Source organism: Variovorax sp. PCZ-1 (genome assembly GCF_018413605.1).
Lineage (GTDB): Bacteria > Pseudomonadota > Gammaproteobacteria > Burkholderiales > Burkholderiaceae_C > JANMDU01.
The window spans coordinates 115343-227513 of record NZ_JAHCDN010000004.1; the positions used below are offsets into that span (position 1 = coordinate 115343).

The 112171-nt window shown below is 55.7% G+C and carries 114 protein-coding genes and 2 riboswitches (2 of these 116 cut by a window edge); of the genes, 45 read left to right on the top strand and 69 right to left on the bottom strand.

Features of this window, described 5'->3' with window-relative positions; genetic code table 11:
* From KIH26_RS15535 to araD, 11 genes are all read right to left on the bottom strand, one after another.
* Positions 1 to 696, bottom strand: the 5' portion of a protein-coding gene (locus KIH26_RS15535; RefSeq protein ID WP_213446604.1) for an SDR family NAD(P)-dependent oxidoreductase. 87 nt of this gene lie to the left of the window's left edge; only the first 696 of its 783 coding nucleotides appear in the window; it begins with the start codon at positions 694 to 696; the stop codon falls past the left edge of the window.
* A gap of 17 nt (positions 697 to 713) precedes the next feature.
* Positions 714 to 1625 (bottom strand): SMP-30/gluconolactonase/LRE family protein, encoded by a 912-nt coding sequence (locus KIH26_RS15540; RefSeq protein WP_213446605.1) that lies wholly within the window; start codon positions 1623 to 1625, stop codon positions 714 to 716.
* Positions 1626 to 1635: 10 nt separating this feature from the next.
* Complete coding sequence (locus KIH26_RS15545; protein WP_213446606.1) at positions 1636 to 2490, bottom strand: aldose 1-epimerase; 855 nt, start codon at positions 2488 to 2490, stop codon at positions 1636 to 1638.
* A 43-nt stretch (positions 2491 to 2533) separates the two neighbouring features.
* Positions 2534 to 3658: a Gfo/Idh/MocA family protein gene (locus KIH26_RS15550; RefSeq protein WP_213446607.1), complete on the bottom strand. Its 1125-nt coding sequence runs from the start codon at positions 3656 to 3658 to the stop codon at positions 2534 to 2536.
* Between the two features lie 146 nt (positions 3659 to 3804).
* Complete coding sequence (locus KIH26_RS15555) at positions 3805 to 4623, bottom strand: carbohydrate ABC transporter permease (RefSeq protein ID WP_213446608.1); 819 nt, start codon at positions 4621 to 4623, stop codon at positions 3805 to 3807.
* 8 nt (positions 4624 to 4631) lie between these two features.
* Positions 4632 to 5522, bottom strand: coding sequence for a carbohydrate ABC transporter permease (locus KIH26_RS15560; RefSeq protein WP_213446609.1), 891 nt, complete (start codon positions 5520 to 5522; stop codon positions 4632 to 4634).
* A gap of 16 nt (positions 5523 to 5538) precedes the next feature.
* Positions 5539 to 6804, bottom strand: a complete 1266-nt coding sequence (locus KIH26_RS15565) for an ABC transporter substrate-binding protein (RefSeq protein WP_213446610.1) — start codon at positions 6802 to 6804, stop codon at positions 5539 to 5541.
* A gap of 50 nt (positions 6805 to 6854) precedes the next feature.
* On the bottom strand, positions 6855 to 7832 hold the full coding sequence (locus KIH26_RS15570; RefSeq protein WP_213446611.1) for a tripartite tricarboxylate transporter substrate binding protein: 978 nt from the start codon (positions 7830 to 7832) through the stop codon (positions 6855 to 6857).
* Complete coding sequence (locus KIH26_RS15575) at positions 7829 to 8896, bottom strand: ABC transporter ATP-binding protein (RefSeq protein WP_213446612.1); 1068 nt, start codon at positions 8894 to 8896, stop codon at positions 7829 to 7831. Before KIH26_RS15575 ends, KIH26_RS15570 begins: the two co-directional genes overlap by 4 nt.
* An 18-nt stretch (positions 8897 to 8914) precedes the next feature.
* The gene (locus tag KIH26_RS15580) at positions 8915 to 9712 is read right to left on the bottom strand and encodes an HpcH/HpaI aldolase family protein (RefSeq protein WP_213446613.1); all 798 of its coding nucleotides are present in this window, start codon (positions 9710 to 9712) and stop codon (positions 8915 to 8917) included.
* 9 nt (positions 9713 to 9721) lie between these two features.
* Positions 9722 to 11449, bottom strand: a complete 1728-nt coding sequence (araD, locus tag KIH26_RS15585; protein WP_213446614.1) for an L-arabinonate dehydratase — start codon at positions 11447 to 11449, stop codon at positions 9722 to 9724.
* Positions 11450 to 11517: 68 nt separating this feature from the next.
* On the opposite strand from araD, the gene KIH26_RS15590 reads away from it, so the two are divergent.
* Positions 11518 to 12624: a LacI family DNA-binding transcriptional regulator gene (locus tag KIH26_RS15590; protein WP_213446615.1), complete on the top strand. Its 1107-nt coding sequence runs from the start codon at positions 11518 to 11520 to the stop codon at positions 12622 to 12624.
* An 82-nt stretch (positions 12625 to 12706) separates the two neighbouring features.
* Here the strand turns inward: KIH26_RS15590 and KIH26_RS15595 are convergent, their stop codons facing one another.
* From KIH26_RS15595 to KIH26_RS15685, 19 genes are all read right to left on the bottom strand, one after another.
* The gene (locus KIH26_RS15595) at positions 12707 to 13213 is read right to left on the bottom strand and encodes a peroxiredoxin (RefSeq protein WP_213446616.1); all 507 of its coding nucleotides are present in this window, start codon (positions 13211 to 13213) and stop codon (positions 12707 to 12709) included.
* 149 nt (positions 13214 to 13362) lie between these two features.
* A complete protein-coding gene (gene rpsQ, locus KIH26_RS15600; RefSeq protein ID WP_213446617.1) occupies positions 13363 to 13632 on the bottom strand; it encodes a 30S ribosomal protein S17 in 270 nt (89 codons plus the stop codon).
* A gap of 13 nt (positions 13633 to 13645) precedes the next feature.
* A complete protein-coding gene (gene rpmC / locus KIH26_RS15605) occupies positions 13646 to 13849 on the bottom strand; it encodes a 50S ribosomal protein L29 (protein WP_213446618.1) in 204 nt (67 codons plus the stop codon).
* 15 nt (positions 13850 to 13864) lie between these two features.
* Positions 13865 to 14281 carry a 50S ribosomal protein L16 gene (rplP, locus tag KIH26_RS15610; RefSeq protein WP_213446619.1) on the bottom strand — a complete coding sequence of 139 codons (417 nt, stop codon included), beginning with the start codon at positions 14279 to 14281 and terminating at the stop codon, positions 13865 to 13867.
* 16 nt (positions 14282 to 14297) lie between these two features.
* Complete coding sequence (rpsC, locus tag KIH26_RS15615; protein WP_213446620.1) at positions 14298 to 15182, bottom strand: 30S ribosomal protein S3; 885 nt, start codon at positions 15180 to 15182, stop codon at positions 14298 to 14300.
* A gap of 18 nt (positions 15183 to 15200) precedes the next feature.
* The gene (gene rplV / locus KIH26_RS15620) at positions 15201 to 15533 is read right to left on the bottom strand and encodes a 50S ribosomal protein L22 (RefSeq protein ID WP_213446749.1); all 333 of its coding nucleotides are present in this window, start codon (positions 15531 to 15533) and stop codon (positions 15201 to 15203) included.
* 9 nt (positions 15534 to 15542) lie between these two features.
* Positions 15543 to 15821 (bottom strand): 30S ribosomal protein S19, encoded by a 279-nt coding sequence (gene rpsS, locus KIH26_RS15625; RefSeq protein WP_213446621.1) that lies wholly within the window; start codon positions 15819 to 15821, stop codon positions 15543 to 15545.
* Positions 15822 to 15834: 13 nt separating this feature from the next.
* Positions 15835 to 16659, bottom strand: a complete 825-nt coding sequence (gene rplB / locus KIH26_RS15630) for a 50S ribosomal protein L2 (RefSeq protein ID WP_213446622.1) — start codon at positions 16657 to 16659, stop codon at positions 15835 to 15837.
* A 2-nt stretch (positions 16660 to 16661) separates the two neighbouring features.
* Complete coding sequence (gene rplW / locus KIH26_RS15635) at positions 16662 to 16976, bottom strand: 50S ribosomal protein L23 (protein ID WP_213446623.1); 315 nt, start codon at positions 16974 to 16976, stop codon at positions 16662 to 16664.
* Complete coding sequence (gene rplD, locus KIH26_RS15640; protein WP_213446624.1) at positions 16973 to 17593, bottom strand: 50S ribosomal protein L4; 621 nt, start codon at positions 17591 to 17593, stop codon at positions 16973 to 16975. The genes rplW and rplD overlap by 4 nt, the downstream gene beginning before the upstream one ends.
* Complete coding sequence (gene rplC / locus KIH26_RS15645) at positions 17593 to 18267, bottom strand: 50S ribosomal protein L3 (protein ID WP_213446625.1); 675 nt, start codon at positions 18265 to 18267, stop codon at positions 17593 to 17595. Before rplC ends, rplD begins: the two co-directional genes overlap by 1 nt.
* A 127-nt stretch (positions 18268 to 18394) precedes the next feature.
* Complete coding sequence (locus tag KIH26_RS15650) at positions 18395 to 19582, bottom strand: D-alanyl-D-alanine carboxypeptidase family protein (protein ID WP_503005253.1); 1188 nt, start codon at positions 19580 to 19582, stop codon at positions 18395 to 18397.
* Between the two features lie 15 nt (positions 19583 to 19597).
* On the bottom strand, positions 19598 to 20224 hold the full coding sequence (locus tag KIH26_RS15655; RefSeq protein ID WP_213446626.1) for an alpha/beta hydrolase: 627 nt from the start codon (positions 20222 to 20224) through the stop codon (positions 19598 to 19600).
* A gap of 2 nt (positions 20225 to 20226) precedes the next feature.
* The gene (locus tag KIH26_RS15660) at positions 20227 to 20565 is read right to left on the bottom strand and encodes a (2Fe-2S) ferredoxin domain-containing protein (protein ID WP_213446627.1); all 339 of its coding nucleotides are present in this window, start codon (positions 20563 to 20565) and stop codon (positions 20227 to 20229) included.
* Positions 20566 to 20575: 10 nt separating this feature from the next.
* The gene (locus KIH26_RS15665) at positions 20576 to 21682 is read right to left on the bottom strand and encodes a VanZ family protein (RefSeq protein ID WP_213446628.1); all 1107 of its coding nucleotides are present in this window, start codon (positions 21680 to 21682) and stop codon (positions 20576 to 20578) included.
* 10 nt (positions 21683 to 21692) lie between these two features.
* Positions 21693 to 22115, bottom strand: coding sequence for a CopD family protein (locus KIH26_RS15670; RefSeq protein WP_213446629.1), 423 nt, complete (start codon positions 22113 to 22115; stop codon positions 21693 to 21695).
* A 182-nt stretch (positions 22116 to 22297) separates the two neighbouring features.
* A complete protein-coding gene (locus KIH26_RS15675) occupies positions 22298 to 23257 on the bottom strand; it encodes a Bug family tripartite tricarboxylate transporter substrate binding protein (protein ID WP_213446630.1) in 960 nt (319 codons plus the stop codon).
* Between the two features lie 76 nt (positions 23258 to 23333).
* Positions 23334 to 24509: a CaiB/BaiF CoA transferase family protein gene (locus KIH26_RS15680; RefSeq protein WP_213446631.1), complete on the bottom strand. Its 1176-nt coding sequence runs from the start codon at positions 24507 to 24509 to the stop codon at positions 23334 to 23336.
* Positions 24510 to 24722: 213 nt separating this feature from the next.
* Positions 24723 to 25676: a hydroxymethylglutaryl-CoA lyase gene (locus KIH26_RS15685; protein ID WP_213446632.1), complete on the bottom strand. Its 954-nt coding sequence runs from the start codon at positions 25674 to 25676 to the stop codon at positions 24723 to 24725.
* Positions 25677 to 25744: 68 nt separating this feature from the next.
* On the opposite strand from KIH26_RS15685, the gene KIH26_RS15690 reads away from it, so the two are divergent.
* The 4 genes from KIH26_RS15690 (at position 25745) to KIH26_RS15705 (ending at position 30725) form a co-directional block, all read left to right on the top strand.
* Entirely contained in the window at positions 25745 to 26503 is a 759-nt protein-coding gene (locus KIH26_RS15690; RefSeq protein WP_213446633.1) for an IclR family transcriptional regulator, read from the top strand.
* Between the two features lie 35 nt (positions 26504 to 26538).
* A complete protein-coding gene (locus tag KIH26_RS15695; RefSeq protein ID WP_503005255.1) occupies positions 26539 to 27543 on the top strand; it encodes a Bug family tripartite tricarboxylate transporter substrate binding protein in 1005 nt (334 codons plus the stop codon).
* Between the two features lie 89 nt (positions 27544 to 27632).
* Positions 27633 to 28352, top strand: coding sequence for a haloacid dehalogenase type II (locus tag KIH26_RS15700; protein ID WP_213446634.1), 720 nt, complete (start codon positions 27633 to 27635; stop codon positions 28350 to 28352).
* A gap of 159 nt (positions 28353 to 28511) precedes the next feature.
* Complete coding sequence (locus KIH26_RS15705; protein ID WP_213446635.1) at positions 28512 to 30725, top strand: malate synthase G; 2214 nt, start codon at positions 28512 to 28514, stop codon at positions 30723 to 30725.
* Between the two features lie 130 nt (positions 30726 to 30855).
* On the opposite strand, the gene KIH26_RS15710 is transcribed toward KIH26_RS15705, so the two are convergent.
* Both KIH26_RS15710 and KIH26_RS15715 read right to left on the bottom strand, forming a co-directional pair.
* Entirely contained in the window at positions 30856 to 31710 is an 855-nt protein-coding gene (locus tag KIH26_RS15710) for a pseudouridine synthase (protein ID WP_213446636.1), read from the bottom strand.
* A gap of 1 nt (position 31711) precedes the next feature.
* Positions 31712 to 32443 (bottom strand): Crp/Fnr family transcriptional regulator, encoded by a 732-nt coding sequence (locus tag KIH26_RS15715; RefSeq protein WP_213446637.1) that lies wholly within the window; start codon positions 32441 to 32443, stop codon positions 31712 to 31714.
* A gap of 120 nt (positions 32444 to 32563) precedes the next feature.
* On the opposite strand from KIH26_RS15715, the gene KIH26_RS15720 reads away from it, so the two are divergent.
* The 7 genes from KIH26_RS15720 to KIH26_RS15750 all read left to right on the top strand — a co-directional run bounded on the left by KIH26_RS15720 (position 32564) and on the right by KIH26_RS15750 (position 41217).
* A complete protein-coding gene (locus KIH26_RS15720; RefSeq protein WP_213446638.1) occupies positions 32564 to 34507 on the top strand; it encodes an AMP-dependent synthetase/ligase in 1944 nt (647 codons plus the stop codon).
* 142 nt (positions 34508 to 34649) lie between these two features.
* Positions 34650 to 35432 (top strand): ABC transporter ATP-binding protein, encoded by a 783-nt coding sequence (locus KIH26_RS15725; protein ID WP_213446639.1) that lies wholly within the window; start codon positions 34650 to 34652, stop codon positions 35430 to 35432.
* 2 nt (positions 35433 to 35434) lie between these two features.
* A complete protein-coding gene (locus KIH26_RS15730; protein WP_213446640.1) occupies positions 35435 to 36364 on the top strand; it encodes a branched-chain amino acid ABC transporter permease in 930 nt (309 codons plus the stop codon).
* A 24-nt stretch (positions 36365 to 36388) separates the two neighbouring features.
* Positions 36389 to 37465, top strand: a complete 1077-nt coding sequence (locus KIH26_RS15735; protein ID WP_213446641.1) for a branched-chain amino acid ABC transporter permease — start codon at positions 36389 to 36391, stop codon at positions 37463 to 37465.
* A gap of 126 nt (positions 37466 to 37591) precedes the next feature.
* Entirely contained in the window at positions 37592 to 38923 is a 1332-nt protein-coding gene (locus KIH26_RS15740) for an ABC transporter substrate-binding protein (protein ID WP_213446642.1), read from the top strand.
* Positions 38924 to 39016: 93 nt separating this feature from the next.
* A complete protein-coding gene (locus KIH26_RS15745) occupies positions 39017 to 39856 on the top strand; it encodes an ABC transporter ATP-binding protein (protein ID WP_213446643.1) in 840 nt (279 codons plus the stop codon).
* Between the two features lie 101 nt (positions 39857 to 39957).
* A complete protein-coding gene (locus KIH26_RS15750) occupies positions 39958 to 41217 on the top strand; it encodes a phenylacetate--CoA ligase family protein (RefSeq protein ID WP_213446644.1) in 1260 nt (419 codons plus the stop codon).
* Positions 41218 to 41285: 68 nt separating this feature from the next.
* Here the strand turns inward: KIH26_RS15750 and KIH26_RS15755 are convergent, their stop codons facing one another.
* Positions 41286 to 41822 (bottom strand): rhodanese-like domain-containing protein, encoded by a 537-nt coding sequence (locus KIH26_RS15755; RefSeq protein ID WP_213446645.1) that lies wholly within the window; start codon positions 41820 to 41822, stop codon positions 41286 to 41288.
* A 218-nt stretch (positions 41823 to 42040) separates the two neighbouring features.
* On the opposite strand from KIH26_RS15755, the gene KIH26_RS15760 reads away from it, so the two are divergent.
* The 7 genes from KIH26_RS15760 to KIH26_RS15790 all read left to right on the top strand — a co-directional run bounded on the left by KIH26_RS15760 (position 42041) and on the right by KIH26_RS15790 (position 48442).
* On the top strand, positions 42041 to 43033 hold the full coding sequence (locus tag KIH26_RS15760) for a tripartite tricarboxylate transporter substrate-binding protein (RefSeq protein ID WP_213446646.1): 993 nt from the start codon (positions 42041 to 42043) through the stop codon (positions 43031 to 43033).
* Positions 43034 to 43148: 115 nt separating this feature from the next.
* Positions 43149 to 44180, top strand: a complete 1032-nt coding sequence (locus KIH26_RS15765) for a thiamine pyrophosphate-dependent dehydrogenase E1 component subunit alpha (RefSeq protein ID WP_249661438.1) — start codon at positions 43149 to 43151, stop codon at positions 44178 to 44180.
* A complete protein-coding gene (locus tag KIH26_RS15770; RefSeq protein ID WP_213446647.1) occupies positions 44177 to 45154 on the top strand; it encodes an alpha-ketoacid dehydrogenase subunit beta in 978 nt (325 codons plus the stop codon). Before KIH26_RS15765 ends, KIH26_RS15770 begins: the two co-directional genes overlap by 4 nt.
* Complete coding sequence (locus KIH26_RS15775; RefSeq protein WP_213446648.1) at positions 45154 to 45636, top strand: TRAP transporter small permease; 483 nt, start codon at positions 45154 to 45156, stop codon at positions 45634 to 45636. The genes KIH26_RS15770 and KIH26_RS15775 overlap by 1 nt, the downstream gene beginning before the upstream one ends.
* On the top strand, positions 45633 to 46931 hold the full coding sequence (locus KIH26_RS15780) for a TRAP transporter large permease (RefSeq protein WP_213446649.1): 1299 nt from the start codon (positions 45633 to 45635) through the stop codon (positions 46929 to 46931). The genes KIH26_RS15775 and KIH26_RS15780 overlap by 4 nt, the downstream gene beginning before the upstream one ends.
* Positions 46932 to 46959: 28 nt before the next feature.
* On the top strand, positions 46960 to 47994 hold the full coding sequence (gene dctP / locus KIH26_RS15785; RefSeq protein WP_213446753.1) for a TRAP transporter substrate-binding protein DctP: 1035 nt from the start codon (positions 46960 to 46962) through the stop codon (positions 47992 to 47994).
* Positions 47975 to 48442 (top strand): MarR family winged helix-turn-helix transcriptional regulator, encoded by a 468-nt coding sequence (locus tag KIH26_RS15790; protein ID WP_213446650.1) that lies wholly within the window; start codon positions 47975 to 47977, stop codon positions 48440 to 48442. Before dctP ends, KIH26_RS15790 begins: the two co-directional genes overlap by 20 nt.
* Here KIH26_RS15790 and KIH26_RS15795 read toward each other — a convergent pair.
* The gene (locus tag KIH26_RS15795; RefSeq protein WP_213446651.1) at positions 48439 to 49209 is read right to left on the bottom strand and encodes a cupin domain-containing protein; all 771 of its coding nucleotides are present in this window, start codon (positions 49207 to 49209) and stop codon (positions 48439 to 48441) included. The genes KIH26_RS15790 and KIH26_RS15795 overlap by 4 nt on opposite strands.
* A gap of 105 nt (positions 49210 to 49314) precedes the next feature.
* On the opposite strand from KIH26_RS15795, the gene KIH26_RS15800 reads away from it, so the two are divergent.
* Entirely contained in the window at positions 49315 to 49710 is a 396-nt protein-coding gene (locus tag KIH26_RS15800; protein WP_213446652.1) for a hypothetical protein, read from the top strand.
* A gap of 83 nt (positions 49711 to 49793) precedes the next feature.
* The gene (locus KIH26_RS15805) at positions 49794 to 50759 is read left to right on the top strand and encodes a Bug family tripartite tricarboxylate transporter substrate binding protein (protein WP_249661440.1); all 966 of its coding nucleotides are present in this window, start codon (positions 49794 to 49796) and stop codon (positions 50757 to 50759) included.
* A 14-nt stretch (positions 50760 to 50773) separates the two neighbouring features.
* On the opposite strand, the gene KIH26_RS15810 is transcribed toward KIH26_RS15805, so the two are convergent.
* On the bottom strand, positions 50774 to 51082 hold the full coding sequence (locus tag KIH26_RS15810; RefSeq protein ID WP_213446654.1) for a DUF1840 domain-containing protein: 309 nt from the start codon (positions 51080 to 51082) through the stop codon (positions 50774 to 50776).
* Positions 51082 to 51777, bottom strand: a complete 696-nt coding sequence (locus KIH26_RS15815; protein WP_213446655.1) for a hypothetical protein — start codon at positions 51775 to 51777, stop codon at positions 51082 to 51084. The genes KIH26_RS15810 and KIH26_RS15815 overlap by 1 nt, the downstream gene beginning before the upstream one ends.
* Positions 51778 to 51953: 176 nt before the next feature.
* On the opposite strand from KIH26_RS15815, the gene KIH26_RS15820 reads away from it, so the two are divergent.
* The 6 genes from KIH26_RS15820 to KIH26_RS15845 all read left to right on the top strand — a co-directional run bounded on the left by KIH26_RS15820 (position 51954) and on the right by KIH26_RS15845 (position 59306).
* Entirely contained in the window at positions 51954 to 54365 is a 2412-nt protein-coding gene (locus KIH26_RS15820; protein WP_213446656.1) for a bifunctional salicylyl-CoA 5-hydroxylase/oxidoreductase, read from the top strand.
* Positions 54366 to 54374: 9 nt separating this feature from the next.
* Positions 54375 to 54860, top strand: a complete 486-nt coding sequence (locus KIH26_RS15825; RefSeq protein WP_213446657.1) for a MarR family winged helix-turn-helix transcriptional regulator — start codon at positions 54375 to 54377, stop codon at positions 54858 to 54860.
* 5 nt (positions 54861 to 54865) lie between these two features.
* Positions 54866 to 55720 (top strand): enoyl-CoA hydratase family protein, encoded by an 855-nt coding sequence (locus KIH26_RS15830; protein ID WP_213446658.1) that lies wholly within the window; start codon positions 54866 to 54868, stop codon positions 55718 to 55720.
* Between the two features lie 162 nt (positions 55721 to 55882).
* Complete coding sequence (locus KIH26_RS15835; protein WP_213446659.1) at positions 55883 to 57091, top strand: acyl-CoA dehydrogenase family protein; 1209 nt, start codon at positions 55883 to 55885, stop codon at positions 57089 to 57091.
* Positions 57091 to 58713 carry an AMP-binding protein gene (locus KIH26_RS15840; RefSeq protein ID WP_213446660.1) on the top strand — a complete coding sequence of 541 codons (1623 nt, stop codon included), beginning with the start codon at positions 57091 to 57093 and terminating at the stop codon, positions 58711 to 58713. The genes KIH26_RS15835 and KIH26_RS15840 overlap by 1 nt, the downstream gene beginning before the upstream one ends.
* Positions 58714 to 58901: 188 nt before the next feature.
* Positions 58902 to 59306: a RidA family protein gene (locus KIH26_RS15845; protein WP_213446661.1), complete on the top strand. Its 405-nt coding sequence runs from the start codon at positions 58902 to 58904 to the stop codon at positions 59304 to 59306.
* Positions 59307 to 59358: 52 nt separating this feature from the next.
* On the opposite strand, the gene KIH26_RS15850 is transcribed toward KIH26_RS15845, so the two are convergent.
* Entirely contained in the window at positions 59359 to 60297 is a 939-nt protein-coding gene (locus tag KIH26_RS15850; protein ID WP_213446662.1) for an EamA family transporter, read from the bottom strand.
* A gap of 85 nt (positions 60298 to 60382) precedes the next feature.
* Here KIH26_RS15850 and KIH26_RS15855 point away from each other — a divergent pair, with 85 nt between their 5' ends.
* A complete protein-coding gene (locus tag KIH26_RS15855) occupies positions 60383 to 61183 on the top strand; it encodes a phytanoyl-CoA dioxygenase family protein (protein WP_249661443.1) in 801 nt (266 codons plus the stop codon).
* An 11-nt stretch (positions 61184 to 61194) separates the two neighbouring features.
* Positions 61195 to 61695, top strand: coding sequence for a TlpA family protein disulfide reductase (locus tag KIH26_RS15860; protein WP_213446664.1), 501 nt, complete (start codon positions 61195 to 61197; stop codon positions 61693 to 61695).
* 38 nt (positions 61696 to 61733) lie between these two features.
* On the opposite strand, the gene KIH26_RS15865 is transcribed toward KIH26_RS15860, so the two are convergent.
* From KIH26_RS15865 to KIH26_RS15890, 6 genes are all read right to left on the bottom strand, one after another.
* Positions 61734 to 62708: a tripartite tricarboxylate transporter substrate binding protein gene (locus KIH26_RS15865; RefSeq protein WP_213446665.1), complete on the bottom strand. Its 975-nt coding sequence runs from the start codon at positions 62706 to 62708 to the stop codon at positions 61734 to 61736.
* A 76-nt stretch (positions 62709 to 62784) separates the two neighbouring features.
* Positions 62785 to 64059 (bottom strand): D-amino acid dehydrogenase, encoded by a 1275-nt coding sequence (locus tag KIH26_RS15870; RefSeq protein ID WP_213446666.1) that lies wholly within the window; start codon positions 64057 to 64059, stop codon positions 62785 to 62787.
* Positions 64060 to 64146: 87 nt separating this feature from the next.
* Positions 64147 to 64259, bottom strand: a riboswitch (glycine riboswitch).
* Positions 64260 to 64361: riboswitch (glycine riboswitch) on the bottom strand. It lies immediately after the preceding riboswitch.
* 140 nt (positions 64362 to 64501) lie between these two features.
* Positions 64502 to 64993, bottom strand: coding sequence for a PIN domain-containing protein (locus KIH26_RS15875; RefSeq protein WP_213446667.1), 492 nt, complete (start codon positions 64991 to 64993; stop codon positions 64502 to 64504).
* 3 nt (positions 64994 to 64996) lie between these two features.
* Complete coding sequence (locus KIH26_RS15880; RefSeq protein WP_213446668.1) at positions 64997 to 65728, bottom strand: MFS transporter; 732 nt, start codon at positions 65726 to 65728, stop codon at positions 64997 to 64999.
* A gap of 38 nt (positions 65729 to 65766) precedes the next feature.
* On the bottom strand, positions 65767 to 66762 hold the full coding sequence (locus tag KIH26_RS15885) for a Bug family tripartite tricarboxylate transporter substrate binding protein (protein ID WP_213446669.1): 996 nt from the start codon (positions 66760 to 66762) through the stop codon (positions 65767 to 65769).
* 156 nt (positions 66763 to 66918) lie between these two features.
* Positions 66919 to 67908 carry a Bug family tripartite tricarboxylate transporter substrate binding protein gene (locus tag KIH26_RS15890; protein ID WP_249661446.1) on the bottom strand — a complete coding sequence of 330 codons (990 nt, stop codon included), beginning with the start codon at positions 67906 to 67908 and terminating at the stop codon, positions 66919 to 66921.
* Positions 67909 to 68056: 148 nt separating this feature from the next.
* On the opposite strand from KIH26_RS15890, the gene KIH26_RS15895 reads away from it, so the two are divergent.
* Positions 68057 to 68401: a hypothetical protein gene (locus KIH26_RS15895; protein ID WP_213446670.1), complete on the top strand. Its 345-nt coding sequence runs from the start codon at positions 68057 to 68059 to the stop codon at positions 68399 to 68401.
* Positions 68402 to 68405: 4 nt separating this feature from the next.
* Here KIH26_RS15895 and KIH26_RS15900 read toward each other — a convergent pair whose 3' ends face one another.
* A complete protein-coding gene (locus KIH26_RS15900) occupies positions 68406 to 69329 on the bottom strand; it encodes an SDR family oxidoreductase (protein WP_213446671.1) in 924 nt (307 codons plus the stop codon).
* 40 nt (positions 69330 to 69369) lie between these two features.
* On the opposite strand from KIH26_RS15900, the gene KIH26_RS15905 reads away from it, so the two are divergent.
* Positions 69370 to 70401, top strand: a complete 1032-nt coding sequence (locus tag KIH26_RS15905) for a CDP-6-deoxy-delta-3,4-glucoseen reductase (RefSeq protein WP_213446672.1) — start codon at positions 69370 to 69372, stop codon at positions 70399 to 70401.
* A gap of 232 nt (positions 70402 to 70633) precedes the next feature.
* On the opposite strand, the gene KIH26_RS15910 is transcribed toward KIH26_RS15905, so the two are convergent.
* The 4 genes from KIH26_RS15910 to KIH26_RS15925 are packed head-to-tail and all read right to left on the bottom strand — an operon-like array spanning position 70634 to position 73040.
* Positions 70634 to 71083, bottom strand: coding sequence for an NUDIX domain-containing protein (locus tag KIH26_RS15910; RefSeq protein WP_213446673.1), 450 nt, complete (start codon positions 71081 to 71083; stop codon positions 70634 to 70636).
* A 26-nt stretch (positions 71084 to 71109) separates the two neighbouring features.
* Positions 71110 to 71718: a YqiA/YcfP family alpha/beta fold hydrolase gene (locus KIH26_RS15915; protein WP_213446674.1), complete on the bottom strand. Its 609-nt coding sequence runs from the start codon at positions 71716 to 71718 to the stop codon at positions 71110 to 71112.
* 22 nt (positions 71719 to 71740) lie between these two features.
* Positions 71741 to 72070, bottom strand: coding sequence for a membrane protein insertion efficiency factor YidD (yidD, locus tag KIH26_RS17190; RefSeq protein ID WP_213446675.1), 330 nt, complete (start codon positions 72068 to 72070; stop codon positions 71741 to 71743).
* A gap of 7 nt (positions 72071 to 72077) precedes the next feature.
* Positions 72078 to 73040 (bottom strand): RluA family pseudouridine synthase, encoded by a 963-nt coding sequence (locus KIH26_RS15925; protein ID WP_213446676.1) that lies wholly within the window; start codon positions 73038 to 73040, stop codon positions 72078 to 72080.
* Positions 73041 to 73760: 720 nt separating this feature from the next.
* On the opposite strand from KIH26_RS15925, the gene KIH26_RS15930 reads away from it, so the two are divergent.
* The gene (locus tag KIH26_RS15930; RefSeq protein ID WP_213446677.1) at positions 73761 to 76628 is read left to right on the top strand and encodes an Rne/Rng family ribonuclease; all 2868 of its coding nucleotides are present in this window, start codon (positions 73761 to 73763) and stop codon (positions 76626 to 76628) included.
* Between the two features lie 607 nt (positions 76629 to 77235).
* Here KIH26_RS15930 and pyk read toward each other — a convergent pair.
* The 4 genes from pyk to KIH26_RS15950 form a co-directional block, all read right to left on the bottom strand.
* Positions 77236 to 78681, bottom strand: a complete 1446-nt coding sequence (pyk, locus tag KIH26_RS15935) for a pyruvate kinase (RefSeq protein WP_213446678.1) — start codon at positions 78679 to 78681, stop codon at positions 77236 to 77238.
* A gap of 139 nt (positions 78682 to 78820) precedes the next feature.
* On the bottom strand, positions 78821 to 79486 hold the full coding sequence (locus KIH26_RS15940; protein ID WP_213446679.1) for a BON domain-containing protein: 666 nt from the start codon (positions 79484 to 79486) through the stop codon (positions 78821 to 78823).
* Entirely contained in the window at positions 79483 to 80079 is a 597-nt protein-coding gene (locus KIH26_RS15945) for a phosphoheptose isomerase (protein ID WP_213446680.1), read from the bottom strand. The genes KIH26_RS15940 and KIH26_RS15945 overlap by 4 nt, the downstream gene beginning before the upstream one ends.
* A 95-nt stretch (positions 80080 to 80174) precedes the next feature.
* The gene (locus tag KIH26_RS15950) at positions 80175 to 80579 is read right to left on the bottom strand and encodes a YraN family protein (protein WP_213446681.1); all 405 of its coding nucleotides are present in this window, start codon (positions 80577 to 80579) and stop codon (positions 80175 to 80177) included.
* A gap of 14 nt (positions 80580 to 80593) precedes the next feature.
* Here KIH26_RS15950 and rsmI point away from each other — a divergent pair, with 14 nt between their 5' ends.
* Both rsmI and KIH26_RS15960 read left to right on the top strand, forming a co-directional pair.
* Complete coding sequence (gene rsmI, locus KIH26_RS15955; RefSeq protein WP_249661449.1) at positions 80594 to 81496, top strand: 16S rRNA (cytidine(1402)-2'-O)-methyltransferase; 903 nt, start codon at positions 80594 to 80596, stop codon at positions 81494 to 81496.
* Complete coding sequence (locus KIH26_RS15960; RefSeq protein WP_213446682.1) at positions 81489 to 81818, top strand: hypothetical protein; 330 nt, start codon at positions 81489 to 81491, stop codon at positions 81816 to 81818. The genes rsmI and KIH26_RS15960 overlap by 8 nt, the downstream gene beginning before the upstream one ends.
* A 96-nt stretch (positions 81819 to 81914) precedes the next feature.
* Here the strand turns inward: KIH26_RS15960 and KIH26_RS15965 are convergent, their stop codons facing one another.
* Positions 81915 to 82589 (bottom strand): histidine phosphatase family protein, encoded by a 675-nt coding sequence (locus tag KIH26_RS15965; protein ID WP_213446683.1) that lies wholly within the window; start codon positions 82587 to 82589, stop codon positions 81915 to 81917.
* A 149-nt stretch (positions 82590 to 82738) separates the two neighbouring features.
* Here KIH26_RS15965 and KIH26_RS15970 point away from each other — a divergent pair, with 149 nt between their 5' ends.
* From KIH26_RS15970 to KIH26_RS15990, 5 genes are all read left to right on the top strand, one after another.
* Positions 82739 to 82993 carry a SemiSWEET transporter gene (locus tag KIH26_RS15970; protein ID WP_213446684.1) on the top strand — a complete coding sequence of 85 codons (255 nt, stop codon included), beginning with the start codon at positions 82739 to 82741 and terminating at the stop codon, positions 82991 to 82993.
* A gap of 136 nt (positions 82994 to 83129) precedes the next feature.
* Entirely contained in the window at positions 83130 to 84548 is a 1419-nt protein-coding gene (locus KIH26_RS15975) for an alpha/beta hydrolase family protein (RefSeq protein WP_213446685.1), read from the top strand.
* A gap of 42 nt (positions 84549 to 84590) precedes the next feature.
* Positions 84591 to 85808, top strand: coding sequence for a porin (locus KIH26_RS15980; RefSeq protein ID WP_213446686.1), 1218 nt, complete (start codon positions 84591 to 84593; stop codon positions 85806 to 85808).
* Positions 85809 to 85939: 131 nt separating this feature from the next.
* Positions 85940 to 87004 carry a class II fructose-bisphosphate aldolase gene (gene fba, locus KIH26_RS15985; RefSeq protein ID WP_213446687.1) on the top strand — a complete coding sequence of 355 codons (1065 nt, stop codon included), beginning with the start codon at positions 85940 to 85942 and terminating at the stop codon, positions 87002 to 87004.
* Between the two features lie 105 nt (positions 87005 to 87109).
* Positions 87110 to 88018, top strand: coding sequence for a phosphoribosylaminoimidazolesuccinocarboxamide synthase (locus tag KIH26_RS15990; protein ID WP_213446688.1), 909 nt, complete (start codon positions 87110 to 87112; stop codon positions 88016 to 88018).
* A gap of 11 nt (positions 88019 to 88029) precedes the next feature.
* Here KIH26_RS15990 and KIH26_RS15995 read toward each other — a convergent pair whose 3' ends face one another.
* The 11 genes from KIH26_RS15995 to KIH26_RS16045 all read right to left on the bottom strand — a co-directional run bounded on the left by KIH26_RS15995 (position 88030) and on the right by KIH26_RS16045 (position 98012).
* Positions 88030 to 88893 (bottom strand): M48 family metallopeptidase, encoded by an 864-nt coding sequence (locus KIH26_RS15995; RefSeq protein WP_213446689.1) that lies wholly within the window; start codon positions 88891 to 88893, stop codon positions 88030 to 88032.
* A gap of 256 nt (positions 88894 to 89149) precedes the next feature.
* Positions 89150 to 90415, bottom strand: a complete 1266-nt coding sequence (locus KIH26_RS16000) for a sensor histidine kinase (protein WP_213446690.1) — start codon at positions 90413 to 90415, stop codon at positions 89150 to 89152.
* Positions 90416 to 90494: 79 nt separating this feature from the next.
* Complete coding sequence (locus tag KIH26_RS16005; protein ID WP_213446691.1) at positions 90495 to 91211, bottom strand: response regulator; 717 nt, start codon at positions 91209 to 91211, stop codon at positions 90495 to 90497.
* Between the two features lie 98 nt (positions 91212 to 91309).
* A complete protein-coding gene (locus KIH26_RS16010; protein WP_213446692.1) occupies positions 91310 to 91882 on the bottom strand; it encodes an OmpA family protein in 573 nt (190 codons plus the stop codon).
* Positions 91883 to 91893: 11 nt separating this feature from the next.
* Positions 91894 to 92415 carry a helix-hairpin-helix domain-containing protein gene (locus KIH26_RS16015; protein WP_213446693.1) on the bottom strand — a complete coding sequence of 174 codons (522 nt, stop codon included), beginning with the start codon at positions 92413 to 92415 and terminating at the stop codon, positions 91894 to 91896.
* An 88-nt stretch (positions 92416 to 92503) separates the two neighbouring features.
* Positions 92504 to 93103: a cyclic nucleotide-binding domain-containing protein gene (locus KIH26_RS16020; protein ID WP_349627890.1), complete on the bottom strand. Its 600-nt coding sequence runs from the start codon at positions 93101 to 93103 to the stop codon at positions 92504 to 92506.
* A complete protein-coding gene (locus KIH26_RS16025) occupies positions 93100 to 93780 on the bottom strand; it encodes an ABC-type transport auxiliary lipoprotein family protein (RefSeq protein WP_213446694.1) in 681 nt (226 codons plus the stop codon). Before KIH26_RS16025 ends, KIH26_RS16020 begins: the two co-directional genes overlap by 4 nt.
* A gap of 26 nt (positions 93781 to 93806) precedes the next feature.
* Positions 93807 to 94832 carry an MlaD family protein gene (locus KIH26_RS16030; RefSeq protein WP_213446695.1) on the bottom strand — a complete coding sequence of 342 codons (1026 nt, stop codon included), beginning with the start codon at positions 94830 to 94832 and terminating at the stop codon, positions 93807 to 93809.
* Between the two features lie 123 nt (positions 94833 to 94955).
* Positions 94956 to 95774 (bottom strand): ABC transporter ATP-binding protein, encoded by an 819-nt coding sequence (locus tag KIH26_RS16035; RefSeq protein WP_213446696.1) that lies wholly within the window; start codon positions 95772 to 95774, stop codon positions 94956 to 94958.
* A complete protein-coding gene (locus KIH26_RS16040) occupies positions 95775 to 96905 on the bottom strand; it encodes an MlaE family ABC transporter permease (RefSeq protein ID WP_213446697.1) in 1131 nt (376 codons plus the stop codon).
* Between the two features lie 117 nt (positions 96906 to 97022).
* The gene (locus KIH26_RS16045; RefSeq protein ID WP_213446698.1) at positions 97023 to 98012 is read right to left on the bottom strand and encodes a LysR family transcriptional regulator; all 990 of its coding nucleotides are present in this window, start codon (positions 98010 to 98012) and stop codon (positions 97023 to 97025) included.
* Positions 98013 to 98098: 86 nt separating this feature from the next.
* On the opposite strand from KIH26_RS16045, the gene KIH26_RS16050 reads away from it, so the two are divergent.
* On the top strand, positions 98099 to 99604 hold the full coding sequence (locus tag KIH26_RS16050) for a CoA-acylating methylmalonate-semialdehyde dehydrogenase (protein WP_213446699.1): 1506 nt from the start codon (positions 98099 to 98101) through the stop codon (positions 99602 to 99604).
* On the top strand, positions 99601 to 101334 hold the full coding sequence (locus KIH26_RS16055; protein WP_213446700.1) for a GMC family oxidoreductase: 1734 nt from the start codon (positions 99601 to 99603) through the stop codon (positions 101332 to 101334). The genes KIH26_RS16050 and KIH26_RS16055 overlap by 4 nt, the downstream gene beginning before the upstream one ends.
* A 191-nt stretch (positions 101335 to 101525) precedes the next feature.
* Here the strand turns inward: KIH26_RS16055 and KIH26_RS16060 are convergent, their stop codons facing one another.
* Both KIH26_RS16060 and KIH26_RS16065 read right to left on the bottom strand, forming a co-directional pair.
* On the bottom strand, positions 101526 to 102806 hold the full coding sequence (locus tag KIH26_RS16060; RefSeq protein WP_213446701.1) for a sensor domain-containing diguanylate cyclase: 1281 nt from the start codon (positions 102804 to 102806) through the stop codon (positions 101526 to 101528).
* A 116-nt stretch (positions 102807 to 102922) separates the two neighbouring features.
* Positions 102923 to 103843, bottom strand: a complete 921-nt coding sequence (locus KIH26_RS16065) for a LysR substrate-binding domain-containing protein (RefSeq protein ID WP_213446702.1) — start codon at positions 103841 to 103843, stop codon at positions 102923 to 102925.
* A 69-nt stretch (positions 103844 to 103912) separates the two neighbouring features.
* Here KIH26_RS16065 and uvrA point away from each other — a divergent pair, with 69 nt between their 5' ends.
* Positions 103913 to 106957 carry an excinuclease ABC subunit UvrA gene (gene uvrA / locus KIH26_RS16070; protein WP_349627891.1) on the top strand — a complete coding sequence of 1015 codons (3045 nt, stop codon included), beginning with the start codon at positions 103913 to 103915 and terminating at the stop codon, positions 106955 to 106957.
* Positions 106958 to 106959: 2 nt separating this feature from the next.
* On the opposite strand, the gene KIH26_RS16075 is transcribed toward uvrA, so the two are convergent.
* Positions 106960 to 107448: a DUF3237 domain-containing protein gene (locus KIH26_RS16075; protein WP_213446704.1), complete on the bottom strand. Its 489-nt coding sequence runs from the start codon at positions 107446 to 107448 to the stop codon at positions 106960 to 106962.
* Between the two features lie 51 nt (positions 107449 to 107499).
* Between KIH26_RS16075 and KIH26_RS16080 the strand changes: the two genes are divergently transcribed.
* Complete coding sequence (locus tag KIH26_RS16080; protein ID WP_213446705.1) at positions 107500 to 109590, top strand: acetoacetate--CoA ligase; 2091 nt, start codon at positions 107500 to 107502, stop codon at positions 109588 to 109590.
* The gene (locus tag KIH26_RS16085) at positions 109587 to 110570 is read left to right on the top strand and encodes a Bug family tripartite tricarboxylate transporter substrate binding protein (RefSeq protein WP_213446706.1); all 984 of its coding nucleotides are present in this window, start codon (positions 109587 to 109589) and stop codon (positions 110568 to 110570) included. Before KIH26_RS16080 ends, KIH26_RS16085 begins: the two co-directional genes overlap by 4 nt.
* 3 nt (positions 110571 to 110573) lie before the next feature.
* Here the strand turns inward: KIH26_RS16085 and KIH26_RS16090 are convergent, their stop codons facing one another.
* Together KIH26_RS16090 and KIH26_RS16095 are read right to left on the bottom strand one after the other, a co-directional pair.
* On the bottom strand, positions 110574 to 111251 hold the full coding sequence (locus KIH26_RS16090; RefSeq protein ID WP_213446707.1) for a DUF502 domain-containing protein: 678 nt from the start codon (positions 111249 to 111251) through the stop codon (positions 110574 to 110576).
* A 29-nt stretch (positions 111252 to 111280) separates the two neighbouring features.
* Positions 111281 to 111757, bottom strand: coding sequence for a MarR family winged helix-turn-helix transcriptional regulator (locus KIH26_RS16095; RefSeq protein WP_213446708.1), 477 nt, complete (start codon positions 111755 to 111757; stop codon positions 111281 to 111283).
* Between the two features lie 159 nt (positions 111758 to 111916).
* Here KIH26_RS16095 and recA point away from each other — a divergent pair, with 159 nt between their 5' ends.
* Positions 111917 to 112171: the beginning of a recombinase RecA gene (recA, locus tag KIH26_RS16100; protein ID WP_213446709.1), read on the top strand. The gene runs 801 nt beyond the window's last position; only the first 255 of its 1056 coding nucleotides appear in the window; its start codon is at positions 111917 to 111919; its stop codon lies beyond the right edge, outside the window.

Sequence of the window (112171 nt, forward strand, 5' to 3'; positions counted from 1 at the left end):
CAAAGTCGGTTTAGCCACATGGATGGATTCCAAGCGGAATTTCAGGCATTGGAGTTCGATGAATTTTTTGTCTTCTTCTGGGTTGCGCCAGAGTTCATTTTGGCGGGCTGTGACAATGGCGCCAGGTACGAGCGCGTTCACGCGGATACCATGCTCACCCAGCTCGCGTGCGAGGCTGCGTGTCATGCCGCTGATCGCCGCTTTGCTGCTGGTGTAGCCAATCAAGTTAGGGCGGCCGCGCATCCAGCTGATACTGCCCATATTGATGATCGAGGCTTTTACGCCCGCCAATTGTGCGCGAGCAGCTACAGTTTGTGTAGCAAATACTTGATGGCGTAAATTGATGTTGAGGCAATTGTCCCAATACTCGGGCGTGAGCTCAGACAAGGCATGGCGATCATCGCGGCCTGCGTTGTTCACGAGCACTTGAATCGCGCCGAACTTATCGCAGACGCGATTGAGCATCGTTTGCAGCGCCGGGATGTCGCGCACATCGCAAGGCTCGTAATACGGCACAGCATGGCCCGCCTGGGTGATTTCTTCGATCAAAGCATCGCCACCACCAGGCTTGGTGCCATTGAACGCAACAATGCTGCCCTGCGCTGCGAAAGCGCGCACGATCTCTGCGCCAATACCTGAGCTGCCACCGGAGACGAAGACGACTTTGTTTTTGAGGCTGGGGTAGAGGGTAAGCATCGCAAAACTCGCTTTTTTCAATCCGAATAAAAATTCACAGGCATGCCCGCCACGTTCACACGCATGCTGAATACACAACCCATCTGCGGCTCGCGCGTTGTTTCTGCTTCGCTGCGGCCATGGCGTGCGCTGGTGAGATAAAGCGTCTGCATATCATCGCCGCCAAACGCAGGCATGGTGCAAGTCGTCATGGGTGTTTCGATGCTTTGCAGCTCCACACCTGTGGGCGAGAGCTGCACCACACGCTTGCCTTCAAACATCGCAACCCATAGATTGCCCTGCACATCGACTGCCGCGCCATCTGGCCGGCCACCATAGCCGCCGTTTTGAGCTTGCCCGCTCACCCAGCCAGCTGGCTTAGCGGCGAATTCTTTGAAGATGCGCTGGTTCGTCATCGCCCCCGTGGCCGCATCAAAATTCCAAGCCCAGATGGTGTGCTGCGGTGTATCGGCCCAATAGATCGTCTTGCCATCAGGCGAGAAAGCCAATGCATTCGCCACGATAGCGTTACCTTGCTTGAACTGGAGCGTGCGGCCATCCCAGCAAAGCAGCTGGGCGTTATTGGCAGTACGCGGTTCAAACATTGTGCCGACCCAAAAGCGCCCTGCCGCGTCACATTTGCCATCGTTGCTACGCGTGGTGCTGGCATCGTGATCAATCACGCAGAGTTGCTCTAGCTCGCCGCCCCAGCTCTGCGCGCGCACGATGCGATCTCGTAGTGCGATGATGAATCCACCCGACTTTGCAGGTGCGAAGCAACCAGGCTCACTGGGCATGCCCCAGGTTTCCACATCGCCGGTAAATGCATTCAGACGATGCACTTTGCACCCCGCAATATCTGCCCAATACAGCATCTGCTCTTGCGGATGCCAAAAAGGGCTCTCGCCGAGGATAGAGGGCGTGCTGGTGATTGGATGCCAAGTGCTCATAGGAAAGTCTTTAAGGTGCGCTCACTGCAATTTGCATCGAGACCTGCCATGATTGTCCGGGTTCCAGCGTCACCACGCCACGCGTTTCAGATTCTTTTGGGTTACCAGCATTCATCGCATTGTTAGCATGGCTCACCGGCTCGATAGCGACGAAATCTTTATCTGCATTGGTGAAGACAACGAGACGGCGCATATCAGAGCTGATTTGAATTTGCATCGCCTCATCGTGCAAAGCGACCTCGCCACTCCAGCCTTCAAAGCAATTGTCCACATCCAGGCTCGCGCAGTCTTGCTTCAAGCCAGTGCTCGGATGCAAATCCGTCGGCAATTTCTCCGCGCTCATTTGCCAAATGCCGCTCGCCTCAAATGCGATCCGTGAAGCGGCACGCTTCACAAAATAAGGATGCCAGCCCAAGCCAACTGGTGCAGCTTGAGACGATTGATTGGTGATGCTCATCGTCATCTCCAATGCGTTGTCATGCAAGCGAAAGGTCTGCGAGGCATCGAAAGCAAACGGCCAAGCTGCGCCACCAGTATGCTCCAAGCTCAGCATGCAAAAATCATCGGATTGCTCGAGCACCTCCCATGCGCGCTGCCAGCCGATACCGTGAATGCTGTGCTCCTCACCCGCAAAATTTTTCACCAGCGGATGATCCGTCCCATTCCACACCAGCTTGGCATGCGCCACGCGGTTGGAAAACGGAATCAGTGGGTAACAGGCCGAAAGCCTCACATTCTGCAAACTTCCCGCTGTGCTGGAGCGCAACACAGCTAGCCCCTTCCACCACAAGCCTTCAATGCAGCCGCCTACATCCGGGCGGATTTGCATGCGTAGATCAGCAGATTGCAGAACTATTAAATTCATAGCATTTAGCGCAGATTCTATGCCGGCGGTAGGCTGTTTTGGCTTATAAAACAGCAGGGATCACGTCGCTGAGCAAGACCGGCAGACCCGACTCGATACTGCGATGCGCCGCCATGCCTGTGGCGACTGAGCGCAGTCCTTCTTCCAGAGAAATTTCTGCGGGCAAGCCTTCACGAATCGCTTGAGCAAACTTCTGGTGCTCAATCCAACTCGCGCCAAAGTGCTGGCCGGCGTAGCGGATATTCGTGTCCCACACACGGCGCGTGGCCACGCCTTTGCCTGTGCCCGAAGGCTGTCCCCAGACTTCGCGCTTACCCCAATCTTCTCGCCTGCCCACGCGCAAGGTGAGCGAAGGAATCAGAGATTCGATTTTGCCTTCTGAGCCAACGACGCTGATGTGTTCGTTGTCCACACTGTTCTCAGCAAACATGCACAGATCAAGTGAGGCTCGCGCGCCGCTTGGATATTCCACGATGACGAAAGCGCTGTCCAAAATATCGGGCGTCTTGCCACTGTATTTTTCATCCAAGTGATTCACGCGCTGGCCGCCACTGGCATACACCTTGAGCGGTTTTTCTTGCAAGATGTGATCCATCAAATTGAAATAGTGGCAGCACTTCTCTACCAGCGTACCACCTGTATTTGCAGAGAAACGATTCCAATCACCCACCTTGGGATAAAACGGCTCACGGTGCTCACGAATCGCCACCTGTTGCAGCGTGCCGCACTCACCCGCATGCGCGAGGCGAATCAACTCAGCCACAGGTGGCATATAGCGATACTCTTGCGCCACCCAAGTGACTTTCTTTCTGCCTTTGCCGCGCTTGACGAGATCAAGCCCATCTTCCATCGTGGTGACGAGCGGCTTCTCAGCGAGCACATGCACATCAGCCGCGAGCACTTCACGCAGGATCACAGCATGCGTGAAGTTCGGCGTGCCGACGACAACCGCATCGCAAAGGCCGCTATCGAGCATGGCGCCGACTGTTTCAAACACCTTGGGCTGCACTGCGGCGCTGCGCAGCAAAGCCAGCGATGCATCAATGCTGGGCTTATGAGGATCTTGCAGCGCGGTGATCTGCACATCATCCGTCGAGAGCAAATTCAAAATATGCTCTCGTCCCATGCTGCCGCAGCCAATGATGCCGTAACGAATGATTTGGTTCATGATCAGTTCAAATAACAAACTAGAGAACAGAACGCAAAATGCGCAAAAGTTACGCAAAAGACGCAGAAAAGAAATACAAATTTCGGGTGTTTCTTTTTTGCGTATTCTGCGTATTTTTTGCGTCTTTTGCGTTCAAAAGACCTGCCCTAACCCTTCAAGCCACCTTGCGTTAGTCCGCCCACCACGCGCTCCTGGAAGATCGCAATGAGCACAGCCACAGGAACAATCGTGACGATCAACGCAGCAGAGATGATCGGCCAAGGAAAGGTGAATTCGCCTTGATACAGCGTGATGCCCACAGGCGCTGTGCGCATGGCGGCACTGGAATTGAGCGAGAGGGCGAGCAAGAATTCATCCCATGCATTCACAAAAGCCAAGATGCCAGCTGTGAACACGCCGGGTGCAGCCAGTGGTACGACCACGCGCCACAAAGCGCCAAGCCGAGTGCAACCATCAATCATCGCGGCATTCTCTAAATCTTTCGGAATGCTTTGGAAGAAGCTCACAAGTACAAGTGTGCACACAGGAAGATTGAGCACAATATAGGGCAGCACTAACGCCGTGTAAGTGTTGAGCAAATTCAAAGCGCGCATCGTCTCAAAAATTGGCACGAGCAACGTGACGAGCGGGAACATGCTGGACGCAATGATGCAGGTGAGAATGAGCTGGCGGCGTTTCAAATTCAATCGCGCAATCGCATACGCCGCAAAAGCCGCAACGATCAAAGAAGCAATCGTGGCGAGCATGGCCACGATAAAGCTATTGCCCAAATACTTGAGCAAAGGCTGATCGGTGAACGCCTGCACGTAGTTTTGCAGCGTGGCATTATGAGGCCAATAGGTGATAGGCTTTTTCACCAACTCCACTTCGGTTTTGAGTGAAGTGAGCAAAATCCATAGCGCGGGAAAGAAACCATTGAAAACCACTATGGCGGCTGCGATCCAGCGCAGCTGTTTGGAGTTCAAACTCGGCATCATGCTTGCTGCCCCACACGCTTGAGATAGACCGCCGTGATCGCCATGGAGATTAAAAACATGCAGACGGCCAGCGTAGAGCCATAGCCCACATCGAGGTATTCAATCGTGGTTTTGTGGATCAACATCGCCAAAGTCTCTGTGCTGTTGCCAGGCCCGCCCTTGGTCATGGTGTAGGGAATATCAAAAGTTTGTAATGCGGTGATCGTGCGGAAAATCAGCGCCACGATGATACTGGGCATGAGCATAGGAATGGTGATTTGCCAAAACTGCTGCCACCGAGAAGCGCCATCGACCTCGGCCGCTTCATAAAGCGATTTGGGGATCATCTGCAAACCTGCGAGCAAGATCAAAGCCATGAACGAGGACGATTTCCAAATCACCGTAAAGCAAATCGCGGCAAACGCCCAATTGGGGCGCAGCAACCACATCGTTGTCTCGTCTTTGCCCAAAATGCGCAGCACATCGTTGACGATGCCGTATTCGGTATGAAAAAACCAAGCGAAGATCAAACCGGCAAAACTGAGCGGCAGCGCCCATGGCAGGAGGAGCGCGAGGCGCACAGGCCATTTGCGTTTGAAAGGCAGATTAGCCAACATCGCCAAACCCAATCCCACGACGAGTGCGCCCGGTACGGTGATCAAAGTGATCAACACCGTGTTCTTCGTGGCATTCCAAAAGTCTTTGTCTTTCCAGACTTCGATGTAATTGTCAAACCCCACGAATTTGATCTGACCCGAGCCTCCAGAGAGGCGCAGATCAAAAAAGCTGTTGTAGATGAGCTTGCCAATCGGGTAGACCACAATCAGCGCCAGCAAAAGAAATGCTGGCAAGAGCAGTAAGAAGCCCAGCGTTTTTTCGCTGGGATCTCGCAACTTGGCAAAGCTCATCTGCGCAGCTTTCCGTTTAACGCATCACGCGGTTCAAGCGGCCTTCGATATCGGCCACACCCTCAGCAGGCGTTTTGGTGCGAGCCAAAACGGCGCTGGTGTTGGTGCGGATCGCATCGCTGACTTGGCCATACTGCGTGCTGATCGGGCGGGCTTGGCCAGCCGTCACCACATTCGCTGCATCTTTGAACCAAGGCACGGCTTTCACCACATCAGCATCGGTATAAACCGACTGATACGTAGGCAGCAATGAGCCTTCAGCAGCCAAGAATTTGCTAGCCGCAGGTGAGCTCATGTATTTCACGAGATTCGCTGCCGCTGGCTTGCTCTTGCTGAACGCGCTCACAGCCCACTGCCAGCCACCCACGCAGGTCGCGCTTTTGCCGCCGGCCACAGCAGGAAGAGGCATCACACCCACTTTGCCTTTGACTTGGCTATCAGCATCGTCTTTGAAACGATCCCAAGCAAAGCCCCAGTTGATGGCGAACAGCACATTGCCCGCTTTGAATTCATTCACCGTCACAGGTGTGGTGACTTCAGCGATGTTCTTCTTGAGCACGCCATCGTCCACCATCTTGAGCCACATGCTCATGCCGCGCTCGGCACTGGCTTTGTCCAAAGTCATCTTGCCTGCGGCATCGTTGAATTGCTTGCCCATGCTCCAGTAAGGCAACAAGAACGTGCAGACTGCACCTTCAATCGGCGCGCCCTGGATGGAGAGGCCTTGTAAATTCGGGTTTGCACCTTTTTCTGCGGCTGTGACTTTCTGGGCCGCTGCTGAGAGCTCGTCCCAAGTCTTGGGCTCTTTGATGCCATGCTTTTCCAGCAAATCTTTGCGGTAATACATGAACATTGCATCGGCGAAAGCTGGCATCGCAGCAACTTTGCCATCCACCATATTCGCTTGCGCATACACGGGCAGATAAGCTTTCAATGCATCTTTGCCCACATACTGATCCAATGGCTCGAGCCAGCCTGCGCTGAAATACTGCGCAGGATTAACGATGTCAATCATGTAGATGTCAATCGCAGAATCTTTCGCGTTCAACACCGTAGAGAGATACTGGCGCTGCAACTCGGATGTTGCGCCACCAGTTTCGATATCAATCTTCACTCCAGGGTTGGCCTTTTGGTATTCATCAAACAGCTTGCGCATCAAATCGGGGCGCTGGTTCGTTCCACCAGAGAAGACGCGCAGCGTGGTTTGCTGCGCATAAGCCGTGAGGCTCATGGTTGCGCCCAAGGCCAGAGCGGCCAGAGCTGTGAGTGTGCGACGTTTCATAAAAGTCTCCTTCGGTTAAAACTGAGTAACGATAACGGGTTGAAGCAGGTTTACTTTTCATACAGATTGTGCTGCTTCACAACCTGCTTGAATTTTTCATGCTCTGCGAGAGCGAAGCTGCGAAATTGATCACCTGTACGATAAGCAAGCGGTGTGTATGCAGCTTGGGCACGAGCTTTATAGATCGTGGTGCTCGTAGCTGCTTGACATGCCGTCTCTAACTTGGCGCGGATGTCTGCTGGCAAGCCTTTGGGCGCAACCAAACCGCCCCAAACCGAGCCGCGCGCTTTCACGCCAAGCGATTTTGCCGTGGGCACGGTTTCGAAGCCAAGCACCGGCGTATCACTCAAAGCAATCAAGGGGCGCAATTGGTGCTGCGTGGCAACCGTTGGGGTTTCGTTGAAGAATTGAATTTGCTGCGTCTTCAGCGGGATGATCATCTCGCCCGTGCTTTTGAATGGCACGGCCACCGCTTGCGCATTGTTTTCTTGCGTCAGCTCGATCATGGAAAGATGCAGCACACCGCCAATGCCTGAGATACCGTAGTTGAGCTTGCCGGGATTGGCCTTGGCAAACTTCATCAGATCTTGATATGTCTTGTAGGGTGAATCTTGCGCCACCATCGCCATCACCGGCACATCGTATGTGCCACAGATGTAATCAAATTGATCGGGCGTGTAGGTAGGACTCTCTCGCCGAGCAGGCTGCAAGGTTTGCGGTCCGGTGGTCGTCATCGCAATCGTGTAGCCATCAGGTTTGGCGCGCGCAGTGTTTTGCATGCCGATCAAGCCACCTGCGCCTGCGGTGTTAACGATGACGATGCTTGCGTTGTTGCCCACCGCTTTGGCGAGCTCGTCTTGGAGCAAGCGCGCCATGATGTCGGTCGTGCCACCTGGGCCGAAAGGTACGATCATCTGAATCGCGCGATCTGGATACTTGCCTGCGCTTTGCTGGGCAAATAGGCCAATCGATGGCATAAAACCTGCGCAGACAGCTATTAATTTAATAGCAAATGATTTACACTTCACAGATGCACTCCTGATGCTGCATCAAACAAATGCATATGCTCGCTGGCTAAATGAATGCTCATGCGCTCGCCAGCTTTGCCAGCAAAGTTGGCAGCGCAGCGCGCCACCATTTCGCTATTACCAACTTGGAACGTGACCAAGGTTTCTGCACCAAGCGGCTCTGTGATCACAACTTGCGCGTTCGCGCTCACGCTGCCTGCGCTGCTGACTAGGGCTATGTTTTCTGGGCGGATGCCAAAGCTTAACGATGCAGCAGTTTTGCCACCCAAAGCAGCGGGCATGGGCAGCGTAACACCGGCACCCAAATCAATTTGGCCACCACTCAAAGTGCAGGGCACAAGGTTCATGGGTGGAGAACCCGTGAAGCCTGCTACGAATACTGCTGCGGGTTGGTTATAAATCTCGCTAGGCGAAGCGTATTGCATCACCCGACCAGCAGAGAGCACGGCAATGCGATCAGCCAGTGTCATGGCTTCCACTTGATCATGCGTCACATAAATGATCGTTGCGCCCAAACGCTGATGCAGCTTTTTGATTTCACTGCGCATCTCGCCACGCAATTGCGCATCAAGATTAGACAACGGCTCATCGAATAAAAACACTTTAGGCTGGCGCACAATCGCTCGGCCTATCGCTACGCGCTGGCGCTGCCCGCCGGAGAGTGCGCCTGGCTTGCGCTCGAGCATGTGATCAATTTTCAGTAGCTTGGCCGCATCCATCACACGGCGTTTGATCTCGGTTTCGTCTGTGCCACGCAGGCGCAAGCCGAAGGCCATGTTGTCATAGAGATTTTTATGAGGATACAGCGCGTAATCCTGAAACACCATCGCAATATCGCGGCTGCGTGGCGGCTCATCGTTCACGCGCTTGCCATCGATCATCACATCGCCGCCACTGATACCTTCTAGGCCAGCGATCATGCGCAATAGGGTAGATTTGCCGCAGCCGCTTGGCCCCACAAACACCACAAACTCGCCATGTGCAATCGACAAATCTACGCCATGTATGACGTTGTTTTTTCCGTCATACGATTTGACGACTTGCTTGAGTTCGACCGATGCCACTGTGTTTGCCCTCTTGCTTTAATAACCTTGTGAATGAATCTTGATATCTTGCTGTCGAATGGTGGAAAGCACGGCAGCGCAATTCCTCATCATTAAACCCAGATCTGATGCCACACCGATATAGTCAAAACCCGAAGCGCGATATGTCGCAACGGCTTCAGGCGTGCCACCCACGGTGCCCACGGGTTTACCCGCTGCATGGCAGGCTTTCACACCCTCAGCCATCAAAGCCACCACATCTGGATGCATTAAATTGCCGACATGCCCCATCGCACCACTCAGATCGCCAGGACCGATGAACACACTGTCAACGCCCTCTACTGAAGCAATCTCTTTCATCCGGCTCATGGCCTCGGGCGTTTCGATTTGTACGATCACGCTCACGGCTTCGTTGGCCACTTTGAAATAATCCTTCACTGTGCCAAAGCGTGAACCGCGGCTCATCGCTGCCATGCCGCGCACGCCTTGGGGTGGGTATTTCGCTGCAGCAACTGCCTTCTTCGCTTCTTCCACAGTTTGCACAAACGGGAACATCAAAGTCTGCGCGCCAGCATCGAGCACGCGCTTCACGAGCACCGTGTCATTCCAAGGCACGCGCGTGATCGGTAGCATCGGCGTGCCAGCAATCGCTTGCAGCAGATGGATAACCTCCATCATGTCCAGTGGCGTGTGTTCCATGTCCACCACCGCCCAATCAAAACCTGCGCAGCCCATGGCCTCTGCGACGACTGGGCTGGCTGACATCACCCAGCTACCAACTGGGTAACCCGCGGGGAGGTCTTTTTGGGCGAGGAGGGTTTTGAAGGGGTTTTGCATGGTTTGCATTCAAAAAATCACTGGCTCGGGCGTTTCGTCCACACCTTGCAAGAAATCGAAATCACAGCCTTCATGCGCTTGGGTCACATGGGCTTGATACAGCTTCGTGAAGCCGCGCTTGAAGGGTTGCACAGGCGCTTTCCATACTGAGCGGCGTTTAGCAAGCTCTTCATCGCTCACATTCAAATGCAAGCGGCGCTGCTCCACATTCACCTCAATCACATCACCCGTTTGCACTAAGGCCAGCGGGCCACCTACCGCGCTTTCGGGTGAGATATGCAGCACGCAAGCGCCGTAATGTGTACCACTCATACGCGCATCCGAGAGGCGCAGCATATCGCGCACACCGCGCTTCAAAAGTTTTTTTGGAATCGGCAAGCCACCCCACTCGGGCATACCGGGAGCACCAACAGGGCCTGCATTGCGCAGCACGAGCACGGTGTTTTCATCAACATCCAGTGATTCATCGGCCATGGCTTTGAGCATCTCGGGCTGGCTGTCGAAGACCATGGCTTTGCCCGTGTGTTGCAGATACTTTTTCTCGGCTGCGCCGGGCTTCATGACTGCGCCATTGGGCGCGAGATTGCCATGCAGCACGGCGAGCGCGCCATCTGCTACAGGATTGTCAAGCGGACGAATGACTGCCGCGTCATGCACCACGGCTTTTGCGATGTTGTCTTCAACCGATTTCCCGGTCACCGTCATTTCATTGAGCGAGAGTTCTTTGCGGATCACCGTCATCAGCGCTGGCAAACCACCGGCGTAGTAAAAATCTTCCATCAAGCGGTCTCCGCTGGGGAAGAGATTCGCAATCACTGGCACTCGGCGGCTCATCGCATCCAAATCATCGAGTGTGAGATTCACGCCTGCACGCCGCGCCATCGCAATCACATGCACAGCGGCATTCGTACTGCCACCGAGTGCCATTTGCACTGCGAGTGCGTTTTGGAAGCTGCCGCGTGTGAGGACGTTTGATGGCTTCAAGTCTTCCCATACCATCTGCACAATCCGCTCACCGCAGCTCGTGGCCATGCGCGGATGCGATGCATCCATCGCGGGAATGCTGGTGCTGCCGGGCAAGGCCATGCCCAGCGCTTCGGTCATACCAGTCATCGTGCTGGCGGTGCCCATGGTGTTGCAAGTGCCGGGCGCGCGCGTCATGCGGCCTTCCATCTCTTGCAATTCCGCTTTGCTCAAATTTCCCGCTTGATATTCGTCCCAGAACATACGCGTATGCGTTCCTGCGCCTATCGCACGATGCTTGCCATCGCGCACATGGCGATCGTTGAGCATCGGGCCAGCGGGGCAAAAGATCGCGGGAATGTTCATGCTGAACGCGCCCATCAGTAAACCTGGCGTCGTCTTGTCGCAGCCGCCGAGCAGCACCGCGCCATCACACGGCAGGCTACGCAACAGCTCTTCAGCCTCCATGGCTAAAAAATTGCGATAGAGCATGGTTGTGGGCTTGACCATCACTTCGCCCAAGCTCATTGCCGGCAGCTCGACCGGATAGCCGCCCGCCATCAAGATGCCTTTCTTCACGCTCTCAGCACGCTCGCGCAAGTGCGCGTGGCAGGGCGAGAGATCGCTCCAGGTGTTGAGGATGGCAATCATGGGTTTGCCCATGATGTCTTCACGCCGGAAGCCCTGCTGCTGCATGCGCTGGCGATGCGCAAAGCCGCGCATGCCTTGGTCGTCAAACCAGCGGCGGCTGCGGAGATCAGCAAGGGTTTTCATGTGGATCAGAAATGCATTGTTAGCGCTAACATTGATGCACTTTATACCCCTATGTCTTCTGTGTCATTGTGACAAACCCTATTCACTCATCTACATCACTCATAGGAACTGCGTCCGCCCAGCCCAAGAAAGGGCGTGGGCATGGGCGGGTGACTTTGGCGGATGTGGCTCAACATGCGGGTGTGACGACGATGACCGTCTCTCGTTTCCTGCGCTCGCCAGAGCGCGTCGCACGTGATACGGCTACTCACATCCAGCAAGCCTTGCAAGTTACTGGCTATAGCCCCAATTTACAAGCCGGAAGCTTGGCGAGTGGGCGCTCACAAGCTGTGGCCGTGATTGTGCCCAATATCGCGCATTCGATCTTTGCGGATACCTTGCATGGCTTAGGCGCAGGCTTGCAGTTGGCCGGGCTACACATGATCGTCTCCAGCACAGGTTACTCACTCGCGCAAGAAGAACAGCAGGTACGGACGATGCTCGGCTGGGCTCCAGCGGCCATCGTCCTGACCGGGCGCATGCATTTACCCGCTACCCAGCTGTTACTGATGGCTGCACAACAGCGAGGCACTCCGGTCGTGGAGATTTGGGATCAAAGTCCGCAAGGCGAAGCGCATGCTTTTCAGCAAATTGGGTTTGATCATGCTCGCGTGGGCGCACTTATGGCGCAAGCTTTGGCAGAACGTGGCTACCTTCAATTGGTTTTCATGGACAGCGGCGTGGAAGAAGATTTTCGTGCTCACGAGCGTGCGCAGGGTTTCTTGGCAAAAGCAGCTTCGCTTGGGCTAGAAGCAAAACATCTTCACGCTGCGATGGGTGAACCTGTGGAGCAAGGCGGTCAATGCTTTGCAGCTTGGCATGCGCAGCAAGGCTCAGCCCAGCCCATACGCTGCGGCATGGGCTTTGCTAACGACTTACTTGCCACAGGCGCTTTGCTGCAAGCGCAGCGCTTGAGGTGCCGCATGCCTAAAGAGATGGGTTTGCTGGGCTTTGGTGATTTCCCAGTCGGCCGCTATTGCCAAGGCGGTTTGAGCACCATGCACATTGATGGCGAGCGCATCGGCCAAGCATGTGCCGAATACATCTCTCAGCGGCTCAGCAGCCATGGTTTATCTGTGACGGATCAACCCAGCCAAATCGTTTTACAACCACGCTTGCTATGGCGTGGCTTTTAGCTGAATTCACAAGCGTTTTAGCAGATTGCCGTTATAGAATCTGCGCAGAATGCTATTTAATTAATAGCATTCTGGTTGACACTTAAGCCTTCGCTTGAGCCAGCATGGTGGCCGCATCGCTCACTTCAAACTTACCTGGTGCTTCACGGTTGATGCTTTTCACCACGCCGTCTTTCACGAGCATCGAGTAGCGATCTGAGCGCAAGCCCATGCCGCGTGCGGTGAGGTCTAGCGTCAAACCTGTTGCTTGCGTGAACGCTGCGCTTCCATCAGCGAGCATGCGAACCTTGGTGCCGGTTTTCTGATCGCGCGCCCATGCGCCCATCACGAAAGCATCATTCACGCTCACGCACCAGATCTCATCCACACCCGCTTTTTTCAGCTCTTCATATTGCGCCACATAACCGGGTACATGCTTGGCTGAGCAGGTGGGCGTAAATGCGCCAGGAAGAGCGAACAGGGCAATCGTCTTGCCGGCGCTGGCTTTGGCGGTGTCCACAGGGTTAGGGCCAATGGAGCAGCCTTCGCCTTCCACTTCGGAATATTCCATCAGGGTGGATGCGGGGAGTTTGTCGCCGACTTTGATCATGTTTTTCTCCAAGGGTTGTGAAATGAATGGTTTTCGCAAAGAGCCAAATTATCTCGCTACAAATGCAAACGGCTCACATTGTGAGCCGTTTGTGGGAGATTTGCACAGCACAGTGTCAAAGACCATGCACTCGCAATTGCAACACCGAATTAAACGTCGATCGCTTTCTGCACCAAGCGGGTAGCCACCCAGTTCTTGGTTTTAGAAATCGGACGTGATTCCGTGATCTCGATGGTGTCACCCATTTTGTACTCACCCTTTTCATCGTGGGCGTGGTACTTGCTGGATTTCATCACGATCTTGCTGTAGAGCTCGTGTTTCACACTGCGCTCCACCAAAACCGTCACGGTCTTGGCGCGTTTGTCGCTAACAACCTTGCCGATCAAGGTGCGCTTGAGGGATTTTTTGGCTTCCGTCATGTGGGTTCCTTGATTACTTGGCAGCCAGTTCAGCAGCAATGGTCTTGGCGCGTGCAATAGCACGGCGTGTGATCTTGAGCTGACCGGTGTTGTTGAGCTGTTGCGTGGCCTTTTGCATGCGCAGGTTGAAGTGCGCACGTTGCAGTTCTTTGACCTCAGTGACGAGGCCTGCAGCGTCTTTGGCACGCAGTTCTTTACGTTGCTGGGAAGCTTTCATATCTGTTCTCCTGCCTTATTGTCCGAGCATGCGAGCCACGAAGGTGGTACGCAGGGGCAGCTTGGCAGCAGCCAGGGTGAACGCTTCACGAGCCAAGGCCTCGGGCACGCCATTGATCTCATAGAGCACCTTGCCGGGACGAATTTCCGCGACGTAGTACTCAGGATTACCTTTACCGTTACCCATACGAACTTCGGCGGGCTTGGTAGAGATAGGCTTATCTGGGAACATGCGGATCCAAATACGGCCGCCACGTTTGACGTGACGCGAAATGGCGCGGCGTGCTGCCTCGATTTGGCGAGCCGTCAGACGGCCACGCTCAACAGATTTGAGACCGAAGTCTCCAAAGGCCACAGACGTGCCACGGGGGGACACGCCGGTGTTACGGCCTTTTTGCTCTTTGCGGTATTTGCGACGAGCTGGTTGTAGCATTTTTTATTCTCCAGATTTAGGCTTGGCCACCGTCTGTGGAGGCAGGCGCGGTCACTTTGCGAACGCGCTTAACGGTGGTTTTCACTTCGGGAGCTCCGGCTTCAGCAGGCTTGTCGCTGCCATCGGCTGGGGCGTTGTTACCGCCAGCAGGGCGACGTGCGCCGCGTGCTGGTGGACGATCACCTGATGGGCGACGGTCACCGTCACGGCGTGGGCCGCGTGGCTTGCGTTCTTCATCGGCGCGTGGCTCTTGAACGACTGGGAGATCATTGCGGCCCAAGGTATCACCCTTGTAAACCCAGACCTTCACGCCGATCACGCCATACGTGGTTTTGGCTTCAGAGGTGCCGTAATCGATGTCAGCGCGCAGGGTGTGCAGTGGCACACGACCTTCGCGATACCACTCGGTACGTGCGATCTCGATACCATTCAAACGGCCAGCCGACATGATCTTGATGCCCAGGGCACCCATACGCATGGCGTTTTGCATGGCGCGCTTCATGGCGCGACGGAACATGATGCGCTTTTCCAGCTGTTGCGTGATCGAATCAGCAATCAGCTTGGCATCGATTTCAGGCTTGCGCACTTCTTCGATGTTCACAGCGACAGGCACGCCCAGCTTGGCAGAGAGTTCTTTCTTCAAGTTCTCAATGTCTTCGCCTTTTTTACCGATCACCACGCCTGGACGGGCAGAGAAAATCGTGATGCGAGCGTTTTTAGCAGGACGCTCGATGAGCACGCGGGATACCGCAGCGCTCTTGAGCTTGGCCTTGAGGTACTCACGCACCTTGATGTCTTCTGCCAGCATGCCAGCAAAATCAGTGTTGCTGGCGTACCAGCGGCTGGCCCAATTACGGCTCACCGAAAGGCGAAAACCTGTTGGGTGGATTTTTTGTCCCATGTGTTTACGTCCTTCGGATTAGTTGCCAACAACCACGTAAATGTGGCAGGTGGGTTTGACGATGCGGTTGCCACGGCCTTTGGCGTTTGCAGTGAAACGCTTGAGCACTGTGCCTTGCTCGACGTGAATGGTCTTGACCTTCAGCTCGTCGATATCCGCGCCATCGTTGTGCTCAGCATTCGCAATGGCGGACTCGAGTACTTTTTTCACGATGCCAGCGGCTTTTTTGCGCGCATAAGTCAGGGTGTTGAGTGCACGATCCACGGGCATACCGCGAATCATGTCTGCCACCAAGCGGCCTTTGTCGGCAGAGAGGCGGACGCCACGTAAAGTTGCTTTGGTTTCCATGATTTGAATTCCTTACTTCTTCACGACTTTTTTGTCAGCCGGGTGGCCTTTGAATGTGCGGGTGAGCGCAAATTCGCCTAGCTTGTGGCCAACCATTTGGTCAGTCACATACACCGGAACGTGCTGTTTGCCGTTGTGCACAGCAATCGTGAGGCCGATGAATTCAGGAAGAATCATCGAACGACGCGACCAGGTTTTCACTGGCTTTTTATCTTTGATGGCAATCGCCTTCTCTACTTTGGCCATCAGGTGATGGTCAACGAAGGGGCCTTTTTTGAGGGAACGTGTCATTTCAATTTACCCCTTACTTCTTACGACGCGAGACGATCATGACTTGCGTGCGCTTGTTGTTGCGGGTGCGATAGCCCTTGGTCAGGTTGCCCCACGGATCGCGTGGCTCGCCACCAGTACCGGTACGGCCTTCGCCGCCGCCGTGTGGGTGATCCACTGGGTTCATGGCAACGCCACGCACTGTTGGGCGAATACCCATCCAACGCTTGACACCGGCTTTACCGATGACGCGCAGGTTGTGCTCACCGTTTGCAACTTCACCAATGGTGGCGCGGCATTCGATGTGGATCTTGCGAACTTCGCCAGAGCGCATACGCACTTGAGCGTAGGTGCCTTCACGAGCGAGCAAGGTGGCCGATGTACCAGCGGAACGCACGATTTGTGCGCCTTTGCCAGGCTGCAACTCGATGCAGTGGATGGTTGAACCCACTGGAATGTTACGGATCGGCAAGGTGTTGCCAGCGCGGATCGGGGCTTCCGAACCGTTTTGCAGGGTCGTGCCGGGCTCAACACCGCGAGGAGCGATGATGTAAGCGCGCTCGCCGTCTGCATAGCACACCAAAGCGATGTGAGCGGTACGGTTGGGATCGTATTCAATGCGCTCAACTTTGGCGGGAATGCCATCTTTGTTGCGCTTGAAATCGACCACGCGGTAGTGGTGCTTGTGACCACCGCCCTTGTGACGGGTGGTGATGTGGCCGTTGTTGTTACGACCCGCTTTTTGGAATTGCGGCTCGAGCAAAGCGGCGTGAGGTGCGCCCTTGTGCAAGTGCTCGCGTGTGACCTTGACCACGGCACGTTGGCCGGGGCTGGTCGGTTTCATCTTGATGACTGCCATGATTAAGCGGCCTCCCCAGACAGATTGAGCTCTTGACCGGCAACGAGCGTAACGTAGGCTTTACGCAGGTTGTCACGACGACCCACGGATTTGCCAAAACGCTTGGTTTTGCCTTTGGTGTTGAGCACCGACACGCCCTTGACCTGGACTTTGAACATGAGTTCAACAGCGGCCTTGATCTCGGGCTTGGTGGCGTTTTGCAGGACCTTGAAAACAACAGCATTGGTTTTATCAGCCACCATCGTTGCCTTTTCAGACACGATAGGAGCGACCAAGACTTGCATCAAACGGCCTTCGTCAAATTTCAGGGTGCTCATGCGAACATCTCCTTGAGTTTCTCGACAGCGGCTTTGGTCATCAGCACTTTGCTGTAGTGAACCAAAGACAGCGGATCAGCATAACGTGGCTCGAGAACGAGCACGCCGGGCAGATTGCGGGAAGCGAGGTAAAGGTTATCGTCCACCTCATCAGCAATCACCAGCACATTGGACAGGTTCATGCTTTTGAGTTTGGCAGCGAGCAGCTTGGTCTTGGGGGCTTCGACCTTGATCGAATCCACCACCATCAAGCGGCCTTCGCGAGCCAGCTGGGAGTAAATGCTGGCCATACCAGCGCGATACATCTTCTTGTTGATTTTCTGCGTGAAATTTTCATCAGGCATATTCGGGAAGATGCGACCGCCTCCGCGCCACAGTGGCGAGGATGTCATACCGGCACGAGCGCGACCCGTACCTTTTTGCTTGAACGGCTTTTTCGTGCTGTGCTTGACTTGCTCGCGGTCTTTTTGAGCGCGAGTGCCTTGACGAGCGTTTGCTTGGTAAGCGACAACGATCTGATGAATCAGAGCTTCGTTGTACTCACGGCCAAACACGGTCTCAGGCACATCAAACTGGGAAGCAGCTTGGCCTTGATCGTTAAGGAGATCCAATTTCATTATTTGGCACCTTTCACGGCTTTAGCTTTAACAGCGGGGCTCACAGTGAGGAAGCCGCCTTTAGCGCCGGGCACCGCACCTTTGATGAGCAGCAATTGACGGGCTTCGTCAATGCGGATCACATCGAGGTTTTGCACGGTTTTGGTCACGTCACCGAGGTGGCCGGACATGCGCTTGCCTGGGAAGATGCGGCCTGGATCTTGCGCCATACCGATCGAGCCTGGCACGTTGTGCGAACGGCTGTTACCGTGCGACGCGCGCTGCGAGCTGAAATTGTGACGCTTGATCGTGCCGGTGAAACCTTTACCGATGGAAGTGCCTTGCACATCCACCTGTTGGCCGACTGCAAACACAGCCTGGGCAGCGATCACAGAGCCGGCTGCGTGAGCAGCTGCGACATCTTGTGCGACGCGGAATTCTTGAATGATTTCACCGGCTTGCACACCTGCTTTGGCCAAGTGGCCAGCGATGGGCTTGGTCACGCGCGAGGCGCGGCGTTGACCAAATGTGACCTGCAAGGCCACGTAGCCGTCGTTTTCTTGCGATTTGACCTGGCTCACACGGTTGTTAGACACATCGACCACGGTGACTGGAACAGAATCCCCATCATCCGTGAACACGCGCATCATGCCGACCTTGCGACCCAGCAAACCCAAACGGTTGCTGTTGCTCATGGTTTTCTCCGTAACTTTCACCACTGCCACTTCAATTGGCGACAGCGACTGAGCAAGCTCAGCGATATGAAAGACTGTTAAAAATCTCTACGCGGAAATGCGCAGAGCCTTTGATTATAGCCCGCTTTTACTTTATCCACAAGCGCACTGCATCCCAAGTCCGGCCAAACCAGCCTGCTTGGTCTACAGACTCTAATATGAAGAGGGGCTGCTCGGTGTAAGGCTGGTCGCCGATGCTGATCTTCAAACTGCCAATTTGCTGGCCTTTGTTTAAGGGGGCTAGCAAGGGGTCAGGCCGTGAAACTTGGGTTTTGATCTTGCTGGCGCTGCCGCTTGGTACAGCCACAATGTAAGCAGTCACTGCGTTTCCAAGCTTGGCTGTGGCTTCTTTGCCTTTCCAGACAGGAGCATTGATGACGGGCTGATTGGCATCAAACAGTTTCACGGCCTCGAAAGCCGTATAGCCCCAATTGAGCAGTTTTTGGCTCTCGTTGGCGCGGGCATTTTCGTTGGCCGTGCCGAGCACGACAGACAACAAGCGACGCTGACCAACTCCGGGTAGTTCGCGTTTGGCGGTGGCGATCAGGCAGTATCCGGCGGCATCGGTGTGACCGGTTTTGAGGCCATCGACGCTCGGATCGCGGAAAAGCAACAGATTGCGATTGGTGTCGTTGGCGGCTGGGCTGCCTTCCAGGCGGAATTTCTTGATGGCATAAATCGGCGTGTATTCAGGGAATTCGCGCATCAGACGGGTGGAGAGCAAGGCCAAGTCTCGTGCCGTGGTGGTGTGGCCGGGGGCAGTCAACCCTTCTGGGTTTTTATAGGCTGTCTTGCTCATGCCCAAGGCTTTGGCCTGCTCGTTCATGAGCTGCACAAAGCGCTCCACGCTGCCGGCCACGCCTTCGGCCAATGCCACTGTCGCATCGTTGCCGGATTGCACGATCATGCCCTTCAAGAGATCTTCGACCCTCACCTTCATCTTCGGATCGATGAACATGCGGCTGCCGGGCATCTTCCAAGCGCGCTCGCTCACAGCGAAGGTTTGATCCAGGGTGATCTTCTTGGCGCGCAGTGCGTCAAACACAATATATGCCGTCATCAGCTTGGTGAGGCTGGCGGGCTCGACAGGGCTATCGGCATCTTTTTCGACCAGCACTTGATTGGCCGTCACATCCAGCAAAAGGTACGCACGGGCGGCGACTTCAGGGCCTTGAAGCGGTTGCGATTGCGCCGCAAACGGCAGAAATAATGCAAAAAATAAGAAAAAGTGGGTGATCGCCGGCATAAAACCTGCGCGGAGTGCTATCAAATTCATACTGTGAATTCTAATTCAGGAATTCAAGTGTCTAGCCACTAATCCGCGCAAGAGAGGTAACTGACCGTGAAAGAAATGCCCGCCGCCGGGCACGACAGTGACAGGGATCACCTGAGGACGCGCCCAATCCATCACACTCGATAAAGGCACGGTGTCGTCTTGCTCGCCATGAACGACCAGCAATTTTTCGTGAAGCTCAGCGGGGATATTGGCAACTGAAAAACGCGAAGCTGCTGTGCCGACCATGACGATTTTTTGCAGATCATGGCTTTGCGCGGCCTCTGCCAACACTTGAGACGCAACGAATGAGCCGAATGAGAAACCTGCCACCGCCAACGCAGAGCCAGCGGGTGCGAGCTGCTTGATCAGTTCGCGCAGATCATCCGCTTCGCCACGACCTTCATCATAAGCACCTGCAGATCGGCCAATGCCGCGAAAATTAAATCGCAGCGCCGTCCAGCCAGTTTGTACGAAGGCACGAGCGAGCGTTTGCACCACCTTGTTATCCATCGTGCCGCCGAAAAGCGGATGCGGATGGCAGATGATGGCGATGCCCTTGCTGTTGCCCTCAGGCACATCACGCAGGGATTCAACCTGTCCCGCGATGCCTTGCAGCATGAGCCGCTCAGTCTGCGAATTCATGTTTACTTACCAACATGGGCGGGCAAGAGCAAGCGCTCCACCACCTGACCGTTCTTCAAATGCGAATCCACGATCTCATCAATATCGTCGTTGTCCACATAGGTATACCAAACCGCATCGGGATACACCACACACACTGGCCCACCAGCGCAGCGATCCAAACAGCCTGCACCATTCACGCGCACTTTACCGGGGCCAGAGAGGCCTGCCGCTTTCACAGCCTGCTTGCAATGCTTTTGTGCCGCGCTAGCGTTGTGTTCAGCGCAGCTTGGCTCGCCCTCCCGCAGATTCGTGCAAAAGAAAATATGACGTTGAAAATAAGGGGCGGGAGTTTGTGACATGCCCGAGATTTTATCGGGACAAGCTGTTTTCTCTGCGGCTCAAGGCCATCAGCGCCGCCAGCAAGGCCGCATACGGCCAGAGCCAGCCCAGCCATTGCGCCAAACCATGAAAGCGAATAAAGCGCCCCTGCTCCCAGCTTTGCAGCGTCTGCGCGTAATACGGCGTCTCGGGTGCTGAGTTGATCAAACTCAATTGCCACACGAGCGCAGCCAGCAGCAGAGCAAGACACAGCTTGCGCGGCAACGCCAGGCACAGAAGCGCCGCTGCAATACCGAGCGCCAGCCCCACTTGAGAAGCCAAACTGAGCCATCCCCAAGCGTGCTCGGGGCTGTAGCTCAAGGCTGCCGAGAGGCTGCTCGCGGCCATGGCTGTGAGCGCACCACCCACCCAAAGCAGCGCACGCCGATGCCAGCCAAGCGTCACGGTGTAAGCCAGCAAGCAAGGAATCACAAAGCCCAGTGCCACGCATGTCAGCTCGCCCAAATTCGACAGTGGCAACAAATATGCGCCAGGCTCGTCAATCAGCTCCGCAAAGGGCGTGCCCTCCACCAGTTCATTTAAGAACTCATGCAGCCTGCGGCGCACTTGGCCAAGCGCCAGAGGCACGGCAGGAGGAAACAACAAAGCCGCTGGCCAGAGCGCGAGCAGCACCAGCGGCGCGCGCGCATCGCGCACAAACCAGCGCTCACGAAAACGGCTCCAATGGTCAATTGCACCCATGCGCTCCAGCGCGAGCGCCAGCACCGCACCAGTGAAGGCGCCGCCTGAGTTGAGCAACCAATCGGAGAGCTGAGGCACGCGTTCAGGCAGATAGGTTTGCAGCGCCTCCAGCGAAGCAGACAGGCCGCTGCATGCAACTACTGCCAGCAAAGCAGGCTGAGGTAACAAGCGCGTACGCAAAAGCGCGAGCGTGGCTAAGAAGCCCAGAGGCGCATAACCCACAAAATTCGCCACCACGTCAAAACGGCTCCAGTAGCGTGGCCAAGGCGCATTCAGGAAGTAAAAGGGATTGATGCCCTGATCGCGCCAGCCTTCAAATGGATACAGCGTGGCATAGATGATGAGCAACGCAAAGATCAGTGTGAGCAGTGTGGCTGAGCTGCGGTGCGGTTGCATAAGCTCTTGTTCAGAAAGGCTTCACAACCACCAAGATCACAGCAACGATCATGATCAACACACTCACTTCATTGAACCAGCGATACCAAACATGACTGCGTGTGTTCGCATTGCGCTCAAATTTTTTCAGAATCACGCTGCAGCCGTGGTGATAGCCGATAGCGAGCAGCACCACAAACAGCTTGGCATGCATCCAGCCCTGCCCGCGCCCAATGCCATAGCCCATCCAGAGCCAAATGCCAAGTGCGAGGGCTGGGATCGCCAGCAACGTCATGAATTTGAGCAGCTTGCGCGCCATCAGCAAAAGGCGCTGCTTTTCAGCAACCGAGTCTGCAGACACTTGCGCCAGATTCACGAAGATGCGAGGCAGATAAAACAAACCAGCAAACCAGCTGGCCACGAAGACGATATGGAAGGCTTTGACCCAGAGCATGGGTTCAAGTGTAGGTCAAAAATGTAACTTCTCTGGCGATGTCATTACTATTTAATTCATAGCACTCTGCGCAGATTTCATGCCGGCGATATGGCTATTTTTCTTAAAACTTTTAGCTTATGGCATTCTTAGCCTGTGCTGTGCGCTGCGCTGCCCAGGCCGCCGACCCTTCGAGAGAAAACTTAAGCCGGCACAACGCCAGCCTTCTTCACCAAAGCACCATAGCGCACCAGCTCTTTCTTGAAATGTTCAAGTGCAAATTCAGGTGTACTGATGTTGACGATATTGCCTTGCTTGGCCATGGCTTCTTTCACCTCGTCGGTGGCAAACGCCGTTTTGATCGCGGCATTGATGCGCTGCACCTGCGCTGTGGGCAGGCCTTTGGGGCCGACGCAGGCGATCCAGGCATCGAGCTGGTATTGGGGCACGCCAGCTTCGGTAGACGTAGGAATCTCAGGCGCGGCGGGGCTGCGCTGCTGCATGGGGATGCACAGGGCGCGCACCGTGCCAGCTTTGATTTGGCTGAGCGCAGCCGGTAAGGCGCTCACGCCCCAATCCACTTGGCCGCTCACGATGTCTTGCAGCATGGGGGCGAAGCCACGATAAGGAATGTGGGTGGAGAAGGTGCCAGTCACGTCTTTGAAATACTCAGGCGCGAGATGCAAGATCGTGCCATTGCCGCTGGAGGCGTAGTTGTATTTGCCGGGGCTCTTCTTGAGCATGGCCACAAACTCGCGCAGATCGCGTGCAGGGAATTTCGCATTCACGATGAGCACCAGCGGCGTGTAGGCCACGATCGCAATGGGCGTGATGTCAGCGACGGGATCAAAGCTTAAATTTTTCGTGACGCTGGGGTAGATCACGTGGTTGTTTGAAACGAAGCTCAGCGTGTTGCCATCCGGTGCGGATTTGATGAGGTTTTGCGTGCCAACGATGCCGCCTGCGCCGGGTTGGTTTTCCACGACCACGCTCGTACCTAACGCCTTACCCAGCTGATTGCTGCTGGCGCGCACGATGCCATCCACGCCAGAGCCAACGCTCACGGGTAGGATGAATTTGGTGATGCTGGCTTGAGCAAAACTGTGCAGCGGTAGGCCAACTGCACCAGCAGCTGCCAGGAGGTGGCGACGATTGAGTGTCATGGTTGTCTCCAGATGATTATTAACAAGAATTTCAAGTAAAAATGGCAATTAGCCCGCACAGATACTGCGCGAAGTGCTATGTATTTAATAGTAACTTCTGAGCTTGCTCTTCACTGTATCCCAAGCTCTGCAGCAATTCCATGCTGTGTTCCCCTAGTTTGGGTGGGCTCAAGCGCAGGCCTGGCTGCTTGCCGTGCAGCGTGAATGGGAAAAGCACGGTGTCAGTGACTTGGCCATTGGGCAAGGTCATGGGTGTGAGGCCGCCCGTGGCTTTGAGGTGTGGGTCGTTCACCAAATCTTCGGGTCTGCGAATAGGCGCGTAAGGCAGCCCGTTGTCTTCAAAGATTTGCGTGAGCTCGGCAGCGGTGTATTGTTTCAAGCGCTCGCGCAGCACGGGTATGAGTGTGGGGCGCTCGCGCACGCGATCGTTGTTGGTGGTGTATTTCGCATCCAGTTTGAGATCCGCCAAATTCAACACACGGCAAAACACTTCCCACTGTTTATCGCTGACGGCGCTCAAGAAAATCTGTTCGCCATTTTTCACCGTGAACACGTCATACACACCCCACGCGCTGATGCGACTGGGCATCGGATCGGCAGGTACGCCGGTGACGGCGTATTGCAGCATGTGTTGCGCGACCAAGAAAATATTGTTTTCATAAAGCGCGGATTGCACTTTCTGGCCTTTGCCTGTTTGCTCGCGCTCTTTCAGTGCGGCCATCGCAGCAATACCGCCGAATAGGCCGCCCATGATGTCGTTCACGCTACTGCCTGCGCGCAGCGGCTGACCGACGGGCCCCGTCATATAAGCCAAACCACCCATCATTTGCACGACTTCATCAAGCGCCGTGCGGTGCTCATACGGGCCGGGCAGAAAGCCGCGCAGCTCAATGTAGATCAAACGCGGATTGATTTTTTTCAACGTCTCGTAATCCAGCCCTTGCGCCGCCATCGTCTCGGGGCGAAAGTTATGGCTCACGATGTCTGCGGTGGCGATGAGTTTGTGCGCCGCTTCAATACCCTCGCGCGTTTTGAGATCGAGGGTGAGGGATTTTTTGTTGCGATTGAAGAGTGGATAAAACCCTGCGCCAGAGCCGAGCAACTTGCGGGTGTTATCACCCTTTGGCGGCTCGACCTTGATAACCTCCGCGCCCAGATCAGCCAGCAGCATGCCACAGGTGGGCCCCATCACCATATGGGTGAATTCGACCATGCGAATACCTTCGTAGGGGAGTTTGTTTGGTGAGGTCATAGATTTTTAATACCAATACAAATACCGGACGCAAAGGGCGCAAAAGTTGCGCAAAAGACGCAAAAAAGAAACCCGGGATTGGATGGCGGTAATCGAAACAAGATGAACATACGGGGTCGAGGTTTGAATTTAATTTTTTTAATTTCTTTGGTATTTTTTGCGTCTTTTGCGCAACTTTTGCGCCCTTTGCGTCCGGCTGTTTGAATTGGAATCTCAAGCATATGAAAACCCAAGAGGCAGCCCAGCCTCAGCCGTCATGCCATACAGCGGCTCACCAGGCAAGCCAATCTTCAAAGGCTCACGCGCCAAGATGAGTTTAGAGATATCGATCCCCGTGCGCAGCCCCATGGCTTCGAACATGAGCACCAAATCTTCTGTCACCACATTGCCAGAAGCACCCGGCGCATGTGGGCAGCCGCCCAAGCCAGCCAAGGAAGAATCAAAAGCGCGGATGCCTTCTTCGTAAGCGGCCAAGCAATTGGCAATGCCGAGGCCTCGGGTGTTGTGCATATGTGCGGCGCCCACGCGTTCGCGCCCGACGGCTGCGAAGGCTCTTTTGAAGAGGCGGCGCACTTGCGCGGGATTGGCCATGCCCGTCGTGTCCGCTAAACCCGTTTCATCTGCTCCCGCAGCGATCACATCGCTCACCAGCGAGATCACATCGTCTTCCGGCACGATGCCTTGCAGTGTGCAGCCAAACGCAACGCTGATACCTGCTTCGATCTGCACGCTCGGCGCAATTTCATTTCGCAGCGCCACCACATTGCGCACCTCATCGACCATCTGCTCGCGCGTCTTGCGCACATTGGCTTTGCTGTGCGCCTCAGACGCGGAACAAGGCAAGGTGACTTTATGTGCGCCAGCTTTCATTGCTGCTTCAGCACCTTTGAGATTCGGCACAAGCGCGGTCACCACCAAGCCCGGCAAAGTCAAAGCATGCGCCACGATCTCAGCAGCGTCGGCAAGCTGCGGCATCAGCTTAGCTGGCACAAAAGACGTGACCTCGATTTCACGCAGCCCAGCCGCATGCAGAGCAGTCAACCAGTTTTTTTTGTTTTCCGTGGGCATGGTGCGCGCCACCGATTGCAGACCATCGCGCGGGCCGACTTCGCAGATGTGAATATCTGCCGCCACAAAAGCAGCAGGATTTGAATATTCTGTTGACATGTTCTATCTTATGAAATATAGTATCAATAGTTAGAATTTAATCATATATTTCTGCCCTGTGTCAAGCCATGCCCCGCAAATCTGCCGCCCCCAGCCTCTCCGAACGCGATGCCGCGCCTGGCGGCGTTGCCGCTGTTGATCGGGCGATGAGTTTGCTGCTGGTGTTTCGCGCTGGAGAAGAGCCACTCACGCTGGCTCAACTGGCCGAGCGCAGCGAACTCCACAAAAGCACGGTGCTGCGCTTACTTGCCTCTTTGGCGCACGCGATGCTGGTGGAGCGTTTACCAGATGGCCGCTACACACTCGGGCGCGGCATCGTGAGACTCCATCGCGTGCATCAAGCCAACTCCACGCTGGAGCGCATCGTGATGCCGGCGCTGCACGAGCTCGTGCAGACCACGGGCGAGAGCGCAGCGCTGCATGCGCAATGGGGCAGCGGCGCGAGCGCGCAGCGCATCAGTTTGTTTCGCGTCGATAGCCCACAGCCGATTCGGGATCACTACAAAGTTGGCGATATTTTGCCGATGAATGGCGGCACAGGCGCTCGTGTTTTGATAGCATTTAGCGCAGATTCTGCGCTGGCTAGCGCCCAAAAAGATCAAAATATTCTGAATCTCATCCGCAAGCGCGGCTACCACGCCGCTGTAGGCGACCGAGATTTGGAAGTGGCCGGCATCAGCGCGCCCGTGTTCAAAAACGAATCCGGCGAGCGCGTGCTTGTAGGCGCGCTGGTGCTCACCATGCCCGCCGGCCGCTACAGTGAAAACCACATCCCCAATGTCGTGCAGATGGCGCAGCGCCTCTCCATGAGCCTAGGCGCTGGCTGATGCGAACCGATACACTTTGACTGAGGAGACACCCGATGAAAAGCAACTTCAACCAAGCTAGCTTCAAACGCAATTTCACCATCGTCCTGATGGCTGCGTGTGCTGCTTTCGCAGGCCTGCACAGCGCTGCCCACGCGCAAGCATCCTTCCCCAACAAACCCATCACCCTCATCGTGCCCAACCCACCCGGCGGGTTGGTGGATGGCTCGGCGCGCATCGTCTCGGATGCGCTCGCCAAAGTGCTCGCTCAGCCCGTGGTGGTGACTAACCAACCCGGCGGCAGCGGCAATGTGGCTTATGGCAATGTGGCCAAGGCCGCGCCCGATGGCTACACCTTGCTCACCTCGTATTCCGCCTATCACGTGGGCTACCCACACATGAACCCTAAGCTGCCTTGGGCGCAGAAAGATCTCACGCCCGTGGCGCTCGTCACGGTAGCCACCAATGTGATCGCCGTGCATCCGAGCATTCAAGCTAACACCCTGCCCGAGTTCATCGCTTATGTGAAAAAGAATCCCGGCAAGCTCAGCTATGCCTCGCAAGGCAATGGCTCGCTCTCGCATATGGGCACAGAAATGTTCAAGCAGCGCAATGGCATCAGCATGGTGCACATCCCGTATCGCGGCTCGGGCGCGGCGATCACGGATGTGCTCTCTGGCCAAGTGCAAGTCTTCATCACCACACCGCCTTCCGTGATGGGGCATATCCAAGCGGGCAAGCTCAAAGGTTTGGCAGTCGCCGGCCCCACGCGCCACAGCGGCATCCCCCATGTGCCCACAACGGCGGAGGCAGGCTTGAAAGGCTTTGAGCTAGAAGCCTGGGTCGGCATCTTCGCGCCAGCCGGCACGCCGCCCGATGTGGTGGCCAAACTGAGTGGCGCGATCAAGCAAGCGATGGAAACGCCTGAGACCAAGAGCCGCGCTCAGACTGCGGGCATTGAGATTCGCTACAAAGATGCAGCAGCTTTAGACGCACAAGTGAAGCAAGAGACCGAGTTTTGGGGCAAAGTCATCGCTTCGAGCAAGATCACGATGGATTGAGCGATTGGCGTATTGCACATATTTTTGTCATTAATGCAGAAACTCGAAGGCTGTTAATCATCGAATCAGTCTGTAATACAGTCTGATCTATGGAAAAAGCTCCCCGCGCAGTCTTGTTTGATGCCTATGGCACGTTGTTTGACGTGTACAGCGTGAGCATGGCTGCGGAGCAACTGTTTCCCGGTCAGGGGCAGCAGCTGGCGAAGGTGTGGCGGGATAAGCAGATTGAATATTCGCGGCTTTTGACGACCTGCAATCACGGCGCGCACTACGAGCCCTTCTGGAATGTGACGCAGAAGGCTTTGCGATACGCTATAGAATTCATAGCTGCTTGCGCAGATTCTATGCCGGCGAATGGCCGATTCGACCTTAAAAATACCGATTCGGCTGTGACTCAGCTGATGAACCAATACCGCCATTTGTCAGCCTTCCCTGAGAACCGTGAGGTGCTCGCCGAATTGAAATCGCGCGGAATCGTCACGGGAATTTTGAGCAACGGCGATCCCGCGATGCTCAATGTTGCCGTGAAATCCGCCGGCTTGGCTGACGTGCTCGATCACGTGATCAGCATCGACAGCATCCGCAAATACAAAACCCATCCCGATGCCTACGCGCTCGGCTCCAACGCCACCGGTCTGCAGCCCAAACAAATGCTCTTCGTCAGCTCCAACGGCTGGGACGCCTTGGCCGCAGGCTGGGCAGGCTATCGCACGCTCTGGGTGAACCGTGCTGGCTTGCCCGCTGAACAAATCGGCCCTGCGCCTACGCGCATGGGTACGAGCTTGCGCGATGTTTTTTCGTTTTTCTAATGCTATTTCCATCCCACCAATAGAACGCAAAAGGCGCAAAAGTACGCAAAACACACAGAAAAAGCATTTCGAATTTTTTGCGCATTTTGCGTTTTTCTGCGTCTTTTGCGTTCTTTTCTTTATTTATCCAAATCTCATTAACCGAAAACCGAGGCTCCTATGACCAAACGTACACAAAAGCACTCACTGCAAGTTGCCACCAACTTACATGATTTCATCGAAGCAAAAGTTCTCCCCGCCGCTGGCGTGAAGAGCGATAAATTTTGGAAAGGCTTTGACGCGATCGTGCAAGACCTTTCACCGAAAAACATCGCCCTGCTCGCTGAGCGTGACCGCATTCAAACCGCGATGGATGGATGGCACAAAGCCAATCCTGGCCCCGTGTCTGACATGAAGGCTTATCGCAAATTCCTCTCCAGCATCGACTACCTCGTGCCCGAGCCGAAGAACGTCAAAGTCACCACGAAGAACGTGGATGCTGAGCTCGCCACACTCGCAGGCCCGCAACTCGTCGTACCGATCTTGAACGCTCGCTATGCGCTCAACGCCGCGAACGCACGCTGGGGCAGTTTGTATGACGCGCTCTATGGCACGGATGCCATCTCTGAAGAAGGCGGCAAAGCCAAAGGCCCCGGCTACAACGAAGCACGCGGCGCGGAAGTCGTGCGCCAAGGCCGCTATTTGCTCGACCAGTGTGCCCCGCTTGCCAAGGGCTCACATTCCGATAGCAAACTTTATAGCGTTTCTGCCGGCAAACTGGTGATTTCGCTTCAAAATGGCAGCAAAGTCGGCTTGAAAGATGCCAAGCAGTTCATCGGCTACCAAGGCTCTGCCGCTGCGCCTTCTGGCATCTTGTTGCAACACAACGGCTTGCATCTGCACATCGTGATCGACAAAGCGCATCGCATCGGCAGCACCGATGCCGCAGGCGTGGCAGACATTGTGATGGAAGCGGCTCTGTCTACCATTCTCGATCTGGAAGACTCCGTGGCCGTGGTGGATGCAGACGACAAAGTGCTGGCCTACAGCAACTGGCTCGGCATTTTGGACGGCACGTTGACTGAGAGCTTTGACAAAGGCGGCCAGACTTTGAAGCGCGGCCTCAACAAAGACCGCGACTACACAAAACCCAGCGGAAAAGGCGAAGTGAAGCTCCACGGCCGCAGCTTGCTGTTCCTCCGCAACGTCGGCCACTTGATGACCAACCCTGCGATCCTCTACACCGCTAAAAACGGCAAGACGCTAGAAATCCCAGAAGGCATTTTGGATGCCGTGATCACCACCGCCATCGCCTTGGTTGATCTGCAAAAGAAAAAATCCCACGCCTTCCGCAACAGCCGCACAGGCAGCGTCTACATCGTCAAACCCAAAATGCACGGCCCCAAAGAAGTGGGCTTTGCCGATGAGCTTTTTGGCCGCGTTGAGAAACTGCTCGGCTTGAAACCCAGCACCGTCAAACTCGGCATCATGGACGAAGAGCGCCGCACCTCGGTCAACCTCAAGGCTTGTATCGCAGCAGCGAAATCACGCGTGGCCTTCATCAACACCGGCTTCCTAGACCGCACCGGCGACGAAATGCACACCTGCATGCTGGGCGGCCCCGTGATGCGCAAGGGTGACATGAAAACCAGCGCCTGGCTGGGTGCTTACGAGAAGAATAACGTCATCGTCGGCCTGCAAAGCGGCCTGCGCGGCAAAGCGCAAATCGGCAAAGGCATGTGGGCCATGCCCGACCTGATGGCCGCCATGCTGCAACAAAAAGTGGCCCAGCCCCTGGCCGGTGCCAACACCGCCTGGGTGCCCAGCCCCACCGGTGCCACCCTGCACGCCATCCACTACCACCAAGTCAACGTGCCTGCGCTGCAAAAGCAAATGGAAAAAGCCATCGCCAAGCAAGATGCGAAAGCCGTGCGCGAAGACACGCTTTCTAAGCTCTTGCAATTCCCAGTGGTAGCGAAAGCTGATTGGAGCGCCGAAGACAAACAAAAAGAACTCGACAACAACGCCCAAGGCATCCTAGGCTACGTCGTCCGCTGGATCGACCAAGGCGTCGGCTGCTCCAAGGTGCCCGACATCAACGGCGTAGGCCTCATGGAAGATCGCGCGACACTCCGCATCAGCAGCCAACACATGGCCAACTGGTTGCATCACGGCGTCGTCACCGAAGCGCAAATCAAAGAGACGCTCAAGCGCATGGCAGCCGTTGTCGATGGTCAAAACAAAGGCGATCCACTCTACAAAAACATGGCTGGAAACGAAAAAGGCGCGGCTTACCAAGCGGCATGTGATTTGGTCTTCAAAGGCAAAGAGCAACCCAGCGGCTACACCGAGCCACTGCTGCATGCTTGGCGTTTGAAGGTGAAAGCCGCTTAAATTTACTATTAATTCAATAGCACTCTGCGCAGATTCTATGCCGGCAATCCTTTGATTTCGATATAAAAATCCCGTAAAAAAGGCATCCTCGGATGCCTTTTTTTATGTCGCCAGGGTTCTCTCAGATGCCCTAAAACCTCTCACTCGCCCCCAAATACCGCCACTGCCCCACCGGCAACTGCCCCAGTTTCACATTGCCGATGCGCACACGCTTGAGGCCTGTGACGTGCAAGCCCACGGCTTCGCACATGCGGCGGATTTGTCGCTTTTTGCCTTCTTTCAATACAAAGCGCAGTTGCTCTGGGTTTTGCCAATCGACTTGCGCGCGCTTGAGTGGTTGGCCATCTAGGCTGATGCCATGGCGCAGCAGATTGAGCTTCTCCAGAGGGAATTGTTTTTGCACATCGGGCGTTTGCATATTGCGATTGGCCGCGTCTTTTGCGCGCACGAGGCTCACGCGCACGAGGTATTCTTTTTCGACTTCAGAATCTTCGCCAATGAGCTGGCGCGCCACGCGGCCGTCTTGCGTGAGCACGAGCAGGCCGGTGGAATCAATATCCAAGCGCCCTGCCGGCGCCAAGCCACGCAGTTGATCGCGAACAAAGCGCAAAGGGCTTGAGTCGCCCAGCCAATGTGCGCGGCTTGCTATCAAAACTACAGCAGGTTCATGGCCATCTTCTGCTTGGCCGCTCACGTAGCCCACTGGTTTGTTAAGCAAAATCGTGACTTGCCCAGCCTGATGGCCTTGCGCTTTTTTATCCACTTCCACACGATCTTGCGGCGTAACTTTCACACCCATCGCTGCAATTTCGCCATTGACCTTGACCCAGCCCTGCTCGATCCAATCATCGGCTTCGCGGCGTGAACACAAGCCCAGCTCGGCCATGCGTTTGTTCAGGCGAATCGGCTCAACAGGCGCTGCTGGCGCTTTGATCACGCGAACAGCTTTGACAACTTTAGGCAAGACTTTAGGAATGTCACTCATCTCAAGCCACCGTGACAAAAGCCGCTTGACGCAGTGCAGGAATATTCGGCACTTTCAGGCCGCCGTATTCGATGCGAACCAGCTGACGCAACTCCAGCTCACGCAAAGCTTGGTTCACACGCTGTCGAGACAAGCCAACGAGATTCGCCAACTCTTGCTGAGTGATTCGCAAAATATTGCTCGCGCCGGGGTAGAGCACAGGATTGAACAAACCCGCCAAGCCGGCAGCCACGCGCGCCTCAGGGCTGGTCATGCGATCGCTCTCACGCGCCGCGATGAATTGCCCGACGCGCTCATTGAGCTGGTTCATCACGAAACGATTGAAAGCAATGCTTTGATCAAGCAGCCAGTGAAATGTCTCTACCGGAATACCTGCCACCGTGCTCGGGCGCAGGGCTTGGATGTTGTAGCGATAGTTCTCTTGCTTGAGCACCGTGCCTTCGCCAAACCAGCCGCCAGGCGGTACGCCAATGAGCGTGATGCTGCGGCCATCGGGCGTTTCATTGCTCATCTTGAGCAGGCCATCGATCAAGCCAAACCAATAGGTGACTGGCCTGCCCACACGCACCACGTAATCACCACTTTTCGCATCACCCACTTGCAAGGCGGCGCGCGCGCGAAGCTGATGCTGGGGCTCCAAGACAGCCAGCCATGGGATGCTTTGCATCTCTGCTTCTGTCGGCGAACGACGGCGCTGCGACAAACTCAGTTCTTCAGGGGCAGATTTACTCATAGAAAGTCAGTGATAGTAAGTATGGCGACAGTACAAGGGTTATTCCGAAGCAGTGTTTCCCCTAAATTGTCGCTATACCGACATGATAACGTCAAATGCATCGCTAAAGTTGCATTCACTATGCAGACTTTCCCTCAATTGCTGCTCAAACATGCTGCCGAGCGCCCCCAAGCACCGGCCATGCGCGAGAAAGAATATGGCATCTGGCAAACCATTGGCTGGCAGGCTTTGGCCACGCTTGTTGAGCACATCGCTTGTGGCTTGCACCAAGCAGGCTTGAAGCGCGGTGAGCATATGGTGGTGATCGGCTCGAATCGCCCGCGCCTGTATGCGAGCATGCTAGCCGCGCAGTCGCTGGGCGCGATTCCTGTGCCTCTGTATCAAGATGCGGTAGCTGCTGAATGCGTGTTTCCTATCACCAATGCTGAGATTCGCTTTGGCATTGTGGAAGACCAAGAGCAGGTGGACAAACTCTTGGAAGTGCAGGAGAGCTGCCCGCTGCTGACGAATTTTTGGTTCGACGATCCACGTGGCCTACGCAATTACAAAGAAGCTGGCTTGGATTCGCTGGACAATTTGATTGAAGCGGGCGCCAAGTTTGCTGCGAGCAACCCTGGTTTCTTCAAAAAGGAAGCGGCGATTGCACAGCCACACGATGTGGCCGCCATGTTTTTCACCTCAGGCACGACAGGCAATCCCAAAGGCGTGGTGCATACGCATCTCTCGCTGCTCGATCGCAGCGAAGCTGGCGCGAAGTTTGACAAGCTCACATCGAGCGAAGATGTGCTCGCCTACTTGCCTCCGGCATGGATTGGCCAAAACATTTTCAGCTACGCCCAGTGGCTGATTTGCGGCTACACCGTGAACTGCCCCGAGAGCGCAGCCACAGTAACGATTGACCTCAAAGAAATCGGCCCGACATATTACTTCGCTCCGCCGCGCGTGTTTGAAGGCTTGCTCACCAGTGTGATGATTCGCATGGAAGATGCAGGCAGCATCAAGCGCGCGATCTTCAAAACCTTCATGGATGTGGCCAAGAAAGTTGGCCCCGACAAGATGGATGGTAAGTCGGTTGGCTTTGCAGACAGCATCATGTATGCGCTGGGCAATTTCTTCGTCTATGGCCCGCTGCGCAACAACCTCGGCATGAGCCGCGTGCGCGTGGCCTACACCGCAGGCGAAGCCATTGGCCCAGATCTCTTCACCTTCTATCGCTCAATTGGTATTAACCTCAAGCAGCTTTATGGCTCTACTGAGACTGCTGTGTTCGTTTGCTTGCAGCCTGATAACGCTGTGCGTGCTGACACCGTCGGTGTGCCGATTGATGGCGTAGAAATCAAGCTTGATGACAACGGTGAAATTCTCGTGAAATCACCTGGCTTGCTCAAAGAGTATTTCAAGAATCCTCAAGCCACAGCCGAAGTGAAAACGGCTGATGGCTGGTATCGCACCAGCGATGCAGGCTTCATTGATGCCAGCGGCCAGCTCAAGATCATTGACCGCGTGAAAGACGTCGGCCGCATCAAAGGCGGCGTGAACGACGGCGCGATGTTTGCGCCCAAGTATGTAGAAAACAAACTCAAGTTTTTCCAGCACATCAAAGAAGCGGTGGCCTATGGCGATGGGCGCGATCAGGTGTGCGTGATGCTCAACATCGACATGAACGCGGTGGGCAACTGGGCGGAGCGCCGCAACTTGCCTTATGCTGGCTACACCGATCTCGCTCAGAAAAATGAGGTCTATCAGCTCATTCGCGAGTGCGTGGAATCAGTCAATGCCGACTTATCTCGCGATACATTGCTTGCAGGCAGCCAGATCAGCCGCTTCCTCGTTCTGCACAAAGAACTCGATGCGGATGATGGCGAATTGACACGCACCAACAAAGTCCGCCGTGGCTTTATCGGCGATAAATACCAGCCTTTGATTGACGCGCTGTATGGCGGCAAAAAAGAGCAATACATCGAGACGGTCGTCAAATTCGAAGATGGCCGCAGCGGCAAGGTATCTGCGACTTTGAAGATTGAGGATGCAAAGACATTTGCTCCTTTGAAGGTGGCTGCGTGAGTCATCATGAGAATAGAACGCAAAAGACGCAAAAAAACGCAAAAGACGCAAAAATGAAATTCATTTCTTGTTTTATCTTCTGCGAATTTTGCGTCTTTTTGCGTCTTTTGCGTTCTTCTTTTCAAAGAGAAACAACCTAAAGATGAGCAAGAAAATAGGCGACGTCATCTTAGACGTGCAAAACATCTCCTTAGCCTTCGGCGGCGTGAAAGCGCTCACCGATATCAGCTTTGATGTGCGCGAGCATGAAGTGCGCGCCATCATTGGGCCTAATGGCGCTGGCAAGAGCTCGATGCTGAACTGCATCAATGGTGTCTACACCCCGCAGCAAGGTTCGATCACCTTTCGCGGCAAAACCTTCAAGCACATGGATTCGCATGAAGTGGCCAAGATGGGCGTGGCACGCACCTTTCAGAATCTGGCGCTCTTCAAAGGCATGAGTGTGCTGGACAACATCATGAGCGGGCGAAACTTGCGCATCAAGAGCAATATCTTCTGGCAAGCCCTGCGTTGGGGGCCAGCCGAGCGCGAGGAAAACGAGCATCGCGCTAAGGTGGAAGAGATCATTGATTTCTTGGAAATTCAGGCTTATCGCAAAACACCGGTGGGACAACTGCCCTACGGTTTACAAAAGCGCGTGGATTTAGGCCGTGCGTTGGCGATGGAGCCTCAAGTGCTGCTGCTCGATGAGCCGATGGCCGGCATGAACTTGGAAGAAAAACAAGACATGTGCCGCTTCGTGCTCGATGTGAACGATGAGTTCGGCACAACAGTTGTTTTGATCGAACACGACATGGGCGTAGTGATGGATATTTCAGATCGCGTCGTAGTGCTGGATTACGGCAAGAAGATTGGCGACGGCACACCGACCGAGGTGCGTAACAGCCCTGAGGTGATCAAGGCTTACCTAGGGACAGGACACTGATCATGGGATTTTTCTTAGAGACTCTCTTAGGCGGCCTGATGGCAGGCATGCTGTATTCGCTGGTGGCGCTCGGCTTTGTGCTGATTTTCAAAGCTTCAGGCGTTTTCAACTTCGCGCAAGGCGCGATGGTGCTCTTTGCTGCTCTGGCGATGGCTCGCTTCGCGGAATGGTTTCCACAGTGGACGGGCATTGAAAACAAAATCGTTGCGAATCTGTTCGCATTTGCCGTCGCAGCCGTCATCATGTTCGTCGTCGCTTGGTTGATTGAGCGCTTGGTGCTGCGCCATCTCGTGAACCAGGAGGGTGCCACACTCTTGATGGCTACGTTGGGCATTGCCTACTTCTTGGACGGCCTGGGCCAATCCATTTTCGGAAGTGCGATTTATCAGATCAACATTGGCATGCCCAAAGAGCCTTTAATGGCTTTTGAAAGCACTTTCCAAGGTGGCATTTTGATCAACAAAGAAGATTTGTATGCGGCAGCGATTGCTGCAGGTTTGGTGGCTTTGCTCTCGCTGTTTTTTCAGAAGACGACGACGGGCCGCGCTCTGCGCGCTGTGGCTGACGATCACCAAGCCGCGCAATCGATTGGTATTCCGCTCAACCGCATTTGGGTGATTGTGTGGTGCGTGGCTGGCGTGGTGGCACTCGTGGCCGGCATGATTTGGGGCAGCAAGCTGGGCGTGCAGTTTTCGCTGACGACTGTGGCGCTTCGCGCTCTACCTGTGGTGATTTTGGGCGGTTTAACTTCCGTGCCTGGCGCGATCATTGGCGGCCTGATCATCGGTGTGGGCGAGAAGCTCTCCGAGGTGTATCTGGGCCCCATGGTGGGTGGCGGCATTGAGATTTGGTTTGCCTACGTGCTGGCTCTTGTTTTCTTGCTGTTCAGGCCACAAGGTCTTTTCGGTGAGAAGATCATTGATCGCGTTTGATCTGAAGCACAAGGAAAGAGAATCATGTTCTACAGAGAAAACGGTCAATTCAAAACGACGTACAGCAAAGACAACCAGATCTTTGGTATCACGCAAGATCGCTACGGCATTGCCTTACTTTTGCTCTTTGCATTTCTGGCTGTGCCCATGTTGGCCAGCGACTATATGTTCAAGGCCATTTTGGTGCCTTTCCTCATCCTCTCGCTCGCAGCCATTGGTGTGAATATTTTGGTGGGCTATTGCGGGCAAATCTCGCTGGGCTCAGGTGCTTTCATGGCGGTGGGGGCGTATGCGGCTTATAACTTTTTTGTTCGCGTCGATGGCATTCCGCTGATTGCTGCGCTTTTGCTCGGTGGCGTGTGTGCTGCAGCTGTAGGGGTGTTTTTTGGCATCCCGAGCTTGCGCGTGCGTGGCCTGTATTTGGCAGTGGCAACACTGGCTGCGCAGTTTGTGTGCGATTGGGCTTTCTTGCGCATCAAATGGTTCACCAACAATTCCACTTCGGGCTCTGTGTCGGTGGCAGACATGAACATCATGGGCTGGAGCATCAACAGCCCGGTGGATAAATACTTGTTCTGCCTTGGCATGGTCTGCGTGTTTGCTTTGCTCGCTAAAAATTTGGTGCGCTCGGCAATCGGCCGCGAGTGGATGGCGATTCGCGATATGGATGTGGCAGCGGCCGTGATCGGTATTCGCCCCATGTATGCCAAGCTCTCGGCCTTTGCGGTGAGCAGCTTTATCGTGGGTGTGGCTGGTGCGATGTGGGGCTTCGTTTATCTGGGCGCTTGGGAGCCAGCGGCATTTGATATCAACCGCTCCTTCCAACTCCTCTTCATGGTGATCATCGGCGGCATGGGCTCGATCATGGGTAGCTTTTTTGGCGCGGCCTTCATCGTGATCTTGCCGATTTTCTTGAATCAGTTTTTACCTTTGCTGGGCAATCTGGTGGGCGTGACGATTTCCACCGCTGGCATTGCGCACACAGAGATCATGGTGTTTGGTGCATTGATTGTGTGGTTCTTGATTGTCGAGCCGCATGGCTTGGCGAAATTGTGGAGCTTGGGAAAACAGAAGCTTCGCATTTGGCCCTTCCCACATTGATGCCGCATTGAAAATTCTTAAGCCCTGGTGTCGCGTGCTCGCAAATACCTAGGCTCTCATAAATTGGTGAGCGTTGGAATGAGTGTCTTTTCATTTTTGGTGTTTCAACTTTTTTAGGAGACTTGTATGAAACTTCGTCAAATCACGGCAGCCGTTTTGGTTGCAGCCTCAGCGCTCGGCGCAGTGGCCACTTCTGCCATCGCGCAGGATAAAGTGCAGTTTTTCCCCAGCCTGACAGGCCGCACTGGCCCAGTCGCACCCAACGCCACACCGTTTGCCAACGGCTACGCCGATTACATGAAGCTCGTGAACGAGCGCGGCGGCATCAATGGCGTGAAAACGCTGGTAGAAGAGTGCGAAACGGCTTATGACACCGCGCGCGGCGTGGAATGCTATGAGCGCTTGAAGGGCAAGCATGGCGGTGCAACGGTCATCCAGCCGCTCTCCACCGGTATCACCTTCGCGCTCACGGAAAAAGTACCCGTAGACAAAATCCCCTTGATCAGCTCGGGCTATGGCCGCAGCGATACAGCTGATGGCAATATGTTCAAGTGGAATTTCCCATTGATCGGCCACTACTGGGTTGCGGGTGACACCGTGCTCAAGCACATCGCTAACAAAGCGGGCGGCTGGGACAAACTCAAAGGCAAAAAGATTGCCGTGGTGTATCACGACAGCCCATTCGGCCGCGAGTTGCTGCCGATCGTGAATGAGCGCGCAGCGATGCATGGCTTCACGATTCAGCCGCTGCCAGTTGCCGCGCCCGGCGTAGAGCAAAAAGCCACTTGGCTGCAAGTGCGCCAAAACCGCCCCGATTACGTGATCATGCAAACATGGGGCGTGATGACATCGACCGCGATCAAAGAAGCTGTGGCAACTGGCTACCCTCGCGAGAACATGTTTGGCACCTGGTGGTCAGGCGCTGAGCCTGATCTGAAAGACGTGGGCCAAGCCGCCAAAGGCTACAACGCCGTGATGATGCAACATGGCGCGGAGCCAAATTCTGATGTGGTCAAAGAAATCCTGACCAAAGTGCACGGCAAAGGCCAAGGCACAGGCCCGAAAGATGAAGTCGGGCAGGTGCTTTACATGCGCGGCGTGGTGGGTGCGATGCTTGCCGTCGAAGGCGCGCGTGCTGCGCAAGAGCGCTTTGGCAAAGGCAAGCCCGTGACACCCGAGCAAGCACGTTGGGGTTATGAGAACCTGAACCTCACGCAAGCAAAATTAGATGCTTTGGGCTTCAAAGGTGTGATGCGCCCTGTGTCGACCAGCTGCGCTGATCACATGGGCTCTGCTTGGGCGCGCGTGCACACATGGGATGGCGCGAAGTTCACCTGGTCTTCTGACTGGCTGCAGGCCGATGATTCAATCATTCGCCCGCTGGTTAAAGCGTCCGCTGAAAAGTATGGCGCAGAGAAAAAACTCGCGCGTCGTGCACCAACGGATTGTGGTTCTTGATCCGCTAGTTTGAAAGATGGTTGGCCGCAAGGCCAATCATCTTCAAATGCAAGTGCTGCGCGCAGTGCTTGCATTTGAAGCAAGGTTCACTCTATGACCACTCCCACATCTGCTGAAGCTAGCAATATTGTTCTGAACGTCAATGGCATTGAAGTCATTTACAACCATGTGATCTTGGTGCTCAAGGGCGTGAGCCTGCAAGTGCCGCAGAGCTCGATTGTGGCGCTGCTGGGCGGCAATGGTGCAGGCAAGACGACAACACTTCGTGCCGTATCCAATCTGCTCTCTGGCGAGCGCGGCGCTGTGACCAAGGGCAGCATTGAGCTGCGCGGCGAGCGGATTGAAAATCTCACACCGGCTGATCTCGTGAAGCGCGGTGTGGTGCAAGTGATGGAAGGGCGGCATTGCTTTGCTCACCTCACGATTGAAGAAAATTTACTCACCGGCGCGTACACTGTGAAGAGCAAAGCGCAGATCGCCGCGAATTTGGAGAAGGTGTATAACTACTTCCCGCGCCTGAAAACCCGCCGCACTAGCCAAGCGGCCTACACCTCGGGTGGCGAGCAGCAAATGTGCGCGATTGGCCGCGCGCTGATGGCGAACCCAACGATGGTGTTGCTTGATGAGCCTTCTATGGGCCTCGCGCCGCAAATCGTGGAAGAGGTGTTCAACATCGTCAAAGATCTGAACCAGAAAGAGAAGACCACTTTCTTGCTGGCCGAGCAAAACACCAATATGGCGCTGAAGTATTCGGATTACGGCTACATCTTGGAATCGGGCCGCATTGTGATGGACGGTAAGGCGGCTGATCTCGCATCGAATGAAGATGTGAAAGAGTTTTATCTCGGGGTGAGCAAGGGTGGCGATGGAGAGAGCCGCAAGAGCTTCAAAGATGTGAAGAGCTACAAACGACGTAAGCGTTGGTTGGCTTGATTTTTTAAGAGAAATTGGCCATTCGCCGGCTACAAGTCTGCGCGAAGTGCTATTAATTTAATAGTAAGTAAATTTGGCAGAATGAAGTAGGAGTAAGTGCAATGACTGATTTTTTTGATGCACTCGAAACACGCAGCCCTGCCGAACGCGAGGCTACCCATCTGGCAGCCTTGCCTGCGCAGATTGCACACGCGCAAAAGAACACAACTGCTTTCGCAGAAATTCTAAAAGGCGTGGATGCTGCGTCCATCACGAGCCGTGCTGCACTGGCCAAGCTGCCGGTGACTCGCAAAACAGAATTGCATGAGCGGCAAAAAGCTTCGCGTGCAGCAGGCCAAGATGTGTTTGGCGGTTTTAGTAGCTTGCTACGCAAACCTGGCCAGCGTGAGATGGGCCGCATCTTTGCCAGCCCCGGCCCGATCTACGAGCCCGAAGGCAAAACGCCGGACTACTGGCGCGCTGGCCGCGCTGTATTTGCCGCAGGTTTTCGCGCCGGCGATTTGGCACACAACAGTTTCAGCTATCACATGACGCCAGGCGCATACCTGATGGAAAGCGGAGCGCATGCCGTGGGCTGCACCATCTTCCCCGCGGGCACGGGGCAAACCGAGCAGCAGCTGCAGGCCATTGCAGAGCTGCGACCGGATGGCTATTTGGGCACGCCGAGCTTTCTCAAAATCTTGGTGGAGAAAGCGCAGGAAGCCAATCAAAGCTTGAGCATTAAAAAAGGCTTGGTCGGAGGCGAAGCTTTTCCGCCGAGCTTGCGCGATTGGTTCGCGCAGCAGGGCATGGCCATCTACCAATGCTATGCCACCGCAGACCTCGGCTTGATTGCTTATGAGACTTCTTCGCGCGAGGGCATGGTGCTCGATGAAGGCGTGATCGTCGAGATCGTGCGCCCTGGCACGGGAGATCCTGTGCCTGAGGGCGAAGTTGGTGAAGTGGTCGTCACCAGCTTGAATCCCGCTTATCCCTTGATTCGTTTCGGCACAGGCGATTTGTCTGCCGTGTTGCCTGGTCAATGTCCGACTGGCCGCACCAATGCGCGCATCAAAGGCTGGATGGGGCGCGCCGATCAAACCACCAAGATTCGCGGCATGTTTGTGCATCCTGGTCAAGTGGCCGAGGTTGTGAAGCGCTTCCCGGAAGTCTCACGCGCGAGGCTTGTTGTGAGCGGCGAAATGGCCAACGATCAGATGGTGCTCAAGGTCGAAACCGCGCAGGCCAGCGCAGACATCCAAGACAAAATCGCCAACGCCATGCGCGATGTCACCAAGCTGCGTAGCGAAGTGCAGCTGCTGCAAGTGGGCAGCTTGCCCAACGATGGTAAGGTGATCGAGGATGCGCGAAGCTATCAGTGAATTGCTATTATTTATATAGCATTCCGCGCAGTATCTGCGCCGGCAAAGTGCCGAAAAGGGCTTAAAAATCAGTTCGATGCCAGCTGCACTGGCAGATCGCGCTCCAGTAGGGCGCTGGTGCGCACCTTGCTGCCCGCCATGCGCGATGCATGGCTGGGTGCGTCAAAGTGCGTTAGAAATTGCGGGACGGGCGGGCGTGAAGATGCGTCGGTGGTGAGTGCATGTCCGCGCATCTGCCACTCTTGCACACCGCCAACCAACCAGAGCACACGACCCGAGGCAACTTGCGCTAGGCGCTGCCACAAAGCCTGCGCTTGAGGCTGCCCAGCATCGCCAACAACAATGATGGAACGCGAGCTGTCCACACCTGCTTGTGACAGCAAGCGTGCGAGTTCAGACAAAGGCAGTTGTGCCGTATTCGTTGGCAAAGAAGCCGCTTGCGGCAAATGCCCTTGCGCGAAGGCCTGTGCTGAGCGCACATCCACCACAAACGCGCCTTGCGCCAAAGCAGTGTGTGCATCATCCGCAGACACAGGATGAGCCTGCCCAGCATACGCCGTGGCAGACAAGATCAGAGCAGCGAGCACAGTGGCAATTCGTTTCATGGACGGTACTGTAAGCACTGCGGGCTCATGCGTCCAATACAGAGTAGTCAGATGCTCATGGCTTTATGGCATAAAGCCGTAAGCCTATGATTTGCAAGGGATTTCGGGTAAATCCTGAGCCTCGGGGAGTGGGAATTACGTATGCCAAGTTATGTGTTGGCGCGTTACCATGAACCTAGGCGCAAATCATTTGCGACGCATTTCTTTAGGAGTTATCCATGTTCACCAAACGCTTCACACTCTTGGCCACGGCTGCCGCAGCACTGTGCGTGGCACTGCCCGCCACTGCGCAAGATTACCCAGTGGCCAACAAGCCCATCACCTTCGTTGTGCCTTTCGCTGCAGGCGGCCCCACCGACAAAGCAGCTCGTGATTTGGCTGTATCCATGGGCAAGACCTTGGGCACCTCCGTGGTGATTGAGAATGCCGCTGGCGCATCAGGCTCTATTGGTGCCAACAAAGTGGCCAAGGCCAACCCCGATGGCTACACCCTGCTCTTCTTCCACATCGGCCAGGCCACCTTGCCCACCATGCTGCGCAACATTCCCTACAAAGTGGAAAGCGATTTTGAGCACCTGGGCATCGTGAGCGAGAACCCCATGGCCGTGCTCGCACGCCCCACCCTTCCTGCCAACAACATGGCTGAATTGGTCAAGTGGGCCAATGACAACAAAGGCAAGATCAACATCGGTAACGCTGGCATCGGCTCTGCATCGCACTTGTGCGGCATGCTCTTTCAATCTGCACTCAAGGTCGACATGACCACCGTGCCTTATCGCGGCACGGCTCCCGCCATGACCGATCTGATCGGCGGCCAAATTGATTTGATGTGCGATCAATCCACTGTGGCTGCACCTCAGCTCGAAGGTAAAAAAGTCAAAGGCTATGCCGTGACAACACCGAAGCGTTTGGCACCTGCCGTCTTCAAAGACATTCCTTCCATGCAAGAAACTGGCTTCAAAGATTTCGCTGTGACGATCTGGCAAGGTCTGTATGCCCCCAAAGGCACACCCGCTCCCGTACTCAAAAAGCTCAACGATGCCCTCAAGCTCGCTGTGCGCGATCCAGATTTCATCAACAAGCAAGAAGCCGGCGGCGCCATTGTGGTGAATGATGCGCGCACCGACCCCGCAGGCCACCGCGCCTTCGTTGCCGCTGAAATCGCCAAGTGGGCACCCGTGATCAAAGCCGCAGGTGTTTACGCAGATTGATTGTCAATCCGTGATCAACATCCTAGCCACCTTCGGGTGGCTTTTTTGTGGCCTCTACACTGATCAGCCGGGAAAACCCCATGAGCAAGAATAGTAACGATCGTTACGATGTGGCATGGCAGTTGAAATCACATACACCCAAGCACTAGCGCTGTACCGCATGATGCAGCGTATTCGTGCTTTTGAGGCTGCAGCCGAAGAAGCCAGCCAGGGCGGTGTCAGTGCTTATGGCAAAGAGGCTACGGGTGCGGCTGCGGTGCGCGGGCCTTTGCATTTATCGACGGGGCAAGAGGCTGTGCCCACAGGTGTGTGCGCGCATTTGCGGCCGGATGACTACATCACCTCCACCCATCGCGGCCATGGCCACACCTTGGCCAAAGGTGCATCGCTTGAGAAGATGATGCATGAGCTCTTTGGCAAAGCCACGGGCTTCAATGGCGGCAAAGGCGGCTCGATGCATATTGCCGATTTCTCCGTTGGCATGCTGGGCGCAAATGGTGTGGTGGCCGCTGGCCTGCCGATTGCCGTGGGTGCTGCGCACGCACAGAAGCTCCAAAAGCGCGATGCCATCACGGCCTGCTTCTTTGGCGATGGCGCGATCAATCGCGGGCCTTTTTCGGAAGCGCTCAATTGGGCGCGCGTCTTCAATCTCAATATTCTTTTCGTCTGTGAAGACAACCGCTGGAGCGCCACAACAGCCACCGCGCCGATGACGGGCGGGCAAGGCGCATCTGCTCGTGCGGAAAGCTTTGACATTCCCGCCATCAAGGTAGATGGCAATGATGTTGTTCAAGTGCATGATGCCGCCAAGCACCTCGTGAGCCAAGTGCGCAGTGATGGCGGGCCTCGCCTGCTGCATGCGATTACTTATCGCGTCAAAGGCCATGTGTCGGTTGATCCCGCGAAGTATCGTGATCCGGCAAAGCATGCGCGCATGCTGCAAAACGATCCTTTGGAGCGATTTGAGAACTATATTTCAAAGCATTTTGGTCATATCGCCGGCATAGAATCTGCGCTGAATGCTATTAAAAATGAAGTGGATGCAGAAGTGCAAACTGCCGTGACTTCAGCCCGCGCAGCGCCTTGGCCAGACAAATCGGCCGCCTACACCGATGTGCAAAGCACCGGAGCGGGGCAGTGGCGATGAGCAGCATTCAAACACTGAGCTACGCGCAAGCTGCCGTGCAAGCCATGCGCCTCGAGATGCAGCAAGATGCGCGCGTGATCGTATTGGGCGAAGATGTGGGGCGCGGCGGTATCTTTGGCCAATATGCGGGGCTGCAAGCTGAGTTTGGCGCGCAGCGTGTGATCGATACGCCGATTTCTGAAGCCGCGATTGCAGGCGCAGGCGTGGGCATGGCGCTCGCGGGCATGCGGCCTGTGGTGGAGATGCGGGTGGTGGATTTCGCGCTCTGCGGCATGGATGAAATCATCAACCAAGCCGCGAAGAATCGCTATATGTTTGGCGGGCAAGGCCGCGTGCCTGTGCTGCTGCGCATGCCGATTGGCATTTGGGATGCGAGCGCCGCGCAGCACACGCAAAGCTTGGAGGCTTGGTTTGCGCATATTCCCGGCCTTGTGGTGGTCTGCCCCAGCAGCGCGCAAGACAATTTCAGCTTGCTGCGCGCAGCCATACAAAGCGGTGATCCTGTGATTTACATGGAGCACAAAACGCTTTGGGGGCAAACGCAGGATGTGGATACCGCGCTTGAGATTCCGCTAGGGCAAGCGAATGTGCTTCGCCACGGTGAACACCTCACGATGGTGAGCTGGAGCAAACAGGTGGGCGTGTGTGCGCAAGCAGCGGATCAGTTGGCTGCGCTCGGTGTGCTTGTGGAGCTGATTGATCTGCGTACGATCTGGCCTTGGGATCGTGCCACCGTTTTGCAGTCGTGCGCCAAAACAAACAACCTTCTCGTGGTGCATGAGGCGATTCAAGCGGCAGGCTTTGGCGCAGAAATCGTGGCCACTGCCGCAGAAGAAACTGGCTGCAAAGTCAAACGCTTGGGCGCACCGCGCATTCCTGTGGGCTATTCGAATGTGCTTGAGCTTGAGGCACGTGTGAACGCGGAGCAGATCGTTCAGGCTGCGCAGCAACTTATCCAAAAGGCAAGCGCCTGATGAAGCAAGCCTTGCGCGAACTCGAAGGCCACATCGCCGTGGCTTGCATGGCGCTGCTGGTCGTGATCACCTTGCTCAATGTGCTGGTGCGTTATTTCACCGATCAATCCTTTGCATGGACAGAAGAAATCTCGGTCTTCCTCATGGGCTTGATGTGCTTTGCTGGCGCGGCCAGTGTCGCGGGGCGTGATCAGCATATTCGCATTGAGTTTTTCTACGATGGCGGCTCAGCTTCGCGCCAACGCTCGCTCAAAATCTTTTCAAGCGCAGTGAGCGTCGTGTTCTTCCTCGTACTCTCTTACCTCTTCACGCGGCTCACCATGGATGAGATCAAGTACGAGGAAACCAGCATGGGGCTTGGTATACCGCGCTGGTGGTACAGCGTTTGGCTGCCGCCGCTTTGTATGGCGATTGCACTGCGCACGCTCTGGTGGGGCTTGAAGGTGGCGCGTGTGCCCTTGGTGACTGAGGATAAGGCATGACAGGCATCGTCCTCTTTGGCCTCTTCATCGTGCTGATGCTGTTTGGCGTGCCGATTGGTGTATCGCTCGGCGTGGGTGGGCTGGTAGCGATTGCGATGGCGAATAGCGATGCACCATTGTGGGGCTTGCTCGCCGCGCCGCAAAACGCTTACACCAGCATCGCCAAATATCCGCTGCTTGCGCTGCCAATGTTTGTATTGGTTGGCTCGATTTTTGACCGCTCGGGCGTAGCGCAGCGTATGGTCACGTTTGCGCAGGCTTGCGTGGGGCGCTCGCCGGGCATGCTGCCTGTCGTTGCCATTCTTGTGGCGATGGTACTCGGCGGCATCAGCGGCTCGGGGCCTGCCAATGCTGCCGCAGTGGGCGGTGTGATGATCGCGGCCATGTCTCGAGCGGGCTATCCAGCGCCGTTCTCAGCAAGCATCGTGGGCGGCGCAGCAGCCACAGATATTTTGATTCCGCCGTCACTCGCCTTCGTGGTTTATAGCGTGAATGTACCCGGTGCATCCGTGCCCGCGCTGTTCGCTGCGGGCATGATTCCCGGCATCCTAGCGGGGCTAGCGCTGATGATCCCAGCGATCTTGCTCTCTCGCTATCACGGCTTTGGCAAGCTGGAGAAAGATTTACCACGCCCGCCGTTTTGGCATTCGCTGCGCGAGGCATCTTGGGGGCTGGCCGCGCCTGTGCTGATTTTGGGCGGCATGCGCGTAGGGTGGTTCACGCCCACAGAAGCGGCCGTGGTCGCCGTGGTCTATGGTCTGCTGGTGGGCTTGGTGATTCATCGCACGATCAGGCTCTCTGATCTTTACAGCATCTTCCGCGAAGCTGCGGAGATCTCAGCCATCATCATGATCGTGATGGCGCTGGCGGGCATCTTTGCCTACAGCGTGAACACACTAGGCTTGATCGATCCGGTAGTGCAATGGATCAAGGCATCGGGCTTGGGCAGTACGGGTGCATTGATTGCAGTCATGGTGGTACTGCTGTTTGTTGGCATGGTGTTAGATGGCGTGTCGATCTTCCTGATCTTCTTGCCGCTTCTCGTGCCGCTCATGCTAGCTTTTGGTTGGGACGCAGTGTGGTTTGGCGTGCTGCTCACGATGATGGTCGCCATCGGCCAATTCACACCGCCTATGGCTGTGAATCTGCTGGTGGCCTGCAAAATGGCGCAGGTTCGTATTGAGCAGACTGTGCCTTATGTGATGTGGCTGGTGTTGAGTTTCTTGCTGGCGACTGCAGCAGTGGCCGTGTGGCCCGAGTTGGCTTTGTGGTTGCCCCGTTCATTGGGGTATTGATTTTTCTTTCATGAAGGAGACTGTGATGATTAAGCGTCGTTCTATTCTGTCTGTGGCGGCCAAATCGGCTGCTGTGCTGTCGGTGGGCACACCGACTTACCTTTTTGCGCAAAACGCCTACAAAGCGGAATATAAGATGTCCACTGTGGTGCCGCCAGCCTTTGCATGGGGCAAGGGCGGTGAGATTTTCGCCAACCTCGTGCGCGAGCGCACCAGTGGCCGTATAAATATCAAGCAATACCCTGGCTCATCGCTGGTACAAGGCGATCAAACTCGTGAGTTCTCGGCCATGCGCCAGGGCATCATCGACGTGCTCTGCGGCGCACCGGTGAACTGGAGCGGTACCGTACGTGAACTCTCGCCCTTCATCCTGCCCTTCTTGATTCCTGATCACAAAGCCTGGGATCGTGTGATGGCTTCGCCTGTGATTACAGGTGAATACTTTGATCTGGTACGCAAAGCAGGCGCAGAGCCGCTGGCGATTGGTGAAACGGGTTATCGCCAGATCAGCAACAGCCAGCGCCCGATTCTCAAGCCTGATGATATGAAGGGCCTGAAGATTCGCGTGGTCGGCAGCCCGATGTATGGCGACGTGATGACGAGCATGGGCGCGAATCCCACCTTCATGAGCTGGGCAGATGCTCAGCCCGCGCTGGCATCCAAGGCGGTAGATGGGCAAGAGAACCCTCTGGAGGTGTTCCTCGCTGCCAAAGTACACAACCTCGGTCAAAAGTTTGTCACCAAATGGAATTATTCCAACGATATTTTGCTGTTTGCGATCGCCAATCCTGTGTGGTCCAGCTGGAGCGCGCAAGATCAGAAGATCGTGCGTGAGGCAGGCGTTGATGCGGCCAAGCAGCAAACACAGCTGGCGCGTGATTTGTTTAACAGCGATGTGGAAAAAGTTCGCGCTGTGGGCGTGAATGTGCATGTACCCACACCTGCTGAAATGAACGAATGGCAAATCGCGGCTCGCCGCGTGTATGCTCGCTGGAAAGCTCAGATCAATCCGAATTTGATCAGCAAAATTGAAGCGATCGTCGATGCCAGCCGCAAAGCCTGATAACCCAAAAACTTCTCTCCACCCTCGCCTGCCAGTTGACAGCTCGGTTTTCTTCAAGCTCGTGAGGGTGGTCAATCTCACGGCTCGACCTTTTCATGAAGGAGTTAGTCGTGAACACCATCTCTCGCTTAACGATTGGCGGGTCATGGTGGTGCTGGCTTCGCATGCGCAATTGGCGGCTACCGAAGTAGCGGATTTTTGTGGACTCGACAAAATGTCTGTGAGCCGCGCAATTGCTGCGCTGGCCAAAGCGGGGCGTATTGTGAAGGCGCCAGATACACAAGATCAGCGCCGCACCTTACTCTCGCTCAGTCCGTCAGGTAAACGGCTTTACAGCAAGATCGGCACACGCGCCATGAAACGCGAGGCTGAGCTATTCGCTGATTTCGGTCAGCAAGATTTGCAACGACTGGATGCCCTGCTCGATCAGTTATTAGAAGCGCTCTAGTAGCCCAGCAGTGCGTCAGGTGCACCGATAGGTGGTGCTTCTGCCCACACCAATAGCTGTGCGCCAAAAGGGCTGTTGATCGTGACGTTAGCCTGTGCTTCGCACACAACAAAACAGTTGGCATGCGCGACTTGCTCGTTGATCAGGAGATTACCGCCACGCACCCAAAATTCTGTGAGCGCGCTGACTCGAAAACTGAAACTTGTACCTGGGCGAATATTCAGTTGCTGCATACGGTGGTTACTAGCCGTACCTGCGTAGTCAAAAATCATTTGACGGCTAACGCCCTCGATACCTGTGGCCTGCACAGCGAGCTCATCCACACGCACATTGATTTCAGGTGGCACTTCAGGAGCAGGATTTTGAAATTCTGCGCTGTAGGAGCCCGTATGCACGCCACTGATGGCGCTGTTGGGCGGATAAGAAACGCGTCCCTCCAAGCGTGACACCAAAACGGTACGCTGATATGCAATCGCATCATGCGTTGCGCCACACAAGTTGATGCCAGCTTGGTGCAAACCGATGCTGCCGTGATAATCAGATAAACCACCGTTTATCACAAAACTTGTTGCTACGCCCTGATGCTGATGCAAACCACTACGAGTATCCGCATCAAATCTGACTAGCCCCAAGAACTGTCCTTGAGCATCATCGTTTCGAACAGGCTTGAGCAGCAAACCCGGATTGGATGTGACCTGCCAAGGCACAGCATTCATATCAAAGATGGAAACTTGCGCTTTCGCTACTGTGGTGTATAGAGCTTGCATACCGATATCGTAACGAACGTTACGACCCTTGTGTTTCGGGTATTCCAGTAGAAAGCTGGGGTGTTTACTGATGTGCGGCAAGCTAAGCAGAGCCACACTTAGCTCATGCTGCGAATTGTTGACTCCATCACACAACTCAGCCCAAATGATGCAGGATGCATCGCTGTGAGCGGCTCTCATGGCGGGATGAGTTCGGCTGGCTTTGCGGCCGCAGCACGGCCATTGCTGAGCATCTTTAATGATGCTGGCATTGGCAAAGATGGTGCAGGTGTTTCAGGCCTGGCTTGGCTGCAAACTCAGGGCTTGGCCGCTTGCGCTGTAGCACATACGAGCGCGTGCATTGGCGCGGCGCAAAGCACTTTGGATGAGGGTGTCATCAGCCATGCCAACGATCTAGCGGTTGAGCTGGGTGTCCGCCTAGGGCAAACCTGTAAGCAGGCCATCGCACATTTACCGCACACTGGCAACACTTCCACCAAGAACCATGGAGACAAGCGATGAGCTCATTTTTTCAATCTTTTTTTGAACAAAAACAGCCTATAGCCGGCATTGATACTGCGCGACGTGCTAGTATTTTTATAGCAATGACTGGAGCAGCTCTAATCGGCTCGCAGAGCGCAGCGTATGCACAGGCGTGGCCTAGCAAGCCGGTGCGTATCGTCGTGCCCTTTGCTGCAGGCGGCACGACCGACATCCTCGCGCGTGCAATTGCGCCCGAGTTGCAAAAAGCGTTTGGGCAATCTTTCATCGTCGAAAACCGTGCAGGCGCGGGTGGCAATCTGGGCACGGAAGTGGTGGCCAAGAGCAACGACGGCCATACGATTTTGATGGGCACGGTGGGCACACAAGCCATCAACAAAGCGCTTTATCCCACGCTTGCTTTTGATCCTGTGAAAGATTTTGCGCCCATCACTGTGGTGGCCTATGTGCCTAATGTGATGGTGATGAATGCGGACAAAGCTCGCTCCCTCAATATCAACTCTGTGCCCGATTTCATCCGCTACGCTCAAGCGAATCCCGGCAAACTGAACATGGCCTCCAGCGGCAACGGCACCTCGATCCATCTTGCCGGCGAGCTTTTCAAAAGCATGAGCGGTACTTTCATGGTGCATTTTCCGTATCGCGGCTCAGGCCCGGCATTGCTGGATATGGTGAGCGGCAACATGGATGTGATGTTTGACAACTTGCCTTCCGCTCTACCGCAAATCAAGGCGGGCAAACTCAAAGCGCTGGCTGTCACCAGCAGCGCGCGCTCCAGCGCCTTGCCTGATGCTCCCACGGTCAGTGAAGCCGGCGGTGCAATGATGCGAGGCTTTGAAGCCAGCAGTTGGTTTGGCCTGCTCGCCCCAGCGTCCATGCCTGCCGCTCAAGTGCAGCGCTTGCAGCAGGAGACGGCGAAGGCTTTGGAGCGTCCAGAAGTGAAAGAAAGATTGGTTGCACAAGGCGCATTGCCCGGTGGCAACAGCCCCGCAGATTTTGCCAAGCACATTGATGCGGAAATCGCCAAATGGGCGAAGGTGGTGAAGGTTTCAGGCGCTAAAGTGGACTGAACCACCCCCACCCATCAAACGCCCCAAGTGATCGGCGTTTCTTCTTTCAAGCTGCGTTCGATCAAGCTCACCAACGGCCAAGCACGGGTGCGCAAACTGATGCGCTGGCGAACTGTGTCCTCGTCTTCATCCTCGGCATCGGCGGCGGCCTGCTCGTCTTGCGCAATCGCCGCTTGCAGCGCAGCTTTGGCAGCAAGCATCTGTTCTGGCAACAGAATGCCTTGGGCTTGCGGGCCCTTGCCGATAATGCCCAGCACCTGACGGCCTGTGGGCTCGAGCATGATCACATCTGCGCCCGCCTTGGATTTGAATTTGTAGAGCATCAGCGTTGGCCTTGATCTACAGCAGGCAAATCTTCGCTGAGCTTGAACGGGCGAGTGTTTGCAAAACCTGTGGCGGCTGATTCTGTGTTTAAAAAATCAGGGCTATGAACTGGCATGGTTTCGCTGAATCCTGAGCTTGGAGAAGGCAAAGTAGCGCTCGCATCCAAGCCGGTGATCACTGATGGAAAGCTGGTTGAAATTGCCGCCAACTCATTGCGTAACCTGTCGTAGGCTACAGCGCGTGCTTTTACTTTTTCTGGCTTCCAACTATCGTTACCAGAAAGCTCATCATGCGGGCATCCAGCATCGGGCAAGATGCGCCACAGCACTGCACGCACGGCGCGTGCCACATTCACATCGTCTTCGCGAATCCTCTTCAAAGCTTGCTGCTCAAAGGCGCTGGATTGCGCCCAGAGTTGCTCATCCCAAATACGCAAGCTCACCTGCAGCTGGAAATAGGCTTTCTCGTCGTCGGAGATCGTGACAACCTCATAACTCATCCAATTCGATGGAATACCAAACGCAGCGGCCGTGCGCACAGCCGCTGCGTGAACCAACTCGCGCGCAGCTCGCACATTTTGCTGATCAGCGCTGATGGGCACAGGCTTGCCCTCAACATCATAAAAACCTGTGGAATGCGAAGGCGAGTCAAGATCACGCGGCGCATTGCTGAGGAATCGATTGAGCCAGTTCACTGTAAATACTCTTGAGTTGTTGATGTGCGAGTCATTGTAGTGATACGCCACCGTCTGTCAGCCCTTGAGCTGACGAGCGGACACCTCGCTCACTTCAACAGCCATCCCCGCACCCCAAATCAGCTTGCTCTGCGGGTTATTTGACAAACAGATAGTTTAGGTTTAAATTATTCATAATGTCTGAAAACAACCCTCTCTCCTCACAGCTCACCATTCTTTGCATCGGCGGCGGCCCCAGCGGCTTGTATTTCGCGCTGCTGATGAAAAAGCGTTTCCCAGCCATGCGTGTGATCGTGGCTGAGCGCAATCGGCCCTTTGACACCTTCGGCTGGGGCGTGGTGCTCTCGGATCAAACTTTGGGCAATTTGAAAACCGCCGATCCCGAGAGCGCGCAGCTCATTGGCGATGCGTTCAACCATTGGGACGATATCGAGGTCTTCTTCAAAGGCCGCAGCATGCGCTCCACAGGCCATGGCTTTTGCGGCATTGGCAGAAAACATCTGCTCAATATCTTGCAAGAGCGCTGCCAAGCGCTTGGCGTGGAGCTGGTGTTTGAAACCGATGTGCAGGATGACCAGGCGCTTGCTGCGCAATACGGCGCAGATTTGGTGATTGCCAGCGATGGCCTGAACAGTCGGATTCGCACGCGCTACGCCGCCACTTATCAGCCCGATATCGACACACGCCGCTGCCGCTTTGTTTGGCTGGGCACGAAGAAGACCTTTGATGCATTCACCTTCGCGTTTGAAAAGACAGAGCACGGTTGGTTTGCCGCGCATGCCTACAAATTCAACGAAGACACCTCGACCTTCATCGTAGAAACACCGCATGAGGTGTGGAAGGCGCATGGCTTGGATGCGATGGAGCAGCCAGAAGCCATTGCGTTTTGCGAAAAACTCTTTGCTAAGTATTTAGATGGCAATGCCCTCATGAGCAATGCCAGCCATTTGCGTGGCAGCGCGATCTGGATACAGTTTCCGCGCGTGGTTTGCGGCAATTGGGTGCACGAGGAAACGGTTGCTGGCAAGAATGTACCCATCGTGCTCATGGGAGATGCTGCGCACACGGCGCACTTCTCCATTGGCTCGGGCACCAAGCTGGCGCTGGAAGATGCAATTGATTTGGCCGACGAGTTTGTTTTATATGGAAAAACGGCCAATCGCCCGCAAGAAATAAGCGCAAACAGCTATGCTTTTGATAGTGAATCGATTTCTAAGATTTTGCAAGCCTATCAAGCCCGCCGCAGCGTGGAAGTGCTGAAAATTCAAAACGCAGCGCGAAATTCCACCGAGTGGTTTGAGAATGTGGAGCGCTATGCAGGCATGGAAGTCGAGCAGTTTTATTACAGCCTGCTCACCCGCAGCCAGCGCATCAGCCACGACAACCTGCGTGTACGCGATGCGAAATGGTTGCTCGGGTATGAGAGCTGGTTTGGCAAACGCCCTAACGCAAAGCATCCCGTATTACCGATGCTCACACCCTTCAAGATGCGCGAGGTGCAGCTGAAAAATCGCATCGTTGTGAGCCCCATGGCCACCTACAGCGCAGTCGATGGCATCTTGCAAGATTTCCATCTCGTGCACCTGGGCGCGCGCGCTTTAGGCGGCGCAGCGCTCGTGATGGTGGAGATGACTTCGCCCACGATGGACGGAAGAATCACGCCCGCTTGCCCGGTACTAGAGAATGATGCGCAACAAGCCGCGCTCGCTCGCATTGCACAATTTTTTAAAGCCAGCAGTGGCGCGAAATTAGGATTACAGCTCGGCCACAGCGGCCCCAAAGGCTCCACGCAACTCGGCTGGGAAACGACAGACGAGCCTTTAACCACTGGCAATTGGCCATTGATCGCCGCAAGCGCCGTGCCCTATGGCGAGCAAAACCAAATTCCTAAAGCGATGACCCGCGCTGATATGGATCGCATCACAGCCGCCTTCGTGGAAAGCACACGCCGCGCCCAAGCCGCAGGCATTGACTGGCTAGAGCTGCACTGCGCCCACGGCTATTTGCTCTCTAGCTTCATCTGCCCGCTCACTAATAAACGTAGCGATGAATACGGTGGTAGCTTAGAAAACCGCTGTCGCTATCCGCTCGAAGTGTTCAAAGCCATTCGAGCCGCATGGCCGCAAGGCAAGCCGATCAGCGTGCGCATCTCCGCACACGATTGGGCTGAAGGTGGCAACACGGATGCCGATGCGGTAGAAATCGCGCGCCTCTTCCAAGCCGCTGGCGCAGACATGATCGACGTCTCCAGCGGCCAAACCACCCGCGCCGCCAAGCCGATCTATGGCCGCATGTATCAAACGCCATTCGCAGACCGCATCCGCAATGAAATCGGCATCGCCACGATTGCCGTCGGTGCAATCACCGAGGCTGATCATGCCAACAGCATCATCGCCGCAGGCCGCGCAGACCTCTGCGCCATTGCTCGCCCGCATTTGGCAGATCCAGCATGGACGCTGCACGCCGCTGCACAGCAGCAAAGCCGCGATGTGGAATGGCCACTGCCCTACATCAGTGGCCGCGATCAGATGTACCGCGAAATCGCCAAAGCTCGAGCCATCCAAGAAGCGCTGGATGCAACACATTGAGGGACACACATGGATCTAGAAGCCCGCCTCCATACTGATCATGCCGACGAGCTGCGCCTGTGGCTGCGCATGCTCACTTGTACGCAACTGATCGAGCGCAACATCCGCGCCGCACTGCGTGAAAAATTCGACACCACGCTCCCGCGTTTCGACTTGATGGCGCAGTTGGAGCGTGCGCCGCAAGGACTGAAGATGAACGAGTTATCTCGTCGCTTGATGGTCACAGGTGGCAATATCACGGGCATCACTGATCAGCTCGTCAACGAAGGGCTTGTGGAGCGAATGAGCGTGGAAGGCGATCGCCGCGCCTATCTCGTGAAGCTCACACCCGCAGGCCACGCAAGCTTCGAAGCCATGGCGCGCGAGCACGAAACCTGGATCACACAAGCCTTCGCCGGCCTCGGTGAAAAAGACATGACGCAACTGCACAAGCTCCTAGGCCGCGTGAAAGACAGCGCTGTGGCCATGAACTTGATGACCGATACACCTGCATAAAAATCATGAAGCACTACATCTCTGCCAATAATCCGATGCGCCCGCAATTCTCTGCGCAGCAATCTTATACAGCCAAGCATTTTTCTTATGCTTTCGACGCAGGCATTGCGACGATCACACTCAATCGCCCTGACAAGAAGAATCCGCTGACTTTTGATTCCTACGGCGAGCTGCGCGATCTCTTCCGCAATTTCGTTTACGCCACCGATGTGAAAGCAGTCGTGTTCACCGGCAGCGGCGGCAATTTCTGCAGTGGCGGCGATGTGCATGAAATCATTGGTCCGCTCACCAAGATGAGCATGCCCGAGATGCTGGAATTCACCCGCATGACGGGCGACTTAGTGAAAGCCATCAAGGCTTGCCCCCAGCCAGTGATTGCCGCGATTGACGGTATCTGCGCAGGCGCAGGCGCGATGATCGCACTCGCTGCGGATATGCGCCTAGGCACACCGAATGCAAAGACCGCCTTCCTCTTCACCCGCGTCGGTCTCGCAGGCGCAGACATGGGCGCATGCGCCTTGCTCCCCCGCATGATCGGCCAAGGCCGTGCCTCTGAATTGCTCTTCACTGGCCGCGCGATGACAGCGCAAGAGGGTTTGAATTGGGGTTTCTTCAATGCACTGCATGACAGCGCAGATCTGGGCGCTGCTGCCAACAAGCTGGCGGTGTCTCTGGCAGAAGGCCCAACATTCGCTCACGGCATGACGAAAACCATGCTGCATCAAGAATGGGCGATGACGATTGATCAAGCGATTGAGGCAGAAGCTCAGGCGCAGGCGATTTGCATGAAGACAGGCGATTTCACGCGGGCTTATGAGGCTTTCGTGGCCAAGCAGAAACCTGTTTTTGCAGGGGATTGAGATGAATACATTCAACGGCGCTTTTGAACGCAAAAGACGCAAAAACTTCGCAGAAGTCGCAAAAAAGAAACAGCCAAATTTTGCTTTTTTCTTCTGCGACTTCTGCGTAACTTCTGCGTCTTTTGCATTCAAAAGGAACGGTTTGTTCGCCGAGGCAGCATCATGAATCTACGCGCCTCCACCAAACATTTAAGCCTGCCCTTCTTCGAAGCGCAGCACAAAGAAATCGGCAATTGCCTTGCCGATTGGTTGCCCAAGCAGAACATTGACGAAAGCGATGATCGCGCCGCTTGCAAGGCATGGGTGAAGCTGTTGGGCGCGAATCAGTGGTTGCGCTACTGCGTGCCTGCTGCACACGGCGGAGCATTTGAAAAAATTGATTCCCGTTCGCTGGTAATCCTGCGAGAAAACCTTGCCTTCCATTCCGCGCTGGCAGATTTCGCCTTCGCCATGCAAGGCTTAGGCAGTGGATCAATCTCGCTCGCAGGTTCGCCTGAGCTGCAGAAAAACTATCTGCCGCAAGTGGCGCGTGGCGAAAAGATTGCGGCCTTTGCACTTTCTGAGCCCGATGCAGGTAGCGATGTAGCTGCTATGAATACAGTAGCAGTCCACGCAGATTCTGCGCCGGTAAGTGGCCATTTTTCTTATGAAATCAATGGGAAAAAGACTTGGATCAGCAATGGCGGTATCGCGGATTTTTACTGCGTCTTTGCCAAGACCGATATGCAAATGGGCTCGCGCGGTATCAGCGCATTTGTGATGGATGCGAATACGAAGGGCTTGGATGACAGCGAGCATATCGACGTGATCGCGCCGCATCCGCTGGCGCTCTTGAAGTTTGATGCTTGCAAAGTGCCGGGCAGCCAAATGCTTGGCGAAGAGAATGCGGGCTTCAAGCTGGCGATGGCTACTCTAGATATCTTCCGCCCCTCAGTTGCAGCGGCAGCTTTGGGCTTTGCGCGCCGAGCGCTGCACGAAGCACGCGAGTATGCGCAAGGTCGCAAAATGTTTGGCAAGACTTTGGCTGATCAACAAATCACCCAAGCCAAGCTCGGCGAGATGGCTGCGCTCATTGATGCGGGCGCTGTGCTCACTTATCGCGCTGCTTGGATGCGCGATGTAGCCTTGGCATCTGGCGAAGCATCACGAGAAGACTACACAGCCGCCGCTGCCATGGCCAAGATGGTGGCCACCGAGAATGCCAACAAAGTGATCGATATGGCGCTGCAAATGCATGGCGGCATGGGCGTGAAGGTGGGAACACATATCGAAGCGCTCTACCGCGACATTCGCGCGCTGCGCATCTACGAAGGTGCGACGGAAGTGCAACAACTCATTTTGGGCAAGTCTGTTCTCACAGGGGTGATCTGATGAAATCTGTGCAAACCGATTCATTCGTACGCGATCAACTGCCGCCACCAGAGGCTTGGCCGCAGTACCGTTTTGATCGCCCGGAGTTGCAGTTTCCAGATCAGCTCAATGCGGTAGAGCATTTGCTGGATCACGCAGTCAGCAAAAAGGGCTTTGCGAGCAATGTGATGCTGCGCTCCGTGCAGCGCAACTTCACTTACACCGAGGCGCAAGGCGTGGTTAATCGCATTGCGGCGTATTTGATCGAGGATTGCAAACTCATCCCCGGCAATCGCGTGTTGCTGCGCGGCCCTAATTCCATCGGTATGGCTCTGTGTTGGCTCGCTGTGGTGAAAGCTGGTTTAGTAGCCGTGGCCACGATGCCGCTGCTACGTGCAAAAGAATTGTCAGAGATCATCACCAAAGCTCGGCCTTCTCTCGCTCTGTGCGATGGGCAATGGCTTGCTGAACTGGAAGCAGCACAACAGCAAAGCTCTTCACCCATGCAGCGTGTGATCTGCTTCAACTCTGAAGGCGCGCAAGATTTAGGACAACTCTACGCGAGCAAAAGTGGTGAGTTCACAGCCTGCCCCACACTCGCCACCGATGTGGCTATGATGGCTTTCACCAGCGGCACCACAGGCTTGCCCAAAGCCGCCGTGCATTTGCACCGCGATCTGCTCGCTGCCTGCGAATGCTGGCCACGCCATGTGTTGCAAGCCAAGCCCACCGACATCATCATCGGCTCGCCACCTCTGGCTTTCACCTTTGGCCTAGGCGGCCTGCTGCTCTTTCCCATGTGGGCCGGTGCAAGCGTGTATTTTCACGACAAAGCTTACACACCGGAAATCATGGTGGATGTGATCAACAACATCAAAGCCACCATCAGCTACACCGCTCCTACTTTCTACCGACAGATGGCCGCCTTCGCCAAAGCCAAAGGCGTGAAGAGCTTGCGCATCAGCGTGAGCGCGGGCGAAGGCTTGCCCGATGCCACGCGCCAACTTTGGAAAGAAGCCAGTGGGCTAGAAATGCTCGATGGCATTGGCGCAACCGAGATGTTTCACATCTTCATCTCCAGCGCGGGGGCAGACATCAAGCGTGGCGCGATCGGTAAAGTCGTCCCCGGCTACACCGCCAAAGTGGTGGATGACGAAGGCAATGAACTCCCACGCGGCAAAGTGGGCAAACTCGCCGTCATCGGCCCCACAGGTTGCAAATACTTCGCCGATGAACGCCAAAAGAACTATGTGAAAAACGGCTGGAACTACCCCGGCGATGCCTTCATGCAGGATGTTGATGGCTATTTCTTCTTCCAAGCTCGAGCAGACGACATGATCATCAGCGCCGGCTACAACATCGGTGGCCCCGAGGTAGAAGACTGCTTGCTCAAACATCCCGCAGTCGCCGAATGCGGCGTGATCGGCGCACCTGACGAAGAGCGCGGCATGGTGGTGAAAGCTGTTCTTATATTGAAGAATGGTTTTGCAGGCGACGAGGCCATGGTGAAGACGCTACAAGAGCACGTCAAAACCAATCTCGCGCCTTACAAATACCCAAGACAAATCGAATTCCGCACTTCCTTGCCTCGCACTGAAACGGGTAAGTTGCAGCGGTTTAAGTTAAGGTCTTTGGCGAGCTGACCAAAAGAACGCAAAAGACGCAAAAATTCGCAGAAGCCGCAGAAAAAACCATGTCTTTTCCTATCGCTGCTCAAGCAATTCTTTGTCAATCGATCACCCTTCTTTCTACTATTTTGCGTCTTCTGCGCATTTTTGCGTCTTTTGCGTTCTCCTCTTAGCCTCGTACATACGTCTCAAGAAAGTACAAAATGCATCAACTCCTCCAACCCCCAGATTGGGCGCCTGCAAAAGGTTATGCCAACGGTATGGCCGTGACGCTCACCGCTGGCAGCCAGCTCATCTTCACCGGCGGGCAAATCGGCTGGAATGCGCAGCAGCAGTTTGAGAGCGATGATTTCATTGCGCAAACCAAGCAAGCGTTACTCAATGTGTTAGCGATTTTGAAAGAAGCTGGCGCAGCGCCAGAGCACATGACGCGCATGACTTGGTACATCATCGATTGCGATGAATACAACGCACGCTTGCGCGAACTCGGTGGTGTTTACCGCGAAGTGATGGGAAAGAACTTTCCGGCGATGAGCTGTGTGGGCGTGGCGCGCTTGGTGGAGAAGCGCGCCAAAGTGGAGATTGAAGTCACGGCTGTGAAGCCTTGAGCCATCTAGCGCAAACCGATTGCTATTGAATTCGTAGCATCTCGCGCACAATTTAATTGGCCAGACGGCCTTTTTGGCTTATAAATTTTGCACCAAAAAGCACAATGATCAATGCAGCACCCACGCAGGCCACGCCCGCCCATTGCCATGCGCTCACGCTCTCGCCCAAGAGCAACATACCTGCAGCGATACCAACGACGGGCACACCCAAGCTGAGTGGCGCGACGCGATTGGCCGCATGGCGCTTGAGCAAATTCGTCCACATCGCGTAGGCCGCAATCGTAGCAATCCAGCCCAGATAGGCAGCAGCCGCCCAAGCCGTCCACGGCGCTTGTATGAGGCTTTCAATCACAGCTGGCACGCTGCCCGTATCGAGCGCGGCAGAGAGCAAGACGAATGGAATGATCGGCACAGCAGAACTCCACACCACAAAGGCTAATGCGTCATAGCCTGGAGCGGCTTGCTGCGCTTTGCGCGCAACGATATTTGATGCCGCCCACGAGGCAGCTGCACATAAATTCAACGCGAAAGAAAGCACGGTCACGCCTGATTGCAGCGTCGAGCCGGTGATGAAGTGCATCGCAAAGCACATCAACGCCAATGCCGCCATAGCTAAGCCTACAAGCTGCGCACGATTCAAACGCTCTTGCAAAAACAACAGCCCAAACAGCGCCGTAAAAAACACCTGCGTTTGCATCAACACCGAAGCCAATGATGCGGTCATGCCCAACTTCAAAGCGGTGAATAAGAAACCAAATTGCCCAATGCCCTGCGCCACGCCATACAGCAGCACCCAGCGCCAAGGCAGGCCGCGCGGACGGATGAAGAGCAGCAGTGGAAAGGCCGCCAACAAATAGCGCGCCGCCCCCATCTGAAACGGCGTCCAGCTAGCCAAGCCCCATTTCATCACCACAAAATTCAAGCCCCAGCTGACCACAATGAACAAGGCAAACGCGCTGTCACGCGCGGAAAAGCTGGGTGGTGAAGTCATGCATCGATTGTGGCGCAAAGTTGTTCTCGCCCCGTCTTGTATTCATGCTGATCAGCCACACGATTGATGCTTTATGCTGCGTGTTATGAATGTTTTAGATCCAGAAACGATTTCCAATTTCCAACGCGATGGTGCGGTTGTGTTGCGCGGTGTGTTCAACACCATGCAACTGATGCAGCTTGAATTAGGCATCGAAGAGAACTTGGCCAACTTAAGCCCCTTGGCCATCACCGCTAGCGAGAGCGACGATCCTGGGCGTTTCATCGAAGATTTCTGCACTTGGCAAAGCAATGATCACTACGAGCAGATTCTTAAAACATCGGCCTTGCCCTTGATCGCCAAAGAGCTGATGCAAAGCCAAACTGTGCGCCTGTATCACGATCATCTGCTCGTGAAAGAAAGCGGCACGCGCGCGCCCACGCCTTGGCATCAAGATCAGCCGTATTACAACGTGAGTGGCCGCCAGAATGTGAGCTTTTGGATTCCTGTCGATCCTGTGCCAGAGCAGAGTACGCTGCGCTTGATCGCAGGCTCGCACGAAGGCACTTGGTACATGCCGCGCACTTTCCGTGATGCGCAGGCCAAGTGGTTTCCTGAAGGCAGTTTGCAAGAGCTGCCTGATATCGAAGCTCATCCTGATCAATTCAAGCAACTCGCATGGGCGCTCGAGCCCGGTGATTGCATCGCCTTCCACATGCTCACCCTTCACGCTACGCGCGGCACACCGCCCGGTAATCGCCGCCGCGTGTTTTCTGCGCGCTATTTGGGCGATGACGCAAGGCATGCGGTCAGACCCTGGCGTACCTCACCGCCCTTTGAGGGCTTGGCGCAGAGGCTTGCTGATGGCGCAGAAATGAACGATGATATGTTTCCACGTTTGATTTGACAGAGCTCAACATGCCATCAACACGCCGCGATGTTTTGACCTACAGCTTGGGGCTAGGCTCTGCAGCAGTTTTTGCTCAAGACACGAAACAGTCGCTACCCACAGTCGGTCAAGCACTCGCTTTGCCAGAAGCCAGCTTGCTCGGCGGCGGCACATTCAAGCCTGCGCAAGCTCGAGGCAAAGTCACCGTGATTTATTGGTGGGCGAGCTGGTGTCCGTTTTGCATGATCCAAAGCCCGCATATCGAAGCCCTGTGGAAAGCGCATCAATCGCGCGGCCTGCAAATGCTCACGCTCTCGATCGACAAAACTGAAGCAGCCGCGAAAGACTATCTAGCCAAGAAAAACTACAGCTTCCCCGCAGCCATGTTCACCCCCGCTATCGCCAAAACACTCCCCAAACCCAAAGGCCTCCCCGTCGTCATCGTGCGCGGGAAAGATGGCAAGGTACTGCATGCCGAATCGGGTGAGATGTTTCCTGAAGACATTGAAAAAATCGGCAAGTGGGTTTGAGCCACTTGCCGATCTGAGAAGCATTGCAACGCGGCAATTTACTGAGGCTTCAAGCCCACCGTCTTAGCCACAGCCGCACCCGCTGCGATTTCATCTTTGTAGAAGCTATCTAAGCGGCCGAGCGTCATCGGTGGCGCAAGAACCACGCCTGCGGCTTCCACGGATTTGCGCACTTCTGGCTTGGCCAACGCGGCCAGCACGGCGCTATTGAGCGAAGCGGCAATCGCATCGGGCGTGTTTTTGCTCACTTGCAGACCAATCCAAATACTGTAGTCGTAATTGCCATAGCCGGAAGTTTCGCGAATCGATGGCACTTTCGGCAAACGAGCAATCGGCGCGGGCGAAACAACAGCAATCGCTTTGATTTGGCCGCCGTCAATCGCACCAGGCACAGGGCCAGCGGCAGGCAACACCGCCCAATCGAGCACGCCGCCCATCAAATCTTTGAGGTAGGGAGCCAGACCGTTGTAAGGCGCATGCAGGGCTTTGAAGCCGCCGATTTTGGCGGCGTCTTCTGCCATCAGGTGATACAGCGAGCCCACGCCCGTGCTGCCGAAAGCCAATGGCTTGTCTGCCTTCTTTGCGTACTCAACGAATTCGGCCATGGTGTTGACAGGCAAATCTTTACGCACCGCGATCACCATGACTGTGCGACCCATGAGAGCCGCCATGCGCATGTCTTCCGGCTTGTTTTTCGCAGCGGCCACACCCAGCGGGGTGTAGATCAACTCAAGCGGTGAGCCAGCCAAAATCGTGTGGCCGTCTGCAGTTGCATTGGCTACTTTAAGCACACCTAAAGAGCCGCCCACACCCACCACGTTTTCCACGATCACAGGCTGATTCGTTTGCTCAGAAATCGCCTTGCTCATTACGCGAGCCACCACATCGGAGGGGCCACCTGCTGGAAAGGCCACCACCATGTTCATCTGGCGCGAAGGGTATTGCGCATGCGCTGCGCCCGCAAGCATCAAGCCCACAAGGCTTGCCATCAGCATCTTGAATCCAACTTTCATCTCTGTCTCCTCAAGTAAAAATAACAGGCCAAACACACAATTTGCAAGAACCCCGCGCCTGAAGCGAGGCTCATGTTCAGGTAAACGAAAAATTCACTTCAGGCGCGAGGCCGCTCACGATGCGCGCGATGCTCTTGCCCGAGCCGCAAGCGTGCGTCCAGCCGAGCGTGCCGTGGCCGGTGTTCATGAATAAATTGGGGAGCTTGCTTTTGCCGATGATGGGCACATTGCTCGGCGTGGCGGGGCGCAGGCCCGTCCAGTAGCTAGCCTGCGTTGCATCGCCCGCGCCGGGGAAAAGTTGCTCTACGCGGCGCACGATGGCCTCACACCGCACGCGGTTCAAGTCTCGGTCATAGCCATTGAGTTCTGCTGTGCCTGCGATGCGCAATCTGTCGCCACGCGGGTCGCCATCTTTCGGCGTAAGGCGTGAAAACACCAGCTTAAATTCATCATCCGTCAAGCTCACCTGATGCGCCATGCTCGCGTCTTTCACAGGCATCGTCACGGAATAACCTTTGGCGGGATAGATCGGCAAGTTGATGCCTAGCGGCGCGGCGTAGAGCGGGCTCAAGCTACCCATCGCGAGCACATAACTGTCTGCACGCAGCCTTTGAAAACGCCCTTCGTTGTCTGTTGCTTCGATGTGATCAATCTTCCCGCCGGCTTCACGCAAAGCCGTGATCGTGTGACTCATCAAGAATTTCACCCCCGCCGCTTCGCACAGCTTCACCAACTCGCGCGCAAACTGATTTGCATCGCCCGATTCGTCTTCAGCGGTGTAGGTTGCGCCTGCCAATGTGCCGCGCATGTGGCGCAGTGCGGGCTCTAGTTTGATGGCTTCTTCCGCACTGATCACCTGCCGCTCGCAGCCCAGTGCGCGCATTTGCTCGGCGGGCTTCAGTGCACCTTCAAACTCTTTTTGTGAGGTGTAGAAATGCAAAATGCCCTGCGTGCGCTGGTCGTAATGCAAACCTGTCGATGCGCGAAGCTCTTGCAACATGCTGCGGCTGTATGTGCCCAAGCGCACGATCTGCTCAATGTTGTGCCGCGTGCGTGCGGGCGTGCATTCGCGCATGAATTGCAGCCCCCAAAGCCACTGCCGCATATCCGCCCGAATGCGAAACAGCAGCGGCGCATCTTCCTTGCCCAGCCACTGCAACACCTTCAAAGGTGCACTCGGATTCGCCCAAGGCTCAGCATGGCTCACCGAGATTTGCCCGCCATTGGCAAAGCTGGTTTCAGCCGCCGGATTGGCTTGTCGATCCACCACAGTCACTTCGTGGCCAAGCTGAGAGAGGTAATACGCGGAGCTCACACCGAGCAAGCCGCTGCCGAGAACGAGGACTTTCATTGTTTTCTAAGCCTTTTAAGAGGATAGCCGGCATAGAATATGCGCAAAATGCTATGAAATAAATAGCAACTGCAGCTTCTAGGCCATGCCGCTCCCCCTGTCCTCGGTACCTGAGAGATTCACACCGCGCTAGGGTAGCGAGGCATTTGCTCCTTCGGTGCGCACTCACTGATGTGAGGCGGCTCTCCAGACGGCTTTAACAAAAAAATGCAGTGGTGGAAACCTGAGCGTGTATGGGAGTTTGCGCCTTCGGTGGATGCGACATGAACAATAATGCCGCAACTCTCTCCTGCGTAAATGAAATATATTGCATATTTCTTAGATTGACAATAGATAACTTCTAAATATGAGCACAAGATTGCTAGCGTTTACCCTTAATTTTGAGCTGACACCAAGCGGCGGCGGCATTAAAGAACTAGCCGAGCGGCTCCGACACTGAGTTTCAGTCAGCTTCTGGAATTCGCATTTGGCGCGCTTCAGCGGGAATAGGTAACGAACTCTGCGCGATTACTTGAATAGCTAGTTCTTTGGCGCAGCGCGAAATATCCTCGTCGTCAGAATATATCTTGCCTACTCCGCGTGAAGCAGCACATGCAACGATCATCCAGTCGTATTTGAATTTGGTTCTCGTGACAGCTTTGTGCGATTTCTTATCCCAAGCCTGCTCCAATAAAAGAGCGCACTCTGTTGCTGCCCGCCTGTCAAACGGAATAACTTCAAAACTAGTTGAATTGCTGAATTTTTGACTGTACTCGTCCCGTGCCTTACCGGCACGAATCAACAATTCGGTCAAACAAGGGGCTGGGATCAGGATGCGTGTTTTTGATTTGCTCAACGAACTAAGTAAATGATCTAAAGCTGCTCGCCTGTCGCCCACCAACTTCGGATTCAAAAGATCAATTAGATAACTGGAATCAAATGCAACACCCGCCATGAATTATGCTTCCCGTAATTTTTTTAATTCGGCATGCGGATCGTCAAATGCGTTCCATTGACTACCTTTGATAGAACGCAGGATAGCAACATCATCTACAAGTTGTGTTTGTTCAAGCTGCTCCCAACTCTTTAGCTTGAACTCATCTAACTTCCATACGCGATCCTGAGTACGCCGCCATTTGCCAGTCCCAAGAATACGTACTTGATCACCAAATAAATGATGTGCAAGTTCACGTGCCAAATCACGGGTAGTGGTGCAAGGGTATGTCGTGCCGTCCGTGTCTTGTAATAGCAAAGGTACGGTTTCGTCCTTACCACCGACTTTAATTACCGTACCGATCAACTCACCAGCCTCATGGACGATGGCTTCTTCAGCCAAAGGTATTTTGCAACCGGGGAAAAGAATAATTTCAGCCCCGCCTTTTTTCCTTAGAACAGCCGATGCGCGATCTTCTCGGAGCATGTCGTTGATATGACCAATTTGCTTCTTAGCATCTTCAGGGCAATCATGCGAGCCCACCAGTTTTAGGCGCGTTGCTACTTTTGGCGCAGCTTCACGTGCAACCATGCTTTCAAGTATCGCGCTGCCTTTGCGGACTTTAGAAAAATGCACGTATTCCTGGTTGCCAAACACTTTCGATAAGCTCGCAAGATATTCTGCCAAACGTGCCATTGGCAGCGTTTCGGGCATCCAAGCATCTATCCGAAAGTCGTAAAGGTCAGGTTTATCCACAGCACTGATTATTTCATCATTCCATTGATAGGGGAAGCTTAATCCACCCGCGCCCCGCTTGCCTTAACCGGCTTCTCATACCTCGCGCGCTCTTGCGCCATAAAGCTGGCGAATTCTTGCGGGCTGTTCGGTGTCGGCTCGGCCATGAGGCCTGCGTAGCGGGTTTGGGTTTCGGGGAGTTTGAGAGCGGCGGTGAAGGCGGCGTTGAGTTTGTTCACCACGTCTGCTGGTGTGCCTGCAGGGGCGACTAAGCCCCACCAGGTGTCGATAGCGAAGCCGGTGAAGAGATTGGGCATGGCTTCTTGCAGTGTGGGCACATCGGGCAGATTGGGCGAGCGCTTGAGGGCTGTGACACCCAAGGCTTTGAGTTTGCCGCTCCTGATATTCGGTGCTGCTGTGGCGAGGTTGTCGAAATTGAAATCGACTTGGCCGGAAAGCAGGCCGAGCTGGGCGGGGTTGCCGCCGTTGTAGGGGATGTGAACGGCGAAGACGCCTGCGCGCTGCTTGAACATTTCGCCCGCCAAATGTCCGCCCGAGCCATTGCCACCTGAGCCGTAGTTGAGCTTAGCGGGGTTGGCTTTGGCATACGCCACGAATTCTTGGAAGGTGTTGATTTTGAGGCGCGCGGCGGTATCGGCGTTCATCACCAGCACTTGGGGCACGCGCAGCATTTGCGTGATGGGGGCGAAATCTTTGCCGGCATCGAAAGGCATCTTGCTGTAGAGCCAGGGGTTGATGGCGTGGGTGGCGAGCGCGGCGATGCCAATGGTCGTGCCATCCGGCGCGGCCTTGGCCACGAGGTCTGCGCCGATATTGCCACCTGCGCCGGGTTTGTTGTCGATGATGACGGTGCCTAGGCTGCTTTTCACTTGCTCCGCGATGAGGCGGGCGGTGACGTCAATCGGGCCGCCTGCGGCGTAGGGGACGACGAGGCGGATCGGTTTTTGTTGGCTAAAAGCGGTGATCGTCGGCAAGGATATTGCGCCGAGTGCTATTGATTTTGTAGTTAATGCGATGAGTTGTCTGCGTTGCATGATGATGATAACTTTCTTAAAAGAAGAACGCAAAAGACGCAGAAGAAACGCAAAATTCGCAAAAATCTACCATCACAGTCTGAATTTTTGCGTCTTTTGCGTTTCTTCTGCGCCTTTTGCGTTCTATTGTTTGAGTGATGAAAACTTCATCAATCTTTAATCTAATTTAGCCCCAGAGCGCTTGATGATTGGCTCCCACTTTTTCGCTTCATCGGCGATGAGCTTGCCGAAATCGTCTGCACTGCCGCCTACAGCATCCAAGCCCGCGGTCTTCATGCGCTCCATCACACTGGCTTCTTTCATCGCAGCATTGATGGCGGCATTGATGCGGTCAATGATGGGGCGGGGCGTGCCTGCGGCGACGAGCACGCCGTTCCAAGCGATGGCTTCGAAGCCTTTCAACTCGTTCAAACCTGCGCTTTCCACAGTGGGTAAATCGGGGGTGAGTGAGTAGCGCGTCTTGCCTGTCACAGCCAAGGCCTTCATGCGGCCTGCGCGCACTTGCGGGAGGATGAGTGTGGGCACGGTAGCGAGGATTTGGGTGTCGCCTGCGGCGGTGGAGAGGGCTGCAGGCGGGCCGCCGTTGAAAGGAATGTGCACGGCGAATGTGCCCGTGAGTGCCTTCAGATATTCCATCGTAAGGTGAGATGAAGAGCCATTGCCTACTGAGGCGTAGTTGTATTTGCCGGGGTTGGCCTTCATCAGCGCCACCAGCTCTTTCATGTTGCTTGCAGGTACGCTCGCGTTGACCGCGATGATGTTAGGCTGCGAGGTGGTGATCACCACGGGCGCTAAATCTTTGAGCGGGTTATACGGCAGCTTGCTGTAGAGGAAGGGCGCGAAGGCCACGGGGCCGTTGAAGCCGAGCAGCCAGGTGTGGCCATCCGCTGCGCTTTTGGCCACTTCATTGGTGGCGACTGTGCCGCCGGCTTGGGGGCGGTTTTCAATGACTATGGCCTGGCCGAGCGTGGCGGCCAAGCGCTCCTGCATGGCGCGGGCGATGGCATCCAATGAGCTACCTGCACCGGAGGCGATGATCCAGCGGATGGGTTTAGAGGGAAAATTTTGAGAAAAAGCAGAGATTGCCGGCATAGATGCTGCGCTGGCAGCTATGAATTTAATAGTATTTCTACGTGAAAGCGTCATGATACGAAGGTCAACGAAGTTAAGTTAACCGAAACTTTACCTTGCTTTGCAAACCAGATGTGAGCGGGTTCGCACGGATAGGCGTTGTCTAGGGGCACTCACAGCTACTGTGCTGCGAGGCAACATTCTTAAACCGATGGAGAACATGATGAAAATTCGCAATTTGATGATTGCATTAAGCTTGGCAGCCACTGGCATCGCTTTTGCCCAAACCGCCCCCTCCTCAACCAACACGCCTCGCATTGACAAGCGCGAAGCTCGCCAGGAGCAGCGTATCAACAAAGGCGCAGCGAATGGCTCCCTCACCGCGCAAGAAGCTACGCGGTTGAGCAAAGGCCAATCGCGAGTAGACAACAAACAGGCCAAGGCTGAGGCCGACGGCACAGTGACGAAGCGCGAGCGCGCCCATATTCATCATGCGCAAAACAAACAGAATCGCCACATCAAACGCCAAAAGCACGACAAGCAAACCGTCGCACCTGCAGCGGGTTAAGACCTCAGGATTTCAAGCCATCCAAGACTTGCGGGTAGCGCAACTGCACCCGCAGCTCGCGCTTCATCCGCTCATTGATGAGGCGGCGTGATTCGCTCATGAAGCTCAGCAGCATGAGCGGTAGCTCGCCCTGCGCAGCATCGCGGCTGATGCGAGGTGGGCGGGGCAGGCCATACAGATCGGCAGCGAGATCGAAATAGTCGCCCATTTTGAGCTGCGTGTCGTCCGCCACGTTGTAGATGCGCTGCGGCTTGCCGCGCCAGAGCGCTGCGATGCAGGCGCGGGCGAGATCGTTGGCGTGGATGTGGTTGGTGTACACATCGTCTTGGGCTACAAGCACTGGCGTGGCTTTGAGCAGACGGGTACGCGGTGTGCCACCTTCTCTGTCGTTGGCATAAATACCGGGGATGCGCAGGATGCTGGCCGTCATTCGGCCTCTTGCTGCATTTAAGATTTGCTGCTCTGCATCAACTCGCCGATGCGCGCGCGGCGTGTGCGCTTGCGTAGCGCGGCTCTCGCTCACCCAATCGCCTTGACAGTCGCCATACACGCCTGTGGTGGAGCCATAAATGAAATGCGTGGGTAAGCTGCGGCGGCGCAGGGCTTGCAGCAAATGCGCGGTGCGCGGATCGCGCCACCATTCGTCTTTGTTTTCTGTAGGCGGCGGTGCGAGATGGAGCACGCGGTCTGCGATGCCGGCTAGGCGGTGCAGGCTTGCAGCGTTATCTAAATTTCCCAGCAAAGGCTGAATACCTAGTACTTGGAGCTGCGGGGCTTTTTCTGGCGAAGAGGTGAGCGCGAGCTTGCGCACATGCGCGGGCAATTGCGCGGCCACGCGCAGCCCCACATCGCCACAGCCTACGATCAATAAGCGTTGTTGGCGGAAGCGGCGCGGCAGCGCGCCGAGGGGATTTAGATTTGAAGGCACAATTCGGGCTAGTCACAACAGTTTCAGTGCGTATTGTCTTATGTCTTTCCAAATCACCATCCAGCCCAGCGGCCGCAGCTTCACCGTCAACCCCGATCAGTTCATCCTCGCCTCTGGCATCAGCCAAGGCATTGGCCTGCCCTATGGCTGCAAAGATGGTGCTTGCGGCAGCTGCAAATGTAAAAAAATCTCCGGCTCGGTGGAGCATGGCCCGCATCAATCCAAAGCGCTCTCTGCCGAGGAAGAGGAAAACGGCTTCGTGCTGACCTGCTGCGCCAAGCCTTTGTCAGACGTGGTGCTCGAATCCAAGCAAGTCACGGAAGCCGGCGCATTCCCCATCAAGAAAATGCCTAGCCGCGTGATGGCGCTAGAGAAGCTCTCGCATGATGTGATGCGCGTGAAGCTGCAATTACCGGCCAATGATGTGGTGCAGTATCACGCGGGGCAGTATGTGGAATTTTTGCTGCGCGATGGCGCGCGCCGCGCTTACAGCATGGGTAATGCACCGCACACGCTCGATGCCGCCGCGCCCATGATCGAGCTGCACATTCGCCACATGCCCGGTGGCAAATTCACAGACCATGTGTTTGGCGCGATGAAAGAAAAAGAAATCCTGCGCATCGAAGGGCCGTATGGCAGCTTTTATCTGCGCGAGAGCGACAAGCCCATCGTGATGCTCGCATCTGGGACAGGCTTCGCGCCTATCAAAGCGCTGATCGAGCACATGCAATTCAAAAACATCACTCGCCCCACTGTGCTTTACTGGGGTGGTCGTCGCCCTGAGGATTTGTATTTGGATGCTTGGGTGAAAGAGCGCTTGGCTGAGATGCCGAACTTGAAATATGTGCCAGTGGTGTCGGATGCCTTGCCTGAAGACGCATGGACGGGGCGCACAGGCTTTGTGCATCAAGCCGTTCTGGATGATTTGGCTGATCTCAATGGTCATCAGGTCTATGCCTGTGGCGCGCCGATTGTGGTGGATTCGGCGCAAAGAGATTTTGTGGCGCAGCGTGGGCTGCCTTCGGATGAGTTCTACGCTGATTCGTTTACCACTGAGGCGGATAAGGCGTAGGCTTGATGCTTTTTGGGCAGTTTGCCGGCGTATTTATTGCGCGGCGTGCTATTGAATTTATAGTGTTGGCGTGCTGATGATTTCTGCTTTGGGAGACCGGCCACGTCTGCGCTTGTGCTGTTCCCCTCCGTGAATGTCCTCCGGCTGGCGCTGCGCGCGTGCCTCCCCCTTTATTTCACTGCGGTGAACAACCCAACCACAGCCGAGGCCTTGTTGGTGCGCTGTGATTTTTTTACTCAGCTAGCCAATCAAGTACTGGCAATGCTCCGGGGAGGATAGGACTCACATCTGTCGGCAAGCGCTGCCAGCGCATCTCCTGCCCCTCGCGCATGTCAAACACACCGCTCCATTCATGCACTTTGCAAAAATGCAGGCGCACCAACGCGTGCGGGTAGTCCACCACCTGCTCTTTCCAAGGATGCACATCGGCAATCGTGATGCCGATCTCTTCCACCAGCTCACGTCGCAAAGCTTCAGCCAAAGTTTCCCCGCGCTCAATCTTGCCGCCTGGAAATTCCCAATAGCCCGCATAGACTTTGCCAGCAGGCCGAGTCGTCATCAAGAAGCTGCCATCGGGCTGCATCAAGATACCCACTGCGACATCCACAATTTTTCGCTGCCCATCATCGCCCATACCTTGGCGCGGAATATGTGAATCAGCTTGAAGTGTGTTGTTTGTCATAGCGATATTGTGATTCAAGCAGAGGGTTACAAGCCTTGGCAAAACGCCAACACCTCATCCGCATACATCTCAAAATCACTGATCGCATGATCGCCGCCTTCGAGCACGCGCATCGTGCCAGCGGGAAAACGCTTCGTCATCTCCCGCCATTTCAGCACCTCATCGCCTTTGGCAATGATGGCCATGTAGCGCTCGGGGCGGGTGAAGGCTTGGCCGTCGATCACTTTGAGTTCATCGACATGCTGCTGCGTGAATACGAAGTCTCCTTCATCATGCCAATTTTTCACGCGACCAATATAGGCGGATAAATCTCTGGCGGGAAACGGCGCAGGGTTGAGCAATACGCAGCGCGCGTAGATGCCAGCGCGCAACAGGCGCTCGGTGAGTGCGGCAGCGTAGAAACCGCCGAGCGAAGAGCCGATCACGGCAAGCGGGATTTTTCTTTTTGTCTCATCTTGAGGTGCAGCAAACTGCCACGCTAGCTCGAATGCCTCAGCGGGAGAAGGCGGAAGTTGCGGGCAATACCATTCAATAGCGGCTTTCTTGCGGTTTGCTAAGCGCACCTTCTGCGCCATGAGTTTCGCTTTGGAAGATTGCGGCGAAGAGCGGAATCCGTGGAGGTAGAGCAGGCGCATGGATTTGCTTATTCGGCATTAGTCAGAAAAAACAAGTCGCAGCTTGGCATGGATCGCAAAAGTCTTTGCAAATGTTCTCGTCTTCTTTGCGCTGATTGTTTTTGTTGTTATTTTCTAAAGCGATGGCTGTCTGCATTGATTGATAGGCTGTTTTGCATCTAGAGAACTGTTTAGGCAAAGCAGTGACTAATGCGAATAGTCCTAGCCGTTGCGTTACTCCACGAGCATATGCTGAGCACGAACGTCGCCCTGTATGCACCCTGTACGCACAGCAAAAACCTTTGTGCGGCGACAAATATCGTTGATATGCCCCAATAGCAGAGTCAGCAAAATTTGCAGCAAGCGAAGTCATACGATTCTTAGAAAGGTGATGCGCTGTTCAGTGTCATTGTCTGCGAATTAGCAGGATGCAGAAACTCAAGCTGCCAAGCATGCAAATACATGCGCTTCATACCCGCCTTAACCAACGCCTTGTTCAACTCAAAATCGCCATACTTCTCATCACCAATGATCGGATGACCATGGTGCGCGAGATGCACGCGGATTTGGTGGGTGCGGCCGGTTTTGATGGTGACTTCTAGAAGGCTGGCTTGCTCTCCGTTGGGCAAGGTATAGAGCTTGGCGATTTTCACAAGCGTGATGGAGCGCATGCCATCGGGGTCGTCTTTGGCGACGACTTTCACTCTGCGTTCGCCATCGTCTTCGCCGCCATTCACCAGGTATTTGTGCAACGGCAGATCAATGACTTTGAGCTTGGCAGGCCATGTGCCTTTGACCAAAGCTAAGTATGTCTTACCCGTTTCACGCGCTTTGAATTGGGCTTGCAAATTCACTAAGGCGCTCCGGCGCTTGGCGATGAGTAGGATACCGCTGGTGTCTCGGTCTAGGCGATGCACGAGTTCTAAGAACTTGGCCTGCGGCCTAGCGCGACGCAATTGCTCGATCACACCAAAGTTCACGCCCGAGCCGCCGTGCACGGCCACGCCTGCGGGTTTGTCGATGGCGAGCAAATGATCGTCTTCAAACAGAATAGGAAATTCGCGCGGCGGCGTGTTTGCAGGCCCACTTTGCTGTTGAGTGGCTTCTGGCGCAGCGTCATCTGTCAAACGAATCGGTGGAATACGCACCACATCGCCCACAGCCAGCCGCGTATCCACCTGCGCTCGCCCTTTGTTGATCCGCACTTCGCCCGAGCGGATGATGCGATACACATGTGTCTTGGGCACGCCCTTGCAGACGCGCAAGAGAAAATTGTCGAGCCGCTGGCCTTCGCTACTGGTGTCGATCTGAAGCAGAGCGACTTTGGGGAGTGCTTCAACCATGGCTGAGCCTAAGTGGTGGCTGGCTCGTGATCAAGCATATGACGGTTTTCATCTTATCTGTGATTTTAGCCAGCCCTGTGAGCCGCACAAACCATCTTGCGCCAATCCCGCCTATAATGTTTCTTACCAATTGACGCGAACAAAGCGCTCTTAAGTCCTTGATTCGCAAGTATTTACGGGCAAAGAATAAGTGGCAATTGGCGGTTGATGCCACCGATCAGTTCGGGGCGCAAGGCAAGCAGGCCAAAGTCTGCGCCGGCGTTCTAAGTTTTTCGGGCGAGCGGAAATTTTTGTTGACACCCATTTTGGAATCTTGGCAGCCAGTTGCATCCCGCTCGATCTACGAGCCGAGTAACTGGCAGCCTCTAGGAAACACGGTTAGATGATGTTCTTGTTGGTTAGCATTTGGATGAGGCTGGAGCGGTTTTTGATGCCGTTTTCAAAGCCTTTTCATGCATTCGCCGGCATAGAATCTGCGCGGAGTGCTATTATTTTTATAGTATCTCACTCACCTCTCGTGAGTCATCAGTGCATCCCTTCATCGCACAACACCCGCGTCCCTGCGCCTGCGTACGCACGTCGCCTGAGCTAACCCGCTCTCGCCCGCGCTGCCCTTCGGCAATTCCTTTTCGTCGGCAATTCTCCGTTCACGGCATCGTTTGACTCGTCATGAGTCTGTGAATGATGTGTCACTCGAAACGAGTGACGTAGGAGAAACGCATGAAACGCATGCTGATCAATGCCACTCAGGTGGAAGAAAAACGCTTGGCCATTGTCGATGGCCAAAAACTGCTCGATTACGAGATTGAGATTGAAGGGCGCGAACAGCGCAAAGGCAATATTTACAAAGCGGTTGTGACGCGCGTTGAGCCGTCTTTAGAGGCTTGCTTTGTGGACTACGGCGAAGACCGCCATGGCTTTTTGCCTTTTAAAGAGATTTCCAAACAGTATTTCAACGGCAATGTGTCGCCCAGCCAAGCGCGCATTCAGGATGTGATCCGCGAAGGCCAAGAGCTTTTCGTGCAGGTGGAAAAAGAAGAGCGCGGCAACAAAGGCGCTGCGCTCACCACCTTTATCTCGCTGGCTGGCCGCTACGTGGTGCTGATGCCGAACAACCCGCGTGGCGGTGGCGTATCGCGCCGCATCGAAGGCGATGATCGCGCTGAGCTCAAAGAAAACATGGATCAGCTCCAGTATCCCAATGGTATGAGCATCATCGCGCGCACCGCAGGCATTGGCCGTAGCGCGCCTGAGCTGCAGTGGGATTTGAACTATCTCTTGAAGCTGTGGACGGCGGTTGAAGGCGCTGGCAAGGCGGGCAAGGGCGCTTTCTTGATTTACCAAGAATCCTCGCTCGTGATCCGCGCGATTCGTGACTACTTCAGCACCGAAGTAGGCGATATCTTGATCGACACAGACGATATCTATGAGCAGGCCAAAGGCTTCATGGATCATGTGATGCCTGAGCACGCTGCGCGCGTGAAGCGTTATCGTGATGATGCGCCGCTGTTCTCTCGCTTCCAGATTGAGCACCAAATTGAAAGCGCGTATTCGCGCACCGTGCAATTGCCTTCTGGCGGCGCGATTGTGATTGACCACACTGAAGCGCTCGTCTCCGTAGACGTGAACTCGGCGCGCGCCATCAAAGGCGGCGATATTGAAGAGACCGCAACGCGCACCAACCTGGAAGCAGCCGATGAGGTGGCGCGCCAAATGCGTCTGCGCGATTTGGGCGGCCTGATCGTGATTGACTTCATCGACATGGAAGAGTCCCGCAATCGCCGCGATGTGGAAAATCGCTTGCGCGATGCGCTGCGCCAAGACCGTGCACGCGTGCAATTCGGCTCGATCTCGAAATTCGGCCTGATGGAAATGAGCCGCCAGCGCTTGCGCCCGGCTCTCTCGGAAGGCGCTTCGATGCCTTGCCCACGTTGCGGCGGCTCAGGCCATATCCGCGATACGGAAAGCTCCGCACTGCAAATCTTGCGCATCATCCAAGAAGAATCCATGAAGGAAAGCACGGCCGCAGTTCATGCGCAAGTGCCGGTGGATGTGGCTTCCTTCTTGTTGAACGAGAAGCGCTTGGAGATTCAGAAGATTGAATTGAAGCAGCGCGTCGCTGTGATCTTGATTCCGAACAAACAACTCGAGACGCCGAACTACAAGCTTGAGCGCTTGAAGCACGACGACCCGCGTTTGGACAACTTGGATGCCAGCTACAAGATGGCCGAAGAAATCGAAGACGCAACCGCTGTGACGCGCCGTATCAATGAGCCAACCAACAAACAAACGCCGATCATCAAAGGCGTGTTGCCTGATGCGCCCGCACCAGCGCCGGTGGTGAAAGAAGAGAAGCCCGCTCCTGTTTCTGTAGCGCCTGCCGCAGCATCTGCGACTGCTACCGCTGCAAAGCCCGCAGAAAAAGGCTTCTTTGCATGGGTCAAAGCTTTGTTTGGCAGCAGCGAGGCTGCGCCAGCCGCACCGCAAGTTAAAACTGAAGTGACGCGTGATCGCGCGCCTGGCGTGGAAGGTAAAGAAGGCCGCCAAAATCGTGACGGGCGTGATGGTGAGCGTAGCGAGCGCGGCGGTCGTGATGGCCGCCGTGGTGGTCGTGGACGAAGTGAACGTGGCGAACGCCAAGAACGCGGAGATCGTCAAGGCGAACGCACCGAGCGCTCTGAGCGTCCTGGTGTCGAAGGCCGTGAACCACGTGAAGGTGGTCGCGGTGAGCGTGGCGGTAGAGGTCGTGGCGAAAGAGCGGATCGTGCTCCGCGCCAAGATGCTACCGAAAACGGAGCACTCAGCGCAGAATTTATGCCAGCGAATGGCCAAAATGGCTCGCAAAATGAAGTGCGTGAGCAGCGTGAGCCACGCGAAGGTGGTCGCCGTGAACGCGGTGGCCGTGGCCGTGGTGGCGAGCGCGGTGAGCGCAATGACCGTCAAGAGCGCAGCGAGAATGCAGAAGGTATGAACGCCGCCACAACAGCACTCGCGGCTGGTGGCATGGTTGCTGCGGCTGGCGCCGCCATGGCAATGAGCCCAGAATCAGCTTCAGCAGACGGCGCGCCAACTGAGCGCCGCGAAGGTGAAAATGGTGAACGCCGTGAGCGCCGCTCACGTGATCGCTATGGCCGTGATCGTCGCGAGCGTGGTGAGCGCTCTGAGCGCAGCCCACAAGATGCGACACAAGGCGAGTTTTTTGAACAAAACAAGGATGTAGCCGGCACAGAATCTGCGCAAGGCGCTACTGAATTTGTAGCAAATGAGCAGCTTGCACAGACTCCTGTGCAAGCTCCCGTTGCTCAGCCAACAGTCAAAACCGGCATGCCCAAAATCGGCAGCTTCTCACTCCCCGTGAGCGAGATGGATGCTGTGGCGACTGGCGCAGGCTTGCAATGGGTCAACTCCAACCCTGAGCGAATTGCAGCTGTGAAAGCACAAATCGCCGCAGAACCCAAGCCGATCCACATCCCTCGCGAGCGCCCACCCGCAGTGCAGCTCGATGACGGCCCGCTCGTCTTGGTAGAAACCAAACGCGATCTGCGCAACATGACTTTACCGTTTGAGCAGGCTGCGCAGCAGCAATAATCAAGCATTGCTTGATTCAAAAAGCGATCTTCGGGTCGCTTTTTTGTTGTCTGATGTTGCCTATCTTTGCTTGGGCGGTGGATCGCGCCACCTGCACGTTTTGCTCCGTGTCCCCCGGTGGCGTTGAGTTCTATTTTTCTCCGGGAAATAGGTTTCGCCACCTCCTCCTTTACCACGGGGAAGATCTGAACAAGTCGAATCGGGCGAATCAGGCTTGCTTTCGGGCGGTCTGCGTCGTTGCAAAGCCTCGCTTTAGCACCGCTAAAGCTACGTTTTTCGCCTAGCATCCCATCCCGAAAGCAAGCCTGCTTCATCCCGACGACTCATTCAGATCTTCCCCGCAATACGCACAGGTAGCGCGATCTAGCGAGCGAAGTGATATTCGACGAAAAGATATTTCGTTTGTACCGTACCTCTTAGGAGTCTTGTCATATCAATCCGTAGCCATCAGCGCGGCGTATCCACCGCAGCAAAATAAAGGGGGAGGCGGGGCTAGGGTGTCTCCAGAGCGGTGTGATGTCAAAACCCCGCTGGGGGACATTTGCGGAGGTGGGTACGCCGCGCTGATGGCGGGCTCAGAACAAAAGTCTGAGCGCACTCCAAAGACTCAGCTCGCGCTACAAATCTTCAGCATATTCGTGCCGCCAGGCGCGCCCATCGGCTCGCCGCAGGTGATGGCATACACATCGCCTGTCTTCACGATGCCGCGCATTTTGAGATGAGCTTCAGCGGCTGACAAGGCGCTGTCGCGATCACTCACGCTCTCCATGAAGAGTGGGCGTACGTTGCGATACAGCGCCATCTTGCGCTGCGTGCTTTCTTTGGGCGTAAGCGCATAAATCGGCACATGGATGCGGTGCCGGCTCATCCATAGGGGCGTTGAGCCGCTGTCGGTCAAGGCCACGATGGCTTTGGCGCCGAGGTGGTGCGCTGTGAACAACGCGCCCATGGCGATGGATTGATCAATACGGTTGAAAGTTTTTCCAGTGAAGTCTGCATCGAGCTTCACGTCTTCTGCAGCTTCTGCCGCTTCGCAGACATTGCTCATTTCTTTCACGGTCTCGAGCGGGAATTTGCCAGAGGCCGTCTCAGCGCTGAGCATCACGGCATCTGTGCCATCCAGCACAGCATTGGCCACATCACTCACTTCAGCGCGCGTGGGCACGGGGTTGGTGATCATGCTTTCCATCATTTGCGTGGCGGTGATCACCACCTTATCCATCTCGCGCGCCATTTTGATCATGCGCTTTTGTAGGGCTGGCACGGCGGCATTGCCCACTTCCACAGCGAGGTCACCGCGAGCGACCATGATGCCGTCAGATGCTGCGAGGATGGCTTCCAAATGGGGGATGGCTTCTGCGCGCTCGATCTTCGCAATCAAGCCCGGCTTGTGTTTGTATTCCGCGCCTGCGACGTTACACAGCTGCCTTGCCATTTCCATGTCGGTGGCATTCTTCGGGAAGCTCACCGCCACGTAATCGGCTTGGAAGCTCATCGCGGTGCGGATGTCTTCCATGTCTTTTGCGGTGAGAGCAGGAGCCGTGAGGCCACCGCCTTGTTTGTTGATGCCTTTGTTGTTGGAGAGCTCGCCGCCCAAGCGCACAACAGTGTGCACGGCTTCGCCCTTGATCGCGGTCACGTCCAACACGATGAGGCCATCGTTGAGCAAGAGCACATCGCCCGCTTTTACTTCACGAGGCAGCTCTTTGTAATCCAAGCCCACGGCGTTCACATCGCCTAGTTCGGTGCGATCGCCATCCAAGACAAATTTCGCGCCATTTTCCAGCCACACTTTGCCTTCTGCGAACTTGCCCACGCGAATTTTCGGCCCTTGCAAATCCGCCATGATGGCCACAACACGGCCAGCACGCCGTGAAGCTTCGCGCACCATCATCGCCCGATCAATATGATCCTGCGCCTTGCCGTGGCTGAAATTCAGGCGCACAACGCTCACTTTGGCGCGAATCATGGCTTCGAGCATCTCCACGGTGGAGGAGGCGGGGCCAATGGTCGCCACTATTTTTGTGGCGTGGCGTGGGATGCGTTCTTTCATGGGGTCTCCAAATGACCGAATTAGGCCGAATTAGTAATTGGATTACATTGTGCCTGTAATCGAGTTACATGTCAGGTACGAATTGAAAACGAAACGGCAACGCCCCAACAAAGGGGCGTTTATGAGCGCAAGTTTGCGATCAGTTGGAAGGATTCGTTGAAGTCGTGCTTGGCTTCGCTGGCTGCGGCAGCAAACGCTGTAACTCTTCTTCGCTGATGATCTCCAGCACACGCACCACGCGCTGCACGCCAGGTGAAGTGCGGGCAATCTCGGTAGCGCGATCCGCTTCGCGCTGCGACACTCGCCCCATCAAATACGTCGTGCCGCGCTCCGTGATCACTTTGAAGGCATTGGCATACAGATCTTTGGCATCCACAAAAGAAGCCTTCACTCGCCCTGTGACGAGTGCATCCGATGAGCGCGCCGTGAGTGTGGAGTTCCCGAGCACAGCCAATTCATTCACGATGCTGCGCACGTTTTCGACGCGACTGACGATCTCTTGTGCACGAACCTTGTCTGCTTCGGTCGGCACCTCACCTGTGAGCAGCACTTGGCGGTTGTAGCTGGTGGCGTTGATGTGCACGCGCTCTAGGAAAGCCTCGCGCAAACGGTTCGCCGAGCGCAGCTCAATGCCTTCATCTTCCAGCTGCGCACCCGAGGTGCGGCGATCCGTGGCCACCAGTGTGCCGCCGACCACGGCACCACCGACCACCAATGGCAAGCAACCTGATAAAAAATAAGTGCCGAAAATGGCTGCAGCCGGCATCAATACTGCGCGACGTGCTACTGATTTAGTAGTATTCATGGATTCTCCTGATCACCTAACAACATGGCATCTACTCCATCGCACAAGCAGTGCAAGCTGAGCAGATGAACTTCTTGGATACGTGCTGTGCGCTCATTCGGCACACAGATATGCACATCGGTCTCATTGAGCATGGCACCGATTTTGCCGCCGCCTTTTCCCGTCAGCGCAATCACGATCATCTCGCGCTCTTGCGCCGCTTCAATTGCGGCGATCACATTGGCAGAATTGCCGCTGGTAGAAATTGCCACCAGCACATCCCCCCCCGTGCCGAGAGCGCGCACTTGCTTGGCGAAGATTTGCGTGAAATCGTAATCATTGGCAATCGCGGTGATGATCGCGCTGTCTGTTGCGAGAGCGATCGCAGCCAGCTCTGGGCGCTCTCGCTCATACCGCCCCACAAATTCTGCAGCGAAATGCTGCGCATCTGCCGCCGAACCACCGTTGCCACACACCAGCACTTTGCAGCCATTGGTCACGCAGGCGAGCAAGGCTTCAGTGGCCTGCGCAATCGGTTTGGCCAAGACTTGCGCAGCCTGGTATTTCAGGTCAGCGCTGTCGATAAAGTTTTTTTCTATGCGTTGTTCGAGCATGATGGGGAAAAAGGCTTACCCAACATGATACTAAATTGATAGCAAAGTTTCTTTAATTTATGCCGGCAATGCGCGATTTTTTCCAATTATTTGCATCAGGATGCGTCAAAAGCAGCACGTAGCCACCGAACTTGCACTTCTGCGCCCTCGCCTTCTAAGGCAATCACATCAAAGCGGCAGGGCGGCGTACGCGCCAGTCTGCTGATGTAATGCTGCGCCGCAAAGGCAATACGCCGCTGCTTCTGTGTGCTGACGCTCGCCGCTGCACCACCATGGCTCGCATTTTTTCGCTGCCGTACTTCCACAAAAACCAGGGTGCCATCGCTTGTGCGCATGATCAAATCCACCTCCCCGCCACCGCGACCTGGCGTTTTGAAATTACGAGCCACAAGTATCAGCCCTTGTTTGATCAAGTAACTGAGCGCGAGCTCTTCGCCACGATCACCCAAAGCTTTGCTTGTAGGTAGGGATTTTGCCGCTATGCTCTTGAATAGACTCATTCTATGATTTTGCCTTGAAAGCTGATTTTTCCCCTGTTCTCTCTGCAGCGCAATCCGCTGCAGGCGCGCAGCTGTATCCAAGCAGCACGCTCTATATGCTGGCCACGCCAATTGGCAATCTTGCGGATATTTCTTTGCGCGCTTTGCATGTGCTCAATCTCGTAGACCTAATCGCCTGCGAAGACACGCGCCACACCCAAGGCATGCTGGGCATTTACGGCATCAGCAAACCGCTACTTGCCCTGCATGAACACAACGAGCGCGAAGCTGCTCAAGGCATCATCGCCCGGTTACAAGCGGGCGAGCGCATCGCTTATGTGAGCGACGCAGGCACACCCGCCGTAAGCGACCCAGGCGCGCGCCTAGCGGCTGCGGTGCATGAAGCGCGCCTGCGCGTGATGCCATTGCCTGGCGCAAGCAGCATCACAGCCTTGATCAGTGCGGCCGGGCTGGCTGGCAATGATGGCCGCTTTTTATTTGAAGGCTTTCTTTCCTCCAAAGCGAAGGAGCGCGATACGCAAGTACAGCGCTTGAGCACGGAGCCCCGCGCGGTGATCTTGCTGGAAGCGCCGCATCGCATCGAGGCTTTAGCAGCTGCGCTGGCTGCATTAGGCGAACGCCCACTCACCGTTGGCCGCGAACTCACCAAACAGTTTGAGCAAATCGCTACGATGCCTGCCAATGCATTCTCAAAATGGCTTTCTGAGGATAAGCACCGTAGCAGTGGCGAATTCTCGCTGGCGATTCATCCGCAAGCTGCTTCTGAATCGTCTGCAGGTGAAGGCGAGCGCGTTTTAAAACTATTACTCCCCGAGCTGCCCACCAAAACGGCTGTGAAGCTCGCTGCAGATATCAGCGGCGAACCACGCAATGCTTTGTATGAGCTTGCATTGAAGCTCAAGAACGACGATGCCTAGGAAGGCTCGCGAGTATCACGTCTATGTGATTGCGCTAGACGATCGCGTGTGGAACAGCGCTAAATTTCGCCGTTGCAATCCCGATCATGTGATGGGCAAACCCTTCGTCTATGTGGGCATGACAGGCTTAGATCCCGATACGCGCTTTGATAAACATAAAGCCGGTATTCAAGCGAACAAATACGTCACTGACTATGGATTACACCTGCTGCCTGATCTTTACGAACATCTGAATCCGATGCCTCACGTCACGGCGAAGAAGATTGAAGTGGAGCTGGCGATTCAGTTGCAGGCCAAAGGCTATGGGGTTTGGCAAGGATAGGTGTTAGAGCCGCTTACCCCGTTCGCACTGAGCTCGTCGAAGTGCTTGTGGAGATTGCTACAGGCTTCGACAAACTCAGCCCGAACGGTATCTGTTTCAAGCGTAAGTAACCCACTCCGGCTTATCTTCCAGATGCGGCAAGGTGTTGTAAGTCACCAGCATATGCCGCTTGGGGGTAAAGGCAAACTCTGTCACGCTGCTGTTGCGGATGCGAAGATTGAGCTCAATCGTGGTCTGCGCAGATGTGCCCAGAATATGGCCGACGGCCGTACTGATCGGGCCGCCACTGGAGCAAATCAGTATCCGCGCATCATCGCGTGCGCCAAATTCAGTGCGCACCTCATCCAACACATCGGTGATGCCTTTCACGAAAGCAGGATATGCCGGCATGCCTTTCGGGGACGCCGTGCCCTCCATCCACGCGGCCAAGCCATCGCGCAGCAAACGAAAATGCTTGCGGTAATTCTCAGGCGTGCGTTCAGGCGAGAGTGGCTCGGAGTGAATCGCTTGCACCACGGCATCGCTGTCATATTCATTGAGCCCAGGCCGAGGCAACGCCTGATTCTCTAAGCCCATGCCCTTTGCGATGCCTGCGTAGGTTTGGGCATGCCGGCGCAACGTGCCCATGTAGGCCGCATCAAAGCTCAGATTTTTGGCTTTGAAATACTGCCCCAGCGCCAAGGCTTGGGCATGGCCGGTATCGCTTAGGTTGTCATAGTCTGCCGCGCCGAAACTGGCTTGGCCGTGGCGCACGAGATAGAGAGTAGGCATGCATGGATTGTGGTGCTAAGTCCGCGTTCTGGCTATCCATTGCGTGACAGAGACGGTAGCGCCCGTGATCAACACAAATTTATTCATCAAATTCGCCGATCGCCGGCATAAAATATGCGCAACATGCTCACTAATTTATAGCAATCACCATGAATATCGCAGATCTGATCGGCACACTTGCCGCCTGCCTCACCACCTTCAGTTTCTTGCCCCAAGCCATCAAAACCTTCCGCACAAAAGATGTTAGCGGCATTTCCTTGTCGATGTACAGCTGCTTTACGGCGGGGGTAGCACTTTGGCTGGCCTATGGCATCTTGCTCGGCGCTTGGCCCATCATCATCGCCAATGTCATCACTGTCAGCCTCGCGCTCAGCATCCTTCTGATGAAACTGCGCTACCGCTGAGGCTACGCATGCCGCATCCCAGCGGATTTGGAGTGTCTTATCTAAGCCACCTCAGTGATAACCCCTCTACTTTTTAAACTTACTTCAGCTTACGATAACAAAATAAACGAACGGTCGTTCTATTTTAGGAGAAAGTATGAAAAAGTGGATATCAGCAATGGGTGCCGTTGCAACAGCGGCTTTGTTAACCGCTTGTGGTGGGGGCGGTAGCGCTGGCGATGGGGCAACAGTAGATTTATCTGGATCTCGAGGCTCCTTGATTTCTACACCCATCACATTGGCAGAGTTGACCCCTGCGGCGTTTCAAGCGGCTGCACCGGCCTCACTCTTTCAAGTTGCAGGTGCCCCGAAATGCACCATCAGTTTCAAGTATTTCCAGTATGGCACTGTCGGCGCAGTGGGCGAGAAAACCATGGCCTCCGGCGGCATCATGGTTCCCAGCGGAACAGATGCGGCCTGCCAAGGCCCACGCCCGGTTCTGCTTTACGCACATGGCACATCGACCGATAAAAATAAAAACATGGCCAGCCCCCAAGACGGCGAAGCAGCGCTGATTGCCGCAATTTTCGCCGCACAAGGCTACATTGTGGTGTCGCCCAACTATGCTGGTTATGAGGCCTCCACGCTGAGCTACCACCCTTATCTGGTTGCCGACCAACAATCTAAAGACATGATGGACGCACTCGCAGCAGCGCGCAAGTCATTCGCATCGATTGGGGCCAATGCCAACAGCAAGCTGTTCGTCTCTGGCTATTCTCAAGGCGGCCACGTTGCTCTGGCAACAGTGAAGGCCATGCAAGCTTCTGGTATGACTGTCACGGCATCAGCACCTATGTCTGGGCCCTACAACTTAGGCTTCTTTGGCGATACAGTGTTTGGTGCACAGGTCAACGGTGGCGCCAGCCTTTTCACACCCTTGCTCAACACGGCGTTTCAAAAAGCGTACGGCGATATTTACACCACACCCTCGCAACTCTACGCGCCACAATTTGCAACTGGCATAGAAACTCTGCTGCCAAGCACCTCTTCTACGGCTGCTTTAATCACAGCCGGAAAGCTGCCTCAAAACGATTGCATGTTTGAGGGCGCATCTGGTTATGGTTTCTGCACCAGCGGTTTCCTGGTGAACACCAGCTACAGAACGGCTGTTTTGGCAGATGCTTCAGCGAATGCGGGCAACCCCTCGACAGGTACTGCCCCAGCGGCAGCACATCCTTTGCGTCGGGCTGCCTACCGCAATGCTTTGATGAACTTCACCTTGACGACGCCATCTCTCTTCTGTGGTGGCTCAAACGACCCCACGGTGTTTTATTCAATGAACACCACTGCAGCTCGAGGTTTCTTTGCTAGCCAAGCCGTATTGCCCCCACAGGCATTGGTTGAGCTCAACGTTGACTCTTCCCCTACAGGTCCTACTGACCCGTTTGCAGCTGCCAAGGTAGGCTTTGGCATGGCGCTTGCCGCTGCCGGAACCAACGCGCCCGCGCAGTATCACGGCGCATTGGTGCCTCCATTCTGCAATGCCGCCGCTCGCGGATTCTTCGCCAACTTCTGATGGTCTTGTCAACTCGTTGAATCAAACATCAAGGAATCAAAAATGAAAGCAAAACTATCTTTTCTCGCCACGGCCTGTCTCTTGGCTGGCTCGGCTTTAGCACAACAAAGCAGTGCGACTATTTACGGCTTAGTCGATGTTGGTGTTACATCGGTCAGTGGTTATAAACAAGGATCGGTCTTGGCCGTCAACAGTGGCATCATGGAAGGCTCGCGCTGGGGCATTCGCACAACCGAGGATTTAGGCGGTGGCTGGCGTGTGATGTCTACGCTAGAAAGCCGAGCTGAAGTTGACACAGGGTCTACCGGCAACCGCCCCCCTTCAGGCTCACAACTGCCAGATCGCTTAACTGCCGGCCTATTGCCTGCAGTCGCTGCTGGTGTGACTGGAGCCATTGGCCCGACACTTGGCGTCAATACTGGCAACGTCATGTTTGATCGCCAAGCTTGGGTTGGTTTGGTCACGCCCATCGGTGGGTTTTTGGCTGGTCGCCAGTATTCTCCGGGCTTCGAGGCGTTCGCAAGCTTTGACATCATGCAAACACAAAGCGCAATGTCGCCGGCGCAATTGGTGGCTATTCCGCAAGGTTTGGATCTCCGGGTCAACAACAGTTTGCAATATCGTATCGTGCAAGGCGCGTGGAATGCAGCCGCCATGATTGGCTTCGGAGAAACGGGGTCTTCCTCCGGCAATAGCCGTTTAATGGGCATCAATACGATCTACAAAACCGATAAATTCAGCGTGGGTTTTGGTCACAATACCAAAAACAACTCTGCCGGTCAGCGCGCTTTGAGTACGACAGTTTTTGGTGCCTCTGCTAATTTCGGTAGTGTTTCTGTAGCTGGTATGTTGGCCAACATCAAAGAACCCAACGCATCCTCGGGCCCAGAATTGTTGGCTGGACTTACCGCAGGTGGCGTTCCTGCTCTGGTCGCCAACAGCGTGATTGACCGCTTGAAGCAAGATGCTAACTTGTTGCATGTGGGAGCACGCTACACCATGAGTAACGCCAGCCACGTGACAGTTGCTTTGAATCGCTTCAACGACAAGCGCGCCTCAAATGCTGACACCACTTCTTATGGTGTGGCCTACACCTACCCATTCTCCAAGCGCACCAACGTGAATTTTGTACTGACCAAGTTCAATAATTCGGCCAACGCTCAAGCAGCGCCAGGAGGAAACGGTTATCTGGGTGGAGTGACTGCCTCTGGTGGTACAGACTCCACGTCTATCGCGGTCGGACTACGCCATTCGTTTTAACAAAACAAGTCCGCCCCCATTCAAGCCACCCGCATCAAAGCCGGTGGCTTTTTTGCTCCAGTAAAATCAAGGTAGTTACAAGCCGGTTACCAAGTTGCTGGCCTTCGGTTTTTTTATTTCTGGAGCTTTCTATGCCTCTCGTGTCTATGCGCGAACTGCTTGACCATGCAGCCGCCAACAATTACGGTATCCCCGCCTTCAACGTCAACAACTTAGAGCAAGTGCAAGCCGTGATGGAGGCCGCCAAAGAAGTGGGCGCTCCCGTGATCTTGCAAGCCAGCGCTGGCGCGCGCAAGTATGCGGGCGAGCCGTTTATCAAGCATTTGATCCAGGCGGCTGTGGAGCAGTATCCACAGATTCCGCTGGTGATGCACCAAGATCACGGCCAATCGCCCGATGTTTGCCAAGGCGCGATCAATTTGGGCTTTAGCTCGGTGATGATGGATGGCTCGCTGGAAGCCGATGGCAAAACGATTGCCAGCTACGACTACAACGTGGACGTGACGCGCAAAGTGGTCGATATGGCGCACAAGCTGGGTGTGACGGTGGAAGGTGAGCTCGGCTGCCTCGGCTCGCTCGAGACCATGCAAGGCGACAAAGAAGACGGCCACGGCACAGACGCGATCATGACGCGCGAGCAATTGCTGACCGACCCTGAGCAAGCTGCAGACTTTGTGAAACGCACGCAGCTGGACGCTTTGGCGATTGCGATTGGCACCAGCCACGGTGCTTACAAATTCACGCGTAAACCAACAGGCGATATCTTGGCGATTGAGCGCATCAAAGAAATCAACCGCCGCTTGCCCAATACCCATCTCGTCATGCACGGCTCGTCTTCCGTGCCGCAAGATTTGCTCGCGCAGATCAACCAATACGGCGGCAAGATGAAAGAAACTTACGGCGTGCCAGTGGAAGAGATTCAAAAAGCGATTCAATTCGGCGTTCGCAAAATCAACATCGACACCGACATCCGCCTCGCCATGACGGGCGCAGTGCGCAAGTTCCTCGCTGAGAATCCCGATAAATTCGATGCTCGCGAATGGCTCAAGCCGGCCCGTGCTGCCGCGCAAGCGATTTGCAAACAACGCTACATCGAATTCGGCTGCTCCGGCCAAGCCAGCAAGATCAAGGGCGACACGCTGCAAGTCGTGGCGGCGAAATACGCCAAAGGCGAGTTGGCGCAAGTAGTGCAGTGATCTCCTTGTATACCGCGCTTGGCCTTCAGGCGCGATAATTCAAAGCCCGCTAGGAGTTGCAATCACCCCAGCGGGCTTTTTCATTTTGCTTGAATTCATATTGCCATGAGCCTTTCCGTCCACACCTCCAGCATCACCAGCCTGCCCCTGCTCGCACGCGGCAAAGTGAGGGATAACTACGCTGTGGGTGAAGATCGTATCTTGATGGTGGCCTCGGATCGCCTTTCGGCCTTTGATGTGATCATGGGTGAGCCGATCACGGGCAAAGGCATTTTGCTCACTCAGATGGCGCTGTTTTGGTTTGGGAAGCTTGGGGCAATTTGCCCAAATCATTTGACGGGCGAGGATCCGCTGAGCGTGGTCACAGAAGCCGAGAAACCGCAGGTGAAAGACCGCTCTATGCTGGTCAAACGCCTCAAGCCCGTGATGATCGAAGCCGTGGTGCGCGGCTATTTGGCGGGTAGTGGCTGGTCAGAGTATCAAGCTTCGCAGTCGGTCTGTGGTGTGAAGCTGCCGGCCGGTTTGAAGAATGCCAGCAAATTACCTGAACCGATCTTCACGCCCGCCGCCAAAGCCGCCGTGGGCGAGCATGATGAGAACATATCTTTTGAAACTGCAGCGAACATGATTGGCGACGAACTGGCCACTCGTATCAAAGCCATCAGCATCGCTCTTTACAAAGCAGCCGCAGACTTTGCACTCACCAAAGGCATCATCATTGCCGATACGAAGTTTGAATTCGGCCTCGACGCAGATGGCGCACTGGTGCTGATGGATGAAGTGCTCACCCCCGACAGCTCCCGCTTCTGGCCTGCCGAGACTTATGAAGCTGCCTTCCAAGCAGGCAAAAACCCACCCAGCTACGACAAGCAATTCGTGCGCGATTGGCTTGAGCAGGTTCAGGTCAATGGCAGGCCATGGGGCAAGCAAGCACCTGCTCCTGTGCTGCCTGCCGATGTGATTGAGAAAACCGCGGCCAAATACCGCGAAGCACTACAGCGCTTGACTGCCTAACTAGCGCGCGCTTACTTCTTTGCTGCAGTTGCTCGCTTATACAGCGGCTCTACTTTCGGAAGATTCGCCTCAATGTCTTTGATGCGCGTGGGGCCACTGGGGTGTGTGGACAAGAATTGGGGTGGCGCGCCCATGCTGGCTGCGCCCATTTTTTGCCACAGGCTCACGCCAGCTTTGGGGTTGTAGCCCGCGCGGGCGGCCAGCTCCATACCGACCAAATCGGCTTCCGATTCATCTTCGCGGCCAAACTTGAGGCTAAGCAATTGCCCGCCCATGCTGGCCAGCTGAGCGCCCGTGTTGCCCAAGCCCAGCAGGGATGCGCCTAGGCTGATGCCGATATTGGTAGCAGCACTCTTGCCCATGCGCTCGCGTGCATGCTCGCGCAAGGCGTGTGCCACCTCGTGGCCCATGATCATGGCCACTTCATCATCGGTGAGCTTGAGTTGCTCCAAGATACCGGTGTAGAAAGCGATCTTGCCACCGGGCATGCAGAAGGCATTGATCTGATTGCTGTTGAGGATATTGACTTCCCACTGCCAGTTTTTAGCGCGAGCATTCCACTCGTAGGAGAAGGGCACGATTTTTTGCGCGATGCTGCGCAGGCGAATCGTTTGTGGATGATTGGCGGGCAGCAAGGCATTTTGTGCAGCGGCTTCTTGCATCATCTTTTTGTATTGCTGATCAGCGGCTTGCTCCACCTGGCTGGCAGACACCAGTTTGGAGAATTTGGAATTGCCGCCCACTTCCACACCCTCGCGCGCCAGCGCAAAGCCTGAGCCAGTGGCCAAGCAGGCTGCGCAGCCCCAATGCAGGGCGCGGCGGCGGCTTGGGTGTTGGGAAGTTTCTTGAGCAGTTGTGGCAGGCAAGGCGTTCATGGCTTTAGCAATCCTCAAAAAGGTGACAGATAACATGTTAACGCGACTGCTGCAAAAGCAGCAGACAAAAAAACGCCACAACTCTCGCTGTGGCGTGAAGAAGTCCTCGAAAGGACATCGTTGGGAGGCAAAAAATCCAAACCACCTGTGTATGCAGGCGTTTTTGTATTGTCTCTGTGCAGTCTGGTTTTGCACATCCTCAATTCTGGGGATGCACTCACTTCTGTTGCAAAAAATCACGCCGATGTGCGGAATATCACATCGCAGTTTTGGGTATGCGCACCAGGAAGCGTGCGCCTTGCCCATCATCGCGACCAAGACACTGCACGCTACCGCCATGCTGGCGGGCAATCGAGCGCACGAGCGAGAGACCCAAGCCCACACCGCCGTGCTGCTCACTTGCATGACGGCTTCTGTAGAAAGGCTCAAAAATTCGTTCGCGTTCATCCAGAGGCACGCCCGGCCCGCGATCTGCCACTTCGATCTGCACTTCAGATGCATCGGCACAGACGCCCAAGCTCACATCGTGCCCGCCATGGCGTTGCGCGTTCTCTAGCAAATTACGAATCAAGCGGCGCAACAGGCGTGCATCGCCGGGCAAGAGCGCATTGTGTATTCCGCCGCTCCATGTCAGCTCAACATTCAAGCGCGCGCCCTCTTCCGCTGCGAGCGCGAGCAAATCGACCGGCTCGCGCACAGCTTGCAGCGCGCCAGAGGCCTGTGTTTCCAAGCGGCTCGCCAACAAGATTTCATCAATCAAAGCATCCAGCTCTGCAATATTGCGAGAGAGCTCGGCTTTGAGTGAGGCGCTGGGCGCTGTCTCCATCAACTCCAAGCCCATACGAATACGCGCCAGCGGCGAGCGCAGCTCGTGCGAAGCATTGGCAAGCATTGATTTTTGCGATTGCACCAGCGCCTCGACTTGATCCGCTGCGCGGTTAAAGCGCTTGGCTAAAAAAGCCGCTTCGTCTTGCCCCGTTTCATCCACCCGCGCGCGCAGATCGCCTGCGCCCAAACGCTCCACACCGCGCTGCAAACTCTCCAGCCGCTGCGTGAGCCGGCGCACGACCGGATAGCTGCCCAGCGCAACTGCAAAAGCAAAAGCTGCAAGCAAGGCCACGAAGCCCAGAGAGGGCGGTGCACCGCGCTCGCCCGCACCGTTGCGAATGCTCCACCAGCGAGAATCTTTGCTTCCAGGCGGCCCCGCGCCATCTGGCCGTTGGCGCGGCGGCAAAGATATCGCCAATTGCTCCCCGCCTTTCACGCCCTCTGGCAGCTGCACATGAAATTCCACGCCACGCCCAGGCACGCGCACCGGCTGCACCGTCATCTTCCCGATCACTTCCCCCGCTTTGTTGCGCATCAACACTTCGCGCGCAGGCACCTCCGCCAAGCGCTCCGCGCGGATGCGCTCGGCCTGCGTGCGCAGCAGCCAACCCACCAGCATCGCGAGCACGACCACGGCCAACACCACTGCGAGCCAGATGCGAACATAGAGGCGATGGAAGAAAGGAATTTGCATAATTTCTGAATCAAATCGGCCTATTGCCGGCGTAGATACTGCGCAAGCAGCTATCAATTTAAGAGTAATCGAGAATCTGTCAATCCTGCTGTTTGGCAAACACATACCCCACACCGCGCACCGTGAGAATCCGCTTGGGCTCTTTCACATCCGCCTCAATCGCCGCGCGAATGCGCCCCATGTGTACATCGATCGAGCGGTCAAAAGCTTCGAGCTCGCGCCCGCGCACGGCTTCCATGATTTGCTCGCGCGTGAGCACACGGCCTGCGCGCTCGGCCAATGCCACGAGCAAATCAAATTGATACGAAGTGAGCTCGGCCGCTTCGCCTTTGACTTTCACCACACGCGCATCGCGATCAATCTCCAAGCTGCCAAAAACCAGTTGCGTGGAAGCAGCTGCGCTTGCCTCTTCTCCACGGGGCATCGCTTGCCTGCGCAGCATCGCCTTGATACGCGCCAGCAGCTCGCGCGGCTCAAAAGGTTTTGCCATGTAATCATCCGCGCCCAACTCCAAGCCCACCACGCGCTCCAAGGGATCACCTTTGGCCGTGAGCATGAGCACAGGCGTGTGGCACACCGGCTCAGGCAAAGCACGCAAGCGGCGGCACACTTCCAGCCCATCCATGCCTGGCATCATCAGATCCAGAATCAGCAGATCGGGCTTCAAGGCCTGCGCATTCACCAGGCCAGTTGCGCCCTCCGCTGCATGGCTGAGCTCAAAGCCTTGGGCACGCAAATAATCGCCCAGCATATTGGCCAAACGCAGGTCATCGTCAATCAGTAGTAAATGAGGCATGCTTTGATTTTGAGTCACGTGTGTTTCCCCAATGTAAAGAAGAAAAGGCTTGATGCTATGAACGCATCAAGCCCTTCAAAGATAGACACACGCCAAGCTTATGGCTCGACAGTCACCTCCACGCGCCGCGCTTCTTTGGGATCACCGGCCAGATTGGTATCGGTGGGTTTGCGCATTTCAATGCGCGCTTCCTCGATGCCAGCCGAGCGCAGGGTTTCACGTGCGGTCTTGGCGCGGTTTTTCGATAATTCGGCATTCATCACCGCATCACCGCGAGGATCGTTGTAGCCGCTGATCACGGCTTTGGATGCTGGATTGGCCTTCAGATAAGCCAGCACCTCAGCCAAAGTTGTATTGATGTCCACAGGCGCATCAAATTTCCCCGTCGCAAAATACAGTTTAGCGATGGGTTTGGCCATGGGAGCCGCAGCCACAGGCGCGGGGGCGGGTGCTGGTGTTGCTGCCACAGGTGCAGGTGCTGGGGCAGGCGCCGGGGCGGGTGTGACTGGCAGTGTTGCAGCTGGTGCGGCTGCAGCAGCCACAGGTGCAGCGCCACAGCAATTGCTGCTCGGGCCGCGTCCTGTGATCCATAGCCAGAGCAAAGCCAGCGCCATCAGCGCGGCGATCCCCCAAGTCCAAGCGTGGTAATTTTCTCGTCGGTAAGTTGCCATGAGTTGCTCCTTCAGGCCTTGTCATCTGGCGAAGGATCAGCCACGGCAGCCACGCCCGCATACAACTCATCTTGCAGCTTCTTCAAAGCACCCCACTGGTTGGTCGAAGCCAGCCGCGCCTGCTCTGCCCAGCTGCCCGGATTGGCCAGCTTAAAGCGCGGGCCGCCCTTGTCCAAAATCTCGCTCATTTGCGCAATGCTCATTTTGGAGACTTGCTCAAAAGTGCTCACGCCATGCGCGTTAAACAGCTCCTTGATCTTCGGGCCAATGCCTTCAATGATGATGATGTCATCCGCGCCCTTGATCGAAAAGCCCGCCGCAGCCGCAGCAGCGATATCGATCCCGCCTGCCCCCATCACCGTGCGCACAACAGGTGCCGCAGCCGGCGCGCTGTAAGCCGCATGCGCCGTGCCCGAGCCACCGCCATGATCATCACTGTCTTTGCGCAGCCAGTTACTCAGCAACCAGTTCAGCAACCAACCCAAAAGCAGGCCCAAAAGAAACCACCAAATGCAGCAAAAAAATGCACTCATCACGCTTCTCCTGTTAAGTTTGTAATGCGTAAGTGTTATCTTGAGGTGGCCAAACAGGCTTGTCAAGTCAAATACGACATCAACTTGCTCAGGGCTTGAAGAGTTGCCTTTGCTTACCTTCCACCACCACCTTCACCAACTGTGCACTCGTGTTGCGCAAGCGCTGCGCTAGGAGCTGGGTGATTTTGACGAGGAGTTTGGCGCCTACTGCGGGGTGGTGGTGGATGAGTTGGCCTATTGAAGAACGGGTGAGGATGGCGGCCTGGACTTCATCGATGGCGGTGCAGGTGGCGTTGCGCAGCTCGCTGTCGAGCATGGACATTTCGCCCAGCGATGCGCCGACGCGCACGACGGCTAAGCGGGAGACTTCGAGCAAGGAGCTGGTGGGCTGGCCTGCGGCGTCTTGCTGCATGATGCGCTTGGTGACATCGACCGTGCCTTTGAGCACGAGCAGCATCCAATCGCCGGCTTCGCCTTCTTCGATGAGGATTTGGCCGCTCTGCGCGCTCACGCGGCGCATGGCTTGCCCGAGGATGGCGAGCTCATCGAGTTTGAAATCCTCAAGCAGGCTGGCGCTTTGGCGCAGCTGATCGGCTTCGCGCTGCAAGGCTTCTTGCGCATCGCCCAGATCCGAGAAGCCACGCTGCTGCAGGGCAGGCGGGAGCAAAGAGGCTGGCTCAACACTCACCGTGCAACGCTGTATTTGATTTGCGCGGCGAGCCAGCTGCTGAGCTGGCGCACAGCATCATCGGTGGCGGCGGTGAGCGCTTTGACGCCGCCTGCGGCATCTTGGCTTGCGGCGGGAGCTCGGGCGAGCACGGTGGTTTGCGCGGCGAGCTGATCGTTTTTCAACAAGCTGACGCGCAGGCGCACGAGGCCAAAACTTTTCTCGGGGCTTTCAAAGACTTGGCTGAATTCATCGAGCTCGATGCGCAGCACCCAAGGGGCGATGCCTTCCGTTGAGAGCACAGGGCCTTGGAGAGCTAAAGCATCGCGCACGCGGGCGCGTACGAGCTGGGCGGGCGAGCTGCTCCAGCGCGCTTGCGCATACGGGAGCAATTGCTGGGCATTGCTGTATTGCAAACGGTAAAGCAAGGAGGGGCTGTCCAAGCTGGCGCTGGCTTCGATCTCTGGCAGAGCCACGGCTGCGCTGCGCGTGGGCGCGGCGGCGGATGCTGAACTCAGCACGGGGCCAAAGTCATACACGGCTTTGGGCGCGGGTGGCTGAGGTGTGGCGCAGGCGGTGAGGATGAGCGGGAGCAGCAGCCAAGTGCAGCGCATGGCAAGACGCTTTGCAGGTGTATTTTTTAAGCGTTTTAGCCCTTTCGCCGGCGTAGAATCTGCGCGAAGTGCTATTAAATTCATAGTGTTCGGATTGTGCATACGCATCCTCATTTCACAGGCGCTGTCGTGGGTGGCGTGAAGCCGCGCTCGCCGGGGCCGGGAGGCACGGGGGCGTTGCCGAAGATCAGGCTTTGCGGGTTGTCGCCCAGCTCTTTCACCACGCGATCTGTGGCGCGCGCGGCGCGCGCGGCATCGTCTGTCATGCGGGTGGCGCGGGGCAAGGTGTTGGCAGTGAGCGCTTGGGCGCTTTGCCCGATGGCTTGCGCGGCTGTGTTGGCGCTGCTGAGGCCTTCGTTGACGCGATCGAGCGTGCCGCCTTTTTCGGCCACGCGCTGGCTCACCTGCCCCACCGATGCCGCAGCGGCGCTGGTGTCTTTGGCGGTTTTGCTCAGCTCAGCAGCGGTGGCTTGCATGGCCTGCATGGTTTGGCGTGTGTCTTTGACCAGAGCGGGGATGTCGGTGCGCTCGGGGCCAAATTGCGCATCCAAGATTTTTTGCATGGCGGTCACTTGATTTGAGAAATTCGCCGCACTCGCGCCCACAGCTTGCACGCTGCCGATCAAGGCTTTTTGATTCTCAGGCGCGAGCAATTGGTTGAGGCGCTTGGTGGTTTCTTCCACCTGAATCAAGATATTCGCGCCTTGATCAGAAAGCTTGGAGAGCAGGCTGGGCTTGAGGAGGATGCGCGGCGGTGTGCTACCGGACAAATCCAGCACTTCATTGGAGGAGCCATCATCATCGAGCTGCACATAGGCCAGGCCCGTGACGCCTTGGTAGCCGAGCACGGCATAGGTGGATTTGGTGATCGGTGTGCCTTGGTTGATGGCGAGGCTCACGAGCACATTGCCGCGCTGCTTAGGATCAAACTCGATGCTATCGACTTTGCCCACAGCAATGCCCCGATAGCGCACAGCCGCTTGCGGCTGCAGGCCTGTGACGGATTCGCGGGTGGAGAATTCGAGGGTGTCGCGAATGCGGGTATCGCGCATGAGCCATGCGGCCAGCGCCACCAGCAGTGCGGTGACCAAAATCACAAACGCACCAGCCGCTAAAGCATGTGATTTATTTTCCATAAAATTCAGCGCTCCAAAGTTTCGGTCGCTTCGCTCCCACGATACTTTGGAGCGGAAAGTGCAAAAAAGCTATGGAAGCGGGCCCGTCGCTTTTTTGAAGGCTGAAACAGCCACGACATAAGATCAAACAGCAAAAGGATACTCCCTCAATAATTCCATCGCTCTCTGCCCGCGCTCGCCCAGGAAGAATTCCTGCACAAACGGATGCGGATAAGCGATCACATCTTTGGGCGGCGCTTTCACCACCACTTTTTGCTGCGCGAGCACGGCCACACTGGTGGAGAGCTCATACAGCGTATCTAAATCATGCGTGACCATCACCACCGTGAGCCCCAGCTCTTTATGAAGGCTGCGCAGCAAGGCGCAAAAGCCATCGGAGCTTTCGGGATCAAGGCCAGCGGTGGGCTCATCGAGCAGGAGCAGCGGCGGATCCATGATGAGCGCGCGCGCCAGCGCCACACGCTTGACCATGCCGCCCGAAAGATCGGCGGGCATTTTGTGCGCATGCTCAGCACCTAAGCCCACCATCTGCAGCTTGACCATGGCGCATTCTTCGACCAGATCATCGGGCAAGCTGCCCAGCTCGCGCAATGGGAAGGCGATGTTGTCAAGCACGCTGAATGCAGAGAACAACGCGCCATGCTGGAAGAGCATGCCCACGCGGCTGGCTGCGCCTTGAGAGCCCAACTCAGAGGCTGGCGCGCCGAGCACCATCACATCGCCCTTGGTGGGTTGCTCTAGGCCAAGAATTTGGCGCAAAAGCGTTGTCTTGCCTGTGCCCGAGCCACCCACGAGGGAGAGCACTTCGCCGCGCGCGATGTTCAAATCCAGATCTTTGTGGATCACAAATTCTGCTTCGGGCGTTTTGTACACGGTCCAGAGCTTATGGATTTCCACCACATGCTCAGAAGACAAACGGGAAGCGGATAGGTCGGAAAGCATCTATAGCCCCACATCTTTGAAGACGATGGCGAACACCGCGTTGACCAAAATCACCACCGTGATCGAGGTGACAACCGAGGCCGTGGTGCCTTGCCCTAAGCTTTCAGTATTCGGCTTCACACGCAGGCCGTAGTGGCAGCCGATCAAAGCGATCAAGATGCCAAAGACCACCGATTTGCTCATGGCCAGGGTCAAATTCACCGGCTCAACCGCAGCTGGCAGCGCATTGATGAAGAACTGCGGCGAGATATTCAGCGAGACATCCGCTGCCAGCATGCCGCCCAGCAGCGCCACCAGCGTCGTCCATACGGCGATCAAGGGCATGGCAATGGCCAATGCAATGGCGCGCGGCATCACGAGGCGAAAACCGTGCGGGATGCCCATCACGCGCATGGCATCGAGCTCTTCCGTGACGCGCATGACGCCGATTTGCGCTGTAATCGCTGAGCCCGAGCGCCCTGCGATCAAAATCGCCGCCAGCATGGGCCCCAGCTCGCGCACGAGGCTCACACCCAGCAAATTCACAATGAACGAATCTGCGCCGAATTGCTTGAGCTGCTGCGCAGACAAATACGCCAGCACCACGCCAATGAGAAAACCGACCAGCGCCGTGATGGGCAAAGCGGTCGCACCGATGGCATACACATGCCCAGACACATCGCGCCAAGGCGCTTGGCGCGGCGCGCGCACGAGGCGAATCAAATCTAAGAAGAGCTGCCCCACCAACCGTATGAAGCCACGCAAATGCGAGATCACAGTGAGGATGATTTCGCCCAAGCTGAAGAAACGCTGCAGCCAAGTGGGTGAAGGTGCGCGCACATTTTTGCCGCTGAATTGCGCCACGCGCTCGAGCACGGCGCGCTGCGTGGGCAGCAGCTGCAATTGCGCTGGCCATTTACCGCCCCAATGCTGCCAGAGCAATTGCGCACCAATGTGATCGAGCCGCTCGATCAGGCGTAAATCCCAAGCAGCTTGCGCACTGGCTGGCTGCGAGCTCAAATGGGCTTGCAACTGCTTGAACTGATCGCTGCTGGCCAATTGCGCCGCCGTCCAGCGCCCGAGCACGAGCAGGCTGGGCGCGGTTTGGCCCGGCAGGGTTTGCTTTTCGATGTGAGGGGCAGATGACGTCATGAAGCTAGCCCCAGATAGTAGCCCGCCTAGGCCTATTTTTCATCCTTGATGCGCTTTGGAGACCATATCTCACAGTTAGGCGAAAGATATCAGCTGGGAGGATGTGGCACATGCGCATCAACTCCAGACTTTGGTCAGGGCGGCTCGCGCGGCTTGGATCACAGGCGCGTCGCGCTGCGTGGCGCTGTGAATGAAGCACAAGCAGCATTCGAGCTGCACGCGATCTGCCACCACCAAACCGCGCGATTGCGCCTCGCGCAGCGCCACCGTATCTCGCGCCAGGGAGAGGCCAACACCTGAGCGCACCAGATCGAGCATGGAGGCTTCTTGATCGACCAAGGCCGCGCGTTTGAGCTGCAAGCCAAGGGGTTGCATCACCGATTGCAGCAAGCGATGGTGCGCAGAAGCCGCGGGCGTGGTGATCCACGGCAACTGCGCCAGGGCGCGCCAATCTTTGCCCAACACTTGCGTGCCCCAGCCGCTGGGTGCGAGCACGCGATAGTTAAAACGCGCGAGTTCAATTACTACTAAATTCATAGCATTTTGCGCAGATTCCATGCCGGCTATCGCCATATTTCCTTCATAAAAATACGGGTTGACTGAGGGTGTGGCGACAGCGGTGGCCTCACGTAATTGCACCAACTCGTGCGGCATCGCGAGGTAAAAACCCACATCGAGCGCGCCTTGCTGCAGGCGCGCGAGCACATCACCGCTCATATGCTGCGAAAGCTCAGTCTCGATTTGCGGCGCGGCCTCCACCAGCTCTTTGAGAAACGCGCCGAGGCGCGTGAACTCGGGATCGAGAATCGTGCCGATGCGCAGCTGGCCTCGGGTGCTTGCATGGAGGTTGTTGGCCGATTGACTGAAATCTTGCAGCGCTTGCAACACTTTCTCCGCCTGAGGCAGCAGCGCCGCGCCATCGCGCGTGAGCGCGAGGCCTCGGCCAGATCGCGCAAAAAGCTGCAGCCCCAAGCGCTCTTGCATGGCCTTGAGCTGCAGGCTCACGGCCGGCTGGGTCAGGTGCAGGGTGTCAGCCGCCTTAGACACTGTGCCCTCGCGTGCGACGGCCACAAAGGCTTTGAGGCTGAGCAGATCCACTTGATTCATAAGCTGTATTTATACATTGTTTTGAGAATTTCATTGGACTGGTTTGGTTTCCCCTTTCAAAATCACTCCAATTCAACGAGGTGATCATGAGCGTAGCAAATATCGGACATTGGGTAAATGGGCAAGTCGCAGCGGGTTCTGCCGGTCGCAGCCAGAGCGTGTTTAACCCTGCGACTGGCGCAGTAACGGGCCAAGTGGCTTTGGCATCGAGCGCGGAAGTGGCCAACGCAGTGGCGTCTGCACAAGCTGCTTTTCCCGCATGGGCAGATGCGCCGCCGCTCAAGCGCGCGCGGGTGATGTTCAAATTTCTCGAATTGCTCAATCAGCACAAAGATGATCTCGCCCGCATGATCACGGCTGAGCATGGCAAGGTGTTTACCGATGCGCAAGGCGAAGTCACGCGCGGCATTGAGATTGTGGAATTCGCCACTGGCATTCCGCAGCTCTTGAAAGGCGACTACACCGAGCAAGTGGGCACAGGCATTGACAACTGGACGATGCGCCAGCCGCTGGGCGTGGTGGCCGGCATCACGCCATTTAACTTTCCTGTGATGGTGCCGATGTGGATGTTTCCGCTGGCGATTGCTTCGGGCAATTGCTTCATTTTGAAGCCCAGCCCGATTGATCCATCGCCTTCGCTTTTCATGGCTGAGCTGCTCAAAAAAGCCGGCTTGCCCGATGGCGTGTTCAACGTGGTGCAGGGCGACAAAGAGGCGGTGGATGCGCTGCTGGTGCATCCCGATGTGAAGGCTGTGAGCTTTGTGGGCTCTACGCCGATTGCGAATTACATCTACGAGACCGGCGCACACCACGGCAAGCGCGTGCAAGCGCTGGGCGGCGCGAAGAATCACATGATCGTGATGCCTGATGCGGATATGGAGCAGGTGGTGGATGCGTTGATCGGCAGCGCATTTGGCTCGGCAGGCGAGCGCTGCATGGCGATCTCGGTGGCGGTGCTCGTGGGTGATGTGGGCGAGCGCATCATGCCAGCGCTGATCGAGCGCACGAAAGCTCTCAAGATCAAAAACGGCACAAATCTCGATGCCGAGATGGGCCCGATCGTGACGAAGATTGCGCAGGATCGCATCACGGGTTATATCGCTGCAGGTGAGAAAGAAGGCGCGAAGCTGCTCGTCGATGGCCGCTCATTCAAATCGAATGAAGCTGGCTGCACAGAAGGCTTCTGGCTCGGCGGCACGCTGTTTGACCATGTGCAACCAGAGCACAAAATCTACAAAGAAGAAATCTTCGGCCCCGTGCTCTCCTGCGTGCGCGTGAAAGATTTTGCGACGGCTGTTGATCTTGTGAATGCCCACGAATTCGCCAATGGCGTGAGCTGCTTCACCCGCGATGGCGGCGTGGCGCGCGAATTCGCCCGCCGCATCCAAGTCGGCATGGTCGGCGTGAACGTACCGATCCCAGTGCCGATGGCTTGGCACGGCTTCGGCGGCTGGAAGCGCTCGCTGTTTGGCGACATGCATGCCTACGGTGAAGAAGGCGTGCGTTTTTACACGCGCCAGAAATCCGTCATGCAGCGTTGGCCTGATTCCATCGGCAAAGGTGCTGAATTTACAATGCCCACGTCAAAATGAGCGACGCCACTTTTGACTACATCATCATCGGCGCGGGCACAGCAGGTTGCTTGCTCGCGAATCGGTTGAGTGCCGACTCAAGCAAACAGGTGTTGCTGATTGAAGCCGGGCAGGCCGACAACTACCATTGGATTCATATCCCGGTGGGCTATTTGTATTGCATTGGCAATCCGCGTACCGATTGGCTGTATCAAACCGAGGCCGACAAAGGCTTAAATGGCCGCAAGCTGCGCTATCCGCGTGGCAAAACTTTAGGCGGCTGCAGCTCGATCAATGGCATGATTTACATGCGTGGCCAAGCGCGTGATTACGACAACTGGGCAGCGGCGACAGGCGATGATGATTGGAGCTGGAAGAGCAGTTTGCCCGATTTTCTAGCCCATGAAGATCACTATAAATTAGATAGCATTCAGCGCAGCATCTATGCCGGCAAAGTGCCTGAAACGCTTGAAAAATTTGCTTCGATGCATGGCAACTATGCCAATGCAGGCGCTGGCAAGAGCACAGGCGAATGGCGCGTTGAAAAGCAGCGTTTAAGTTGGGAAATTTTGGATGCCTTCTCTCTCGCCGCACAGCAAGCGGGCATACCAGCGAGTGAAGATTTCAACACGGGTGATAACGAAGGTGTGGGTTATTTTGAGGTGAACCAAAGGCGCGGCTGGCGCTGGAATGCGAGCAAGGCGTTTTTGCGGTCGGTAAAAAGCCGCGCCAATCTCACGGTGTGGACGCAAACGCAGGTGGCCAAACTTTCACTCACCACAGATGCTGCTGGTGCGCGCTGCACTGGCGCAGAACTCGTACGACAGATACGAGGACGGGGCGAACGCACGAGCGTGAGCATTGCGCAAGGTGGCGAAATGATCTTGAGCGCAGGCGCTGTCGGTAGCCCGCAAATTTTGCAGCTCTCAGGCATTGGCGATAGCGCTTCTTTGAATGCGCTTGGCATCAAGCCGCAAGTCGATTTAAAAGGCGTAGGCGCAAACCTGCAAGACCATTTGCAAATTCGCGCCGTCTTCAAAGTGCAGGGCGTGAAGACGCTCAACGCACTAGCCAATTCACTCTGGGGCAAGGCCATGATTGGTTTGGAATACGCGCTCTTTCGCTCTGGCCCGATGAGCATGGCGCCGAGCCAATTGGGTGCGTTCACGCGCTCCTCGCCAGATCAGCCGCACGCGAATTTGGAGTATCACGTGCAGCCGCTGAGCCTAGATGCCTTTGGCGAGCCGCTGCACAATTTCCCGGCGTTCACAGCGAGCGTGTGCAATTTGAATCCGACGAGCCGAGGCACGATTTCGCTCAAGAGCAATCGCTTTGAAGATGCGCCAGCGATTGCGCCCAACTATCTCAGCACCGAAGAAGATCGCAAAGTGGCTGCAGAGAGCCTGCGCGTGACGCGCCGCATCGCTGCTCAGCCTGCACTTGCCAAATACAAGCCCGAAGAATTCAAGCCGGGCGTGCAATACCAATCAGACGACGAGTTGGCAAAATTGGCTGGCGACATAGCCACCACCATTTTTCACCCCGTAGGCACAGCGAAGATGGGGCGAGACGATGATGTAACTTCTGTGGTCGATTCGCATCTTCGCGTGCGCGATGGCCAGGGCTCTCGCGTGCAAGGCCTGCGTGTGGTCGATGCCAGCGTGATGCCCAGTATCACCAGTGGCAACACCAACAGCCCCACACTGATGATTGCGGAGAAAGCCGCGCGCTGGATCATCCAAGGGAAATGAAGCAGCAGGGAAAATCCCGATACGCGCCGGAGGCCATCCCCTTTACATTCTCCTCACTCTGTTTGCGCAAGCAAGCAAGAGGGCTTGAGGAGACTAAAGAAGTACCTGCGCCGGCGCTCCCGGGCATCTACATATATTGAAAAAAGCCAGCCTACCCGGCTGGCTTTTTCTTTTCTGCGCGGTCTGTGCGCTTATTTCAAATCGGCGGATTCCAAGGGCACTGTCTTGCGTGAATAGGCATCCACAATGGCTGCACGCGATCCGAAAGCGCGCGCGCTGAGTGCCAGCTCTGCGGCTTCGTGCAGCACATCTTGCGCGAGAGAGAAGCTGTCAAACATACCCATCTGTGTGCTGTCTCGCGGGGCTTTGCGCCCAGTGGCCTGCCGCCCTGGAGAAATGCGCGCCACACCCACGCCCACATCCGCGCGGAATTCGCCCGGACTCGAGCTCTGAGCATTCAGCATGTAAGGCCGGCGCAATGCTACCGCTAGGCGCAAACCTACCGTGCGTAGCACGCCTGGGCGCTGCACACTATCGAGCACCACGACAAAGCTGCTATCGCTATAACGTCCCACAGCCGCAGCAGACGAGCCGCTGGCTTGGCGCACACGTGCGGCCATGGCATAGATCACTTGCTCTGCACCGTTGTTGCCGAACTCTTGACGCAGTGTGGCGGCATTGGCCAGCTCCACGCAAATCACCGCCATCTCTTTGCGGTTACGCTTCGCACGCGCCACCGATTCATCCACCTTGCGAATGAGCGCAGCCCCCGTCCACAACTGGGTGAGCAGATCGCGATCACGCCCCATGGAGACTGCACGCCGCATACGCACAAACTCAGCGTGGCGGCGCTTCAAGGTGTGGCAAGTGATCACAATGAAACCAGCCGCGCATACCGCCGTGCCCACCTGCATGGGTAAATCGTTGGCGAACATGTGTAAAGCCATGGCAAACAAGCCAGTCACCGCAAACACCATGGCGACGCAGGCCACCGTCATGGCCAACGCAAGCTCATCACCCAACAGCCATGCACGTAAGCACAGCCAAAAACCAATGACCGCACAAACGATCAAGGTCATGGCCATGACATCCAGCCTGATTTCTTGAGGGGGTAAGAGAAGCCACAGCAGTTGTGCGGCTGCCACCACCACCACCACCAGCATGCCGCGATCAATCAGAGCATCGCGCTGTTGAGCTCGCAAAAACCCTCGCAACCCCAAAGCCGAGATCGCTGCCGCAGAGCTCGCGCTCAAGACCAACCATTTCTGCTGCGAGATTCCCCACAAATGAGGAAAAAAATTCACCACCCACCCACTGGCCAGCGCCACAAATGCCCCGCAAACAAACACATAAACCACCGCCTCCAAACTTTGAAAAAGTCGGTTGTAGGCGGTGTAAAAAAACGACAACGTGAAATACGACAGAAAAATGCCTAAGCAAGCGCTCCACAAAGCAATTTCGAAATTGTTCATGGTTTCAATACTCGCTCAAACAAGCCGCGCCGAGCTTTAGCGCGGACAAGGGTAGGCAATAGAGAAGCATGTGAGGGTTCAACATTCAGACACAAATTTTATCTGCGCCGAGGCCGTTATGCCACACCTATCTCGCGTTGCCAAAAAGCGCTTTGCGCATAGTGATGTTTTAAAAAATCCACCCACAGTCGCACGCGCAGGGGCAGATGTTTGCGCTGCGGAAACACCGCATAAATACCATTCGGTGGCGCAGCAAAATCTTCCAGCAGGCTCACCAATTGTCCACTTTCAATCTCCCGCGCCACTTCCCAGCTGCTGCGCCAGGCAATGCCATGCCCGCCGATGCACCAATCATGCAGCACTTGTCCATCCGAGCAATCCAGTGGTCCGCCGGGTCGCACATGCTCTACCTTACCCTCCAGCAAAAAAGCCCAGCCGCGCGATTGCGAAGCATCGGATGAAAGCATCAAGCAGTCATGCTGGTGCAAATCTTGCGGTTGCTCAGGCTTGCCATGACGATTGAGATAAGCCGGCGCAGCCACGCACAAGCGCCTGTTATCCGCGAGCCGCACGCTCACCAGCGATGAATCTGGCAAATCTCCCACGCGTACCGCGCAGTCAAAGCCCTCGGCCGCAATATCCACCACGCGGTCTGAAAGATTGAGCGACAGGCTCACCTCAGGATGCTGCTGCCGAAAGCTCGGCACCAACGGCGCCACATGCCGCCGCCCAAAGCCTGCTGGCGCAGTGATCCGTAAATGCCCGCTGGCCTTCACGCCTCCAGCGCTCACACTGGCTTCAGCATTCGCGAAATCGGAGAGCAAGCGCTGGCAATCTTCCAAGAATGCGCTCCCCTCATGTGTAAGCGAAATCCGCCGAGTAGTGCGCACCATCAGCTTCACACCTAAGCGCTCCTCAAGCGCGTCCAAGCGCCGCCCAATGATCGCAGCAGCCACGCCTTCAGCTTGCGCAGCTGCCGTCAAGCTGCCTTTGGCAGCGACAGAGCAGAAGGTTTCGATCTGTTTGAATTTATCCACAGCCTATTATGTGGCTGGTTTTGCGTAAGGGCGCTATGATGCTCGGTTGACTTTTTGAAACTGAACACTGTGAATTCCTCTACCGACGGCACGTATTTGGCCCAAGCTTTGCACACCCACATCAGCATCCGTGGGGCGCGGACGCACAACTTGAAGAATGTGGATTTGGATATCCCGCGTAATCAGCTTGTTGTGATCACCGGGTTATCTGGCTCGGGCAAATCGTCTCTCGCTTTTGACACGCTCTATGCCGAAGGGCAGCGACGGTATGTGGAGAGTTTGTCGACCTATGCGCGGCAGTTTTTGCAGTTGATGGATAAGCCGGATGTGGATGTGATTGAGGGGCTCTCACCTGCGATCTCGATTGAGCAGAAGGCGACGAGCCATAACCCGCGTTCGACGGTGGGCACAGTCACGGAGATTCACGATTATTTGCGCCTCTTGTTTGCTCGCGCAGGCACGCCGCATTGCCCGGATCATTTGTTGCCGCTGCAATCGCAGACGGTATCGCAGATGGTGGATGCTGTGCTCGCTTGGCCGCAGGATACGAAGGTGATGATCCTCGCGCCGATTGCGCGGGAGAAGAAGGGCGAGTTTGTCGATGTGTTTGAAGACATGCAATCGCGTGGCTATGTGCGCTTTCGGGTGGATGGGGAGATGCTGGAGTTTGATGCGCTGCCTAAGCTGAAGAAAACGGAGAAACACGATATTGATGTGGTGATTGATCGGCTGAAGGTGAAGCCGGAGATGAAGCAGCGGCTGGCTGAGAGCTTTGAGGCGGCGCTGCGCATCGCTGAGGGCAGAGCGATTGCGCTGAATGTGGACTATGAAAGTGATAGTACTTCGCGCAGTAAACATGCCGGCGAAGTGGCTAAAACGCCTGAAAAAGAGCAATGGTTCAACGCGAAGTTTGCCTGCCCAGTATGTGGCTTCACGATTGGCGAACTGGAGCCGCGCCTTTTCTCTTTCAACTCGCCTGTGGGCGCTTGCGAGACATGCGATGGCATCGGCATGATGGAATTTTTTGATCCGAGCCGGATTGTGGCGTTTCCTTCGCTATCGCTTGCCAGCGGCGCAATCAAGGGCTGGGATCGGCGCAATGGTTATTACTTTGCTTTGATTGAATCTCTGGCCAAGCATTACAAATTTGATGTGGAGAAACCGTTTGAAGAGCTGCCTGCGAATGTGCAGCAGGTGATCTTGCAGGGCAGCGGCGAGGAAGAAATTGCTTTCAGCTACACGATGGAGAGCGGCAGCTTCGCGGGCAAGAAGATGAAGAAGAAGCACCCGTTCGAGGGCATCATTCACAACATGGAGCGGCGTTATCGGGAAACGGAATCTGCGCTCGTGCGCGAAGATCTAGCGCGCTATCGCCACACGCAGCCTTGCACGGCTTGCGAAGGCACGCGCTTGAAGCGCGAGGCGCGCAATGTGCGCATAGGCGAAGGTTTGCAAGAAGGCGGGCAAGCGCGCACGATCAGCCAGATTGGCAGCGCGACTTTGATTGAAGCGCAACGCTATTTCGAGAGCTTGAAGATGACAGGCGCGAAGGCGGAGATTGCCAGCAAGGTGATCAAAGAGATTGCTTCGCGCCTCAAGTTTTTGAATGATGTGGGCTTGAGTTATTTGAGTTTGTCGCGCAGCGCTGAGACGCTTTCTGGCGGTGAATCACAGCGCATTCGCCTCGCTTCGCAAATCGGCTCAGGTCTCACGGGTGTGATGTATGTGTTGGATGAGCCGAGCATTGGCTTGCACCAGCGCGATAACGATCGCTTGATCAGTACGCTCAAGCATCTGCGTAATTTGGGCAACAGCGTGATCGTGGTGGAGCATGATGAAGACATGATTCGCGCGGCGGATTATGTGGTGGATATTGGCATTGGCGCGGGCATTCACGGCGGGCGCATCATTGCGCAGGGCACGGCGGCGCAGATTGAGGCGAGCGCTGAATCACTTACAGGGCAGTTTTTGAGCGGCGCACGGGAAATTGCGATTCCGCAGCAGCGTGGGAAATGGTTGCCGCTGCAAGTGAAAGAGCCTGTTGCACCGCCCGCTAAATCGCGCTATCCCGTTTCGGCTTTTAAAAAGAAAGAGCCCACTGTTAAGGCCGATGAAAAATTTCAGCTGCTGCGCGTGGTGAATGCTTCGGGCAACAACTTGAAAAACGTGAGCGTTGATTTCCCCGTTGGCCTGATGACTTGCGTCACTGGCGTTTCCGGCTCAGGTAAATCCACCCTCGTGAACGACACGCTGCACAAAGCCGTGGCGCGCAGCCTCTATCGCAGCCACGATGAGCCCGCTGCGCATGACGAGCTTGAAGGCTTGGAGCATTTCGATAAGGTGATCAACGTCGATCAATCCCCGATTGGCCGCACGCCCCGCTCCAACCCCGCCACCTACACCGGCCTCTTCACGCCCATCCGCGAGCTGCTCGCTGAAATGCCTGTGGCGCGCGAGCGCGGCTATGGCGCGGGGCGCTTCAGCTTCAACGTGGCCGGTGGCCGCTGCGAAGCTTGCCAAGGCGATGGTGTGGTGAAAGTGGAGATGCACTTTCTGCCCGATGTGTATGTGCCCTGCGATGTGTGCAAAGGCGAGCGCTACAACCGCGAGACTTTGGAGGTGCTCTACAAAGGCAAAAACATCGCGCAAATCCTGAACATGACTGTGGCCGAAGCGCATGAGTTCATGAAAGCCGTGCCCACCATCGCGCGCAAACTGCAAACCTTGCTCGACGTGGGCCTGAGCTACATCCGCCTAGGCCAAAGCGCCACCACCCTCTCAGGCGGCGAAGCCCAGCGCGTCAAACTCGCGCTCGAACTCAGCAAACGCGACACCGGCCGCACGCTCTACATCCTCGACGAGCCCACCACCGGTCTGCACTTCGCAGACATCGAACTGCTTCTCAAAGTGCTGCATCAACTCAGAGACGCAGGCAACACCATCGTCATCATCGAACACAACCTAGATGTGATCAAAACCGCCGACTGGCTCATCGACATGGGGCCTGAAGGCGGCTCAGGCGGCGGGCAAGTGGTGGCTGAAGGTACGCCGGAGCAGGTGGCGGCGAACCCAGCGAGTCATACGGGGAAGTATTTGGCGCGCTTGCTCGGCTAGCCTCACTTCACCTCGTAAAACACCATCTCTACGCGATCTGGAAAGCGCGCCCCTGTGCCGATGAAGAGGGTTTGCGTCATCCACGCTAAATCGGCGCGCTCGACTTCGAAGCGGGGGGCGCAGCGGAAATAGATGCGTTCCGGTGGGACAGATTCGCCGCGCACTAAGGCTGCGATGTCTTCTTCGCTGCCGGTGCGCACCGCACTGTTGGTGATGTAGATGTGGCTGCCATCGCTCAAGAGAATGATGTAGCGGGCATCGAGTTGGGCTGCTGTGGAGCTGGTGACGAGTTGGAAATCTGCACCGCCGGGGAGCACTTCGCCCGCCATAGATTGGCCACGCGCTGTGCCTTGAACTGTGCCACCAGTGATGGGGATGATGCGGCGTTTGCCTGTGCCGAGTGCGTGCGTCACGTTGCCCGCTTCCACGGGTTTAGCCACTTGCACGGTGAGTTGCATGATGGGTTCTAGTTGTGGTGTGGGCAGGTTCATGCGGGAATCTCCGTGCGTGATGGCTGATGTGTAGAGGCTAATATCTTGCGCATGACTTTAACGCCTTCTTCTCCTGCATACGTCCCACAGATTCGCCTCTACCAAGATTGGCTCGCGCGTGAGCGCGATCTGCGCTTTGAAAACTATGACGCGCTGTGGCAATGGTCGGTGACGGATTTGGAGGGGTTTTGGCAATCGATTTGGGATTATTTTGAAGTTCAATCACCTACGCCGCACACGGCAGCGCTGGCTGATGACCGAATGCCGCAGGCGAAGTGGTTTCCGGGTGCGCAGGTGAATTACGCGGCGCAGGTGTTGCGGCATGCTGAAGCAGCGCATGCAGCGGGCTTAGCTGCGATCATCAGTGAGAATGAGTTGGGCGAAATTCGTGAGCTGAGCTGGCCTGAGTTGGCATCACAAGTGGCTTCGCTTGCGCTCACGCTGCGCGAAATGGGCGTACAGCGCGGGGATCGTGTGGCGGCCTATATGCCGAATATTCCTGAGACGATCATTGCATGCTTAGCCTGCGTTAGCATTGGCGCGGTGTGGAGTGTGTGTGCGCCGGATATGGGCACGCCTGCAGTGCTGGATCGTTTCAAGCAGATCACGCCGAAGGTGTTGATTGCGGTAGATGGTGTGCATTACGCGGGCAAGGCGATGGATCGCAGTGCGGTGGTGCAGGAGCTGTGCGCGGGGCTGCCTACAGTGTCGCATCTGGTGTTGCTCAGCACAGCTTGGGGAGATTCAAACGCTATCAAATCAGTAGCGGTTCGCGCAGATTTCATGCCGGCGATTGGCCGAAAAGGCTTAGAAATTGCTGCATTTAAGCCTGAAATGCTGCCCTTCGATCATCCGCTGTGGATCGTTTATTCCAGCGGTACGACGGGTCTGCCCAAGCCTATCGTGCATGGCCACGGCGGCATTGTGCTCACGCTGCTGGCACTGAAATGCTTGGGCAACGATATTGGCAGCAGCTATGCGCCAAACAGCTTCGGCGAGCGATTTCATTGGTACAGCTCCACAGGCTGGGTGATGTGGAATGCGCAGATGGCAGGTTTGGCCACGGGCACGACGATTTGCATTTACGACGGCTCGCCTTCTGGCAGCAAAGACGCGCCGGATTGGACGATTCTCTGGCGCTTCTGTGCAAGGCATCGCTGCACATTTTTTGGCGCGGGCGCAGCGTATTGGACGAACTGTATGAAGGCGGGCGTGAGTGCTTCTGCGCTGCAAACAGCAGGGCATGAGCTCAGACAAGTGCGCGCGCTGGGCTCCACAGGCTCGCCATTGCCAGAAGATGTGCAGCGCTGGGGCGCGGAGCAGTTTGCCAGCATCGGCACACCAGACATCTTCTGGTGCAACATCTCCGGCGGCACAGATTTTTGTGGCGCGTTCATCGGCAGCCATCGTGAACTGAAACAAGTGCCCGGCCAGATGCAATGCCGTTTGCTCGGTTGCGCTGTAGAAGCGTGGAATGAGGAGGGTAAGCCAGTGATGGGCGAAGTGGGCGAGCTGGTGTGCACACAGCCGATTCCTTCCATGCCGCTGTATTTCTGGAACGATGCAGGCAATGAGCGCTATCTCTCTAGCTATTTCGATATGTACAGCACCGTGAATAGCAAAGGCGAAAAACGCCTCGTGTGGCGACACGGCGATTGGCTCAAAATTGGCGCAGATGGTGGCTGCATCATTTACGGAAGAAGCGATGCCACGATCAACCGCGCTGGCCTGCGCATGGGCACGAGTGAGATTTATTCAGCTGTGGAAGCGCTGCCTGAAGTGCTCGACAGCATGGTGGTGGATTTGGAATACCTCGGCAAAGAAAGCTTCATGCCCCTCTTCGTCGCGCTGCGCCCCGGCATGACGCTCACGGATGATTTGAAGATTCGAATTCATGATGCGATTCGCCAACAACTTTCGCCGCGCTTTGTCCCTAACGAGACATTGCAGGTTGAAGCAATTCCACGCACTTTGAGCGGCAAAAAACAAGAGCTGCCCATCAAGAAACTCATGCTCGGCCAACCGCTTGAAAAAGTGGTGAACAAAGATGCCATGGCAAACCCGGATTGCTTGGATTGGTATGTGCATTACGCTAAAAAGCATCTCGCCAAATCACTTGACGCAACCAGGAGCACCGCATGAAAACGACACGTCGCCAAAGCCTAAAAACCACAGCTGCACTCATCGCAGCACCTGCTCTTGTGAGTCCGTGGGCACGCGCGCAAGACAAATTTCCTTCGCGCCCGATCTCCTTGATCTGCCCTTGGCCAGCCGGCGGCGCATCAGACGGCGCAGTTCGCTCCATTGGTGAGGCTTTGGCTCGTGCTTTGGGAGGAGCAACCGTCACGATTGATAACAAGCCCGGCGCTGGCGGCACGCTGGGGGCGACTGCCATGCTCACCGCCAAGCCCGATGGCTACACCTTGACGCAATTGCCGCTGGGTATTTATCGCCTGCCTCACATGCAGAAAATGGCCTTCCATCCGGTGAATGACATCACGCATATTGCTTGCCTCACCGGCTACACCTTCGGTATCGCCGCCACTGCTGACGCACCCTTCAAAACGATCAAAGAGATGGTCGCTTGGGCCAAAGCCAATCCTGGCAAATTAGATTACGGCCACACCGGCGCAGGCACCACGCCGCATCTGGCTTTTGAGGAGTTTGCCTTCAAGGCGGGCTTCACCACCAACCCCATTCCCTACAAAGGCTCGGCAGAAATTTTGCAGGCGATTTTGGGCGGGCAGATTCCCGTGATGAGCGGCACCACCGAGTTTGTGCCCCATGTGCAATCGGGCAAGCTGCGCTATCTGGCCACGCTGGGCAGCAAGCGCACCAAGGCCTTCCCCGATGTGCCGACCGTGCGCGAAAGTGGATGGGATACGATTTCTGAATCGCCTTTCGGCATCGGTGGCCCTAAGGGCATGGATCCTGCCGTCGTTAAATTGCTTGAAAGCGCACTGCAGAAGGTCAGCCAAGATCCAAAGGTGTTGGAAGTGTTTGATAAATTCCATCAACCTGTGATTTGGATGGACAGCGCCGAATACTCCCGTTACGCCGCCCGCACTTTCGCGCAAGAGCGCGCCACGATTGAGCGGCTGGGCTTGCTGCCAAAGAGCTAAGCTTTACTTTTTTGCGCTCTTCAAATACTGCTCAGATGTCACGCCCATCGAGACGTAAATGCTCGTGACGGCTTCCATGCCCATCTCTGCAGGCTCGACCCATTCGGGCGGCACATAAAGCAAACCACCGCCTACGGGCACGGGCGCTGTGGGTACAAGTACGCCCAGGTATGCCTGGCCGCTGATCATCACAGCCTGCGGCGTGGAGAGAAAACCCAGCACCGCTGTGCCTGCTTTGCTCGCGGGATCGCCCGCAACGGGCTTACCGCCAAAATAGAGCCAAACTGGTGACATGGATTTGAGATCGTCACCCTCTTTGCGCGCGAAGAGCGCCACGAGTTTTTGTGCCACGTCATAGATCGTGCGCACCACGGGGATGCGCTGCACCAAAGAATTCAGTAATCCAGAAATGCCGCGCTGCAGGCCCGCCTCCACCAGCAGGCCAATCGCATACACCACCACCACGACCAAGAGCATGCCCAACAAATAGCCGATCAGTTCCGACTCCGTGACGCCCAAGCCCACACTGGTGAGCAGCTGCCCAACGCTGCTTCCTGGCCCCAAATACTTGGCGAGAAATTGCCAAACCCAACCCAGCAGCAAGAGTGTGGCGGCCAGTGGCAACAAAGCCAATAGGCCAGTGATTAAGGTGCGCACAGGATGATTAAGCGAGAATTTCATGCGGTAAGCATACCTGCTGCGCAGCCGTCTCAGTAGCCTCGTGCATAGGCTTCTAGGCCAAAGTTCAATACCTGCGCCACTTGGCTTCCCACCTCTTTCACCAGCTCTTCTTGCGCTTGCGCCACCGCTGCTTCGAACGCTGCCAGCCACTCCAGGCCCGTAGGCGTGAAATGCACTATTTTTGCTCGGGCATCGCGCGAGTCTGCCTCGCGCTGCACCAAGCCCCAGGCCTCGCACTCATCCACGAGCGTGGTCATGGCTTGTTTGCTCATGCCAGCGGCTTGCGCCAGATCCGTCAAACGGCTGCCTTGCAGGTCAAGATGCCGCGTGATGTGAACGATGGCTGCACTCACTTTGCCGCGCCCCGCGAGGTTGGCCAACTGCAGCGGAGCTTGGCTGCTGTGCGCCATCAACGTCTGCACCCGCGTGTCAAATCGGTGGGATGCTTCGCCGAGTAAGCGACCTGTGTGCGTCGCTCGCCAGCCGTCTTTGAGGGCAGATTCCATCGGCTTATTTTAGTCAATTAAACTGATCAATATTTCTATTTACTTCTTTGTACTGTGCATATACAGTCCTGATCAATCCAACAGCTTTTCGATTCGAATTTTTGAAGAGGCTAAGTTGGAGCTAACACTCACTTAACCGGAATGCAAGGAAATATGAAGATGGACGCACAAGTCAAAGGCACAAAGATCGAAGCCGCCGCCAACGAAAAAGCCAAGGCACTGCAAGCCGCTCTGGCGCAGATTGAGAAGCAATTCGGCAAAGGCTCCATCATGAAGCTGGGCGAGGGCGAGGTGATTGAAGACATTCAGGTTGTCTCCACTGGCTCGCTGGGCTTGGATGTGGCGCTTGGTGTGGGTGGTCTGCCCCGTGGCCGCGTGATCGAGATTTACGGCCCAGAAAGCTCTGGCAAAACC

What these genes read in the sequence shown, in the direction of transcription:
- fba (WP_213446687.1), top strand. Translation starts at nt 85,940, where the DNA reads ATGCCTCTCGTGTCTATGCGCGAACTGCTTGACCATGCAGCCGCCAAC.
- KIH26_RS16030 (WP_213446695.1), bottom strand. Translation starts at nt 94,832, where the DNA reads ATGGAAAATAAATCACATGCTTTAGCGGCTGGTGCGTTTGTGATTTTG.
- KIH26_RS15680 (WP_213446631.1), bottom strand. Translation starts at nt 24,509, where the DNA reads ATGACCTCACCAAACAAACTCCCCTACGAAGGTATTCGCATGGTCGAA.
- KIH26_RS15545 (WP_213446606.1), bottom strand. Translation starts at nt 2,490, where the DNA reads ATGAATTTAATAGTTCTGCAATCTGCTGATCTACGCATGCAAATCCGC.
- KIH26_RS16040 (WP_213446697.1), bottom strand. Translation starts at nt 96,905, where the DNA reads ATGACGTCATCTGCCCCTCACATCGAAAAGCAAACCCTGCCGGGCCAA.
- KIH26_RS16000 (WP_213446690.1), bottom strand. Translation starts at nt 90,415, where the DNA reads ATGCAAATTCCTTTCTTCCATCGCCTCTATGTTCGCATCTGGCTCGCA.
- KIH26_RS15765 (WP_249661438.1), top strand. Translation starts at nt 43,149, where the DNA reads ATGGCAGTTGAAATCACATACACCCAAGCACTAGCGCTGTACCGCATG.
- KIH26_RS15840 (WP_213446660.1), top strand. Translation starts at nt 57,091, where the DNA reads ATGAAATCTGTGCAAACCGATTCATTCGTACGCGATCAACTGCCGCCA.
- KIH26_RS15580 (WP_213446613.1), bottom strand. Translation starts at nt 9,712, where the DNA reads ATGCAAAACCCCTTCAAAACCCTCCTCGCCCAAAAAGACCTCCCCGCG.
- KIH26_RS15735 (WP_213446641.1), top strand. Translation starts at nt 36,389, where the DNA reads ATGTTCTACAGAGAAAACGGTCAATTCAAAACGACGTACAGCAAAGAC.
- KIH26_RS15595 (WP_213446616.1), bottom strand. Translation starts at nt 13,213, where the DNA reads ATGATCAAAGTCGGCGACAAACTCCCCGCATCCACCCTGATGGAATAT.
- KIH26_RS15715 (WP_213446637.1), bottom strand. Translation starts at nt 32,443, where the DNA reads ATGAGTAAATCTGCCCCTGAAGAACTGAGTTTGTCGCAGCGCCGTCGT.
- KIH26_RS15760 (WP_213446646.1), top strand. Translation starts at nt 42,041, where the DNA reads ATGTTCACCAAACGCTTCACACTCTTGGCCACGGCTGCCGCAGCACTG.
- KIH26_RS15775 (WP_213446648.1), top strand. Translation starts at nt 45,154, where the DNA reads ATGAAGCAAGCCTTGCGCGAACTCGAAGGCCACATCGCCGTGGCTTGC.
- KIH26_RS15690 (WP_213446633.1), top strand. Translation starts at nt 25,745, where the DNA reads ATGCCCCGCAAATCTGCCGCCCCCAGCCTCTCCGAACGCGATGCCGCG.
- KIH26_RS15865 (WP_213446665.1), bottom strand. Translation starts at nt 62,708, where the DNA reads ATGAAAGTTGGATTCAAGATGCTGATGGCAAGCCTTGTGGGCTTGATG.
- KIH26_RS16095 (WP_213446708.1), bottom strand. Translation starts at nt 111,757, where the DNA reads ATGGAATCTGCCCTCAAAGACGGCTGGCGAGCGACGCACACAGGTCGC.
- KIH26_RS15745 (WP_213446643.1), top strand. Translation starts at nt 39,017, where the DNA reads ATGACCACTCCCACATCTGCTGAAGCTAGCAATATTGTTCTGAACGTC.
- KIH26_RS15950 (WP_213446681.1), bottom strand. Translation starts at nt 80,579, where the DNA reads ATGAGTCTATTCAAGAGCATAGCGGCAAAATCCCTACCTACAAGCAAA.
- rpsC (WP_213446620.1), bottom strand. Translation starts at nt 15,182, where the DNA reads ATGGGACAAAAAATCCACCCAACAGGTTTTCGCCTTTCGGTGAGCCGT.
- rplC (WP_213446625.1), bottom strand. Translation starts at nt 18,267, where the DNA reads ATGAGCAACAGCAACCGTTTGGGTTTGCTGGGTCGCAAGGTCGGCATG.
- KIH26_RS16015 (WP_213446693.1), bottom strand. Translation starts at nt 92,415, where the DNA reads ATGAGTGCATTTTTTTGCTGCATTTGGTGGTTTCTTTTGGGCCTGCTT.
- KIH26_RS16025 (WP_213446694.1), bottom strand. Translation starts at nt 93,780, where the DNA reads ATGAATTTAATAGCACTTCGCGCAGATTCTACGCCGGCGAAAGGGCTA.
- KIH26_RS15820 (WP_213446656.1), top strand. Translation starts at nt 51,954, where the DNA reads ATGTCTGAAAACAACCCTCTCTCCTCACAGCTCACCATTCTTTGCATC.
- KIH26_RS16060 (WP_213446701.1), bottom strand. Translation starts at nt 102,806, where the DNA reads ATGAACAATTTCGAAATTGCTTTGTGGAGCGCTTGCTTAGGCATTTTT.
- KIH26_RS15810 (WP_213446654.1), bottom strand. Translation starts at nt 51,082, where the DNA reads ATGCTCTACAAATTCAAATCCAAGGCGGGCGCAGATGTGATCATGCTC.
- KIH26_RS15995 (WP_213446689.1), bottom strand. Translation starts at nt 88,893, where the DNA reads ATGAACGCCTTGCCTGCCACAACTGCTCAAGAAACTTCCCAACACCCA.
- KIH26_RS15705 (WP_213446635.1), top strand. Translation starts at nt 28,512, where the DNA reads ATGACCAAACGTACACAAAAGCACTCACTGCAAGTTGCCACCAACTTA.
- KIH26_RS16075 (WP_213446704.1), bottom strand. Translation starts at nt 107,448, where the DNA reads ATGAACCTGCCCACACCACAACTAGAACCCATCATGCAACTCACCGTG.
- KIH26_RS15835 (WP_213446659.1), top strand. Translation starts at nt 55,883, where the DNA reads ATGAATCTACGCGCCTCCACCAAACATTTAAGCCTGCCCTTCTTCGAA.
- KIH26_RS15565 (WP_213446610.1), bottom strand. Translation starts at nt 6,804, where the DNA reads ATGAAACGTCGCACACTCACAGCTCTGGCCGCTCTGGCCTTGGGCGCA.
- KIH26_RS15915 (WP_213446674.1), bottom strand. Translation starts at nt 71,718, where the DNA reads ATGCGCCTGCTCTACCTCCACGGATTCCGCTCTTCGCCGCAATCTTCC.
- KIH26_RS15725 (WP_213446639.1), top strand. Translation starts at nt 34,650, where the DNA reads ATGAGCAAGAAAATAGGCGACGTCATCTTAGACGTGCAAAACATCTCC.
- KIH26_RS15830 (WP_213446658.1), top strand. Translation starts at nt 54,866, where the DNA reads ATGAAGCACTACATCTCTGCCAATAATCCGATGCGCCCGCAATTCTCT.
- KIH26_RS15800 (WP_213446652.1), top strand. Translation starts at nt 49,315, where the DNA reads ATGCTGCGAATTGTTGACTCCATCACACAACTCAGCCCAAATGATGCA.
- araD (WP_213446614.1), bottom strand. Translation starts at nt 11,449, where the DNA reads ATGAAAACCCTTGCTGATCTCCGCAGCCGCCGCTGGTTTGACGACCAA.
- KIH26_RS16090 (WP_213446707.1), bottom strand. Translation starts at nt 111,251, where the DNA reads ATGAAATTCTCGCTTAATCATCCTGTGCGCACCTTAATCACTGGCCTA.
- KIH26_RS15755 (WP_213446645.1), bottom strand. Translation starts at nt 41,822, where the DNA reads ATGAAACGAATTGCCACTGTGCTCGCTGCTCTGATCTTGTCTGCCACG.
- KIH26_RS16055 (WP_213446700.1), top strand. Translation starts at nt 99,601, where the DNA reads ATGAGCGACGCCACTTTTGACTACATCATCATCGGCGCGGGCACAGCA.
- KIH26_RS15550 (WP_213446607.1), bottom strand. Translation starts at nt 3,658, where the DNA reads ATGAACCAAATCATTCGTTACGGCATCATTGGCTGCGGCAGCATGGGA.
- KIH26_RS15770 (WP_213446647.1), top strand. Translation starts at nt 44,177, where the DNA reads ATGAGCAGCATTCAAACACTGAGCTACGCGCAAGCTGCCGTGCAAGCC.
- KIH26_RS15560 (WP_213446609.1), bottom strand. Translation starts at nt 5,522, where the DNA reads ATGAGCTTTGCCAAGTTGCGAGATCCCAGCGAAAAAACGCTGGGCTTC.
- rplB (WP_213446622.1), bottom strand. Translation starts at nt 16,659, where the DNA reads ATGGCAGTCATCAAGATGAAACCGACCAGCCCCGGCCAACGTGCCGTG.
- rplW (WP_213446623.1), bottom strand. Translation starts at nt 16,976, where the DNA reads ATGAGCACCCTGAAATTTGACGAAGGCCGTTTGATGCAAGTCTTGGTC.
- KIH26_RS15795 (WP_213446651.1), bottom strand. Translation starts at nt 49,209, where the DNA reads ATGCAAGCTCTATACACCACAGTAGCGAAAGCGCAAGTTTCCATCTTT.
- KIH26_RS15655 (WP_213446626.1), bottom strand. Translation starts at nt 20,224, where the DNA reads ATGAATTCGCAGACTGAGCGGCTCATGCTGCAAGGCATCGCGGGACAG.
- yidD (WP_213446675.1), bottom strand. Translation starts at nt 72,070, where the DNA reads ATGACTTCGCTTGCTGCAAATTTTGCTGACTCTGCTATTGGGGCATAT.
- KIH26_RS16080 (WP_213446705.1), top strand. Translation starts at nt 107,500, where the DNA reads ATGACTTTAACGCCTTCTTCTCCTGCATACGTCCCACAGATTCGCCTC.
- KIH26_RS15960 (WP_213446682.1), top strand. Translation starts at nt 81,489, where the DNA reads ATGCCTAGGAAGGCTCGCGAGTATCACGTCTATGTGATTGCGCTAGAC.
- KIH26_RS15650 (WP_503005253.1), bottom strand. Translation starts at nt 19,582, where the DNA reads ATGAATTTGATAGCACTCCGCGCAGGTTTTATGCCGGCGATCACCCAC.
- KIH26_RS15845 (WP_213446661.1), top strand. Translation starts at nt 58,902, where the DNA reads ATGCATCAACTCCTCCAACCCCCAGATTGGGCGCCTGCAAAAGGTTAT.
- KIH26_RS15720 (WP_213446638.1), top strand. Translation starts at nt 32,564, where the DNA reads ATGCAGACTTTCCCTCAATTGCTGCTCAAACATGCTGCCGAGCGCCCC.
- KIH26_RS15895 (WP_213446670.1), top strand. Translation starts at nt 68,057, where the DNA reads ATGAAAATTCGCAATTTGATGATTGCATTAAGCTTGGCAGCCACTGGC.
- KIH26_RS15710 (WP_213446636.1), bottom strand. Translation starts at nt 31,710, where the DNA reads ATGAGTGACATTCCTAAAGTCTTGCCTAAAGTTGTCAAAGCTGTTCGC.
- rpsQ (WP_213446617.1), bottom strand. Translation starts at nt 13,632, where the DNA reads ATGACGGAAGCCAAAAAATCCCTCAAGCGCACCTTGATCGGCAAGGTT.
- rplP (WP_213446619.1), bottom strand. Translation starts at nt 14,281, where the DNA reads ATGCTACAACCAGCTCGTCGCAAATACCGCAAAGAGCAAAAAGGCCGT.
- KIH26_RS16010 (WP_213446692.1), bottom strand. Translation starts at nt 91,882, where the DNA reads ATGGCAACTTACCGACGAGAAAATTACCACGCTTGGACTTGGGGGATC.
- KIH26_RS15980 (WP_213446686.1), top strand. Translation starts at nt 84,591, where the DNA reads ATGAAAGCAAAACTATCTTTTCTCGCCACGGCCTGTCTCTTGGCTGGC.
- KIH26_RS15540 (WP_213446605.1), bottom strand. Translation starts at nt 1,625, where the DNA reads ATGAGCACTTGGCATCCAATCACCAGCACGCCCTCTATCCTCGGCGAG.
- KIH26_RS15670 (WP_213446629.1), bottom strand. Translation starts at nt 22,115, where the DNA reads ATGCTCTGGGTCAAAGCCTTCCATATCGTCTTCGTGGCCAGCTGGTTT.
- KIH26_RS15975 (WP_213446685.1), top strand. Translation starts at nt 83,130, where the DNA reads ATGAAAAAGTGGATATCAGCAATGGGTGCCGTTGCAACAGCGGCTTTG.
- KIH26_RS15780 (WP_213446649.1), top strand. Translation starts at nt 45,633, where the DNA reads ATGACAGGCATCGTCCTCTTTGGCCTCTTCATCGTGCTGATGCTGTTT.
- KIH26_RS15700 (WP_213446634.1), top strand. Translation starts at nt 27,633, where the DNA reads ATGGAAAAAGCTCCCCGCGCAGTCTTGTTTGATGCCTATGGCACGTTG.
- KIH26_RS15875 (WP_213446667.1), bottom strand. Translation starts at nt 64,993, where the DNA reads ATGGCGGGTGTTGCATTTGATTCCAGTTATCTAATTGATCTTTTGAAT.
- KIH26_RS15890 (WP_249661446.1), bottom strand. Translation starts at nt 67,908, where the DNA reads ATGACGCTTTCACGTAGAAATACTATTAAATTCATAGCTGCCAGCGCA.
- KIH26_RS16035 (WP_213446696.1), bottom strand. Translation starts at nt 95,774, where the DNA reads ATGCTTTCCGACCTATCCGCTTCCCGTTTGTCTTCTGAGCATGTGGTG.
- KIH26_RS15925 (WP_213446676.1), bottom strand. Translation starts at nt 73,040, where the DNA reads ATGGTTGAAGCACTCCCCAAAGTCGCTCTGCTTCAGATCGACACCAGT.
- KIH26_RS15965 (WP_213446683.1), bottom strand. Translation starts at nt 82,589, where the DNA reads ATGCCTACTCTCTATCTCGTGCGCCACGGCCAAGCCAGTTTCGGCGCG.
- rpmC (WP_213446618.1), bottom strand. Translation starts at nt 13,849, where the DNA reads ATGAAAGCTTCCCAGCAACGTAAAGAACTGCGTGCCAAAGACGCTGCA.
- KIH26_RS15970 (WP_213446684.1), top strand. Translation starts at nt 82,739, where the DNA reads ATGAATATCGCAGATCTGATCGGCACACTTGCCGCCTGCCTCACCACC.
- pyk (WP_213446678.1), bottom strand. Translation starts at nt 78,681, where the DNA reads ATGAAAGAACGCATCCCACGCCACGCCACAAAAATAGTGGCGACCATT.
- KIH26_RS15685 (WP_213446632.1), bottom strand. Translation starts at nt 25,676, where the DNA reads ATGTCAACAGAATATTCAAATCCTGCTGCTTTTGTGGCGGCAGATATT.
- rpsS (WP_213446621.1), bottom strand. Translation starts at nt 15,821, where the DNA reads ATGACACGTTCCCTCAAAAAAGGCCCCTTCGTTGACCATCACCTGATG.
- KIH26_RS15665 (WP_213446628.1), bottom strand. Translation starts at nt 21,682, where the DNA reads ATGCAACCGCACCGCAGCTCAGCCACACTGCTCACACTGATCTTTGCG.
- KIH26_RS15940 (WP_213446679.1), bottom strand. Translation starts at nt 79,486, where the DNA reads ATGAATACTACTAAATCAGTAGCACGTCGCGCAGTATTGATGCCGGCT.
- KIH26_RS15850 (WP_213446662.1), bottom strand. Translation starts at nt 60,297, where the DNA reads ATGACTTCACCACCCAGCTTTTCCGCGCGTGACAGCGCGTTTGCCTTG.
- KIH26_RS15695 (WP_503005255.1), top strand. Translation starts at nt 26,539, where the DNA reads ATGAAAAGCAACTTCAACCAAGCTAGCTTCAAACGCAATTTCACCATC.
- KIH26_RS15905 (WP_213446672.1), top strand. Translation starts at nt 69,370, where the DNA reads ATGTCTTTCCAAATCACCATCCAGCCCAGCGGCCGCAGCTTCACCGTC.
- KIH26_RS15750 (WP_213446644.1), top strand. Translation starts at nt 39,958, where the DNA reads ATGACTGATTTTTTTGATGCACTCGAAACACGCAGCCCTGCCGAACGC.
- KIH26_RS15790 (WP_213446650.1), top strand. Translation starts at nt 47,975, where the DNA reads ATGCCAGCCGCAAAGCCTGATAACCCAAAAACTTCTCTCCACCCTCGC.
- KIH26_RS15860 (WP_213446664.1), top strand. Translation starts at nt 61,195, where the DNA reads ATGCCATCAACACGCCGCGATGTTTTGACCTACAGCTTGGGGCTAGGC.
- rplD (WP_213446624.1), bottom strand. Translation starts at nt 17,593, where the DNA reads ATGAAATTGGATCTCCTTAACGATCAAGGCCAAGCTGCTTCCCAGTTT.
- KIH26_RS15870 (WP_213446666.1), bottom strand. Translation starts at nt 64,059, where the DNA reads ATGAAAGTCCTCGTTCTCGGCAGCGGCTTGCTCGGTGTGAGCTCCGCG.
- KIH26_RS15740 (WP_213446642.1), top strand. Translation starts at nt 37,592, where the DNA reads ATGAAACTTCGTCAAATCACGGCAGCCGTTTTGGTTGCAGCCTCAGCG.
- KIH26_RS15990 (WP_213446688.1), top strand. Translation starts at nt 87,110, where the DNA reads ATGAGCCTTTCCGTCCACACCTCCAGCATCACCAGCCTGCCCCTGCTC.
- KIH26_RS15930 (WP_213446677.1), top strand. Translation starts at nt 73,761, where the DNA reads ATGAAACGCATGCTGATCAATGCCACTCAGGTGGAAGAAAAACGCTTG.
- KIH26_RS15855 (WP_249661443.1), top strand. Translation starts at nt 60,383, where the DNA reads ATGAATGTTTTAGATCCAGAAACGATTTCCAATTTCCAACGCGATGGT.
- KIH26_RS15730 (WP_213446640.1), top strand. Translation starts at nt 35,435, where the DNA reads ATGGGATTTTTCTTAGAGACTCTCTTAGGCGGCCTGATGGCAGGCATG.
- KIH26_RS16045 (WP_213446698.1), bottom strand. Translation starts at nt 98,012, where the DNA reads ATGAATCAAGTGGATCTGCTCAGCCTCAAAGCCTTTGTGGCCGTCGCA.
- KIH26_RS16085 (WP_213446706.1), top strand. Translation starts at nt 109,587, where the DNA reads ATGAAAACGACACGTCGCCAAAGCCTAAAAACCACAGCTGCACTCATC.
- KIH26_RS15805 (WP_249661440.1), top strand. Translation starts at nt 49,794, where the DNA reads ATGACTGGAGCAGCTCTAATCGGCTCGCAGAGCGCAGCGTATGCACAG.
- KIH26_RS15675 (WP_213446630.1), bottom strand. Translation starts at nt 23,257, where the DNA reads ATGACACTCAATCGTCGCCACCTCCTGGCAGCTGCTGGTGCAGTTGGC.
- KIH26_RS16005 (WP_213446691.1), bottom strand. Translation starts at nt 91,211, where the DNA reads ATGCCTCATTTACTACTGATTGACGATGACCTGCGTTTGGCCAATATG.
- KIH26_RS15910 (WP_213446673.1), bottom strand. Translation starts at nt 71,083, where the DNA reads ATGACAAACAACACACTTCAAGCTGATTCACATATTCCGCGCCAAGGT.
- KIH26_RS15660 (WP_213446627.1), bottom strand. Translation starts at nt 20,565, where the DNA reads ATGTCACAAACTCCCGCCCCTTATTTTCAACGTCATATTTTCTTTTGC.
- KIH26_RS15885 (WP_213446669.1), bottom strand. Translation starts at nt 66,762, where the DNA reads ATGCAACGCAGACAACTCATCGCATTAACTACAAAATCAATAGCACTC.
- KIH26_RS16050 (WP_213446699.1), top strand. Translation starts at nt 98,099, where the DNA reads ATGAGCGTAGCAAATATCGGACATTGGGTAAATGGGCAAGTCGCAGCG.
- KIH26_RS15945 (WP_213446680.1), bottom strand. Translation starts at nt 80,079, where the DNA reads ATGCTCGAACAACGCATAGAAAAAAACTTTATCGACAGCGCTGACCTG.
- KIH26_RS15825 (WP_213446657.1), top strand. Translation starts at nt 54,375, where the DNA reads ATGGATCTAGAAGCCCGCCTCCATACTGATCATGCCGACGAGCTGCGC.